The organism is Streptomyces sp. NPDC058741 (assembly GCF_042746715.1).
Classification (GTDB): domain Bacteria; phylum Actinomycetota; class Actinomycetes; order Streptomycetales; family Streptomycetaceae; genus Streptomyces.
Genome location: NZ_JBHYQH010000006.1, coordinates 25,264 through 124,763 on the forward strand (window position 1 = coordinate 25,264; position 99,500 = coordinate 124,763).

Below are 99,500 nucleotides of genomic sequence, written 5' to 3' on the forward strand. Positions count from 1 at the left end.
TCGCGTGCCTGCGGGGAGCCGAACAGCCGGGCCGCGAGCGCGGTCAGGTGGGCCGTGACGCGGGCCACGACCGGTCGGGGCAGTGCGACGATCTGCCGGAGCAGGGCGACCAGGGCGCCGGGCTCCGGCGGGTCCCTGAGGTCGGCGCCCGCGCTGAACGTGTTCCCGGTGTGGGTGAGGACGACCGCGCGGACGCCGGTGTCCTCGCCGGCGTCGGCGAGCGCGTCGGCCAGTTCGGCGACGAGGGCCGCCGACAGGGCGTTGCGGGTCGCCGGTGAGGCGAGCGTCAGCGTTTCGACGGCACGCGCGCGCGTGCGGGCCACGAGGGTCATGCGCTCTCCCTGAGCTGTCGGCGGAGGATCTTGCCGGAGGCCGCGCGCGGGACGCCGTCCACGAAGGTGACGTGGCGGACGCGCTTGTAGGGGGCCACCCGTTCGGCGACGTACCTCATGACCTCCGTCGCGGACAGGCCGGTGGCGGACGGCCGGCGGACGACGTGGGCGTGCGGGACCTCGTTGCCGTCGGCGTCGTAGGTGCCGATGACGGCGGCGTCGGCGATGCCGGGGTGGGTGAGCAGGAGTGCCTCCAGTTCGGCGGGGGCGACCTGGAAGCCCTTGTACTTGATGAGCTCCTTGACGCGGTCGACGACGAACAGCCAGCCGTCGCCGTCGACATGGCCGACGTCGCCGGTGTGCAGCCAGCCGTCGCCGTCGATCATCGCGGCGGTGGCGTCGGGGCGGCCGAGGTAGCCCTTCATGACCTGGGGTCCGCGGATGAGGATCTCGCCGGATTCCCCGGCGGGCAGGTCCTTGCCGGGGTCGTCGAGGGAGACGATGCGCATCTCGGTGCCGGCGACGAGTCTGCCGACGGTGCCGGGCGGGGCGTCGCGCATGGCGTCCAGGGGCACGACGTGGGTGCCGGGCGAGAGTTCCGTCATGCCGTAGGCCTGGCCGACGGGCGGCAGGCCGAGGCGCTCGGAGCAGGCGGCGGCGAGGCGGGCGTCCAGGGGTGCGGCGGCGCTGATCATGTACTTCAGGGACGACAGGTCGTACCGCGCGACGACCGGGTGCTTGGCCAGGGCGAGCACGATCGGCGGGGCGACGTACAGCGCGGTGATGCGGTGGTTCTGGACGGCCACGAGGAACTGCTCCAGGTCGAAGCGGGGCAGGACGACGACGGTGGCGCCCTGCCGCAGGGGCGCGTTCATCAGGGCGGTGAGACCGTAGATGTGGAAGAACGGCAGCACCGCGAGGACGCGTTCTCCGGGGCCCGCGGGGACCGCCGGGTGGAGCTGGGCGAGGTTGGTGGCGATCTGCCGGTGGGTGAGCATCACGCCCTTGGGGGTGCCGGTGGTCCCGGAGGAGTAGGGCAGGGCGGCGACGTCGTGGGCGGGGTCGATCGCGACCCGCGGCTCGGGGGCGGGGGTGGCGAGCATGTCGATCAGGGAGCGGTGGCCGCTCGCGCTGTCGCAGACGAAGACCTCCCGTATGCCGCCCGCGAGTTCGGCGGCGCGCAGGGCGGTGCCGAGCAGGGGTGAGACGGTGACGATCCAGCGGGCCGCGCAGTCCTTCAGCTGCCTGGCGAACTCCTCGGCGGTGGCGAGGGGGTGCGCGGTGGTGACGGTGGCACCCGCGCGGGTGGCGGCGTAGAACGCGGGCGGGAAGGCGATGGTGTTGGGGCTGTGCAGGGCGAGGACGTCGCCCTTGCGGACACCGGCCTCGGCGAGGGCGGCGGCGACCCGCCGGTGGAACCGGTCCACCTCCTCGTACGAGAGGGTGGTGCCGTCGGTGCCGTCGACGAGCGCCGGGACGCCGCCGAACTCGGCGGCCCGGGCCAGGACGGCGTCGTGGATGGGAAGGTCGACGGGCGGGACGTCCGCGTACTCGCTGCGGAACATGGCGGTTCCTCCTCGCGGCGCGTGCCGTCTCAGTACGACTTGGGCAGGCCCAGGCTCTGGTGGGAGACGTAGTTGAGGATCATCTCCCGGCTGACCGGGGCGATCCGGGACACGCGCGCGGACGTGATCAGCCGGGCGAGGCCGTACTCGCGGGTGAGGCCGTTGCCGCCGAGGGTGTGCACGGCCTGGTCGACGGCCTTCACGCAGGCCTCCGCGGCGGCGTACTTTGCCATGTTGGCGGCCTCGCCGGCGCCCGTGTCGTCGCCCGCGTCGTAGAGCGCGGCGGCCTTCTGCATCATCAGGCGCGCCAGTTCCAGCTCGATGTGGGCCTGGGCGAGGGGGTGGGCGATGGCCTGGTGGGAGCCGATGGGGGCGTTCCAGACGGTGCGTTCGCGGGCGTAGCCGACGGCCTTGCCGAGGGCGTGGCGGCCCAGGCCGATGGCGAAGGCGGCGGTCATGATGCGTTCGGGGTTGAGGCCGGCGAAGAGCTGCAGGAGCCCGGCGTCCTCGTCGCCGACGAGGGCGTCGGCGGGCAGCCGTACGTCGTCCAGGACCAGCTCGAACTGCTGCTCCGCGGCGTGGAGTTCCATGTCGATGGCACTGCGGGTGAAGCCGGGTGTGTCGCGCGGGACGATGAACAGGCAGGGCTTGAGGCGGCCGGTGCGGGCGTCCTCGGTGCGGCCGACGACGAGGGTGGCGTCCGCGATGTCCACGCCGGAGATGTAGACCTTGCGGCCGGTGAGGATCCAGCCGCCGGTGTCCGGGTCGCGGCGGGCCGTGGTGGTGATCCGGTGACTGTTGGAGCCCGCGTCGGGTTCGGTGAGGCCGAAGGCCATCCGGCGGGTGCCGTCGGACAGGCCGGCGAGCCACTCCCGCTTCTGGCCGTCGGTGCCGAAGCGGGCTATCACGGTGCCGCAGATGGCCGGTGACACCACCAGCATGAGGAGGGGGCAGCCCGCGGCGCCGAGTTCTTCGAGGACGACGGACAGTTCGGAGATGCCGCCGCCTCCGCCGCCGTACGCCTCGGGCAGGTTGACGCCCAGGTAGCCGAGCTTGCCCGCCTCGGACCAGAGGTGGTCGGTGTCGCCCGCGCCGCCGTGGCGTCTGCCCAGTGCGGCGACGGCTTCACGCAGTGCCTTGTGCTCTTCCGTGTCCATCGGTGTCCTTTCGGGTGCGGGCCGTGGGTGGTTGCTCGCGCGGTTCCCCGTGCCCCTCAAGGGGCTCCGTGACCACCGCCAGGAGAGCGCCCGGCTCCACCTGCCGGCCCGGTGTCACGCACAGCTCGGTCAGCGTTCCCGTGACCGGGGCCGTGATCGTGTGCTGCATCTTCATCGCCTCCAGCCACAGGAGGGGTTCGCCGGCCTCGACCGGTGTCCCGGCCGTGAGGCCGTCGGCGACGCGGACGACCGTGCCCGGCATCGGGGCCAGGAGGGATCCGGGGGCGTGCTGCGCGGCGGGGTCGGGGAAGCGGGGCAGGGCCGTGAGGGCGGTGGTGTTGACGTACACCCGGTCGTCGTGGCGGGAGACCTCGAACCGGCGCTGGACGCCGTCCGCTTCGAGGATCACGAGCCCCGCGTCGGCGTGCACCACCCGCACCCCGTCCGCCTCCGGGCCCTGCCGGGTGTGCCGGTAGCGGGCCTCGTGCTCCTCGCCCGCCATCAGGTAGCGCTTGGTCTGCGGCTGGGAGGGGACGTTGCGCCAGCCGCCGAAGCCGGGGCGCGAGCGGGCGCGGGCGTCGGCCAGGGCGGCGGCCAGGGGCGCGAGCGGGTCGGGGTCCGGCCCGGTCAGCTCCGCGAGGTGGCGGTCGTAGAACCCGGTGTTCATGCGGGCGGCCGTGAACTCCGGGTGGCGCAGGGAGCGGACGAGCAGGTCGCGGTTGGTGACGGGGCCGTGGATCCGGGCCCGTTCCAGGGCGGAGGCGAGCTTGCGCAGGGCCTCCGGGCGGGTGGGGGCGTGGGCCACGACCTTGGCGATCATCGGGTCGTAGTGGACGCCGATGGTGTCGCCGTCGGTGTAGCCGGTGTCCAGGCGGACGCCCTCCGGGAACGCGAGGCGGTGCAGGCGGCCGGTCTGCGGGGCCCAGTCGCGGGCGGGGTCCTCGGCGTAGAGGCGGGCCTCCACGGCGTGGCCGTGCGCGGCGGGCGGCTCGGGGGCGAGGGGGTGTCCCTCGGCGACGCGGATCTGCTCCGCCACCAGGTCGACGCCGAACACCGCCTCGGTCACCGGGTGTTCGACCTGGAGGCGGGTGTTCATCTCCAGGAAGTGGGCCCTGCCGCCGGCGACGAGGAACTCGACCGTGCCGGCCCCGACGTAGTCGACGGCCCGGGCGGCCCGTACGGCCAGGGCGCGCACCTCGGCGTCGAGTTCCCCGGACAGCCCGGGGGCCGGGGCCTCCTCGACGACCTTCTGGTGGCGGCGCTGCAGGGAGCAGTCGCGGGTGCCGAGCGCCCAGACCGTGCCGTGGGTGTCGGCGAGGACCTGCACCTCGACGTGGCGGCCGTCCTCCACGTACGGCTCGACGAAGACCTCCCCGTCGCCGAAGGCGCTCGCGGCCTCGGCGCGGGCGGCGGCCAGTTCGGCGTCCAGGTCCGCGAGGCGGCGTACGACGCGCATGCCGCGGCCGCCGCCGCCCGCCGCCGCCTTCACCAGCACGGGCAGGTCCGCCTCGGTGACCTCGGTGAGGGGCTCGATGCCCATGAGCTGCTTGGCGCGGGTCTTGGACGCCATGGCCTCGACGGCGGCCGGGGGTGGGCCGATCCACACCAGGCCGGCGTCCAGGACGGCCCGGGCGAGGTCGGCGTTCTCGGAGAGGAAGCCGTAGCCGGGGTGCACGGCGTCCGCTCCGGCGGCGACGGCGGCCTTCACGATCAGGTCGCCGCGCAGGTAGGTGTCCGCGGGCGCCTCCCCGGGGAGCCGTACGCTCGCGTCGGCCAGGCGCGTGTGCAGGGCGCCCTCGTCGGCGTCCGAGTGGACGGCGACCGTGCGGAGGCCCATCTCGCGGCAGGTGCGGAAGACACGGCAGGCGATCTCGCCCCGGTTGGCGACGAGCACAGAAGTGATCACGGGAGGTTCCTCACATCCGGAAGACGCCGAAGCCGCCGCGCGCGCCCCGGTAGGGGGCGGTGTGGATCGCGGACAGGCACAGGCCGAGGACGGTGCGGGTGTCGCGCGGGTCGATGACGCCGTCGTCGTAGAGCCGCCCGGACAGGAACATCGGCAGCGACTCGGACTCGATCTGCTGCTCCACCACGGCGCGCAGCGCGGCGTCCGCCTCGTCGTCGTAGGGCTGTCCCTTGGCGGCGGCGGACTGGCGGGCGACGATCGACAGCACGCCCGCGAGCTGCTGCGGGCCCATGACGGCCGACTTGGCGCTGGGCCAGGCGAACAGGAAGCGCGGGTCGTAGGCGCGGCCGCACATGCCGTAGTGTCCGGCGCCGTACGAGGCCCCCATGAGGACGGAGAGGTGGGGGACCTTGGAGTTGCTGACGGCGTTGATCATCATCGCGCCGTGCTTGATGATGCCGCCCTGCTCGTACTCCCTGCCGACCATGTAGCCGGTGGTGTTGTGCAGGAACAGCAGCGGGATGTCGCGCTGGTTGGCGAGCTGGATGAACTGGGCGGCCTTCTGGGACTCCTCGCTGAACAGCACCCCGCGGGCGTTGGCGAGGACGCCGACCGGGTAGCCGTGCAGGGCGGCCCAGCCGGTGACCAGGCTGGTGCCGTACAGCGGCTTGAACTCGTCGAAGTCGGAGGCGTCGACGATCCGGGCGACGACCTCGCGCGGGTCGAAGGGGCTCCTGAGGTCGCCGGGGACGATGCCGAGGAGGTCCTCGGCGTCGTACTCGGGCGGCTCGGCCGGGCCCGGATCGCCGTACGCCTTGCGGTGGTTGAGGCGGGCGACCACGCGCCGGGCCTGGCGGAGCGCGTCGTGCTCGTCGACGGCGAAGGAGTCGGCGAGGCCCGACACGCGCGCGTGCATCTCGGCGCCGCCCAGGGACTCGTCGTCGCTCTCCTCGCCGGTGGCCATCTTCACCAGCGGCGGGCCGCCGAGGAACACCTTCGCCCGCTCCTTGACCATGATCACGTGGTCGGACATGCCGGGGACGTAGGCGCCGCCCGCGGTGGAGTTGCCGAAGACGACCGCGAGGGTCGGGATGCCGGCGGCGGACAGCCGGGTGAGGTCCCGGAAGATCGCGCCGCCGGGGATGAAGATCTCCTTCTGCGACGGCAGGTCGGCGCCGCCGGACTCCACCAGGCTGATGCAGGGCAGCCGGTTGGCGAGCGCGATGTCGTTGGCGCGCAGGGCCTTCTTCAGCGACCAGGGGTTGCTGGCTCCGCCGCGCACGGTCGGGTCGTTGGCGGTGATCAGGCACTCCACGCCCTCGACGACGCCGATGCCGGTGACCAGGGACGCGCCGACGGTGTAGTCGCTCCCCCAGGCGGCCAGCGGGGACAGTTCGAGGAAGGGCGTGTCGGGGTCGAGGAGCAGCTCGATGCGCTCGCGGGCGAGGAGCTTGCCGCGCCCCCGGTGCCGCTGGACGTACTTCTCGCCGCCGCCCGCGAGGGCCTTGGCGTGCTCGGCGTCGAGTGCGGCGAGCTTGGCGAGCATCGCCTCGCGGTGGGCGCGGTGCTCGGGGCCGTGGGGGTCGAGTGCGGAGGTCAGGACGGTCACAGCAGGGCCTCCGGTATCTCCAGGTGGCGGGAGCGCAGCCATTCGCCGAGGGCCTTGGCCTGCGGGTCGAAGCGGTGCTGGGCGGCGACGCCCCGGCCGAGGATCCCCTCGACGACGAAGTTCAGGGCGCGCAGGTTCGGCAGCGGGTGCCGGGTGACCTTCAGCGGGCCGGTCTCGGGGAGCAGCTCGCGGAAGCGGTCGACGGTCAGCTCGTGCGCGAGCCAGCGCCAGGTGTCGTGGGTGCGCGCCCAGACGCCGACGTTGGCGTCGCCGCCCTTGTCGCCGCTGCGGGCGCCCGCGACGAGGCCGAGCGGGGCCCGCCGGGTGGGGCCGGGCGGCAGCGGCTCCGGCAGGGGCGTCTCGTGCTCCGGGACGGCGGCGAGCGCCAGGGTGCCGTGGGGCGGCGGCACCGTCACCCGGCGTCCGTCATGGAGGACGGCCACATGGTCGACGGACACCTGGGGGACGTACACGTCCTCGAACACCCCATAGGGCGCGCCCTTCCCCGGTGGCGCCAGCACATGGAAGCCGGGGTAGCTCGCCAGCGCCAGCTCCACGGCGGCCCCGCTCAGGGCCCGCCCGACGGCCCGCTGGTCCGGGTCCCGTACGACGAGCCGCAGCAGGGCGCTCGCGGTCTCCTCGGTGCCCGCGTCGGGACGGTCGGTGCGGGCCAGCTCCCAGCGGACGTCGGCGGCCTTGCCGAGGGCGGGCTCCATCTGCTCCCGCACCAGGGCGGCCTTGGCCTCGACGTCGAGGCCGGTGAGCACGAAGACGACCTCGTTGCGGAAGCCGCCGAGCGTGCTGAGCCCGACCTTGAGGGTGGGCGGGGGCGCCTCGCCGCGCACACCCTCGATACGGACCCGGTCGGGCCCCTCCTGGCGCAGCCGTACGGTGTCCAGCCGGGCCGTGACGTCCGGGCCGGCGTACCGGGCGCCCGCCGTCTCGTACAGCAGCTGCGCGGTGACCGTGCCGACGTCGACGAAGCCGCCGGTGCCGGGGTGCTTGGTGACGACGCAGCCGCCGTCCTCGTCGAGCTCGGCGAGCGGGAAGCCGGGGCGGCGCACGTCGCCGTCGCGGAAGAAGGCGTAGTTGCCGCCGGTGGCCTGCGCCCCGCACTCCAGCACGTGCCCGGCGACGACGGCGCCCGCGAGCCGGTCGTGGTCGCCGGGCTGCCAGCCGAAGTGGGCGGCGGCCGGCCCGGTGACCAGGGCGGCGTCCGTGACCCGCCCGGTGACGACGACGTCCGCGCCCTCGCGCAGGCAGGCCGCGATGCCGAAGCCGCCGAGGTAGGCGTGGGCCGCGAGGGCGCCGGGGTGGGCGGAGGTGAGGTCATCGCCCTCCACGTGTGCGACCCGCACCGGGACGCCGAGCCGGCCGGTCAGCTCCCGTACGGCGCCGGCGAGTCCGGCCGGGTTGAGACCGCCCGCGTTGGCGACGATCCGCACGCCCCGTTCGTGGGCGAGCCCGAGGCACTCCTCCAGCTGCCGCAGGAAGGTGCGGGCGTATCCGGCGGCGGGGTCCTTCAGCCGGTCCCGGCCGAGGATGAGCATGGTCAGCTCGGCGAGGTAGTCGCCGGTGAGGACGTCGAGCCCGCCGCCGGTGAGCATCTCGCGCATGGCGTCGAAGCGGTCGCCGTAGAAGCCCGAGGCGTTGCCGATGCGCAAGCTCACGCCCGCTCCCCCTTCGGCCGGCGCCCCCGGCCCGGCAGACCCGCGAACGCCTGGGCGATGTCCAGCCAGCGGTCGGCGTCGGGGCCGTCGGCCCGCAGGGCGAGGTCGGCGCGGTGGGCGCGGTGGGTGACCAGGAGGCAGAAGTCGAGCGCGGGGCCGGTGACGCGCTGCGGGGCGCCCTCGGGACCGTACGCCCACAGGTCGCCGGAGGGGGCGCGGAGTTCGACGCGGAAGGGCTCGGCGGGCGGGGTCAGCCCGTGCACGCCGTAGGCGAAGTCCCGGGTCCGCACCCCGAGCCAGGCCACATGCCGCAGTCGGTCGGTGGGTGGGCGCACCACACCCAGGGTGTCGGCGACGTCCTGCCCGTGCGCCCAGGTCTCCATCAGCCGGGCCGTCGTCATGGAGGCGGCCGACATGGGCGGTCCGTACCAGGGGAACCGCGCCCCGGGCGGGGCGGACCGCAGGGCCTTCTCCAGTGCCGTACGGCCCTCGCGCCACCGTGCGAGCAGGTCGGCGGGCGGGAGCCCGGCGTCCTCCTCGGCACCGTCGTCGACGAAGGAGTCCGGCGCGGCGAGGGCCTGCTCGACCAGCGCCCGGAAGCCGTCGGCGTCGGTGACGGCGAGCAGGGCCGAGCGGTCGGTCCAGGCGAGGTGGGCGATCTGGTGGGCCACGGTCCAGCCGGGCGCGGGGGTGGCGAGCGCCCAGCGCGGGGCGTCCGCCCCGGCCACCAGGCGGTCGAGTTCCTCGCTCTCCTCGTGCAGGTCGTCGATCACCGGCGTCGGATCGGACACGGGCGCTCCCCTCGGGGCACGGCGGTGTGCGCGGCGGGCAGCCGCGGTGCGGCGTGCTGAGGAGCATGGCAGCGGGGCCAGAAACAATCAAGCATGCTTGCATGGTTTTCCGGAGATGGCCGGAAGGGCGCCCGCGGCGGCGCGCGCCGGTGGGGTTCAGCCCTCCAGGGCCGTGCTCTCCAGCGCCGCCCGCTTCCTCCGGCCCGGCCCGACCTGCGTCCGCACCGCGCCCATGCTCGCGGCGATGACCAGCGCGATCGCCGCGGCCTCCAGGGGGCTGAGGGCCTGGCCGAGGACCAGGAAGCCCGCCGTCGCGGCGATGGCCGGTTCCAGGCTCATGAGGATCGCGAAGGTGGAGGCGGGCAGCCGGCGCAGGGCGAGGAGTTCGAGGGTGTACGGCAGGACCGAGGAGAGCAGCGCCACCGCCGCACCCAGGCCGAGCGTCACCGGGTCGAGCAGCTTCGCGCCCGACTCGGCGATACCCAGGGGCAGGAACAGCACCGCGCCCACCGCCATCGCCAGGGCCAGCCCGTCCGCCTGGGGGAAGCGGCGGCCGGTGCGCGCACTGAAGACGATGTAGGCCGCCCACATGGCTCCGGCACCGAGGGCGAAGGCCGTCCCGGTGGGGTCGAGTCCGCCGAAGCCCCCGCCGCCGAGCAGGAAGACGCCGGCCAGGGCGAGGGCCGCCCAGACGAGGTTGACCGCGCGGCGGGAGGCGAGCACCGACAGGGCGAGCGGTCCGAGGACCTCCAGGGTGACCGCGGGGCCGAGGGGGATGCGGGCGACGGCCTGGTAGAAGAGGCCGTTCATGGCGGCCATGGTGACGCCGAAGGCGACGACCGTGCCCCAGTCGGTGCGCGAGTGGCCGCGCAGCCGCGGCCGGCACACCAGCAGCAGGACGACCGCCGCGACCAGCAGCCGCAGCGCCACCACGCCGAGGGCACCGGCCCTCGGCATCAGCGTCACCGCCAGAGCGCCGCCGAACTGCACCGAGATCCCGCCCGCGAGCACCAGGCCCACGGGCCCGAGGGAGCCCAGACGGCCCGGGCCGGTCGCCGGCCCGGAGGCGGCGGTCGTCGCGGGGGCGGGGGTGGTCACGCTGTCGGGGGTGGTCACGGGCGGTCCTGTGCTCGTCGGCGCTGACTGAGGGCTGCGGGTACAGCCGAACGCACTCCACGTACATCAAGCTGCACTGCATCGTCCAGGGTAGTGGACTCGGTCAGGTGCGTGAACCCCTTTTACCACTGTCTTGTTCCCTGAGACGCCCGGCCGGTCCCGCGCATCCCTCAGCGGCGGGACAGGGAGAAGCGGAACGCCCGGTACAGCAGCCGGTTCAGCGGGTGGTCCCACTCCCCGAGGTACTCGACGGCCTCGCCTCCGGTGCCCGCCTTGAAGCGGAGCAGTCCCAGCAGATGGCTGGACTCGTCCAGGGTGTCGGTGATGCCGCGCAGGTCGTAGACGGCGGCACCGAGGGCGTGGGCGTCGGACATCATGCGCCACTGCACGGCGCTGCTCGCCTGGACCTCGCGGCGGCGGGCGGTGGAGGCGCCGTAGGAGTACCAGACGTGGTCGCCGACGGTCAGCATCGTGGCCGCGGCCAGCACCTCGCCGTCGTGGTGGGCGAGGTAGAGCCGCATGCGGTCCGGGTGCTCGGCGGTGAGCGCGGTCCACATGCGCTGGAAGTAGGGCAGCGGGCGGGGGACGAAACGGTCCCGCTCGGCCGTCTCGCAGTACAGCTCGTGGAAGGCCGGCAGGTCCGAGAGGTCGCCGCGGACGACCTTCACGCCGGCCTTCTCCGCCTTCTTGATGTTGCGCCGCCACTGCTGGTTGAGGCCGTTGTGGATGTCCTCCAGCGAGCGTCCGGCGAGCGGCACCCGGAAGACGTACCGGGGCTGTCCCGCGGCGAAGCCGTCCGCGCCGCCGGGCCCGGTCTGCCGCCAGCCCATCCGGCGCAGGGTGTCCGCGACCCGGCCGGAGCGCGGGTCGTACGACGTCGCCCGGACGTCGCGCAGCCGCCGGGCGGCCGGGTCCGCGATCGCCGCCTTGACGGCCTCCGCGCTCCAGCGGCGCACCACGACCGGCGGGCCCATCCGCACCGCGAAGGCACCGCGCTTGGCGAGGTGGGCGAGCATCGGCTCCAGCAGACCGTCCAGTCCGGGCTCGTGCCAGTCGAGGAGCGGCCCCTCGGGCAGGTACGCGAGGTAGCGAGGCAGCCCGGGCAGCCGCGGTCCGGGCAGGGGGCGCAGCAGTGCGAGTCCCGCGCCGACGAGCCGCCCGCCCCGGTCGAACCAGCCGAGGCTCTCCGCCTCCCAGTCGGGCTTCACCCCGGCCCAGGCGGGGGTCTGGGTGTGGCTGGCGGAGGGGCGGGCCGAGACGAACGCCAGGTGCTCGTCACGGGTGATCGGCTGGACGCGGACGCTCATGCGCGGGCTCCTCGGGGCGTCGGCCCTGGACGGGCTGTGGCTGGTCCCGCGAGCGTAGGAGCGGCCCGGTCCCGTTCCGGCTCAGACACTCGGGCCCACACCCGGCGTGGCCCGAACGCCTCACGCGCCTGCCGCACGGACCGGGTGGGCCCCGGACAGGCAGGCTCCCGAAGGCCGACCCGCCCCGACGCCCTCGGCCGGCAGCCGCTCCAACGCGGCGCGACCGGCGTCGAGGGGCACGTCCAGCCAGACGTACGGGCCGGGCGAGGGCGGGGAGTCGGCCGGGCCGTGGGTGGTCGGCGCGGGCATACCGCGGTCGGGCAGGCGGTGGGCGCCGGAGTGCCGTAGGGCGGAACGACGGCCGGGCTGGTCGTGCACGGGGCCGAAGGACACGACAACGGCAGAACGACGGAACGACGGAACGACGACCAGGCTCATCGTGCACGGGGCCGAAAAACACGACAACGGCAGAACGACGGAACGGCCTGCCGGCGGGCCGTCGGCCCAGGGGCGGTCGAGGCCGGCGTGCCGGCTCGTCATGGCCCGTCCGCCCCCTCGCGCCCCGCCTCCTCCAAGGCCCGCGCCAGCACTTCCGCCACGTGCCGTCCCGTCACACCCGCGAGCTGCTCCAGCTGCGTGCGGCACGAGTAGCCGTCCGCCAGGACCACCGTGCCGTCGGGGGCGTCGCGGACCGACGGCAGGAGCTGTTCCTCCGCGCAGGCGGCGGACACCTCGTAGTGGCCCTTCTCGAAACCGAAGTTCCCCGCGAGACCGCAGCAGCCGCCGCTCAGTTCGCCGGAGAGCCCGGCGGCTCCGCGCAGCCTGCGGTCGGCGGCGTCGCCCAGCACCGCGTGCTGGTGGCAGTGGGTCTGGCCGGCCGCCGGGCGGTCCACGCGCGGCGGTGTCCAGCCGGGGGCGTGGCGCTCCAGAGTCTGCGCGAAGGTGAGGACCTTCGCGGCGAGCCGGGCCGCGCGCGGGTCGTCGGGCAGCAGCTCGGGGACGTCCGTGCGCAGGGCGGCGGCGCAGCTGGGCTCCAGCACGACGACCGGGGCGGCGGTCTCCAGCACCGGTTCCATCAGGTCGAGCGTGCGGCGCATCACGGTCCGGGCGCGGTCGAGCTGGCCGGTCGAGACGTAGGTGAGCCCGCAGCACACGCGGCCCCGGCCCCGCAGCAGGGACAGCGGGTCGAGGGCGACCGTCCTGCCGTCGCCCACCGGCGGCCTTTGCAGGTGCACGGTCGGCGGCAGCGCCACCCGCAGCCCGGCCGCCTCCAGCACCTTCACGGCGGCCTGCCCCACGGAGGGCGAGAGGTGCTCGGTGAAGGTGTCGGGCCACAGCACGACCAGGTCGCCGCCGTGTCCGTCCCCGTCGGCCGTCCGCCGCCGCTCCCACCACCGGCTGAAGGGCAGCGGGGCCACCGGCGGGATGCCCCGCTCCGGCGCGATCCCGCCCAGCCGCTTGGCGACGGCGGCGAAGGGCCGTGTCCGGGCGAGGGCGTTGACCACCACGGCCGTGCGCGTGCGGGACACCGCGCGCAGCCACACCGGGAGCCGGCCCATCGCGTAGTGCGCGGCGGGCCTGAGCCGCCCGGCGTAGTGGTGGTGGAGGAACTCCGCCTTGTACGTGGCCATGTCGACCCCGACCGGGCAGTCCGAGCGGCAGCCCTTGCAGGACAGGCACAGGTCCAGCGCGTCCCGCACCTCGGGCGAGCGCCAGCCGTCCGTCACCACCTCCCCGGCGAGCATCTCGTGCAGCAGCCGGGCCCGGCCGCGCGTGGAGTGCTCCTCGGCGCCGGTCGCCCGGAAGGACGGGCACATGACGGCGGAGCCGGACACCGACGCCGTACGGCACTTGGCGACGCCGACGCAGCGGCGGACCGCCGCCGCGAAGTCGCCGCCGTCGGCCGGGTAGCCGAAGGCGACGTCGACGGGCTCGCGGGGCAGGACGGCGAAGCGCAGGCCGGTGTCGAGCGGCGCGGGGCGCACCAGCATCCCGGGGTTGAGCAGGTCGTCGGGGTCCCACACCCCCTTCACCCGCTCGAACAGGGCCACCGTCTCCGGGCCGTACATCGTGGGCAGCAGCTCCGCGCGCGCCTGCCCGTCCCCGTGCTCCCCGGACAGGGAGCCGCCGTGCGCCACCACCAGTTCCGCCAGTTCCTGCGAGAAGCGGCGGAAGCGGGCGACGCCGGCCTCGGTGAGCAGGTCGAAGTCGATGCGGACGTGGATGCAGCCGTCCCCGAAGTGGCCGTAGGGCGTGCCGCGCAGCCCGTGGGCCGACAGCAGCGCGCGGAACTCCCTCAGGTACGCGCCCAGCCGGGCCGGCGGCACCGCGCAGTCCTCCCATCCGGGCCAGGCCTCCCGCCCGTCCGGCGTCCGGGTCGCCGTACCGCTCGCGTCCTCCCGGATCCGCCACAGCGCCCGCTGCCCGGCCGGGTCGGTGACCACGAGCGCGTCGACGACGTCGGCCGCCCGCACGATCGCCTCCGCCCGCGCGCGTGCCTCTCCGGCCGTCTCCCCGCCGGTCTCCACGAACAGCCAGGCGCCGCCCCGGGGCAGCGCGGCCCCCGACGGCACCAGGTCCGCCGCCATGCCCTCCACCGTCAGCGGTCCGAACGGCAGCAGCCCGGCGGCGGCCTCCGCGGCGGCGCTCTCGCCGGCGTAGCCGAGCACGGCCAGGGCACGCGCGCGGGGCGCCTCGACCAGGCGGACGACCGCCTCCGTCAGCACGCCGAGCGTGCCCTCCGAGCCGCAGAAGGAGCGGGCCACGTCGGCGCCCCGCTCCGGCAGCAGGGCGTCCAGCGCGTAGCCGGAGATACGGCGGGGCAGCTCCGGGAAGCCGGTGCGCAGCCGGGCCAGTTCGCCCTCGGCCAGCGCCCGCAGCCCGTCGGGGGCCCCGGCCCAGTCCCGGCCGAGCCGCAGCCGCTGCCCGCGCGCGGTGAGGACGTCCAGCGCGCGCACGTTGTCGGCGGTCGTGCCCCAGGCCACCGAGTGCGAGCCGCACGCGTTGTTGCCGATCATGCCGCCGAGGGTGCAGCGGCTGTGCGTGGAGGGGTCGGGGCCGAAGCGGAGCCCGTGCGGGGCGGCGGCGTCCTGGAGGCGGTCCAGGACGAGGCCGGGCTGGACGGCGGCGGTGCGCGCCCCGGGGTCGAGGGACACCAGCCGGTTCATGTGCCGGGTGAAGTCCAGCACCACGCCGGTGCCCGTCGCCTGCCCGGCTATCGACGTCCCGCCGCCCCTCGGCACGACCGGGACGCCCCGCTCCCGGCACACCTCCAGCACGGCCGACACGTCGTCGGCGTCACGCGGCGCGACCACCCCCAGCGGCACCCGCCGGTAGTTGGAGGCGTCCATGGTGACGAGCGCCCGCGAGGTGGTGCCGAAACCCACCTCGCCCCGGACCACCCGGCGCAGCTCCGCCTCCAGGGCGGGCAGATCCCCGAAATCCGTCATGCGTCCAGCATGCCCCGGGGCTCAGCCCTTGACGGCGGAGCTGGCCACGCCCTCGACGAACCACCGCTGGAAGAACGCGAAGACGATCAGCACCGGCAGCACCAGCAGCGTGCCGAAGGCGAGGATCTGCCCCCAGTCCGGCGGCTGCTGCCCCTGGAAGACGCTCATCTCCAGCGGCAGGGGACGCACCGACGGGTCGGACACCATCAGCACCGGCCACAGGAAGGAGCCCCACTGGATGAGGAAGGTGAGAATCGCGACCGAGGCGAACACCGGCCGGGACATCGGCACGATGATCGCGAAGAAGGTCCGCCAGGGCCCCGCCCCGTCCAGCCGCGCCGCCTCCTCGATGCTCGGCGGGATCTTCCGGAAGAACGTGTGGAACTGGTAGATCGCGAAGGCGTTGGCGATGAACGGCAGGGCCTGGATGAACAGCGTGTTGCGCTGGCCGTTGAACATGTAGAACAGCGGCACCGCCACCGACTCGAACGGGATGAGCATCAGCAGCAGGACGAGCGTGAACACCGCGTTCTGCCCCCGCCACTTCAGCCGGGTCAGCCCGTACGCCGCCATCGAGTTGACGAGCAGCCCGCCCGTCACCACGACGAACGACAGCAGCACGGACACGCCCATGAACTGCCAGAAGTAGCCGGTGCTCTCGGAGTTCAGGCTGTCGAGGACGGCGGCGTAGTTGTCGAAGGAGAGGTGGGTGGGCAGGAAGCCGGACAGGCCGTTCAGGACCTCGTCGGACGGCTTGAGGCTGCCGAGGAAGAGGTACAGCGCGGGGAGGGCGAAGACGAACGCCAGGACGCTCAGGACGGTGTAGTCGAGGACGCGGCGTACGGGGGTGCGGGTGATGGCCATGGGTCGGTCAGTCCTCGTGGTCGGGCCGGACGACGCGGCGCTGGACGATCGTCAGGGCGACGACGATCAGGAAGAACACCACCGTGACGGCCGAGGCCTGCCCGATGTCGTTCTGGTCGAAGGCCGTGGTGACGGCCTGGTACATCACCGTCCGGGTGGCGTTCTCGTCCAGGCCGCCGCCGCGGATGAGGATGTACACCTGGTCGAAGACCCGGAAGGACAGCACCGAGGTCAGCATCGCGACGAACACCAGGGTGCCGCGGATGCCGGGCAGGGTGACGTGCCGGAACTGCTGCCAGCGTGAGGCCCGGTCGAGCTGGGAGGCCTCGTAGAGCTCGCCCGGGATCTGCTGGAGGCCGGCCAGCAGGATGACCATCTGGAAGCCGACGCCCTGCCACACCGACAGCACGATGATCGAGCCCATGGCGGTGAGGCCGTCGCCGAGCCAGTCGAAGGGCCCCCAGTTGCCGAAACTCACCGCGTCGAGGAAGGAGTTGAGCATGCCCTCCTCGCTGCGGGCGAGGATCAGCCGCCAGATCACGGCGACCAGCGCCATCGGGAAGACCACCGGCATGAAGAAGAAGGACCGGAACAGGCCGATGGCCTTCAGCTTGCGGTTGAGCAGGATCGCCAGCGCCAGCGCGAGGCCGGTCTGCAGCGGTACCACGACCGCTGCGAAGGTCAGGTTGTTCAGCAGCGCCCGCAGGAACGGGCCGGACAGGTCGGGGTCGGTGAACAGCCGCCGGTAGTGCTCCACGCCGAAGAAGGCGGGCTCCAGCGGGGAGCCGAGGCGGACGTTGTAGAAGGAGAGCACCACGGCGTAGCCGAACGGGATGCCGACGAAGGCGATCAGCCCGCCGACGGCCGGGGCGGACATCAGCAGCCCGTGCAGCAGGTCACGGTTGCCGCGACGGCGACGCGGGGCTCTCGCGGGCGGCGCGGACGAGGCGGCCTGCGCCCGGCCCGGTGCCGCGGCGTGTGCGGGTTCCACGGTTTTCACGGGAGGGTCCTCTTTCCGGCGGGGCGGGCCCGGTCGGTACGCGGCCGCGTGCTCGCGCCGCCACGTCGCCGCCGGCCCGCCCGGGCCGATGGGTGCTGCGGGTTACGGGATCTCGTAGCCGGCGTTGTCGGTGAAGTCCCGGTCGATGGCGCGGGCGGCCTTGCGCAGGGCCTCCTGCGGGTCGGCGCCGCCGTAGATCGAGTTCAGGGCCGTGTTGAACTGGGCGGTGACCGTGGGGTATCCGGCGGTCACCGGGCGGGTGACGGCGACGCACGAGGCGTTGATGCCGCTGTCGCCGCAGGGCCGGGCGAGCTGGTCGGCGAAGAGCTGGAGCGGGCCGCCCTCCTTGTACAGCTCGCTCTTGGCGAGCGCGGTCCTGGTGGCGGGCACCGCGCCGTTGGCCTTCGTCATGGCGCCGACGTTGGCGTCGTTGAGCAGGTAGTCGAGGAAGGTGCCGGCGGCCTTGCCGTTCTCGCTGCCGGCGCCGATACCCCAGGCCCACGAACCCTGCCCGGTCTTGGGGCCGTTGCCGAAGTCGGGCAGCGGCAGGACGACGAGGTCGTCGCCGAGGGCCTCGCTGTAGGCGGGGTACATCCAGTGGCCGACCCAGCTCAGGGCCACCTTGCGCTGGGCGAAGGCGTTGCCGTCGGTGTTGGGGTCGACGTAGGTCTTCCAGGACTGGAAGGTCTTCATCGCGGCGACGGTCTTCGGGCTGTCGAGGGCGCCCTCCGCCTTGCCGTCCTTCAGCAGGGCCCCGCCGGCCGACCAGACGACCGGGGAGAAGCCGAAGGTGCCCCACTCGGTGGCCAGGCCGTACTGCTCCGATATGTCGAGGACCTTGCCGTCGGAGTCCTCGGCCTTCAACGCCTTGAGCGCCTTGCCGAACTCCTCGGCCGTCCAGGCGTCGTCCACCCGCGTCGGGTACTTCACGCCGGCCGCGTCCAGCTTCTTCTTGTCGGCGTACAGGCCGAGTCCGGCGTCGAACATGCCCAGGCCGTAGAACTTGCCGTCGATCTCGCCCTGCGCCCTGACGGCGTCGGTGGCGTTGCCGAGGGTCTTGGAGGAGACGTGGTCGTCGAGCCGGGCGAGCTTGCCGTTGTAGACGAAGTTCGCCATCGTCGGGCCGTCGAACTCCAGCACGTCCGGCAGTTCGGAGGGGTCGGTGGCGGTGATGGTCTTGGTGTAGTCGCTCTCGGGGATCAGCTTCAGCTCGGCCTTGACCTCCTTCTGCGAGGAGTTGAAGTTCTTCACCGCGTTCTGCAGCGCGGCCGTCTCGCTCGCCTGGCCCTGGTGGGCCCAGACGCTGATGGTGCCCTTGCCGCTGCCCTCCTCGGCGGCGGTGTCTCCGGCGCCGCCCCCGCCGCCGCAGGCGGCCAGCGCGACCAGGGGCAGCAGGGCGAGGGCCGTCAGGCCCGTACGGCGGTGTCTTCCGGGTGCGTGGGTCATGGTGGTGTCTCCGAGCGGTGTGCGGTGGGTGCGCGGACGGTGGGGCCGGGGGCGTGCTGGGCCTCCGGGGAAGGCGGTTGCTTGTGGGGGCTACCGCTGCCGGCCGCTGCGCGGCGGCGCGGTGGTCTCGCGGAGGATGAGGCGGATGGGCATCTCGACCGGGCGCGACGGGCCGGCGTCCGGGTCGTCCAGCTGCGCCAGCAGCAGCCGGGCCGCCTCCCGGCCCTGGGCCGCGACCGGCTGGGCCACGGTGGTCAGCCCGACGACCTCGGACAGCTCGTGATCGTCGAAGCCGACGACGGACACGTCGTCCGGCACCCTGAGCCGGTGGCGGCGCAGGGCGCGCAGGGCGCCCATCGCCATCTCGTCGGACTGGGCGAACACGGCGGTCGGCGGGTGGCGCAGCGCCAGCAGATCCGTCACGGCCCGCTCGCCGCCCTCGACCGTGTAACCGCCGTCGGCCTCCAGGGCCGGGTCGGGCTCGATCCCGGCGTCGGCCAGCACGTCCAGGTAGCCCTGGCGGCGGTCCAGGGGCGTGGTCCAGTGCAGCGGCCCGCTGGCCCCGGAGATCATGCCGACCCGGCGGTGGCCGAGGTTCACCAGGTGCCGTACTGCGCTCTCCGCCCCGCCCCGGTCGTCGATGCCGACCACCGTGAAGCCGGGCCGGGCGCCGCCGACCGTGGTGGCCAGCGGCACGTCCAGGGAGCGCAGGGCGGCGGCCTCCTCCGGGTCCGGAATGAGCAGGGACAGCACGGCGTCGACCCGCTTGCGGATCGGCAGCTTGGTGAAGAAGCGCTTGCGTGCCTCCGGTGAGCCGAGGTTGTAGAGCAGGACGTCGTAGCCGGCGGTGCTGAAGACCTTCTCCGCCGCGTCCAGCACGGTGCCGAAGAACCAGCGGCCGACGTACGGGACGACGACGCCGATCGTGTAGGTGCGTCCGCCGGCCAGGCTGGAGGCCGAGCGGGAGGCGGTGTAGCCGAGTTCGGCGGCGGCCGTGACGATCCGGGCCCGCATCTCCTCCGACACCCCGGGACGTCCGCGCAGGGCGCGGGACACGGTGGAGGCCGAGACCCCGGTGGCCTCGGCGACATCGGTGATGCTGACCGTCACGGGACGCTCCTTGATCGGGTGCACGCCGCGTGACCGGTGTCCTGAACAGCACGTCGGCGTGTGAGGGAGTGACGAGACCGTAAACCCGCCCCTGCGGTTGCGCAAGCGTTTGCGTTCAGATTTACTTCGGCTGACTCTCAGAGGAACTCTCACCAGTAGCAGCACAGCGCACACGTTTGAGTGCCGCTGTCGGCAGACAGGACCTGTCCATGCGATACGCGCCTCCCGGCCTCTGCGTGAACGACTTCGACCTCCTGCGCCACGCGGACGGCAGCTACACCGTCCTGCACCTGCAGGGCCCGTGGACGGCCGAGTTCGACCACCTGCGCATGGAGACGTCCTACGGCCGGGCCACGTCCGCCGACCTGGTCCACTGGGAGCCACAGGGCACCGCCTTCGGCAACGGCCTGCCGGGCCGCTTCGACCAGCAGGCGGTGTGGACCATGCACGCCTTCCCGCACGGCACCGGCACGGCGATGCTCTACACCGCCGTCTCCGGACTCACCCCCGGCGGCTGGCCCCTGCAGTCGGTGGGCCTCGCGTACTCCGACCGCACCGACGGCACCGGCTGGCGCCGCCACGGCACGGGCCCGGTCGCCGAGGCCGACCCGCGCTGGTACCGCACGGGTGAACGCATGGGCTGGCGCGACCCCTTCGTCGTCCGCGACGACGAGTCCGACGGCTGGGTCATGGTGATCTGCGCCGCCGACGCCTCCCTCCCGGTCGAGGTCAGCGGCTGCGTCGCCTGGGCCACCTCCGACGACCTGGAGCACTGGACCGTCCACCCGCCCCTCGTCTCCCCCGGCGACGTCGACGAGCTGGAGTGCCCGGTCCTCGAACGCCTCGACGACGGCAGCTGGCTGCTGCTCGGCTCCATCGGCGCCACCCGGGGCTTCGAGGCGTGGACCGCGCCCCGCCTGCGCGGCCCGTGGACCCGCCGCGGCCCCCTCGGCCCCACGGGCGCCTACGCCCCGAGGGTCGCCGCCGCCCCCGACGGCTCCCGCGTCGTGCTGCACACCACCCCGCGCCGCGTCGGCCTCACCGACACCGGCGACCGCTGCCGCGGCATGCTCGCCCAGCCCAAGTCCCTGGCCGTACCGGCCGATGCGGCGCCCCGCCTGGAGTGGTGGCCGGGCCTGGACCCCTGGCTCGGCGAGGAGACCCACGACGCCCCCCTGCACGCGGTCGGCGACATCGCCCTGTCCGGCCGCACCGAGATCACCCTGCGCACGCAGGACTCCGCCCCGGCCCGGCCCGCCCTCACGGTCGGCTGCGACGGCAAGGACCTCCGGGTCACCGGCCCCGACGGCACCCCGCTCGGCGAGACCACCCTCGGGGAACCCGCCGCCTCGCTGCGCGTCCTCACCGTCGGCGAGTACGTCGAGGTCTACGCCGACGGCGTCTTCGTCCTCACCACCCTGTGCTACTCCGGCCGCCCCGCCCCCTGGACGGCCACCACCGAGGACGGCACCCACCCGGTGCCCGTCCGCCCGATCCGCCTGCCCGACCCGCACCGCGACGACGCCTCGGCGGTCTGGCCCGGCCCGTCGCCGCGCTGACGACGCCGAGGACGGCCGTTTGCTCAGCGCCGGTCCGATGCGGGCTCAGCGCCGGTCCGATGCGGGCTCAGCGCCGGTCCGATGCGGGCTCAGCGGCGGTCTGTGGCCCGCGGACGCCCTGTGCCCGCGAAGGTGATCCAGCAGATGCCGCGGGCAGTGTCCAGGAGGTACCGGATACGCCCTGAGCCCGTCACCTCGATCTGCCACTGCCGTAGGTCTGCCCCCGGTGGGTGCCGTGGGCAGGGCTGCCCTTCAACCGGTGGTGGCGGGGTGTCTCCTGGACCGGTCCGGGGTCGGTGCGCAGGATGACCCAGGCCCGGTACATGTCCTCCCGTGCCTGCTGGGTGAGGCTTTCCCAGCCTTTGGCCGAGGCCGCGTCCGCGAATCGGACTTCCCAGTGGACACCCGGCGCGGGCGGTGCGACGCGATCACCGCGACCCGCGCTCACGCCACCTCCCGCGGGTCCGGGCGCGACGGGGCGGTGGGCGTCAAAGGGCGCGGTGGACACACGCCTGCCTTTCGGTTGGTGCGGAGAGCCTGGGGGCGCGGGACCGTATGACGGCCCCAGGGTGACGGCCACGGAAGCGCCGTCTCACCCGACGGACGACGTTTCGCCCAGGTTTCGGGAAACGGCTACGCTCCCCTCCGTGGCTGAGATCCAGATTCCCGCTGACATCAAGCCCGCCGACGGACGTTTCGGCGCGGGTCCCTCCAAGGTGCGGACTGAGGCGCTGGACGCCCTCGCCGCCACCGGCACCTCCCTCATGGGCACCTCCCACCGCCAGGCCCCCGTCAAGAACCTGGTCGGCACGGTGCGCGAGGGCATCCGTGAGCTGTTCCAGCTCCCCGACGGCTACGAGGTGATCCTCGGCAACGGCGGCTCCACCGCCTTCTGGGACATCGCGACGCACGGCCTGATCGAGAACAGGTCGCAGCACCTCACGTTCGGCGAGTTCTCCTCCAAGTTCGCCAAGGCGGCCAAGCTCGCCCCCTGGCTCGCCGAGCCGGACGTCGTCGCGGCCGACCCGGGCACCCACCCCGAGCCGGCCGCCGAGGCGGGCGTGGACGTCTACGCCTTCACCCACAACGAGACCTCCACCGGTGTGGCCATGCCGATCCGGCGCGTGGCCGGCGCCGACGAGGGCGCGCTCGTCCTGGTCGACGCCACGTCCGGCGCCGGCGGCCTGCCGGTCGACATCGCCGAGACGGACGTCTACTACTTCGCCCCGCAGAAGTCCTTCGCCTCCGACGGCGGCCTGTGGATCGGCGTCTTCTCCCCGGCCGCGATCGAGCGCGCCGAGCGGATCCACGCCTCCGGCCGTCACATCCCGGAGTTCTTCAGCCTCCCCACGGCGATCGACAACTCCCGCAAGAACCAGACGTACAACACCCCGGCCCTCGCCACGCTGTTCCTGCTCAACGAGCAGCTGGAGTGGATCAACGGCCAGGGCGGTCTGGACTGGTCGGTCCGCCGCACGGCCACGTCCGCGCGGACGCTGTACGGCTGGGCCGAGGACGTGAAGTTCGCCAACCCGTTCGTCACCGACCCGGCCAAGCGCTCGCAGGTCATCGGCACGATCGACTTCACGGACGAGGTCGACGCCGCCGCCGTCGCCAAGGTCCTGCGCGCCAACGGCGTCGTCGACACCGAGCCCTACCGCAAGCTCGGCCGCAACCAGCTCCGTGTCGCGATGTTCCCGGCGATCGACCCGGCGGACGTCGAGGCGCTGACGAAGTGCGTCGACTACGTGATCGAGAAGCTGTAACCACCTCTTCGACGGCTGAGGGCGCCCCGCTCCTGGGGGGCGCCCTCAGCCGTCCTCGGACCGGCCGTCCTCGGACCGGCCGTCCTCGGGCCGGCCACGCTCAGGCAAGCCGCTCTCCGGCGGCGTCCGGCGCCGAGCGCGCCACGCGGAACCCCACGTCGTCGATCCGGAACGTCGGATGGCTCCGGCGGCGCACCGAGGCCCGGCAGCTCCAGTGCTCGTCGGCCCAGCCGCCGCCGCGCAGCACCCGGTAGGTGCCGTAGACCTCCGGGTCGTAGAGGTCCCAGCACCAGTCCCAGGTGTTGCCCAGCATGTCGTACAGGCCGAGGGCGTTGGGGTGCTTGCCGCCGACCGCGTGGATCCTGCCGTCGGAGTTCCCGCGGTACCAGGCGATGTCGCCGAGCGGGCCGTAGCGGGGGCCGGTGCTGCCCGCTCGGCAGGCGTGCTCCCACTCGGCCTCGGTGGGCAGGCGGTAACCGTCGGCGGACGTGTCCCAGCCGGCCGGCTCGCCGTCACCGCCGAGACGGTACGCGGAGGTCAGGCCCTCGCGCCGGGACAGGGCGTTGCAGAAGCGGACGGCGTCCCACCAGGACACGCCCTCGACCGGGAGCAGGTCGCCCCGGACCGCGCTCGGACGTTCGCCGGTGACCTCGGCGTACCAGGCCTGGGTGACGGGGAACGCCGCCAGGCGGAACGCGGCGACCTCGACGGTCCACCTGCGCTCGGTCCGCCGGTCCGACAGGGCCACCCGCCCGGCCGGAACGGTCGTCATCGTGTGTGCCGCGCTCTCCGTGTCCACGGCAAGTGAGCCTAGCGGCGGCCGCGTTGCAGCACTGCGTGCGCGGAACCGGGTGGCGGACGCTACCTCCGCCGCCTGAGCCCCCGCAGGCCGAACAGCAGGACCAGGACCGCCGCAACGGCGATGGCGCCCGTCGTGAGGCTGCCGTCCAGACCCGCTCCCCCGCTGCCGGAGGAAGCCGAAGTCCCCTTGCCCGAGCGGGAGTCGGAGTCGTCCGCGCCGGGGGCGTCCTGGGGCTCCACGGGGCTGTCGGCCCCCTCGGCGCCGTACATCAGCTTCTTCCCGTCGGCGGTGTACGTGACGGACTCGCCCTGGCCCAGGAACGGCACGCCGAGCCACCCGGCGCGTTTGATCTTCCCGCCGTTCCAGTCGTAGGCGAGCGAACCGAAGTAGCTGCGGACGACCAGGTGCCGGCCGTCCGGGGAGAGCGTGGCGTCGGTGGCCTCCAGGTCGGGGACGCCGGCGATCGGGCGGAAGACGTTCGTCCCGGACGGGGACAGCTCGGCCGGGCCCTCGTAGAGGTGCCCGCCCTTCTCGTTCTTGTCGACGATGTAGACGCGGCCGGTCTTCGGGTGCACCACGAGCGACTCGGCGTCCCGTGCGCCGTCGGAGTACGTGACGGTGTACTGGGTGGCCTTGATCGTCCGGTCGCGCAGGTCCTTCGGCTCGGGCAGCCGGTAGATCCAGACGTGCGGCCAGGTGCCGCCGAGGTTGTCGCCGATGTCGCCCACGTAGATCTGGTTGCCGGGTCCGATGGAGATCGCCTCGACGTCGCGCGGGGTGCCCACACCGGTCAGGGTGATCGTCGCGACCGTCTCGCCCGTCCGGCCGTCGACGGCGTAGAGGTAGGCGCCGTCGTCGCTGTCGTTGTGCGTCCAGTAGACGCCGGGGTGCTGCCGCGAGGCGGCCAGGCCGCTGGACTCCGTGATGCGCGGGTCCTTGATCGTGAACTTCCCGTCGCCGTCCGCGTCGGCGGCAAAGGCGGGCACGGCGAAGGCGCCCACGAGAAGGGCCGCGGCGAGGAAGGCGATCGGTCTGCGCATGCCCCAAGCCTGCCATCCCGCCCGGCCGTTCACGGGACGGTCTCCCGGCTCCGGTCCGGACCGCACGGCGGGCGTGGCCCGACTCACACCCCGACGGGCGGCGCGATCATCCATGATGAGCGGATGCTCAGGTTCATGCCCGTCGGTGACTCCATGACGATCGGAAGCGCGGGCGAACACACATGGCGCTACCGGATGTGGCAGCACCTGTGCCGCAGCCACGGCGGCCCCTTCACCCTCGTCGGCCCCCGCGAGACCCTCTACGACAAGCTCGCCGACGCCCCCACGTCGTGCGCCTACGCCGAACCTGACTTCCCCCGCGCCCATCTGGCCGGCTGGGGAGAGGGCTGGCAGCACATGGCGCCGCTGATCGGCGAGGCCGTGCGCACGTGCCGGGCCGATGTCCTGCTGGTCTCCCTCGGCCTGATCGACCTGGGCTTCTACACGAACGCCGAGCAGACCGCCGAGAACGTCCGGGCCTTCACGTCCGAGGCGCGTGCGGCGAACCACCGGGTGCGGATGGTGTGGCTGCCGGTGACCCCCAACATCCGGGCGCGGACGGACGAGCCCTTCGCCACCGAGGTCGCCCGCTTCAACGAATTGCTGGCCAAGACGGCCGCCGACCTGGACGAGCCCGCCTCCCCCGTCCTCCTGGCCTCACCGCCGCCGTCCTACGACGTCTCGGCCGACACCTACGACGGCACCCACCCCAACGCGAGCGGCGAGCACAAGATCGCGGCGGCCTTCGCCGGGGCGATGCACCAGGGCTGGGACCTGGGCGGCTCCTACGCGGAGTGACCCCGCAGGTCGCCCCCGGGAAGGCTTGCTTCGAGCGCACTCCAGGACGTTGGCTGGGGACCATGGAGTACACGCAGCTCGGACGCACGGGACTCAAGGTCAGCCGGCTCGTCCTCGGCACCATGAACTTCGGCCCCCAGACCGACGAGGCCGACAGCCACGCCATCATGGACGCGGCGCTGGACGCGGGCATCAACTTCTTCGACACGGCCAACGTCTACGGGTGGGGCGAGAACAAGGGCCGCACGGAATCGATCATCGGCAACTGGTTCGCGAAGGGCGGCGACCGGCGCGACAAGGTCGTCCTCGCCACCAAGGTGTACGGCAACATGGGCGCCGACGGCCCGGCCTGGCCCAACCACGACAAACTGTCCGCCGTGAACATCCGCCGTGCCGTCGACGCCTCCCTCAAGCGGCTTCAGACGGACTACATCGACGTCTACCAGTTCCACCACATCGACCGGGACACCCCGTTCGAGGAGATCTGGCAGGCGGTCGACGTCCTGGTCCAGCAGGGCAAGATCCTCTACGTCGGGTCGTCGAACTTCCCCGGCTACAAGATCGCCCAGGCCAACGAGATCGCCGCCCGGCGCGGCGGGACCATCGGCCTGGTCAGCGAGCAGTGCCTGTACAACCTCGCCGAGCGGCGGGCCGAGATGGAGGTCATCCCGGCCGCGCGGGACTACGGGCTCGGCGTGATCCCCTGGTCGCCGCTGCACGGCGGGCTGCTGGGCGGCGTCCTGAAGAAGCAGGCCGAGGGCGGACGCCGCGCCTCCGGCCGGGCGGCCGACACGCTCGCCGACCCCGCGAAGCGTGCGCAGATCCAGGCCTACGAGGACCTGCTCGACAAGCACGGCGTCGAGCCCGGCGAGGCCGCCCTGGCCTGGCTGCTCACCCGGCCCGGCGTGACCGGCCCGATCGTCGGCCCGCGCACCGGCGAACAGCTCGCCTCCGCCGTCCGCGCGGCCGGGCTGGAGCTGTCCGAGGAACTGCTGACGGGCCTGGACGAGATCTTCCCGGGGCCGGGGCCGAGCCCGGAGGCCTTCGCCTGGTGACCGCCTTGTGAGGAGGGGTGCGGGGAACCACGCGACGGGCCCTCACCGGCCCGCAGCCGGGAGACAGCCGTCCGCCGTTCCCCGCCGCCCTACCGGCCCGGCACGGAGGCCAGGGCGACGACGAGGAACATCAGCACGAGCACACCGGCCATGATCCGGTTGCGGGTCTTGGGGTCCACGGCACCGAGCCTAACCGGCGCCGCCGAGCACCCACCGGCCGACCGCCTCGTACCGGGGCTGCTCCCCCGGCACCCCGGAGACGGGCAGACTGCTGCGCACCAGCGCCAGCTCCTCCACCGTCCAGCTGCGGCCCGTGAAGTCCGCCAGGGCGTCCACATACGCCTTCACGTGCCGGGTCTCCCGGCTGCGCGCCACGGTCAGGTGCGCCGTGTAGCGGCGGTGCTCCTCCATCGGCACCCCGGCCCTGCGCGCCGCCGCCCGGGCCCGTTCGGCCAGCAGCCGCAGGGTGGCCAGGTCCCCCTCGGCACCGGTCCACAGCGCCGTGCCGCGCCCGAACTGCCCCCCGCCCCGCAGGGCCAGCGGGAACGGCTCGGTGCGCTGTGCGGTGCGCTCCAGCCGGGCCGTCAGCCCGGGGAGGAGGTCGTCGGCGACCTCGCCGTAGAAGGCGAGCGTGAAGTGCCAGCCGGGAGGCTGGGTCCAGCGCATCCCGTCCGCCCCGGGAAGCGCGCGCAGCCCGTCGATCACGGAGCCGAGTTCACCGCGCACCTCGTCGGGGGGCAGTACGGCGGCGAAGAGTCTCATGCGTCCAGCTTGACACCTGCACGGCCCTCCACGGCCGGCCCGGGCGTCTCCCGGTCACCGTGCACCTGCACACCCGGCCGAAGGACGGCGAGTACCGGGGCGAGCTGAGCCTGTACTTCGGGGACGGGATCGACCTGACGGGCACCGTGGTCGGGCTGGTCCTGGAGACGGGCGCGTCCCCCCGCGACGGACGCTGCCCGTCGACTGACGTTCCCCGCGGCCGATCCGGGCGTCAGGCCGCCGGGGCCAGGTCCTCCTCGCGTTGCTCCCGCGGCACGAACCGCACCCTGGGGTGCCCGCGGTGCCAGCCGACCGAGAGGCGGAGGTTGCCGACGCGGGCCAGGACGAGGCCGATCACGGCCGCGGCGAGGGCGGCCACCGCGCCGCCGGTCGCGAGGCCGATGCGCGCGCCGTAGGTGTCGGTGATCCAGCCGACGATCGGGGCGCCGACCGGGGAGCCGCCGAGGAAGATCATCATGTAGAGGGCCATGACCCGGCCGCGCATGGCGGGGTCCGTGGACATCTGCAGGCTGGTGTTCGTCGTGACGTTGACGGTCATGCCGAACAGTCCCAGCGGCACCATGAGCAGGGCGAACATCCACAGCTCCGGTGTGGTCGCGGCCAGGATCTCCAGCGCGCCGAAGGCCATGGCCGCCACGATCAGCAGCCGCAGCCGGGCGGTGCCCCGCCGTGCGGCGAGCAGTGCGCCCGCGACCGAGCCGACGGCCATGAGCGTGTTGAACATGCTGTAGGCGCCGGCGCCCCCGTGGAACACGTCGTCGGCGAAGGCCGAGAGGTAGACGGGGAAGTTGAAGGCGAACGTGCCGACGAAGCCGACCAGGACGATCGGCCAGATCAGCTCCGGCCGGCCGGTGACGTAGCGGACGCCTTCGCGCAGCTGTCCCTTGCCGCGCGGGGCGCGCTCCACGACGTGCAGGTCGCGGGCGCGCATCAGCAGCAGTCCGGTGAGCGGCGCGATGAAGGACAGGCCGTTGAAGAGGAAGGCGTAGCCGGTGCCGACGCCGGTGATCAGCAGACCGGCGACGGCGGGGCCGACGAGGCGGGCGGACTGGAAGTTGGCCGAGTTCAGGCTGACGGCGTTCTGCAGCTGGCCGGGGCCGACGAGCTCGGAGACGAAGGACTGCCGGGCCGGGTTGTCGACGACCGTGGCGAGGCCGACCGCGAAGGCGGCGAGGTACACGTGCCAGACCTGGACGTGCCCGGTGAGGGTGAGGACGGCCAGGGCGATCGCGGTGAGGCCCATGGCCGACTGGGTCACCAGCAGGGTGGGCCGCTTGCGCAGCCGGTCGACGAGGACGCCGCCGTAGAGGCCGAAGAGCAGCATGGGCAGGAACTGCAGGGCGGTGGTGATGCCGACGGCGGCGGAGGAGCCGGTGAGGCTGAGCACCAGCCAGTCCTGGGCGATGCGCTGCATCCAGGTGCCGATGTTGGAGACGACCTGGCCCATGAAGAACAGGCGGTAGTTCCGTGCCTTCAGGGAGGAGAACATCGAGGACGTGCGGGCGGGCCGGCCGGTGGAGGCGGGTGTGCGGGGGGCGGGCGGGGAGTCGTGGGGGTCAGGTGCGGGGGCGGAAGCTGCTCCGGGTCCCGTACTCAAAAGGGTCGCCTCCTTCGTGGATCGCCTACAGGTGTGCGAGCTTCTCCAGCACGGGGGCGGCGGCGCGGAGTTTCGCCCACTCTTCCTCGTCGAGGTTCTCCACCAGCGAGGCCAGGAACGCGTTCCGTTTGGCGCGGCTCTGCTCGAGCATCGCCTCGGCCTGCTCGGTGCGCGTCACGACCTTCTGGCGCCGGTCCTCGGGGTGCGGCTCCAGCCGGACCAGGCCCTTGGCCTCCAGCAGCGCCACGATGCGGGTCATCGACGGCGGCTGGACGTGCTCCTTGCGGGCGAGCTCACCCGGGGTGGCCCGACCGCACAGGGACAGGGTGCCCAGCACCGACATCTCGGTGGGGCTGAGCGACTCGTCGACCCGCTGGTGTTTGAGCCGACGGGAGAGCCGCATCACGGCGGAGCGGAGGGAGTTCACGGCGCATACGTCGTCGCCATGGCTGAGGTCCGGCATGTTCTTTAGCGTAACTCATTACCCTAACTAAGGACCAGCTGGGGCGGCCGAGCGGGCCGTGACGCCCGCCACTGCACGACGACATCACTCATACGGGTGATCCAGCGGCGGCACGCGACCCACCGCACCGAACGGTGCCACGACCCTCGTGGGCACGCCGACCAGTGCTGAGCCTGCACATGGACCACGACCTGCTCGAACGGGTCCGGCACCATGCCGCGAGAGGACGAACGAGCGTCCAGGACCCTGTCGTCCGGACGCTCATTCGCGATGACTTCGACCAGCGGTTCCGGACCGCCGTCGAGGAGACGGAGAGGTTCCACGGGCCGTCCGGCTCCGAGGACGGCGATCAGGTCAGGCCGAGCGCCGGCATCAGGTAGTAGAACGCGAACACGGCCGCCACCGCGTACATCGCCACCGGCACCTCACGGCCCCGTCCGGCCGCCAGGCGCAGCACGGCGAAGGTGACGAAGCCCATGCCGATGCCGTTGGTGATCGAGTAGGTGAACGGCATCATCACCATCGTCACGAAGGCGGGGACGGCGATGGTGTGGTCGGCCCAGTCGATCTCCTTGACCGAGCCGGACAGGATGAGGAAGCCGACCGCGAACAGCGCCGGGGTGGCCGCCTGCGACGGGACCATCGTGGCGACGGGCGTCAGGAAGAGCGCGACGGCGAAGAGGCCGCCGGTGACGACGTTCGCGAGGCCGGTCCGGGCGCCCTCGCCGACACCGGCCGTGGACTCCACGAAGGCGGTGGTGGCGGAGGAGGAGCTCGCGCCGCCCGCGGCGACCGCGAGGCCGTCCACGAACAGCACCTTGTTGATGCCGGGCATCTGCCCCTCACCGTCGGTCAGCTTCGCCTCGTCGGAGACGCCCATGATCGTGCCCATCGCGTCGAAGAAACACGACAGCAGCACGGTGAAGACGAACAGCACACCGGTCAGCACGCCGACCTTGCCGAACCCGCCGAACAGGCTGACCTGGCCGATCAGCCCGAAGTCGGGCATCTCGACGGGGTTGCCGGGCCACTTCGGGGTGGTGAGGCCCCAGCTCGGCACCTGGGCGACCGCCTCGATGACCACGGCCACGACGGTCATGGCGACGATCGAGACGAGGATCGCGCCGGAGACCCTGCGGACGATCAGGGCGAGCGTCAGCAGCACGCCCAGGACGAAGACCAGGACCGGCCAGCCGTCGAGGTGTCCGTCGCCGCCCAGCTGGAGCGGGACGGTGGTCTGGGCCGCGTCCGGGATCCGGGAGACGAAACCGGCGTCGACCAGACCGATCAGCATGATGAACAGGCCGATACCGATGGAGATCGCCTTGCGCAGCCCGAAGGGCACGGCGTTCATCACGCGCTCGCGCAGCCCCGTGGCGACCAGCAGCATCACGATGAAGCCGGCGAGCACCACCATGCCCATCGCGTCCGGCCAGGACATGCGCGGGGCGAGCTGGAGGGCGACGACGGAGTTCACGCCGAGGCCGGCGGCGAGGGCGATCGGGACGTTGCCGACGACGCCCATGAGGAGCGTGGTGAGGGCGGCGGTCAGGGCAGTCGCGGTGACCAGCTGCCCGTTGTCGAGCTGGTGACCGTACATGTCCTTCGCGCTGCCGAGGATGATCGGGTTCAGCACGATGATGTAGGCCATCGCGAAGAAGGTGGCGAGACCGCCCCGGACCTCGCGGGGCAGGGTGCTGCCCCGCTCGGAGATGCGGAAGAAGCGGTCGAGTGCGCCGCGGGTGGGTCCGGCTCCCGGCTGATCAGGGGCGGGGACCTTGGCGGGAGCCGAGGACGACATGTGTTCGGTGTTTCCTACGAAGAGAGGTGGTCGGACACAAAACCGTTTCAGTATGAACATATGAGGCCTCGCTCGGCCATCTCCGCGCGTAGACCTGATCGCCTCGTAAGCTGTCCCCATGGCGAAGTGGACCCCCCGACACGAGGCGCCGGAGCCCCTGGAGGGCCCCGTGGTCGCCACCATCACCGGCGGCACGATCCTGTGGTTCGTCCTCTTCCTGGTGCAGCTCCCCTTCTACGGCTGGTTCGACGACCACGGCCACACGTGGTGGGTGTGGACCTGCCTGGCCGGCGGCGGTCTCGGCCTGATCGGCGTCTGGTACGTCCGCAGGCGCGAGGCCGCGCTCGAGCGGGCGGCGGCCGAGCGCGACCTGACGACGACCCCCTCGGCCGACTAGCCGGGCGAGGTCCGTCCCGAAGCCCGTCCCGTTCCCGGGGGAGACACCCGCCCGCGTCCTCCCTACGCTCGAAGAAGGCGGCGGAACGCTCGGAGACCGTCGGCGCGCGACGTCGCCCGACCGGTGAGGAGCGCAGCCATGACGACGCAGCACAGCGCGGCCGACGCCGACCGTGCGCTGAAGGCCGGGCACCGGGCGATGTGGGCCCAGGGCGACTACCCCTCCCTGGCCGCCGAGGTCATCCCGCGTCTGGGAGCGGTGCTGGTCGAGGCGTGCGGGGTGCGGTCCGGTCAGCGGGTGCTGGACGTGGCCGCCGGCTCCGGCAACGCGGCGGTCCCGGCGGCCCTGGCCGGCGCGGACGTCGTCGCCTGCGACCTGACCCCGGAACTGTTCGAGGCCGGCCGGCGCGTGGCGGAGACCCAGGGCGTGCGGATCACCTGGCAGGAGGCCGACGCCGAGGCCCTGCCCTTCGGGGACGCGGAGTTCGACACCGTGCTGTCCTGCGTCGGCGTCATGTTCGCCCCGCACCACCGACGGACCGCCGGCGAGCTCCTCCGGGTCTGCCGGCCCGGCGGCACCATCGGGCTGCTGAACTGGACGCCGCAGGGCTTCATCGGCCGGATGTTCGCCGTGATGAAGCCCTACGCGCCCCCGCCGCCGCCCGGCGCCCAGCCGCCCCCGCTGTGGGGCGACGAGGACCACGTCCGCGCCCTCCTCGGCGACCGGGTCACCGACGTGCGCTCCGAGCGCCGCACGGTCCGCGTCGACCGCTTCGCGACGCCGGAGGCGTTCCGCGACTACTTCAAGGAGCGCTACGGCCCGACCATCACCGTCTACAGGAACATCGCAGGCGAACCCGCGCGCGCCACCGCCCTGGACCGCGAGCTGGCGGCCCTCGCCCGCGAGGCCGACCCGGGGACCGGCCCGGCCGGGACCGTGATGGAGTGGGAGTACCTGCTGCTGACCGCCCGCCGGGCCGGCTGACGGACGGCGGTGCGGCACCCCGGCCGGACGCCGTGCGACCCCCGTACGACCACGGCACGAAGTGCGTCCTCCCCCGGTCGGATCTTCCGCGCATTCGGTAGGTGGGGCAGTAAATCCACACGTACCGTCGAATGCATGACGCATCTCGACGCGGGTGCCCTGCCCGAGTCCGCCCGGCCGGCCACGGTCACCTCACGCGAGACCGGCCTGACCGGTGCTCAGGTCGCCGAGCGGGTACAGCGCGGCCAGGTCAACGACGTGCCGGTGCGCAGCAGCCGGTCCCTCACCGAGATCGTCCGTGCGAACGTCTTCACCCGCTTCAACGCGATCATCGGCGTGCTGTGGCTGATCATGCTGGTCGTGGCGCCGATCCAGGACAGCCTGTTCGGGTTCGTGATCCTCGCCAACACCGGCATCGGCATCGTCCAGGAGTGGCGGGCGAAGAAGACGCTGGACTCGCTCGCGCTGATCGGCGAGGTGCGGCCCACCGTCCGCCGGGACGGCGCCTCCACGCAGGTCGGCACCTCTGAGATCGTCCTGGACGACCTGATCGAGATCGGTCCGGGCGACAAGGTCGTGGTGGACGGGGTGTGCGCCGAGGCCGACGGTCTGGAGATCGACGAGTCGCTGCTCACCGGCGAGGCCGACCCGGTCGTCAAGCACCCGGGCGACCAGCTGATGTCCGGCAGCTTCGTGGTCGCGGGCGGCGGGGCGTTCCAGGCCACGAAGGTCGGGCGCGAGGCGTACGCGGCGCAGCTCGCCGAGGAGGCCTCCCGGTTCACCCTCGTCCACTCCGAGCTGCGCTCCGGCATCTCCACGATCCTGAAGTACGTCACCTGGATGATGGTCCCGACCGCGATCGGCCTGGTCATCAGCCAGCTGCTGGTGAAGCAGAACGCCCTCGGCGACTCCGTCGCCCGCACGGTCGGCGGCATCGTCCCGATGGTCCCGGAGGGCCTCGTGCTGCTCACCTCGGTCGCCTTCGCCATCGGCGTGATCCGGCTGGGCCGCAAGCAGTGCCTGGTGCAGGAGCTGCCCGCGATCGAGGGGCTGGCCCGCGTCGACACCGTCTGCCTCGACAAGACCGGCACCCTCACCGAGGGAGGCATGGACGTCACCGGGCTGCGGCCCCTGCCGGGCGCCGACGAGGCGTACGTACGCAAGGTGCTCGGTGCCCTCGGCGAGTCGGACCCGCGGCCGAACGCCTCGCTGAAGGCGATCATCGACGCCTACCCGGCCGCCGGGGACTGGCGCTGTACCCGGGCCCTTCCGTTCTCCTCGGCCCGCAAGTACAGCGGCGCCGCGTTCAGCGAGGGCGACGGGCAGTCCAGCACCTGGCTGCTGGGCGCGCCGGACGTGCTGCTGCCCGACGACGACCCGGCCCTCGCCGAGACCGCGCGGCTGAACGAGCAGGGCCTGCGGGTGCTGCTGCTGGCCCGGGTCCGGGGGGACCTGGAGGATCCCCGGGTGGCCGAGGGCGCCCGGCCCACCGCCCTGGTGGTGCTGGAGCAGCGGTTGCGGCCGGACGCCGCCGACACGCTGCGCTACTTCGCGGACCAGAAGGTCCGGGTCAAGGTCGTCTCCGGTGACAACGCCGTGTCGGTCGGCGCGGTCGCCGCCAAGCTCGGGCTGTCGGGGACGACCGTGGACGCCCGGCGGCTGCCCGCCGACCAGGACGGGATGGCGGCCGCCCTCGACGAGGGCACGGTGTTCGGCCGGGTCACCCCGCAGCAGAAGCGGACCATGGTGGGCGCCCTGCAGTACCGCGGCCACACGGTCGCGATGACCGGCGACGGGGTGAACGACGTGCTCGCCCTGAAGGACGCCGACATCGGTGTCGCGATGGGCTCCGGCTCGGAGGCGACCCGGGCGGTCGCGCAGATCGTGCTGCTGAACAACAGCTTCGCGACGCTGCCGTCGGTGGTGGCGGAGGGCCGCCGGGTCATCGGCAACATCACGCGGGTCGCGACGCTGTTCCTCGTCAAGACGGTCTACTCGGTGCTGCTGGCGGTCCTGGTGGTCTGCTCGCAGGTCGAGTACCCGTTCCTGCCGCGCCATCTGACGCTGCTGTCGACGCTGACGATCGGCGTCCCGGCGTTCTTCCTGGCGCTCGCGCCGAACACGGAGCGCGCGCGGCCGAACTTCGTCCGGCGGGTCATGCGGTACGCGATCCCGGGCGGCGTCGTGGCCGGGGCGGCGACCTTCGCGACGTACCTGGTCGCCCGGACGTACTACACGGGCCCGGGGGAGCTGGACGCGGAGACGAGCGTCGCGACGCTCACGCTGTTCCTGATCTCGATGTGGGTGCTGGCGATCATCGCCCGCCCCTACACCTGGTGGCGGATCGCCCTGGTCGCCTCGATGGGCGGGGCGTTCCTGCTGGTGCTGGCCGTGCCGTGGCTGCAGCACTTCTTCGCGCTGAAGCTGGTCGGGATGACCATGCCGTGGGCGGCCGTCGGCATCGCCGCGGTGGCGGCGGCCACCCTGGAACTGCTGTGGAGGTGGGTGGACCGCCGCCTTCCGGCGTAGCCGGGGGTGCTTACCGGACGTCGACGAAGTCGCCGGTGGCGTTGACGGCCGGGGTGGTCGTGGTGCCCGCGAAGGACCAGCGGAAGTAGCCGTCCGTGGAGGCCGTGACCGTGGTCTTCAGCTCACCCGTGCTGTTCGACGTGATGGTCTTCAGCGTGGTGTAGGTGCTGGAGTCCTTCTTGCGGAACTGCAGCTTCACCGACTGGTTGGTGTAACCCGCGTACGTGAGGGTCTCCCAGTTGGCCCGCGACAGCTTGCCGGTGACCGTGATGGTCCTGCCCTTCACGACCGGCTCGGGCGAGGCGTTGACGGTCAGCCTGGAGGCGCGCTGGAACGTGAAGGAACCGGCCTTGTCCTTCCAGATGAAGTCGTCGTCCTCGGCGTCGATCCAGGCGCCGACGTACCAGGTGCCGGCGTTGGCGTTGCTGAGGTAGTCGACCTTGGGGTCGACCAGCACCGAGGCGGTGCAGGTCGAGGTGGTGGAGCTGACGGCCGTGCAGGTGGGCCTGCCGGTGGAGAAGTACCCGTAGCCGGGGCCCTCGAGCTGGAACTCGTCGGCGCCCGCGATGCCGGAGTCGTCGGTGGCGGTCACGCTGACCTTGATCGTCTTGGGCTCGGAGATGCCCACCGAGACCTTGTTGTCGCCGTCGACGACGACCTTGGTGATCCGGGTGTCGCCGAATCCGCCGTCGGCCTGCGCGGCAGGAACGGCGAGGGCGGAGAGGGCCAGGGCGCCGGAGACGGCGGCCACGGTGGCTCGGATGCGCATGCGTTCTCCAGGTGGAGAGGGGCCCCGGGTGCTCGTCGTCGGCTCTCGGGGCCCAAGTGATCGTGGAGTCTGTTGACTCGGTGATCAGATACGCGGGCCCTGCTTTTGGTTGTACGGCCGGTGAAAAAACTGTGCGGATCTTTTCATCGGCCCCCGCGCGGCTCCCCGCGGCTCAGTCGAACCACCGGTCCCGCGCCAGCTCCGCCGTCCGCGACGGGTCTTCCAGCAGGGCCGCCACCTCGAACCGCCGGGGCCACTGCCGGGCCGCCCAGGCCAGTCCCGCGGCGACGCCCTCCAGGGTGGCGGCGTGCAGGACGCCGTCGTCGGTGAGACGCCAGTCGATCTCCACACCGTCCACGACGAGTTCCTCGTGCTCGACGTAGGAACCGGGCGCCGTCCGGCCGAGCAGCACCCGCACCGACTCGGGTACGTCGTGCTCGGTGCCCTCGGAGGTGACCTCGCCGGTGACGGACTCGCTCAGCCGGCGCACCTGGAACAGTTCGGCCAGGTCGGCGGCCCGGGAGGGGCGCACGGGGAGCAGCGGGACGCCCTCGGTGAAGGGCAGCAGGTCCGGCGAGTCGCACACCACGGCGTCGGCCGCGTCCACGACCTCCACCCGGCCGTCGACGACCGCGCGCAACTCGTCCGGCAGGGTCACCTGATCGGGGTCCAGCCCGGCCAGCGCGCCGTACAGGGCGTGCAGCCGGGCGCCCGTCACCTCGCGCTCGGGGTCGGCGAGGCGGTCGAGCAGCTCGGCGGCCCCGCCGGGCTCGTCCAGCAGCGCGGCGACCGAGGTGCGCACGCCCAGCGCGCGCAGCACCTGCTCGTCCTCGAAGCCGGTGGCGTCGGCCTCCTCGTACAGGCCGCGCAGCAGGGGGTCGCCGCCGGCGGCCCGCAGTCCGGCGGGGCGGCGGCCGTCGAGCACCGGGTTCCCGCGCAGCCACCAGGCGGTGTACGGCCGGACGACCTCGTGCGTGCCGTCGTGCAGCAGGATCCGCACGGGCTGCACGAGCGCGTCCCGGAGCGGCGGCCGCGACAGCAGCGACAGGGCCTGCGCCCACTTGCCCTCGTCGACCAGGTCCAGATCGCGTACGGCGACGATCTCGGTGGCGACCGGCGGCACGGGACTGTCGGGGAAGCGGTCGAGGACGTCCTCCGCCCACACGTCGACGGCGTCGAGCAGTCCGGCGTCGTCGGGTTCGGGGAAGTCGCCCTCGCGGGGCTCCAGTTCGTCCGGGTCGAGGACGACGTCGGTGGCCCGGACCAGCGCGAAGTTCACCAGCACCCCGCAGGCGGCCAGCGGCTGCTCGCCCCACCGGGCGGCCAGCTCGGCGTCCACGGCGGCGAGTTCGCCCTCGCGCATGACCTGTGCGAACGGTCCGTCGGGGAAGACGAGTTCGCAGGCCGGGGCCGGTTCGCCGTCCTCGTCGGGCAGGGCGAGCGCGCCGAGCCAGGGCTCGTCGCCGGGTTCCAGTCCGGCGTCCCGCACCAGGGCGAGCACGGTGTCGGCCAGCTCCTCGGCGTCGAGGGCGTCCTCCTCCCAGTTCACCCCGCCCTCGTCGTCGAGCGAGGCGGCGACGGCGGCCCGCACCTGCGGGGTGGTGAGGACGGCGCGCGGGGTGGCGGGCAGGGCGCCGAGCTTCTCCAGGATCGGGTGGGCGGCGTCCGGGTGGGCGACCTTCAGCCCCAGCCGGGCCAGCACCTCGGGGTCGATCCCGGCGCCGTCCGCGCCGGGCAGCAGCACCTGCCGGGGTCCGATGGCCGTCCGCCCGTCGGCGAGCGGAACAGGCAGTCCGGACAGCCGGTCCGGGTCGACCCCGGCCAGGCTGTCGTAGAGCCGCCGCCACCAGCCGGGTTCCTTCTCCAGCCCGGCCAGCCGGTCGATCGCGTCGGTCAGCGGCACCCGGGCGACCCCCAGGGTGCGCAGCTCCGCACGGCGCTCCAGCCCGGCGGGCAGCAGCGTGGGCAGCACCTCGGCGAGGACGGACACGGTCTCCGCACCGGCGCCCTCGACGACCTCGGCGTCCCGGGGCCGCAGGGACTCCGGCAGGTCCTCGCCGTCGCGGGGAAAATGGGCGGGCGGCAGGAAGGAGGTCCGCGGCAGCCGCTCCAGGACGGCCCGGCGCAGGGCGCCGTCCAGCTCGCCCTTGCCGAGCGGGCCGGGCACGAGGCCGATGGTCCCGGCGGTCACCGGCCGCCACGCGCCGAGCAGCTCGGCGTAGGCGTCGGCGGCGCGCTGCACCAGGAAGTCCGTCACCGGGCCGGCGGCGGCGTGCCGGCGCGTGGAGTCCAGCGGGAACGAGGCGATGAGCAGGGCCGGGACGCCGAGCGGTTCGTCGCTGGGGGTGGGGGCGTGCACGACCGGGGTGGTGCGGGGCCGGACCGGGCTGCCGTCGCTGTCGACGGGCACGGCCCAGGTGACCGACCAGTACGGCCGCAGCCGCTCCTCGACGGGCCGGTCGGCGAGCAGCTCGGGCGTGAGGGTGCCGTGGGCCGCGGTGGTGCGCCAGTGGGTGACGCCCTCGGCGGAGTCGTCGACGACGGTGAAGGGACCGTCGGTGCGGCGGGTGAGGGTCCGGGGCGCCTCGTCGTTGATCTCGACGACGAGTTCGTCGAGGCCGGCGAGGGTGAGCAGGACGGCGTCGTCGACGGCCCGCAGCAGCCGCTCGGCGAGGTCGGCGGCGGCCGCGTCGCGCAGCGGCAGGATGACGGCGGTGTCGTAGGGGGCGGGGGCGGTGCCCTCGGCGGCGAACGGCAGTCGCAGCAGCGGCACGTGCCCGTCGCGGCGCCGGACCTCGTCCCCGAGGCCGGGGCTGTGCCGGGCGGTGTCGGCCGCGAGCTCCCGCGCCTCCGCCAGCGACCAGCGGACCCCGCCGTACCGCCCGACGACGGCGGGCTCGTCGGTGACGGACAGCACGGCGGCGAAGCCGACGCCGAACCGGCCGACGGAAGGCGTGTCGCGCTTGGCCGACGCGCGCAGGGTCGCCAGCGACTCCACACCGGCCGCGTCCAGCGGCGCACCGGTGTTGGCGGCGACCAGCACCCCCTCGCGCAGAGTGAGCCGCAACCGCCCCGGCACCCCGGCCCGGGCGGCCGCGTCGGCGGCGTTCTGGGCGAGCTCGACGACGAGCCGGTCCCGGTAGCCGCCGAGGACGAGATCCTCCTCGGCGTTGGCGTCCTCCCGGAACCGGGCCGGACTGGTGGCCCAGGCGTCGAGGACCCCACGCCGCAGTCGCGCCGTACCGAACGGGTCGGCCCCCTCAGCGGCCGGGCGCACGAACTTGCTGCTCACGTTGACTCTCCTCATCGGCCCTGATCGGCGTGAGGTCGAAGGTACCGCTCTTCGGCACCGCGGCGGCCCGGGCCCGATCGGCGGCGGACACGGCACGTGATCGCCGTAGCGGGTCCCGGAACGGGAAGGGCGCACCGACAGCGGCTCCCCGGTCGACGCCCCCGCGACGGGAGTACGGTGACTGGCTGCTAAGGGGGCTTGCCCGTCCGTAACCACAGCCCTGAAGATGTAGGGCTTCGTGGCCGATCACGGCGACGGTACGGCACGCGCCTGGTTCTACAACCCTGATGGGTCCGAGGCGCTGCTGTGCGGGAACGGCATGCGGTGCGCCGGCCGGATACTGCTGGACCGGCACCAGGCGGAGTCGGTTGTCGTGGAGCAGGGGCCGTACTCCTTCACCGTGCGCGACCGGGGCCGTACGTCCCACGGGGTGCGGCAGGTGTCGGTGGAGCTGCCCGCCGTGGACTTCGCACCCGGTGAGCCGATCGTCGCGGAGGCGGGACCGCAAGGCGCGTACGTGGACCGGCTGCTTCCCGCCTTCCACCCGTCACGGCACGTGACGGCGGTCGCGGTGCCGAACTCACACCTGGTCACCGTGATCGACACGTACGACGAGGCGGAGCTGATCGAGACCGGGCGGCGCGTCGCCGGTTCCCCGGACGTGTTCCCCATCGGCGCCAATCTGTCCTTTGTGCTGCAGCTGTCCGACGACGAGGTGTTCATCCACACCTACGAGCGAGGGGCCGGACTGACGCCGTCCTGTGGTTCGGGCATCGCGGCCTCGCGGGCCACGCTCTCCCGTCTCGGCCTCGTCGATCCCGAGCGGCCGGTGACCGTGCGCAACCCCGGGGGCGTGGCCCGCAGCTACCTCCAGACGGCCGGTGACGCGTGGCAGCCGGTCCTGGAGGGCAACGCCACCCTCGTGTACGACGCGGAACTCGACCCCGCGGAGCTCCTCGGGGACGGTCCGGTGGCCTACGAGGGTGCCGCGCACATGGCGGAAATCAGCGCGTTCGCCGAGCTCAGCCGGGAAAACATGAAGGTGCTGCACGAGGCGGGCATTCACCCGACCGAGGTCTGAGCGGAGACACGGCGCCGTCCCTGCGGCCCGCCCCGCCCCGTGCCGCTTGCCGATGGGGGACGAGGGGGAGGGAACGGCATTGGGGGATCTGTCGGCCGGACTGGTGGCCATCGTGGTCGGGATCGCACTGCGGCAGGTCGACCGGTGGTGGTTCAGCCGGACACGGGGACGGCCCACATCGGACTCGCTCCGTGCGGTGATGCGGCTCCAGCGTGAGCGGCTGAACGATGTCACGCCGATCCTCCTGCTCCTGGGCCACTGGGTGGAGTTCGCCGGATGGTGTGTGGTGGCCGTGCACGGCGGCCCTTGGGCCTGGGTTCTCGCCGCCTTCGCGGGGGCAGCGAAATTCCGCCACCTGCAAGAGGTCAGCCACTTCGCCGTGCACGGCGTACTGGTCCGGAGCCTGCGGCTGAACACGGTGCTCGCCGAGGTGGCCGTCCACCTCCCGCTCGGCTTCGTCCCCGTGCCGGTACGACGCCGTCGGCACGTGCGCGAGCACCATCCGAACGCGACGGTCGCCGGAGCCGATCCGAACCTGGCCGAACTCCACGCGGCTGGCCTGCGTCCGGGGGCCACGACGGCTCGGTGCCTGCGGGGCATGGCCCACCCACTCACCCCGTCCGGCGCGTACGGCACGGTCCGCGCCCTGGCGGCTCTGGGGCGGGGGCCGGGCGCGGGGAGGCTGCGGGCCGCCGGGCCTGTGGTGGTGACGGCCGCTGTCGCCGCACTCTTCGGCTGGGATGCGGCGGTGTTCGCCTTCGCGCTGCCCCGCTTGCTGCTGTATCCGCAGCTCGCGTGGATGTCGCTGCTCGTCGAGCACCGCTGGTTCGACCCCGAGCGGCTGACCGGACCGCCCGCCGCCGTCGAGGCCGGTCGCTGTCTGCGCCTGTACCCGCGCAACACGCTCCTCGCCCTGCTGGCCCGGGGCACGTGGCTGCCGTACGGCGACCTGTACCACTTCGCCCACTCCGCGCACCCGGCGGTGCGCTGGAACTACCTCCCCGCCCTGGAGCGCTCGCTGCACGGCCCCGCCTACCGGCCGCAGGCCCTGCTGTGGGGTGACTCCGCGGTCCTCCGCCGACACTGCCGGGCCCTGGCAACGGCCCCCGGTACCGGCACCGGACGCGTCGCCTCGGCACACCAGGACGCGTGACGCCCCCGCGGCCCCGGGTCTTCGCTGCCCGGCATGCCCGCGTTGCCGGTGGTCTGCGGCACAATGACCGCTGTTTCCGGTTCCATCGCGTCACCGCTTCGGCGCCCGCGGTGTCGTCAAGGGGGAGTGGATGACCACAGCGCCGCAGACCAACCTGGAGAAGGTGCTGGCACGGCTTGTCGACCGCAAGCCCCTGCGCTCGGAGGCGACCCTCCAGTCGGATGTCCGGCAGCTGCTGCTCGAAGGCGGCCTCAACCTGGACGAGAACGACCTGACAGTCGACCTCGAGACCCCGGTCGGTGACGGCCGGCGCATCGACGTCGAGATCGGCTTCACGGCCATGGAGTGCAAGCGGGACCTGCGCAGCGCGAAGGTCCTCAAGGACGCCGAGAAGCAGCTCGAAGGGTACGTCCGTACCCGCGCCGAGCAGGTCGGCCAGCGATACGTCGGCATCCTCACCGACGGCGCCGACTGGCGGGCCTATGCCCTCTCCGGATCGGCGTTCGTCCCGGCGGGCCGCTTCGAGGTCAAGCCGCGCCGGACCACGCCTCTGGAGCTGCTGGTCTGACTCGAAGGCGTCCTCGCCACCGCCGAGGGCATCAAGCCGACACCCGACGTGATCAAGGGCCGCCTCGGCGCGGGCAGCGTCTCCCACGGGATCGACTACACCACGCTGTCCGCCCTCCACGCGGAGAACAAGGACCTGCCCACGGTCCAGCTCAAGCGGGAGCTGTGGGCCCGTCTGCTGCGCAGCGCGCTGGGCGCCCAGTTCGAGGACACCGACGAACTGTTCATCGAGCACACATTCCTGGTCAACACCGCGGGGATCATCGCGCACTCGGTCCTCGGCTACGACGTCCGCCAGATCCCCCCGGCCACGCTCGTCCTGGGCCAGCTCTTCGAGCAGGCCGGGATCCACGGCGTCGTCATCGATCACAAGCTGTACTGGGGCACGGTGGGGAGTCGCGAAGAGGGCGTGTATCTCTGCGCCATTCTTAATGCGCCCGCGCTGACCGAAATCGTCCGACCCCTCATGTCGTACGGCAAGGACGAGCGGGACATCGACAAAGCGGTATGGCAGCTCCCCATCCCGACATTCGGCCAGGCGAATCCCGGCCATCAGCGTCTCGCTGAACCAGGTGCTGCGGAAGCATCCCGCAGCGCAGCCCTGGAGCTCGACGAGACCAAGAATTTCGTCAAGCCGCGTCAGACGGTCCGCTCTGTGATCGCAATGTCCCCAGGTGCCGAGGAGTCGGACGAGCTGGTCCGCCTTTTGCTGGAGTAGGCGGACCAGGTCGCGCGATCAGTCCTCGGAAACGTAGGGGACGAACTCCGCCCACGTGTCCGGGGTGAAGGTGATGCGGGGGCCTTCGGTGGTCTTGGAGTCGCGGACGTGGACGATGCCGGGGGTGAGAGCGAGTTCGACACAGGACTCACCGTTGGTGCCACTGCTGAAGCTGCTCTTGAACCACTCCAGCTGGGACGTGTCCTCGGTGGATGCCTTGTAAATCATGTTTCTCCCAGCAGATGCTCGAGGAAGGCCAGTGACTCCCGGGGGGTGAGAGCCTGTGCCCGGATGGCATTGAACTGCAGCTCGAGAATCCGGAGCTGCCGGAGCTCAGAGACGGGACGGGCATTGAACGCCCCGTCTCCACGCCCTACGGCTGTACCGTCTGCGAACTTCAGCAGTTCGATCCTGCCATCCAGTCCCGGGTGGGCGTCACTCTTGGTCGGCATCACCTGAAGTGTGACGTTCCACAATCGCCCCAGCTCTAGCAGGCGTTCGAGCTGTCGGTGCCGCACCATTGTGCCTCCGATCTCACGCCGCAGAGGTGCCTCCTCCATCACGAAGTGGATCGCAGGTGCCGGATCTCGGTCGAAGACGGGACTGCCGGTCCATGCGCGCAGTCACCATTCGCTCCACGTCGTCCGGCGAGTACGGCGGCTGACATGCCTCGAACAGCGCTCGCGCATGCTCGGGCGTCTGCAACAGTCCGTGGATGCTATTGCACTCGTACAGACCGATCTCAACCGCCTTAGCCTCCAGCTTCCCCAGTTCCCGCACCTTCTTCGGGTACCGGACTTTCTTCACGTCCTCCCAGGCAGCCGCGATGAGCCCGCCCGCCCCCAGGATCTCGTCCGCCTTGTCCAGGAACTCCTGCCGGGGGATCCGCTTGCCGCCCTCGATCTTGTAGACCATGTCCTCGCCGTAGCCGACCACCCGGCCGAACTCGGCGGCCCGCATCCCCGCCGCCTCGCGCCGCAGTTTCAGCTGCCGGCCGACCGTGGTGATGACCGCGACGCCCCACTCGTCGTCCGGGTCCACCTCCCACCCCGGCTCGTCCGCCTCTTCCTTGAGCCGACCCGCCTCCGCCTCGACCGCCGTCATGCCGCACCTCTCCCTCGGAACCGTCCGTGACGCACCCGGCGCCCCACCCGTGCCAACCGTCGGCACAGCCCCGACAGCACCGGACAACCGCTGGACAGTGACCGTACGTACGCCCTGAGTGACCTCTCACGGTACGCAGATCCGGCCACGCTGAGTGATGTGAATCAGCGAACTGCCGAATCCAACGCCGCCGTCAGGGACTACAGCGTGCTGTTGTCCGCCACCCCACGCAGCGCCCGCCTCGCCCGTCGCCTCACGGACGCCCACCTCCGGGACCGGGGGTACGACTCGGAGGCCGCAGGCCAGGTCGTGGCCGAACTGGCCGTCAACGCCGTAACCCACGGCCGGGTCCCGGGCCGGGACTTCCGGCTGGTCCTCCGGATGGTCGACGACACGCTCCGCGTCGAGGTCACCGACACGCGCTGCGAACGCCTCCCCGAACTCCGACCGCCCTCCCCCGACGCCGAGTCGGGCCGCGGGCTGCTTCTCGTGGACGCCCTCGCGGACCGCTGGGGCGTGTCCGAGGACCCCTTCCCACGCGAGACCGTCTGGGCCGAACTACGCCTCACACCACCGGAACCCACGTTCTGAGGCTCCGGTGCCGTCGGCGCCCTCCGGAACAAGAACTCGGGGAGAAAGCACCCCACCAAGCCCCGCCCTTTCCCGCCCGAGGCCCACGCTCACTCGGGCGGGTGAACATCACCGGCTGAGCTGGATTTCCGGTCCCCCGGCACCTCTACGCTCAGCGCACACACCCCCGAAAAAACTTCGGCCCCCGCCAGGACTGCAATCCGGACTGCAATCCCGGTGCGAGGGCCTGACCACCAAGGAAGTCGAGCCCTTCCCGATGGATAACACCGTGATCACGGACCCGGATGAGGCTCGCACCGACCTGGTCCTGGCCAGCCTGGCGGCCATCACGCACGCCGCGGAACCCGACGTCGTTGCGATACTGAAGGCCCTGTCCACAGCATTGCGGGACGCGCCTGAGGACGTCGCGGGTCCCCTGATCGAATTCACCGCACAGGGCCTGGGCAAGAACCCGGCCAAGCACCTCTGGAGGAACCTGGTGGCCGTGGACCTCTCCTTCTACAGGTCCTACCTCGCCGAAGAAGTCCGGGCGGAAGTCCGCGCAGAGCTCCGGGACGAAGTCCGAGCCCAGGTCCAGGACGAAGTCCGAGCCCAACTCCAGGACGAAGTCCGAGCCCAACTCCAGGACGAAGTCCGAGCCCAACTCCAGGACGAAGTCCGAGCCCAACTCCAGGACGAAGTCCGAGCCGAGTCCGAAACGCGGCGCGCCGCCGAGGACGTCCTGGCGGTACTCGCCGCACGAGGTCTGGACGTACCCGACGACGCCCGTGAGCGCATCCGGGCCTGCGACGATCCCCACACCCTGAGCCACCGGCTCCGGCGTGCCGTCACGGCACCGACAGTCGAGAAGGTCTTCGGCGACGACTGAGTGACCAAGCCGGGGGCGGCACCCGTCCTGGCCGCGCCGCCCCCGGTCGGGCTACGAGTGCCCCAGCTCCGCCGAGGACTCGTCCTCCGTGAGCGGTACCGAGCCCGAGTCCGGGGCCGGGCTCAGCGGGAACGGGTCGACGCGGGTCTCGTCGATCACCGGGGGCGCCGGCTGCGGCGGGCGCGGCATGACCGCGGCCTCGGAGTGGCCGCCGCAGCCGAACGCGAGGGAGACCACGCGGCCGTCCGCCGGGGCGAACTCGTTGGCGCAGACACCGAAGGCCTGTCCCAGGGAGCCGCCGACGGGGACGAGGAACCCGCAGCTGACGCAGGCGGCGGGGGCCGACTGGGCCATCGGGGTCTTGGGGCCGAACGCCTCCTCCCAGCGGTCGGCCGCGGTGTGCAGGCCGTAGCGGGACAGGACGCGGGCGCGGCGCATGCCGAGTTCCCCGGCGACCGCCGCGATCGAGCCGCGGGACGGGATGCCCGGCAGCCTGGACGGAGATCCCTCGGTGACGTCGGCGTCCTCCGCCTCCACCAGGTCCGCCATCTCGTGCGACACCGGCGCGTTCGGCGCGGGTTCGTCCGCGCCCGAGTAGCCGGGCTCCAGGCGCAGGTCCTCGGCGTCGGTGGGCAGCAGGTCTCCCGGGCCCATGTCGCCGGGGCGCAGCCGCTCGCTCCACGGCACCCACTCGGGCGCCAGCACCGCGTCGGGGCCGGGCAGCAGGACCGCCTCGTCGACCGTGACGACCTTCGCGCGGGAGGCGCGGGCCACCGTGACGGCCCAGCGCCAGCCCCGGTAGCCGAGCTCGCGGCACTCGAAGAAGTGCGTGACGACCCGGTCCCCCTCGGCGACCGCACCCACGTGCTCACCGACGATCCCGGGCGCGGCGGCCTCCTCGGCTGCGGCACGCGCGAGGTCGACGGCCTCGGCGCACAGACGGTCGGGGGTGCGGCTTCGCGTTGTCGCTGCGCTCACAGGTATCGCTTCTCTCCTACGCCGTCTCACGTGTGCGCCACACCCGGCGCAAGACGGGACGGAGCGGACCAGGGGACCGCGTCGACGTCCTTCATCCATTCTGCGGGATGGCTGAGATACGCACGCTACCCTTCCGCCCCACGTCGCGTACACCGACCGGTGCCATGAGCGACAACCAGGACAGTCACCCCACAGGCCCTATACAAGCGGTAAGGGCACTACCCACCGGCTTTGCGGGGCACTATGACGTCGTGGCAGCCGCGAAGACACCCCCGGGCGCCACCGGGACCGGTGGGTCGAAAGGGGTCAGGGGAAGCAGCCGACCGGGCGGGCCGGGCCGTCTGGGCGGTTCCCTGCGCGCGGTCGGCCGGGCCCTGCACTTCCCGGTGACCGGCACGGCCCGCGGGATCCGCAAGGCCACCCACGCCCACGGGGCGGGCGAGTCGGGCCTCGGCAAGCTGATCGAGCTGCACGGCGTGAACGGCGCGGGCGACGTCATGATCACCGTCGCCCTCGCCTCGACCGTCTTCTTCTCCGTGCCGACCGACGAGGCCCGCGGGCGCGTCGCGCTGTACCTGGCGATCACCATGGCGCCGTTCACGCTCCTCGCCCCGGTGATCGGCCCCCTCCTGGACCGCATCCCGCACGGCCGGCGCGCTGCGATGGCCGGGGCGATGCTGGCCCGGGCGCTGCTCGCGCTGATCCTCTCCGGCGCGGTCGTCAGCGGCAGCATCCAGCTCTACCCGGCCGCGCTCGGCGTGCTCGTCGCGTCGAAGGCGTACGGCGTGGTCAGAAGCGCCGTGGTGCCCCGGCTGCTGCCGCCCCGCTTCTCCCTGGTGAAGGCCAACTCGCGCGTCACCCTGGGCGGCCTCCTCGCCACCGGCATCGCCGCGCCCATCGGCGCCGGCCTGCAGCAGATCGGACCGCGCTGGCCGCTCTACGGCGCCTTCGTGATCTTCGTGGCGGGGACGGTCCTGTCGTTCACGCTGCCGCCCAAGGTCGACTCCGCCAAGGGCGAGGACCGGGCCCTGCTGGCCGCGGACGAGCAGCACCTGCACGGACCGCACCTCCATCCGGTCAAGCGCCCCGGGCTGCGCACGGTCGGCCCGGCCGTCACCCACGCCCTGGCCGCCAACGCCTCCATCCGCTGCCTCACCGGGTTCCTGATCTTCTTCCTGGCCTTCCTGCTGCGCGAGCACCCCATGTCCGGGCAGAGCGCCGCGGTGTCCCTGGGCATCGTGGGCGTCTCGGCGGGCGCGGGCAACGCCCTGGGCACGGCCGTGGGGGCGTGGCTGCGCTCCCGGGCGCCGGAGATCATCATCGTGACGGTGGTGGCCTGCGTGACGGCCGCGGCGATCACGGCCGCGGTGTTCTTCGGGACGGTACTGGTGGCCGCCCTCGCCGCGATCGCCGGCTTCGCCCAGGCGCTGGCCAAGCTGTCCCTGGACGCGCTCATCCAGCGGGACGTGCCCGAGCTGGTCCGGACCTCGGCCTTCGCCCGTTCGGAGACGCTGCTGCAGATGTCCTGGGTGCTGGGCGGGGCCGTCGGCATCCTGATGCCGCTGAACGGCACGGCCGGTCTCGCGGTGGGCTCCGCGATCGTGGCGACCGGGTGGCTGACGACCGTACGGGGGCTGGTCGACTCGGCCCGGCGCGGCGGTCCGGCGCGGCAGCGGGTGGCCTGAGGACTGCCGTCCCGCTCCCGTCCGCCCCTGCGGAGACGGCCGTGCGGGCGCGCCGTACCCCGCGTGGGGGGTGCGGGCGGTGGGACAGATAGCCTTCGCCCATGAACACGTTGCAATCCGCTGTGCGACGCCGCCGCGCCGTCGCCCTCGCCGGCGTCGTATCCGCCGGACTGCTCGTCCTGTCGGCCTGTGACAAGCCGACGCCGGTGGCCACGGTCACCGTGGGCCGCGACTCGGTGAACTCCGAGGCCACCTGCGGCGGCGAGGGCGACGCCCTCAAGTCGTCCGACCTGTCGCAGTGCCTGAAGGACAAGGGCATCCAGAGCATCTCGGTCGACCCCGACGAGACCGTGCGCTTCGGAGTCGACCCGGAGATCGCCGACAACGGCTGGACGATCCTGATGAACGGTCAGCCGCTGACCGACTCCAGCAAGAAGACCTACCGCACGATCCCCGGCAGCGTGTTCTTCAACGCCCAGTACGGCGCGCAGGGCAACTCGACGCTCGTCTCCATCAAGGAGGGCGACAAGGAAGCGTCGGGCCTCTGGAACTTCAAGCTCAAGAAGGACGCCTGATCGCTGTCGCCGGGCCCGGCCGCGTGCTGATCGCCACCGCGGTCCCCCTGGAGCGGGACGCGGTGGCCCGGGCCCTGCCCGGCGGCGGCGACCTCGATGTGATCGCGGCCGGCGTGGGGCCCGCGCTCGCCGCCGCCTCCACCGCCTCCGCGCTGACCGCCGCCGCCCTCCGGGGCACCCCCTACGGCCTCGTGGTGTCCGCCGGGATCGGCGGGGGGTTCCAGCCCTCGGCGCCCGTGGGGTCGCTGGTCGTCGCCGACGAGATCGTCGCGGCCGATCTGGGGGCCGAGACCGCGGACGGGTTCGTCCCGGTCACCGACCTCGGCTTCGGAACCGTACGGCACCGGCCGCCGGCCGCACTCGTCCGGCAGGCCGCCGAAGCCACCGGGGCCCGTACCGGTGCCGTGCTCACCGTGTCCACGGTGACCGGGACCGCCGAGCGGGCGGCCCGGCTGTGGGAGCGGCATCCCACCGCCCTCGCCGAGGCCATGGAGGGCTTCGGGGTGGCCGAGGCCGCCGCAGCTCAGGGCGTGCCGGTCCTGGAGGTGCGGGCGATCTCCAATCCCGTGGGGCCGCGGGACCGGGCCGCCTGGCGCATCCCCGACGCCCTGACGGCCCTGACCGAGGGGTTCGGGAAGCTCCTGCCCGTCCTGGAGAGCCGGAACCGCCATGACCGCTGAGCAGTTGCAGATCGCCTACTCCCCCTGCCCGAACGACACGTTCGTCTTCGACGCCCTCGCCCACGGCCGGGTTGCCGGCGCCCCCGCCCTGGACGTGACGTTCGCGGACATCGACCTCACCAACGGCATGGCCGAGCGCGGCGAGTCCGACGTGCTGAAGGTGTCCTACGCCGTGCTGCCGTACGTGCTCGACACGTACGCCCTGCTGCCCTGCGGCGGCGCACTGGGGCGGGGCTGCGGCCCGCTGGTGCTCACGCGCGAGGCCGGTGTCGACCTCACCGGGCGGACCGTCGCCGTGCCCGGCGAGAGGTCGACGGCGTACCTGCTGTTCCGGCTGTGGGCCGCGGACACGGTGCCCGGCGGGGTCGGCGAGATCGTGGTGATGCCGTTCCACGAGATCATGCCGGCCGTGCGGGACGGGAGGGTCGACGCGGGGCTCGTGATCCACGAGGCGCGCTTCACCTACCGGAACTACGGGCTCCACAAGCTCGCCGACATGGGCGAGCACTGGGAGGACACCACCGGGCTGCCGATCCCGCTCGGCGCGATCATCGCCAAGCGGTCGCTGGGCGAGGAGAGGCTGCGCGGGCTCGCGGAGGCCGTCCGGGCGTCCGTGCGCGCCGCCTGGGACGACCCGGAGGCGTCCCGGCCGTACGTCATGGAGCACGCCCAGGAGATGGACCCGGCCGTCGCCGACCAGCACATCGGTCTGTACGTCAACGAGTTCACCGCCGACCTCGGCGAGGACGGCTACGCCGCCGTGCGCGGGCTGCTCACCCGCGCGGCGGCCGAGGGGCTCGTCCCGCCCCTCGGCCCGCACGCGCTGGACTTCCCCTGAGGCCCGGTCACACGTCCAGCTGGTCGGCGACCGCGCGCAGCAGACCCGCGATCTTCTTCCCGGCGGCCTTCTCGGGGTAGCGGCCCCGCTCCAGCATCGGCGTGATGTTCTCCAGGAGCGTCGTCAGGTCCTGGACGATGGAGGCCAGCTCGTCGGGCTTCTTGCGGGTCGCGGCGGCGACGGACGGGGTCGGGTCCAGGACCGTCAGGGACAGCGCCTGGTCGCCGCGCTGTCCGGCCACCACCCCGAACTCCACGCGCTGGCCCGGCTTGAGCGTCTCGACTCCGGCGGGGAGGACCGAGGAATGGACGAAGACGTCACCGCCGTCGTCGCGGGAGAGAAAGCCGAAGCCCTTCTCGCTGTTGAACCACTTGACTTTGCCGGTGGGCACGTCTGTCCTCGTCCTCGTACTCGTCGGAAAACTGCTTCTGAAACGGCTCTTGATAGCACTCGGGCGGGTCGTACGGACCCGCCGGTACCCAGGCTAGTGCTCTTGAGGCCGGTGACAAGACGTCACCCGGTTGTTCTCTCGCGCTGGGAACTACCCTGGTCGGGTGCGTGACAAAACCCAAACGAATTCCGCCGCTCCCGGTGACCGCCTCGTTCGTGCCGGAGCCGTCGTCTTCTTCATCGGCGCCGTGGCCACACTGGTCACGGTCGCCCCGCTGTTCCTGGGGACGACGCCCTTTCCGACGTACATGTTCGGATTGAGCATGCTCATGGCAGTCGGATTCCTGACGGCCGGTGCGGGAGTACTGCGTTCCGTCGCCGCCGGCCGGCGTCAGGCGCGCGCGGGGCGGTAGTCCGACAGCCACCCCGGGAATTCCGTCAGATCGCCGAGGACGACGTCCGCGCCCGCCGCACGCAGTTCCTCGGCGGGGCAGGGACCGGTGGCCACCGCGACCGACAGCGCGCCGGCCGTGCGTGCGCCGCGGACGTCCCCGACGTGGTCGCCGACGTAGACCGCCGCGTCGTGCTCGCGCAGCGCGTGCGCCTTCTGCTCGGCCCACAGGTCCCCGATGACCGCGTCCGGCTCGATGCCGAGGTGGGCGAGGTGCAGCTCGGCGTTCGGCTCGTACTTGGCGGTGACGACGATCGCCCGTCCGCCGGCCTCGCGTACGGCCGCTATGGCCTCCCGGGCGCCGGACAGCGCCGGCGTCGCGGTGATCGCGATGGTCGGGTACATCGCCCGGTACACGTCCGCCGCCGCCGCGACCTCCTCGGCCGGGAACCAGTTGATCAGCTCCTCGGCCAGCGGCGGGCCCAGCCGGGTGACCGCCAGGTCGGCGTCGATGTACGTCCCCGTCCGCTCGGACAGCGCCTGGTAGCAGGCGCGGATGCCGGGGCGGGAGTCGATGAGGGTCATGTCGAGGTCGAAGCCGACGGTCAGTGCCATGGGGACCATTGTGCCGAGCGCGGTCGAACGGCGGACGTCACCCGTGCGGCGGACCTCGGACGGCCCTCGACGGCTGATCGCCGGGCTCCCGTCCGCCCCGGGCGGCGACGGGAGTGCGACGGCGGCCCCTCTTGGCTAACGCTTGAGCTGGGAGCGCCAGACGAGGAACAGCGCCGACGCCACCGCCGCTGCCCGCACCACCCACGGCCAGGTCCCGGCGACCGCGTCGTTCACGTGGCCCTCGGCGACGGGGGCGCCCCAGCGGCCGTTCATCCGGCCCCAGAGCCAGACCAGGCCGCCCGTCAGCGCGAGGCCGGGCAGGACCACCACCGCCCACTTCGTCTCCGCCGGGGTGAGGCGGCGGGAGGCGTAGGCGATGAGCCAGCCGAGGATCAGCACGAACCAGTTGCCGAGCACCGCCCCCGCGACGAGCAGGCCCGCGGCGATCAGCAGCAGGGGGTTGCTCCAGCCGGCCGCGGGAAGCCCGGGCAGACGCCGGCGGCGGCCGGTCTCCTCCGCCTGCCCCGTCGCCGTGGCCACCGCCACGGGCTCCTCGGCCGCCGGCTCCTCCTGCCGCGCCGCGCGCTGCCCGGGCGGCTTGAGCAGGTCCGGCAGTTCCACCCCGCCCACGAAGCCGGGCACCTCGTCGCCCACGTCGAAGGGGCCGCTCTCCACCCGCCACCAGTCCGGCCGGACCGCGCTGTCGCCGAGTTCGTGCCCTGCCGCCAGATGCGGCGGGGCCGCGCCCTCGGAGGCGGCGGGACGCGGCTCCTCCGCGGGCCGGGCGGGGCGGGGGCGGGGCAGCACCACGCGCCGCAGGACGCCCTTCGGCCGCTCCTCGCGCTCCCCGGGCCCGCGGTCGCGCTGCGCGGGGACGGACGCGGGGGCGGCGGGGGCCTGCGGCTCGCCCGGCCGCGGGCCGCCGGCCGTGCCGTCCGCCGCTGCCGCCACGACCTCGTCGGGGCTGCCCAGGCGGGTGATGATGCGGCGGACGGCGGCGGGCGAGTCGACGGTGGCCCTGGCGCGGCGCCGGTCGATCTCGTCACGCAGGTCGGCGACCAGGCGCATGCGGGTCGCCGACGACAACTGCCGCTGCTGGGCCACGTCGCCGACGCGGCTCAGATACTCGTATACGACCTGGTCGCTCTCAATCCCCACGAAGTGCCCTCCGGGGCGGGTCCGTTGCGTGACGCCGTCGGACGACGGTACCGCGAGTCGCCATGGGGCGGCCAAAAGCCGGTGGGGTGTTCGAGGAGGAGGCCGCGCACGGACGGCTCACCGGCCGGAGGCGACCCGCTACCGTGGACCGGATGAGCACCGAGGACACGCCGTCGGCCCCCCGCTCCCTCGCGGAAGCGCTCCGCGCGCGGGGCGACGCCGCGCTGGGCTCGCTGCTGCGCAGCCGGCCGGACCTCATCACGCCCGTGCCCACGGATCTCACGCAGCTCGCGACCCGCGCCGGCACCCGTGCCTCGGTCGTGCGGGCGCTGGAGCGGCTGGACCGGTTCGCGCTGCAGACGGCGGAGGCGCTGGCCGTGGCGGCGGACCCGGCGACGTACGGCGAGCTGCTCGGGCTCATGGCGGGCGACGACGCCGACCCGGCCGTCGTCGGCGCGCTGCCGCACGCGGTGGACGTGCTGCGCGAGCAGGCCCTGGTCTGGGGCGGCGACGACCGGCTGCGGCTGGTGCGCACGGCCCGTGAGCTGCTGGCGCCCTCGCCGCAGCACCCCTCCCCGACGGGGCTCGGCCCCACCGTGCAGGAGGCCACCGCCGGGATGTCCCCGGGGCGCATCCAGGAGATCGTCACGACGGCCGGGCTGCCCTCGACGCACGACTCGGTCTCGGCGGCCGGCTCCCTGACCGCGCTGTTCGCGGACCGCGTGCGGATGGCGGCCCTGCTCGCCGACGCCCCGTCCGGCTCGCTCGACGTGCTGGAGCGGCTGGTGTGGGGGCCGCCCTACGGCCAGGTCACGCCCGACCCGGCGCCCCGGCTGCGCTGGCTGCTGGACCGGGGGCTGCTGCTCCCGACGGCGCCGGGGACGGTCGTGCTGCCGCGCGAGGTGGCCCTGCACCTGCGGCGGGGCCTGGCACACCGGGCGCCGGAGCCGGTGCCGCCGGTGGTGGAGGCGGCGGCCGTTCACCGTCCACAGGTCGTGGACAGCACGGCGGCCGGGCAGGCGTACACCGCGCTCGCGACCGTCGAGGAACTGCTGAAGGACTGGGACGAGGGCGGTCCGGCGGTGTTGCGGGCCGGCGGGCTGAGCGTGCGGGACCTGAAGCGGACCGCCGTCGCCCTGGACGTGCCGGAACCGGTCGCCGCGTTCTGGGTGGAACTGGCGTACGCGGCGGGCCTGATCGCCTCCGACGGCGAGGCCGACGAGCGGTACGCGGCGACCCCGGCCTACGACGAGTGGCTCGAACTGCCCGCCGCCGAGCGCTGGTCGCGGCTGGTCACGGCGTGGCTCGCGGCGACCCGGGCGTCCGGGCTGGTGGGCGGACAGGACGCGAAGGACCACACGCTGTCGGCGCTCGGGCCGGGCCTGGACCGCTCCGCCGCGCCCGAGGTGCGGCACCGGCTGCTGGCGCTGCTGGCCGGGCTGCCGGAGGGCGCCGCCCCGGACGCCGCGTCGGTGCTGGCCCGGCTGCGCTGGGAACGCCCCCTGCGCGGCGACCGGCGCGAGGACGACCTGCGCGGCCGGCTCGCCCAGTGGGCCCTGTCCGAGGCGGAACTGCTGGGTGTCACCGGGCGCGGTGCCCTGTCGGCCCACGGCCGGGCGCTGCTGGGCGCGCCCCCGGCTCCCGCGAAGAACCCGCGGACGGAGTCCTCCGGCCCGGGGGACAAGCTGCCCGTCCATCACCACCACCGCCCCGCCCCGCTCACCCCCCTCTCCCCCGCCGAACAGGCCGTCGCCTCCGCCGCCGCGGCCCGGCTGCTCGCGCCCCTGCTGCCCGAGCCGCTGGACCACGTGCTGCTCCAGGCCGACCTGACGGCCGTCGCGCCGGGACCCCTGCAACGGCCGCTGGCGGACATGCTGGGCGTGCTCGCGGACGTCGAGTCCAAGGGCGGCGCGACCGTCTACCGGTTCACGCCGGGCTCGGTGCGTCGCGCGCTGGACGCCGGGCGGAGCGCCTCCGACCTGCACGCCTTCCTCGCCGCGCACTCCCGTACGCCGGTGCCGCAGCCGCTGGCGTACCTGATCGACGACGTGGCCCGCCGGCACGGCCATCTGCGGGTCGGCGCCGCCTCCGCGTACGTGCGCTGCGACGACGACGCGATGCTCAGCGAGATCCTCGCCGACAAACGGGCCGCCGGCCTCGGGCTGCGCCGGCTCGCCCCGACCGTGCTGGCCGCGCAGGCCGGCCCGGCCGGGCTCCTGGAGGGGCTGCGGGCGATGGGCTTCGCACCGGCGGCCGAGTCCGCCGAGGGCGATGTGCTGATCACCCGCGCCCTCGCCCGGCGCACACCGCCCCGCACCCCGCCCGAGCCGGTGCCGGACGGCCCGCCGGTCCCCGACGCCGCGCTCCTCGCCGCCGCGCTGCGCGCCATCCGGGCCGGTGACCTGGCGTCCACCACCCCGCGCAAGCCGGGGGCGGCCCCGGCTGCCGAGGGGGAACCGCCCCGCACGAGTTCCGCCGAGACCCTCGCCACCGTGCAGGCCGCCGTGCTGACCGGCGAGTCCGTGTGGATCGGCTACGTCAACGCCGAGGGCGCCGCCAGCCAGCGGGTCATCGCGCCGATCCGGGTCGAGGGCGGCTTCGTCACGGCCTACGACCGCACCGCGGACGAGGTCCGCACGTATCCGCTGCACCGGATCACCGGGGTGGCGGAACTGGCCGACGACGCGGGCTGACGGGCGCACGGGAAACCCTCGGGAATCTCACCCGTTCGGGTGCACACCGGGGCTCTTGGAGTCGCTGCGCTTGAGCGTGGTCCGGCGTGAGGTGTGTCCCGGCGACGGGATGCCATCCTTGTTGAGGTCGTTGATGATCTGCATGAGCGAGTCCTTGGCCAGGACCCGCTCCACGATCCGCTTGATCCTCTCGGCCTCGTCCTCGTTGACCGCGAGCACCTTGCCCGCCCCGTTGGGGTTGGGGACGACCATGTACCCGTACGGGACCCGACCGCCGGTGTAGCGGCCCTCGCGGCGCAGGTGCTCGTGCGCGCTGGACAGCCGCATGCCGATGGTGTCGGACTCCAGCTGCCTCACACAACGCCTCGCACGCCGCTCTCTGGCGCTCAGGAGAAGTCGTCTCGTCCGTTTCACGCGATAGGCGAACATGGATAGCGGCGCGCATCCCCGGCGCGCTGGCCGGAACGCCCTTTCGGCGCCGAGCACGGGGCATGGCCCGAGCCGTGGCAGGTGCGGTGTCTGTCAGGCTGGAAATCCTATCCGTGGAGGTATGCGTGTCCTGCCTAATCGTCCAGTCCGACAAGACCCTGCTCCTGGAAGTCGACCACGAGCAGGCCGGCGACTGCCGTCGGGCCATCGCCCCGTTCGCCGAACTGGAGCGGGCGCCGGAGCACATCCACACCTACCGCGTCACTCCGCTGGGCCTGTGGAACGCCCGCGCGGCCGGCCACGACGCCGAGCAGGTCGTGGACGCGCTGGTGCAGTACAGCCGCTACCCGGTGCCGCACGCGCTGCTCGTCGACATCGCCGAGACGATGGACCGCTACGGCCGCCTCACCCTCTCCAGGCACCCCGCGCACGGCCTGGTCCTGACGACCACGGACCGCCCGGTGCTGGAGGAGGTCCTGAAGTCGAAGCGGATCGCGCCCCTGGTCGGGGCCCGTGTCGACCCGGACACGGTCGCGGTGCACCCCTCCGAGCGCGGGCAGATCAAGCAGACGCTGCTGAAGCTGGGCTGGCCGGCAGAGGACCTCGCCGGGTACGTCGACGGCGAGGCGCACCCCATCGAGCTGGCCGAGGACGGCTGGGCGCTCAGGCCGTACCAGAAGCAGGCCGTGGAGAACTTCTGGCACGGCGGCAGCGGTGTGGTCGTGCTGCCCTGCGGCGCGGGGAAGACGCTGGTCGGGGCCGGGTCGATGGCCCGGGCGAAGTCGACCACCCTCATCCTCGTCACCAACACCGTCTCCGCCCGGCAGTGGAAGCACGAGCTGGTGCGGCGCACCTCGCTCACCGAGGACGAGATCGGCGAGTACAGCGGGACGAAGAAGGAGATCCGGCCCGTCACGATCGCCACGTACCAGGTGCTGACCACCCGGCGGAAGGGCGTCTACCCGCACCTGGAGCTGTTCGACTCGCGGGACTGGGGCCTGATCGTCTACGACGAGGTGCACCTGCTGCCCGCGCCGGTCTTCAAGTTCACCGCGGACCTCCAGGCGCGCCGCCGGCTCGGCCTCACCGCCACCCTGGTCCGTGAGGACGGCCGGGAGTCGGACGTGTTCTCCCTGATCGGCCCCAAGCGGTTCGACGCCCCGTGGAAGGAGATCGAGGCGCAGGGCTACATCGCGCCGGCCGACTGCGTGGAGGTCCGGGTCAATCTCACCGACTCCGAGCGGCTCGCGTACGCCACGGCCGAGACGGAGGAGAAGTACCGTTTCTGTGCGACGACCGCGACCAAGCGGAAGGTCACGGAGGCGATCGTGCGCCGCTTCGCCGGTCAGCAGATCCTCGTGATCGGCCAGTACATCGACCAGCTCGACGAGTTGGGCGAGCACCTGCGCGCTCCCGTGATCAAGGGCGAGACGTCGAACGCGCAGCGGGAGAAGCTGTTCGACGCGTTCCGGGAGGGTGAGATCAGCGTGCTCGTGGTGTCCAAGGTCGCGAACTTCTCGATCGACCTGCCGGAGGCGACGGTCGCGATCCAGGTCTCGGGCACCTTCGGCTCCCGCCAGGAGGAGGCGCAGCGGCTCGGCCGGGTGCTGCGTCCCAAGTCGGACGGCCACCAGGCCCACTTCTACTCGGTGGTGGCCCGGGACACCATCGACCAGGACTTCGCCGCCCACCGCCAGCGCTTCCTGGCCGAGCAGGGCTACGCGTACCGGATCATGGACGCGGACGAGCTGCTCGCGGAGAGCTGAGGGGAACCGGCCGGTTCACCGGTGGCGGCGGACCACGCCGACTTCCTCCCCGTACTGACCGAGGACGACCACGTCGAAGGCGGCACCCGCGAACACCTTGAGGGCGCGCAGGGCGTCGCCGAGGCGGTGGCGGTGGTTGCCGGTCACAGCGGTGGCACCGGACGGGCGGCCCGGTGCGGGGGCGGGGTGGACGGTTGCTGCGCTCATGTCTCCATGGTGCGTTTCGGCCCATAAGGCCCGCGTCGGTCTCGGGGCCGAACCGGCCGTGGCCCGCGTGGGCCGATGCGGGTGCCGCAGGCGTTCTCCCTCTCCGGCAGCCACCAGTGGCCGGAGGGCGCAGGGTCGGCTCGCTGGATCCGCGCGGCGTCGCGTCGTAGGCCCCGAAGCAGCGGTCCGGGGTGATCACTCTCGTCCGCGACGAAGCCGTCCACCGAAACCGAGCTGTACATGACTACCTTGCCCCACGGGCTCTCCTCTGCTTCGGGCGCCCCAAAAGAGCGTGTCGTGAGCTGTCGCTCTCGCAAAGGCTGCGCTCGCCGTCGCGGTGACGCCGAGGCGGGCGTCGAGCGGTTGATGCCTCATGGCCCCGCACAAGGCCCCTGGGCCGATCCGTAGCCCTGGGGGAGGAGGGTCCGTCCCCTGAGGGGCGGGAAAACCGTTCGCGCTCGACACCCCCGCTCCTCTAGGATCTCCGCTCTTGCCCGCCTCCCTCGCCGGAGTGCCGCCGACCGGACGGAAACCGGCCGGCATCTCACCGCCGACTCCTCAGCAGGTCCCTCCGGAGGCACCCCCTTGTCCACACCCGCCGCCGATCCGCTCTCCCGCGAGCGCTCGCACCTCGCCGCGTCCCGCTCCGCCCTGCGTGCCATGCGCGAGGACGTGGAGGCGCTCGACATCAGCGACGTCACCGCGAACTGGGTCAACGCCGAAGTCCTGGCCCGCCAGATCGACGAGCGCATCGAGGCGCTGGCCGACCTGAGCGACACCCCGCTGTTCTTCGGCCGGCTGGACCATCTGCACGCGCCAAAGGACGAACGGGCCGAGGGCGAACGCTTCTACATCGGGCGGCGGCATGTGCACGACCACGACGGCGACCCCATGGTCATCGACTGGCGCGCCCCCGTCTCCCAGCCGTTCTACCGGGCCTCCAAGAAGGACCCGATGGGCATCGCGCTGCGCCGCCGCTTCGGCTACACGGGCGGCGACCTCACCGCGTACGAGGACGAGCACCTCTCCGACCCGGCCGAGGCGGCCCGCACCAGCAAGCTGCTCCAGGAGGAGATCGAGCGGCCCCGTGTCGGTCCGATGCGGGACATCGTCGCGACGATCCAGCCGGAGCAGGACGAGATCGTGCGCTCCGGCCTCTCGGGCACGGTGTGCGTGCAGGGCGGCCCGGGCACCGGCAAGACCGCCGTCGGCCTGCACCGGGTCGCCTACCTGCTCTACGCCCACCGCGAGCGCCTGGCCCGCACCGGCACACTCGTCATCGGCCCGAACCGCTCCTTCCTCCACTACATCGAGCAAGTGCTCCCCGCTCTCGGCGAGTTGACCGTCCAGCAGGCCACCGTCGAGGACCTGGTCGCGCACGTCGAGATCAAGGCCACGGACGACGCGGCCGCCGCGGTCGTCAAGGGCGACGCCCGTATGGCGCGGGTGCTGCGCCGGGCCCTGTACTCCCACGTCACGATGCCCACCGAGCCGGTCGTGGTGGTGCGCGGCTCACGCCGCTGGCGCGTCCCGGCGTACGAACTGGAGGTCATCGTCCGCGAGTTGCTCGACCGCGACATCCGCTACGGCGCCGCCCGCGAGGCCCTGCCGCAGCGCATCGCGCACGCCGTGCTGGTGCAGATGGAACGCTCGGGTGAGGCGCCCGACGACCGGGTGCAGGACGCGGTGGCCCGCAACAGCGCGGTCAAGGCGGCGGTGAAGGCGATCTGGCCGGCCGTCGACGCGGCGAAACTGGTGCTGCGGCTGCTGTCGGACGCGGAGTTCCTCGCCGAGCACGCCGAGGGCGTCCTCGACGAGGACGAGCGCAAGGCGATCCTCTGGACGAAGCCGGCGCGCGGGGTGAGGTCGGCCAGGTGGTCGCCCGCCGACGCGGTCCTGATCGACGAGGCCACCGACCTGATCCAGCGCACCCACTCCCTCGGGCACGTCGTCCTCGACGAGGCGCAGGACCTCTCCCCCATGCAGTACCGGGCGGTGGGCCGCCGCTGCACGACCGGCAGCGCGACGGTCCTCGGCGACCTGGCGCAGGGCACCACCCCCTGGGCGACCCGCGGCTGGGAGGAGGCCCTGGCGCACCTCGGCAAGCGGGACGCCGTGATCGAGGAACTGACGGCCGGTTTCCGCGTGCCGACGGACGTCATCACCTACGCCTCCCGCCTGCTCCCGCACATCGCCCCCGGCCTCACCCCGGTCGTGTCGATCCGCGAGAACCCGGGCCGCTTCGAGGTGCGCCCGGTCACCGGCACCGCCGAGGTGGTCGAGGCCTGCCGCGACTCCCTGCGGCACGAGGGCTCGATCGGCCTGATCGCGGCGGACGCCCGCGTCCCGGATCTGGCCGGGTCCCTCACGGAGGCGGGGATCCCGTACCTGTCCCCCGGCGAGGAGACCACCCGTCACACCCGCCTCACCCTGGTCCCGGCATCCCTCGCGAAGGGCATGGAGTACGACTACGTGGTCCTGGACGAACCCCGGGCGGTGGTGGACGGCGAACCGGACGAACGCACGGGCCTGCGCCGCCTGTACGTGGCGCTCACGCGAGCGGTGTCGGGACTGACGGTGACCCACACGGCACCGCTGCCGCCCCAACTGCTCGGCTGAGGACGCGCGCCGTACCCCTCACGCCCCGTCCACCACCCCCCGCCACTCCGCCACCGCCTCCGCCGACACCGGCTCGGCCCAGCCTCCGGGGCGGGCCGCGCCGCCGATGTGGAAGCCCTCCAGCCCGGCCTTCAGGAGCACCGGCACATGGTCGAGCCGCAGTCCGCCCCCCACCAGCAACCGCTGCTCGTAGCCGGGTTCGCCGGAACGGCCGGCCTCGGCGAGGAGCACGGGCAGTCCGTCGTCGACCCCGGCCGCCGAACCGGCCGTCAGGTACGTGTCCAGCCCGGGCATGCCGTCCAGCTGCTTGCGCAGCGCGCCGCGGTCGGCCGCGCGGTCGATGGCCCGGTGGAACGTCCAGCGGCAGCCGTCCAGCACGTCGGCGATCCGCTCCACCGCCGCCAGGTCCACGGAGCCGTCCGCGTCGAGGAACCCGAGCACGAACTCCTCGGCCCCGGCCTCCCGCAGCTCTCCGGCCACCCCGACCAGCCGCTCGACGTCCCCCGCGGCGAAGCCGTCCGCGAGCCGCAGCATCACCCGCAGCGGGATGTCGACGACGCCGCGGATCGCGGCGACGGTCGCGGCCGGCGGGGTGAGCCCGTCTGCCGCCATGTCGGTGACCAGTTCGAGGCGGTCCGCGCCTCCCGCCTGGGCGGCGACCGCGTCCTCGACGCCGAGGGCGATCACCTCCAGGACTGCACGCTTGCTCATGGGGCCCCTTCGACGGCAGGTGGTCGACGTACGGCGACAGGTCTAGTCCAATCAAGACTACGTTGCCCACGCTCGCCGCCTCCCAAGCCCCCTTCCGGGCCCGGGCCCTCACCCGAAGACGTTCAGCTCCTTCGCCTCCACCCCGGCCAGCTCGAACGCGGGCGCCCCGTCCACCGTCCGCCCCGCGTACAGCCGTACCAGGGTCGGCCCGTCCCCGATGAAACGGCCCGGGGGCCGCTCCCCGCCGCTCTGCCCCAGCCGCAGCGGCTCGTCCAGGTCGTCGAGGTCGGCGTGCAGCGGCACGTGCCCGCGCTCGCGCGTGACGCGGGCGAGCAGCGCGAGCGCGTCCGGCAGCCCGGCCCCGCCGTACGCCCCCGGCTCCCCGAAGGCCTCGCGCACGTCCCCGGCGTGCACCCACTCGCCCAGGGCGAGGACGTCCAGCCTGCCGTCCGCCGCGGCGATGACCGGGCCGGCCTCGGTCATGCCGCGCTCCAGCTCGTCGACGATCCGCGCGTGGTCCCAGTCGGCCCGTTCGGCGATGTCCCGGTCGTTGGACTCGGGCGAGAACACGTCCGGTTCGAACCGGCCCTCCACCACCCGCGCCAGCGCGGCCGAGCAGTGCGCCAGCACGTCCCGCACCGTCCAGCCCGGACACGCGGCGACGGGCCGCGCGAAGTCCTCCCCGGCCCGGCCCCGCAGGAGCGGGATCAGCGCGTCACGCTCGATCACGAGCAGCCGGCCGGGCTGCTCGGGGTCCCGTACGTCGTGCACATCGGCAGGAGTCGTCATGCGCCCACGCTAGGTGATCGATTCCAAGGGTTCCGTGGTCATGGGCGGTCAACGCCCGCATGACCCGCTGTGCGGTGCGGTCGTTGTGCCAGATGGCGGCGGTCGGTGCGAGGATGCGCTGCAGCACGCGGACGGCCACGCCGCCGGGAGTGCGGCCCCGGTGGCGTTCAAGGCCGAGCCGGCCGTTGAACGACTCGTTGACCGACTCAATGACCTGCCGCAACGGCCTGAAGAACCGCGAACCGGCCCGCTCGGCCTCACCCTTGCGGGTCGGCCGCAGCAGCCGGATGTGCCCGTCCCCCGCGCGTTGGGGCTCGAAGTCCTGCCCGACATGGTTCTTGTCGCCGATCGACGTCCGACCGGGCCGATCTGCGAGCGGTTCGGGCTCGGTTTCGAACATGGCCAGCGGCGTCTCGCGCTCGTCGGCCTTGCCCGGGTCAGCGCGAACGCGACCGGCAGGCCGTACGGTGCGGTCGCGAGGGTGTCCAGATGGCCCGTCACACAAGGATCATGGATGCCCTCGCCTCATCACCGCGTGGAACAATTCCTCCCGGGTGCGGGGACAACTCCGGCCCGGCGGTGGGACGTTCGCTCGCCCTACCTCGACGGGCGGCGCGAGGACGTCGAGACACCGTGTCTGCTACCGAGAGGGTGCTGACGATGGCTACGTATGTGCTGATTCCCGGTGCCGCGTCCGGCCCGTGGTACTGGCATCTGCTGGAGGCCGAGTTGCGTGGGCGGGGCCAGGACGTGGTGGCGGTGGACCTGCCGTGCGACGACGACTCGGCCGGGCTGGCCGAGTACGCCGACACCGTGGTCGACGCCATCGGTGATCGCGCCGGCCTGATCTTGGTGGCCCATTCCTTCGGTGGGTTCACTGCCCCCCTGGTGTGTGACCGCGTGCCGGTGGACCTGCTGGTGATGCTGCAGGCGCAGATCCCGGCACCGGGCGAGAGTCCGGGCCAGTGGTGGGGCAACACCGGCTACGAGCACGCCAGGCGCGAACAGGACGAACGCGACGGCAGGGACCCTGACGACGACACCGCCCTGTTCCACCACGACACCCCGCCAGCACTGGTCGCCGAGGCCAAGAAACACACGCGCACGCAGTCGGCCACTCCGTTCATGAAGCCATGGCCACTGGCCGCGTGGCCGGATGTGGCCACGAAGTTCCTCCTGTCCCGGGGCGACCGCTTCTTCCCCGCCGGGTACATGCGCCGGATCGTGCGGGAACGTCTTGGCATCACACCCGACGAACTGCCCGGTGACCACTGCCCCATGCTCGGCCACCCCACAGAACTGGCCGACCGCCTGGAGGCATACCGAACCGGGGCGTGACAGCCGCCCGGCTCCACGCTCGCCTTCCACGTCAGTGCCGAACCACCGCACACCACCTCCTGGCATAGATCATCTGGGTGCCACCACCCCGTCGGCGGGAGAATGACCCCATGCCCGATCTCGACACCCTGCGCAGCCGCTTCGCCCGCACCCTGGACGCGGTCCGGGGGCCGGACGGCGGGCCGGCGGCGGGGCCGTACGCCGACCGGCTGCTCCACCGCTGGCGGGAGCCCCAGCGCCGCTACCACACGGTGGAGCACCTCGCGGCGGTCCTCGACCGCGTCGATCTCCTGCAGGAGCACGCGCACGACCCGGACGTGGTCCGGCTGGCCGCCTGGTTCCACGACGCGGTCTACCTGCCGGACCGCTCCGAGAACGAGGAGCGGTCCGCCCGGCTCGCCGAGCGGGCCCTCGCGGAGGCCGGGGTCCCCGGCGCGAAGACGGCGGACGTGGCCCGTCTGGTCCGGCTCACCGTCACCCACGACCCCGCCGACGACGACCCCGACGGCCAGGTCCTGTGCGACGCCGACCTGGCGGTCCTCGCCTCCCCGCCGTCGGCGTACGCCGCGTACACCGCCGCGGTGCGCGAGGAGTACCACTTCGTCCCCGACGAGGCCTTCCGCGAGGGCCGTGCCGCGGTCCTGCGGCAACTGCTGGAGCTGCCACGGCTGTTCCGGACGCCCTACGGGTCCGAGCACTGGGAGGCCACCGCCCGCTACAACCTGGCCGCCGAGCTGGAAATGCTGTCGCTTCGGGCAGCGGGTCCCTCGTAGCCTGCCCCCATGTGGCCAACGGGTGCGGAACAGGTGGAGCGGGCCGTCGCCGAGTGCGTCGGGGTGCTGGGGGCGGTGACCGACCGGGACTGGGAAGGGGCGCGGGCCGGGCGGCTGGAGTGGAGCTGCCGGGAGACGGCGGTGCACATCGCCCAGGACCTGATCTCCTACGCGGGGACGCTCGCCGGGCGGCGGTCCGAGGGGTCCACGCCGTTCGCGATCTCTCTGAAGGAGGCGGCCGGCGACGCGGACGCGCTGCGGGTGATCGGCGCGATGGGGGCCCTGCTCGCCGCCGCGATCCGGACCACCCCGCGCGAGGTGCGGGCCTTCCACCCGTACCCGTTCCGCAGCGCGAACCGGGAGGGGTTCGCCGCCATGGGCGTCGCCGAGGTGCTGCTCCACACCCACGACATCGCCGAAGGGCTCGGCGTGCCGTACGAGGCCGACGCCGAGCTGTGCGACTTCGTGCTCGGCCGGATCTTCCCGCACGTCCAGCCCGGGCCGGCGCCGTGGCGGACCCTGCTGTGGGCCACCGGGCGCGGTGAGCTGCCGGGGCGGGCGCCCGTCACCGCGTGGCGGTGGAGCAACAACCTGTTGATCGGGACCGAACGGCTCACCCTCCAGGGCGTCACCCCGGCGGCGGCCACCGATCTCTCCACGGTCGGCGGCGGCGGCTTCGAGTGGATCGAGGGAGGCCCGGCCGAGGGCACCCGGGTCGGCGCCGGACTCGTGTACAAGCAGTACGAGGACGGCGTCCACCGGCCGGAGTGGAGCATGTACGCCCTGGTCCGCCGTGAGGACGGCCGTGCGATCGGGGCCATGGGCTTCCACGGCGTCCCGGACGCGTCGGGCCGGGTGGAGGTCGGCTACGACCTCGTCGAGGGCGCCCGCGGCCACGGGTACGCCACGGAGGCGCTGCGGGCGCTGACCGCCTGGGCGCTGGAGCGGGAGGAGGTCCGGACGGTCGTCGCCCACGTCGAGCGGGGCAACCGGCCGTCGCACAACGTCCTCACCCGCGCCGGGTTCCGGGTCGTCTCCGAGGACCCCGAGCAGACGGCCTACGAACTCGGCCTCGGCCAACATCGGTACAGCGGTTATCGGTGAGAACGATCATGGCCGTCCGGCACGGTGATCCACTTCGCCGCTGGGGTTCGGTGGAACGCCTCCGGGCCTGGTCCGGGGCCGGCTACGTTCCGGCTCGTGCCGGTGGCATTTCCGAGTGATGAGCGGGCCGAGGCGCACGGGACGTTCGCCGAGGAGCCGACGAGGCCCGAGCCGGCGCGGTTCTTCTTCCTGGATGACGTGGATCGGGACCTGATCGCCCTGCGGAGGACGGAGCATCACCGGTTCGGGTTCGCGCTCCGGATGTGCACGGTGCGGTACGTCGGCCTGTTTTTGGAGGACCCGCTCGCGGTGCCGTGGCCGGTGGTCGAGCACCTGGCCGTGCAGCTCGGCATCGAGGACCCGTCGGTGGTCAAGCGGTACACGGAGCGGCGCCAGACGCTGTACGACCACGCGTGGCAGATCCGGGACGCCTGCGGCGACCACCCCTACGAGGACGCCACCCGGATGAAGGACCTGCCCACCTCGGTGGTCGCGCCGCTGGTCTCCGAGGTGTGCAACATCGGCCTGGCTCCGGTGGTCAACCCCGGCTACGAAGCGCTGACCCGGGCCCGGCTCGTGCAGGTCGACCAGTACTCCCTGCGCGCCGACACCACCGCCGCGGCGAACGCAGCTCTCATCGCCGCCCGGGCCGGCATCCCGATCGTGCGTTACTGGGGCGAGGGCCTGCTTGCCTCCGTGGACGGGCTGCGCTTCCAGGTGCCGGTGCGCACCATCAACGCCGCCCCGTCGCCGGAGTACTTCGGGTTCAAGCGCGGCATCACCTGGCTCAACGCCGTCAACGACCAGGTCGCGGGCATCGGGCAGATGGTCGTGCCCGGCGCCCCGCGCGACTCCCTGCACATCCTGGACGCCTTGCTGGACCTCGACGGCGGGGTGAAGCCGGAGAGGGTGGCGACCGACGACGCCTCCTACTCCGACATGGTGTTCGGCCTGTTCAAGATCCTCGGCCACCACTTCAGCCCACGGTTGCGCGACCTGGACGACCAGCGGCCACAGGCCCACGGAGTGCATCGAACCAAACTGTTCGGTTTGACGCGCGGGGGATGTCGACCTAGAGTCGAACCGAACAGTTTGGTTTGGTCGTCGTCGTGGCCCGCCCCGGGGACCGTCGTCTTCGCGGAACGCCCGCTCCGCCGCCACCGCTGCGCCGGAGCCTTCCCGCGCCGGCCGAATGATCCACACCGCAAGGAGAAGTTGATGAGCGACGTCGTGTACGCCTTGTTCCACTACCGGGTCAAGCCGGGCATGGAGGAGCGCTTCCAGGACTACCAGCGCAAGGTTCTGCCCGTCACCGAGGCGCAGGAGCCCTACGTCCTGGGCTACGAGATCTTCCAGGCGCCCGACGGGACGTACTTCCAGCACGAGCACTACGAGAACGAGGAGGCCGTCTGGAAGCACATGGAGCTGACGGCCGACGGCCAGAAGGACTGGGCCGAGGCGGCCGAGATGATCCAGCTGACCATGGTCGGCAACCTGACCCAGAAGTTCCGCGACACCTTCCTCGGCGGCTCCGGCACCGACTTCAAGCCCTTCCGCAGCATCAGCCGCTGATTCACGGGCCCGGCCCGCTTCCTGTACCCGCCCCGGTCCCACCGGAGGCGGGTACAGCACTGCCGGCGAATCCCGCCCGGCCCTTCGACCCACGTGCGGAAGACCTGCACGGATGCCCGCCAAACCGAACGGTTCGCTCGCCTAGTGTCCCCATGCCCCGTTCCCCCACCCCCCGCCGCGCCCAAGGCGCCACGGCCGGCGACGCCCGCGCCGACACCCGCCTGCGGATCATCGCCGCCGCCAGGGACGAGTTCGCCCGGCACGGAATCGCGGGCGTCCGCGTGGACCGCATCGCGAAGGAGGCCGAGACCGGCAAGGAACGCGTCTACGCCCACTTCAGCAGCAAGGAAGCCCTCTACCGCCACGTCGCCGAAGAGGAACCGACCGCGCTCGTCGAAGCTACCCGGCTCGACACCGCTGACCTGCCCGGTTACGCCGGCATCCTCTTCGACCACTTCACCGCGCACCCCGACCACTACCGCCTGATCACTTGGGGCCGACTCGAACTCGCCGCGTCCGCCGACGCCGCCGACCTCATGCAGGCAACCATCGCCCGCAAGATCGACCAGCTCCGCGACGCCCAGCGCGCCGGCCTGCTCGACCCCGCACGGGAACCGGTCGACGTCCTCGCCCTGATCAACCAGATCGCCACCACCTGGGTGGACCAGCCGGAGATCGCCGCCGCCGCGCCGCAGGCCGACGGCACCTCCGCCGCGCGCCGGGCGGCTCTGGTGACAGCCGTCGAACGCCTCCTCCCCCGCACGAACGGAACCCTCCGACGACAGCAGACCCCCGAGACGCCGGGGCCGAAGCCGGGATCGAGGACCCGGTCGTCTTCGAGGAGGACCCGGGCACCTCCAGCCGCCTCCACCCGCTCCAGCGCCCGAAGTTCGGCGAGCTGCTGACGTACGGGCGGCCGGGTGACACCGTGCACATCTCCGAGATGTTCCGCCTCGTGCGCGGCAACCAGCACATCCTCGACGTGCTCGACGTCCTCCACCGTGACCGTCTCGCCCTGCGTATCCACGACGGCGCGTTCTCCGCGATGGACCTCACCGCCCGACACCCGCGCACCGGCGAGCTGCTGTCCACTGTGAAGTTCATGGTGCAGACCCTCGCCGCCGCCGGCGAACTCCAGCGTGACCTCCAGCGCGAGCTGACCTACGACGGGCTGCGCGCAGCCGGGGCCAAGGGCGCGAAGGGCGGACGCCGCCCCGCCGTCGCGGCCACGAAGACCGCCGGGGTACGCACCGCGTACCTGGAAGGCCGCTCCATCGCCGCCCTCGCCCGCGACCACGGCGTCAGCCGCGGCGCGATTCGCACTGTCGTCGCCGACCTCCTGCCCGACCACACCGCCAGCGAGGAGCCCGCGCCCGCCCCGGAGCTGCCGGTCACCCTCGACATGCCCGGTGAGATCGCCGACCACCTCCGCACCACCGAGCTGGAGCCCGCCGCGCGCACCGCGCTCGACCAGGGGACGACCGTACGGCGCGGTCAGGGCTACACCCTGCGCGTCAGTGCCGTCCCCGCCGTACATCGAGGGCTCCTCGCCCGCTGCCAGCCGCTCGACGGCGGCCAGGGCCTCCCGGCAGTCCCGGCCCAGCGCAAGGCCCGCCGCGAGTACGAGAACCGGGTCAGCACCCTCAGACCCTAACCATGATCGTTCTCACCGATAACCGCTGTAACGATGTTCCCCGAGGCCGGAACTGCGCCCGTCGCGCGCCTGATCCGCCCGGTGCCGGCCCTTGCGCCGGCGCAGCCCCGCCCCGTGCAGCAGCCGCACCACCTCGCGGCTGCTCACCTCCACCGCACCGGCCCGCACGACGTCCGCGTAGCGCTCGGCGGGGATGTCGTAGTGGTCGCGTTCGAAGGCGCGGCGGGGCACGCCGAGGCGCTCGGCGAACCGGTGCAGCTCGTCGTAGGAGACGTCGCTGACGAGGTGGGACCACAGGCGGCCGTGGCCGGGCCAGGCCGGCGGGTCGATGTAGATCGTCACTCGGGCCTCATGAGGACGCCGGACCGCCCAGGGCCTCGCTCAGCGACCCGACCGCCGCGACCTTCACCCCCGCCTCGCTGCACACCCAGTGCGGGTCGGGGCCCAGCTCCGGCTCCACGTCCAGCGCGTGCGGCTCGCCGGTGCCGCACACCGGGCACAGCGGCCAGCGCCCGTACCGCTCCAGCAGCGCGTCCTGGACGTCCTGCGCGACCAGGCCGGCCACGAAGGGCGCGCCGTCCGGCCACTGCTCGACCCACCACCGCCGCTGGGTGACGGACTCCTCGACGAGGGACACGACGTCCGCGTCGGCGACCCGCCCGGCGACGAGGTCGGCCAGGACGAGGGCACGCGCGGCGTGCAGCGTCTGCTCCAGGGGGTTGATCGGGGCCATGCCCTCCATTGTGCGCACTCTTGACCCCGGCGCCGAGCCGAAAATATCTTTCAGAGGTGACCCGCAGAGTGAAGGAAATTTTCGCCACCGAGCGCGGCGGCCCGTCCGGCGCGTTCGGCACCCCTCCCGCACCGGCGGCCCTCGCGGCCAAGGTCCGCACGCTCGCCCCGTCGATGACCCGCTCGATGCACCGCGTCGCCGAGGCCGTCGCGGGCGACCCGGCCGGCTGCGCGGCCCTCACGGTCACCGGCCTCGCCGAGCTCACCGGCACCAGCGAGGCGACCGTCGTACGCACCGCCCGCCTGCTGGGCTATCCGGGTTACCGGGACCTGCGCCTGGCGCTCGCCGGCCTCGCCGCGCAGCAGCAGTCCGGCCGGGCCCCGGCCATCACGACGGACATCGCGGTGGACGACCCGATCGCCGACGTGGTCGCCAAGCTCGCCCTCGACGAGCAGCAGACCCTCGCCGACACCGCCGCCGGACTCGACACGGTCCAGCTGGGCGCGGCCGTCACCGCCCTGACCACCGCCCGCCGCACCGACGTCTACGGGGTCGGGGCGTCCGGGCTGGTCGCGCAGGACCTCACGCAGAAGCTGCTGCGCATAGGGCTGATGGCGCACGCGCACAGCGACCCGCACCTGGCCGTGACGAACGCCGTGCAGCTGCGCGCGGGCGACGTCGCCGTCGCCATCACCCACTCGGGGTCGACGAAGGACGTCATCGAGCCGCTGCGGGTCGCCTTCGAGCACGGCGCGACGACGGTGGCGCTCACCGGCCGCCCGGACGGGCCGGTCACCCAGTACGCCGACCACGTCCTCACCACCTCCACCGCACGCGAGAGCGAGCTGCGCCCCGCGGCCATGTCGTCCCGGACCGGCCAGCTCCTCGTGGTGGACTGCCTGTTCGTGGGCGTGGCACAGCGGACGTACGAGACGGCGGCGCCGGCGCTCTCGGCGTCGTACGAGGCGCTGGCCCACCGGCACCGCCCCTGAGCCGGCCGCCCCGCCCCGCACCGGAAAGACACGGAAAGAGCCGTCCATGACCTCCACCTCCCACCCCCGGGACCTGCGCGCCGCGTTGGAGTCCCTGACCACCGAGGCCTTCCGGCCGGAGCTCGCCGGCATCGACCGGATGCCCACCCTCGACCTGGCGCGGCTGATGAACGGCGAGGACGCCGGCGTGGCCGGGGCGGTCGCGGCCCGGCTGCCGGAGATCGCCGCCGCAATCGACGCGGTCGCGGAGCGGATGGCACGGGGCGGCCGCCTGGTGTACGCGGGGGCCGGTACGGCCGGGCGGCTGGGCGTCCTGGACGCCTCCGAGTGCCCGCCCACCTTCAACACCGACCCCTCCCGGGTGATCGGCCTGATCGCGGGCGGCCCGGCGGCCATGGTCACCTCCGTCGAGGGCGCGGAGGACTCCCGCGACCTGGCCCGGGCCGACCTGGAGGCCCTCGCCCCGTCCCCGGACGACACGGTGGTCGGCGTCTCCGCGTCCGGCCGCACGCCCTACGCCGTCGGCGCCGTCGCGTACGCCCGGGAGAGCGGCTGTCTCACGATCGGCCTGGCCTGCAACACGGGCAGTCCGCTGGCGGCCGCCGCCGAGCACGGCATCGAGATCGTGACGGGCCCCGAACTCCTCACCGGCTCCACGCGCCTGAAGGCCGGCACGGCCCAGAAGCTCGTCCTCAACATGATCTCGACGATCACGATGATCCGGCTCGGCAAGACCTACGGGAACCTGATGGTCGACGTCCGCGCCTCCAACGACAAGCTCCGCGCCCGCTCCCGCCGCATCGTCGCCCTCGCCACGGGCGCCGGCGACGAGGAGATCGAGCGGGCCCTGACCGCCACGGACGGCGAGGTGAAGAACGCGATCCTCACACTGCTGGCCGACGTGGACGGCCCCACGGCCGCCCGCCTCCTGGAGGAGTCCGGGGGCCACCTGCGGGCTGCCCTGGAGGCCCGCCCGTAGGCCGCCCCCGGACCTACGCCGGCTCCGGCACCTGCGCGACCACCCCGGCCCCGGCCCGCTCCACGTCCTCATCCGTGGCCGTGTCCGTGTCCGCGCCCGCCTCCGCGTTCCGCCCGGCCTGTTCCTCCGCCCCCGCTACGACAATGGCCCCATGAACCACGCCCAGCTGACCGCCCTCGGCCGTGCCCTCCGTCTGCTCGGTGAGCACGGGGAAGCCCTCACCGCCGACACCCCGGACGCCAAACTGCACGAGGTGAAGGCCGACCTGCGGCGGGCTCTGGACCTGCTGGAGGAGAGCGTCACGGCCGTCAAGCCCACGACACGCTGCCCCGAGCATCCGAACGGCCCCGTCGACAAGAGCGCGCCCGACCTGTGCCTGCTGTGCGAGACCCGGCGCCGGTCCGCCCGGCGGGACGAGTTCGGGCCCGCCCCGCTCCAGCCGCAGGCAGGCGAGCCCGTCCAGTCCCGCTACGGCGTGCGCGGCGACCGCCCCCAGCCCCAGCAGCGCTGGCTGCCGGAGCTGTGGAACGGCCAGTCCTGGCAGCTGTGCGGCACCCCGCGCCGGGACCGCCGCGAGGCCGAGCTGTACATCGCCGCCCAGCGCCGCGCGCCCCGGGCCGCCATGGCGTACCGGCTGGTGCACGAGTTCACGGACTACGAGGTGCTGCGGGTGTGGGGCACGCCGCTGCGGGTCGACATCGAGCCCATGGGGAACCTGTAGGCGCCTACAGCAGGGGCAGCGGCAGGAAGTCGTGGCCCTCCCACAGGCGCCGCGAGGCCTCCTCCGGGCAGGGCGTGACCACCGGCTCCGCGTCCAGCACCTGCACCAGCCGCTCCCCGGCGTCGTACGCCGGCCAGCCGGGGTCGCCGGTGCGGGCGAACGCCGTCCAGGAGGAGCGGAAGCGGGACGCCAGTGCCAGGGCCTCGGCGGACGGCTCCGCGCCCGCGAACAGCAGGGCGCCCAGGCCGGCCCCGAACGTGCCGAACAGCAGCGGGACGTCCAGGGCGTGGCCGGCGCCCAGCGCACCGCCGTCGCCCGGCGCCGGTCAGGTCAGCTCGTAGACGTGGGCGTCTCCGCCACGGTTCTCGTCCAAGGGGGGGCGCGGCGAAGGGGATGCCGGGGAAGACGGCGAGCCCCTCCTCCCGGCGTCCGCGCACCGCGCCGGAGGTGGTGCGCACCACCGGCCCGGGCTGCTCGGAGGGGCCGTCCGCCGAGGGGCGGGGCTCGGTCGTCGTCATCTGGGTCTCCTCACGAAGTGCCGTGACTGCAGAGCCTGTTCAGTCTCGGCGACCGACGTGAGCGGCGTGGGTGCGGGGTCAGCTGAGGGTCTTCAGCGACGCCGCGTCGTAGGGCGCCAGTTCGTCGAGGCGGCCGGCCAGCACCTTGCGGGCCCACTCCGGGTCCTGCAGCAGGGCACGGCCGACGGCGACCATGTCGAACTCGTCGCGCTCCAGGCGGTCGAGCAGGTTGTCGAGGTCGCCCACCTCGGCGCCCTGGCCCTGGAAGGACTTGAGGAAGTCGCCGCCGTTCAGGCCGACCGAGCCGACGGTGATGGCGGGCTTGCCGGTGAGCTTCTTGGTCCAGCCGGCCAGGTTCAGGTCGGAGTCGTCGAACTCGGGGACCCAGTAGCGGCGGGTGGAGGCGTGGAAGGCGTCGACGCCGGCGGCGGCCAGCGGGGTCAGCAGGGCCTCGAGCTCCTCGGGCGTCTCGGCGAGGCGGGCGTCGTAGGCCTCCTGCTTCCACTGCGAGTAGCGGAAGATGACGGGGAAGTCCGGGGAGACGCTCTCGCGGACGGCCGCGACGATCTCCGCCGAGAACCTGGTGCGGGCGACGAGGTCGCCGCCGTAGGCGTCGGTGCGGCGGTTGGTGCCCTCCCACAGGAACTGGTCGAGCAGGTAGCCGTGGGCGCCGTGGATCTCCACGCCGTCGAAGCCGATCCGCTCGGCGGCGGCGGCGGCCTCGGCGAACGCGCCGACGACGGCGTCGATGTCGGTGCGCGTCATGGCCGTGCCGGTGGGCTCGTCGGCGCCGATGCGCAGTCCGGAGGGGCCGACGGCCGGGGCGTCGGCGACGGGCGGCTCGCCCTGCTTGCGGACCATGCCGATGTGCCACAGCTGCGGCACGATCGTGCCGCCCGCGGCGTGCACCGCCTCGGCGACCTTCGCCCAGCCCGCGAGCTGCTCCTCGCCGTGGAACCGCGGCACGCGGTCGCTCTGCCCGGCCGACTCGTGGCCGACGTAGGTGCCCTCGGTGACGATCAGTCCGACTCCGGCGGCGGCGCGGCGCGCGTAGTAGGAGAGGACGTCCTCACCGGGGATGCCGCCCGGGGAGAACATGCGCGTCATCGGCGCCATCGCGATCCGGTTGGGGACGGTCAGACCGCCCAGCGACACGGGGCGGGACAGGATCTCGGCGGCGCGGGAGGCGGAGGCGGCGACAGTCACGGAGAGGCTCCTTCGGATACCGGACAGTATGTGCATACGCATGGTTCATCCGCTGCAACCACCCGTCCCGTGCCCTCCATCCCGCCCCGCGCTGTGATCCCGGACACGCCCGAGGGCGGCACCCCCTGTCGGAACAGGGAGTGTCGCCCTCGGCAAGGACGTCGATCAACCGTCAGGTCGATCAGAAGTCCATGTCACCGCCCGGCATGCCGCCGCCGGCGGGCGCGGCGGCCTTCTCCGGCTTGTCGGCGATGACGGCCTCGGTGGTGAGGAACAGCGCGGCGATGGAGGCGGCGTTCTGCAGCGCGGAACGGGTCACCTTCGCCGGGTCGATGATGCCCTCGGCGATCATGTCGACGTACTCACCGGTCGCGGCGTTCAGGCCGTGGCCGACCTGGAGGTTGCGGACCTTCTCCACGACGACGCCGCCCTCGAGACCACCGTTGACGGCGATCTGCTTCAGCGGGGCCTCCAGCGCGAGCTTCACGGCGTTGGCGCCGGTCGCCTCGTCACCGTCGAGCTCCAGCTTCTCGAAGACCTGGGAGGCCTGCAGCAGGGCCACGCCACCACCGGCGACGATGCCCTCCTCGACGGCCGCCTTGGCGTTGCGCACGGCGTCCTCGATGCGGTGCTTGCGCTCCTTGAGCTCCACCTCGGTGGCGGCACCGGCCTTGATGACCGCGACACCGCCGGCGAGCTTCGCCAGGCGCTCCTGCAGCTTCTCGCGGTCGTAGTCCGAGTCGCTGTTCTCGATCTCGGCGCGGATCTGGTTGACCCGGCCCTGGACCTGCTCGGCGGAGCCGGCACCGTCGACGATGGTGGTCTCGTCCTTGGTGATGACGACCTTGCGGGCCTTGCCCAGGAGGTCCAGCGTGGCGTTCTCCAGCTTGAGGCCGACCTCCTCGGAGATCACCTCGCCGCCGGTGAGGATGCCGATGTCCTGCAGCATCGCCTTGCGGCGGTCACCGAAGCCCGGGGCCTTGACGGCGACGGACTTGAAGGTGCCGCGGATCTTGTTGACGACCAGGGTCGACAGGGCCTCGCCCTCGACGTCCTCGGCGATGATCAGCAGCGGCTTGCCCGACTGCATGACCTTCTCCAGGAGCGGGAGCAGGTCCTTGACGTTCGAGATCTTGGAGTTCGCGATCAGGATGTACGGGTCGTCGAGGACGGCCTCCATACGCTCCATGTCGGTGGCGAAGTACGCCGAGATGTAGCCCTTGTCGAAGCGCATACCCTCGGTGAGCTCCAGCTCCAGACCGAAGGTCTGGGACTCCTCGACGGTGATGACGCCTTCCTTGCCGACCTTGTCCATCGCCTCGGCGATGAGCTCGCCGATCTGGGTGTCGGCGGCGGAGATGGAGGCCGTGGAGGCGATCTGCTCCTTGGTCTCGACGTCCTTCGCCTGCTCCAGCAGGGCGGCGGAGACGGCCTCGACGGCGCGCTCGATACCGCGCTTCAGGGCCATCGGGTTGGCGCCGGCGGCCACGTTGCGCAGACCCTCGCGCACCAGGGCCTGGGCGAGGACGGTCGCGGTGGTCGTACCGTCACCGGCGACGTCGTCCGTCTTCTTGGCGACTTCCTTGACCAGCTCGGCGCCGATCTTCTCGTACGGGTCCTCGAGCTCGATCTCCTTGGCGATGGAGACACCATCGTTGGTGATCGTGGGCGCGCCCCACTTCTTCTCGAGGACGACGTTGCGGCCCTTGGGGCCGAGCGTCACCTTGACGGCGTCCGCGAGCTGGTTCATGCCGCGCTCGAGGCCGCGCCGCGCCTCCTCGTCGAACGCGATGATCTTGGCCATGTGAAGTGGTCCCTCCAGGACTGGGGGTGATTACTTCGGACCGCGCCCGCGCCCGCGACGGACGGCCCCGACCGGTTGGTTCCTTGCCCCATCCGGTCCGCGGGCCTCACCGACCCGGTCCTTACGTTGTCACTCTCACCTTCAGAGTGCTAACGCAATGATTAGCACTCGACCCCTCAGAGTGCAAGGTGCGCCCGCGCAGCGGGCTCGTCGAGGAGTGGTGGCCGGGTGACGGGCGGGCGCAAGCGCCTCGGGGGATCCGGCGGGGGCGTCAGCCCGCCGCGAACACGGCCCGGCGGGCCATCCGGACAGGCCGAAGGGCCCGCACCCCGGGGGGTGCGGGCCCTTCGGACAAGACCGGTCGCTGGTGCGTTGGTCGTGGTGCGCGTTCAGGCAGTGACGCGAACCATGTCGGCCTGCGGGCCCTTCTGGCCCTGCGAGATTTCGAACTCTACCCGCTGGCCCTCTTCCAGGGTGCGGTAGCCGTCCATCTGGATCGCGCTGTAGTGGACGAAAACATCCGCACCACCGTCGACCGCGATGAAGCCGTACCCCTTCTCCGCGTTGAACCACTTGACGGTGCCCTGAGCCATGCCTAACTCCCCTATTACTGGCCCTTGCACAGATCCACACTTCGCGGACCCGGGTCAGACCTCACCCCCCACGGTTGGGGGCGTGCGCCGGAACGCGTCGACCGCGGCTGAATGTATCTGCCCAACTGCCGTCTGCAACAGGTCAATCGGACGAGAAATCTGGACGTGAGGGGTCCGGAATGTGGGGAGAATTCGCCTGAATTCGGGTCAAGTCGGGCCACACAAAGGGAGCAAAAGCCGCGAAAGACGCGCACACTTTGGCTACATCTTGTCGGGCATGCGGCAGGAATTCAGGGTTCCGATCGATGGACCGGGAACGCGTTCCCCAACTCTACCGCGCTCAATCACGCAGAATTGCCCCCTCCGCTTCTCTCACGGAGGGGGCAATTCGCCGCACTCCCGGTGACCGGTGTCACTGAAGGCAACAATCGGCCCGGCGGAGCCGGTTCAGCCGCCGGCGACGGCCGGGATGATCGACACTCCGGCACCGTCCGGCGTGGCGGTCTCCAGCCCCTGCTCGAAGCGCACGTCGTCGTCGTTGACGTAGACGTTGACGAACCGGCGCAGCTTGCCCTGGTCGTCGAGCACCCGGGCGGCGATCCCGGTGTGGTTCTTCTCGAGGTCGGCGATCACCTCACCGAGGGTCGCCCCGTCGGCGGCGACCTCGGCCTGCCCACCGGTGTAGGTGCGCAGGATGGTGGGGATGCGAACGGTGACGCTCATCGGACATGTCCTCCGGTTCTTCTTGGGCAACGGCTGGGGCGCGCCCTCGGGGGCGCGGGGCTGTGTCGATATGCGGCTCCGCCGCGTGGGCGCGACCAGCCCCCACCCGCCCGCGGCGAACAGCGATCAGACGAGTCCGGCGTCCCGGAACGACTCCAGGCTGGGCCGAATGGTCGCGGTGAGACCGGTCCCGGCCACCGCGTCCAGCGTCTTCAGACCGTCCCCGGTGTTGAGCACGACCGTGGTCTTCGACGGGTCCAGCACCCCGTTCTCGACGAGCTTCTTCGTCACGCCCACCGTCACACCGCCGGCGGTCTCCGCGAAGACGCCCTCGGTGCGGGCCAGGATCCTGATCGCCTCGACGACCTGCTCGTCGTCCACGTCCTCCACCGCACCGCCCGTGCGCCGCGCGATGTCGAGCACGTACGGCCCGTCCGCCGGGTTGCCGATCGCCAGGGACTTGGCGATCGTGTCCGGCTTCTGGGGGCGGACCACGTCGTGACCGGCCTTGAACGCCGTGGACACCGGGGAGCAGCCCTCGGCCTGCGCACCGAAGATCTTGTACGGCCTGTCCTCGACCAGGCCGAGCCTGATCAGCTCCTGCAGGCCCTTGTCGATCTTCGTGAGCTGCGAGCCGGAGGCGATCGGCACCACGATCTGGTCGGGCAGCCGCCAGCCGAGCTGCTCGCAGATCTCGTAGGCGAGCGTCTTGGAACCCTCCGCGTAGTACGGCCGCAGGTTGACGTTGACGAAGCCCCAGCCCTCGCCGGCCGGGTCGCCGATCAGCTCGGAGCAGAAGCGGTTCACGTCGTCGTAGTTGCCCTCGATGCCGACGAGCTCGCCGCCGTAGACCGCGGCCATGACGACCTTGCCCTGCTCCAGGTCGTGCGGGATGAAGACGCAGGAGCGGAAGCCGGCGCGGGCCGCGGCGGCGCCGACGGCGCCGGCGAGGTTGCCGGTGGAGGAGCAGGAGAGCGTGGTGAAGCCGAAGGCGCGGGCGGCCTCCAGGGCCTGGGCGACGACCCGGTCCTTGAAGGAGTGCGTCGGGTTGCCGGAGTCGTCCTTCACGAACAGCTTGCCGGGCTCGACGCCCAGCTCGCGGGCGAGGTTGTCGGCCTGGACGAGCTTGGTCCAGCCCGGGTTGATGTTCGGCTTGTCCGCCACGTCGGCCGGGACGGGCAGCAGCGGGGCGTAGCGCCAGATGTTCGCGGGGCCCGCCTCGATCCGCTCGCGGAGCTCCTCGGCGCCGTAGGACGAGAAGTCGTAGGCGATCTCCAGCGGGCCGAAACACTCCTCGCAGGCGAAGACCGGTCCGAGGGGTACCCGGTGACCGCACTCGCGGCAGCTCAGGGCGGCGGCGGGACCGAGGTCGACGGAGTTCGTGGTGCTTTCGACAGTCTGCACAGCCATGTGAGGCGAGGCCCTTTCTCCTCATCTTCCTCACGACGCATCTCGCCGTGAGACGGATTTGGCACCTTCCCTAGCCGGGAGCCTCGCGGAAGTGGTCGCCAGTGACCTACGAGAACCGACTGGAGGGTTGCCGGGGCTTCATCGGGCCGTTTCCCTCTGCCCCTCTGGATGAGCTGTATGTGGTTGTCGACGACGGACGACGCCGGTCGGTGCCGGACATGCGATGGTCATCCGCGTTGTTCAAGACTGTAACCGACGACCAGGACAATTGAGATAGTCGTCCGAACCGCGAGATGGCTCACAGTCCGTCCCGCCGAGAGAACGCTAAGGAGCCGCCACGGTGCTGGAAGAAGTCGAGCGCTGGCTGGGCACCCGTTCGTGGTCCGCGACCGAGCGCCCGCTCCACCGGATCCTGGCCGCCAAGCAGCGCACCGGCCAGACGGTCAGCGTGGTGCTGCCCGCGCTGAACGAGGAGGAGACGGTCGGCGACATCGCCGCCGTGATCCGCCACGACCTGATGCTGCAGGTCCCGCTCGTCGACGAGCTGGTCGTCGTGGACTCGGGATCGACCGACCGCACCTCCGAGGTGGCCGCCGCGGCGGGCGCGACGGTGGTGCACCGCGACGCGATACTCCCGCGGCTGCCCGCCGTGCCCGGCAAGGGCGAGGTGCTGTGGCGCTCGCTGCTCGCCACACGGGGGGACATCGTCTGCTTCGTCGACGCCGACCTGCGGGACTTCTCGTCCGACTTCGTCTCCGGGATCGTGGGCCCGCTGCTCACCGAGCCGGACGTGGACCTGGTCAAGGGCATGTACGACCGCCCGCTCGCGGGCGCCTCGGGGCAGGGCGGCCGGGTCACGGAGCTGATGGCCCGCCCGCTGCTCAACATGCACTGGCCGCGGCTGGCCGGCTTCGTGCAGCCGCTCGGCGGCGAGTACGCGGCCCGCCGCTCGCTGCTGGAGCGGCTGCCGTTCCCCGTCGGCTACGGCATCGAGCTGGGGATGCTGGTGGACGCCCTGCACCTGGTGGGCCTGGACGCCCTGGCCCAGGTGGACGTCGGGGTGCGCAAGCACCGGCACCAGGACGGGCAGGCACTGGGCCGGATGGCCGCCGAGATCTACCGCACGGCCCAGCTGCGGCTGGCCCGCGGGCACCTCATCCGGCCGTCCCTGACGCAGTTCGAGCGGGGCGGTGACGGCTTCGAACCGCGGACGTACTCGGTGGACACCGAGGAGCGTCCGCCGATGGTGGAGATCGTCGAGTACCAGGAGCGCCGGGCGGCCTGAGCCGGGTGTTCTCGGCCGGATGCCGCAGGTTCGTACGTTTGAGCGCTCACAGGCCGGGCTAGGTTGAGGGCTATGGCTTCGACGTACGGTGCTGCACGGGTTCTGGTGGCCTCCAACCGGGGTCCGGTCTCCTACACGGTGGGTGAGGGCGGTTCGCTGGACGCCAAGCGGGGCGGCGGCGGACTGGTGTCGGGACTGTCCGCGATCGGCTCGGACGCGGACGCGCTGTGGGTCTGCTCGGCGCTGTCCGACGGCGACCGGGAGGCGGTCCGCCGGGGCGTCGGCGAGGACGGCGTGCGGATGCTGGACATCCCGGCCGACGTGCACGCCGACGCCTACAACGGCATCGCGAACTCGGTCCTGTGGTTCGTCCACCACATGCTCTACCAGACGCCCCTGGAGCCGGTCTTCGACGCCGGGTTCCGGCGCCGGTGGGCGTCCTACGAGACGTACAACCGGGCGTTCGCCGAGGCGCTGGCCGAGGAGGCGGCGCAGGGCGCGGCGGTCGTGGTGCAGGACTACCACCTGACCCTGGTGCCGGGCATGCTCCGCGAGCTGCGCCCGGACCTGCGCATCGGGCATTTCTCGCACACGCCGTGGGCGCCGCCCGAGTACTTCCGGATGCTGCCGGACGACGTGGCCGGGCAGGTGCTGCGCGGCATGCTCGGCGCGGACCGGCTGGGCTTCCTCACCCAGCGCTGGGCGGACGCGTTCACGGAGTGCGCCGAGCGGTTCGCGGGCGGGCTCGGCGGCACGCGGATCGGCGTGCACGGGCTGGGCACGGACGCGGACTTCCTGCGCGAGCGGGCGCACCGGGCCGACGTCGAGGAGCGGATGGCCGTGCTCCGGGAGGAGATCGGCGAGGGCCGGCGCACCATCGTCCGGGTCGACCGCGCCGAGCTGTCGAAGAACATCGTGCGCGGCCTGCTGGCCTACCGCGCCCTCCTCGACTCCCACGCCGAGTGGCGCGAGCGCGTGGTGCACGTCGCCTTCGCCTACCCGTCGCGGCAGGACCTCGCGGTGTACCGGGACTACACGGCGGAAGTCCAGCGGCTGGCCGGGGAGATCAACGCCGCGTACGGCACACCGGGCTGGACGCCGGTCCTGCTGCACGTCGAGGACGACTTCGCCCGCTCGCTGGCCGCCTACCGGCTGGCCGACGTGGCCCTGGTCAACCCCATCCGCGACGGCATGAACCTGGTCGCCAAGGAGGTCCCGGTGGTCTCCGACACGGGCTGCGCGCTGGTGCTGTCCCGGGAGGCCGGGGCGTACGAGGAGCTCGGCGAGGACGCGCTCACGGTCAACCCGTACGACGTCACGGGCACGGCGGCGGCCCTGCACGAGGCGCTGTCGATGCGCCCGGAGGAACGCGCCGACCGCAGCAAGCGCCTGGCGGCCGCGGCGACCGCCCTGCCACCGGCCCGGTGGTTCCTGGACCAACTCGACGCGCTGAAGGGCTGAGCGGCCGATGAACGACACCCTCGGGCCGCTGCCCGTGCCCGTCACGCAGGCCGGGCGGGACGGTCTCGCCGCGCTCCTCGACCGGCCCGGCGAGGCTCTGATCGGACTGGACTTCGACGGCACGCTCGCGCCGATCGTGGCCGACCCGGAGCTGGCCCGGGCCCATCCGGAGGCGGTGGGCGCGCTGGCCGCGCTCGCGCCGAAGGTCGCCGCCGTCGCGGTGATCACCGGCCGGCCCGCCGAGGTCGCCGTGCGCAACGGCGGGTTCGCGGACGTCCCGGGCCTGGAGCACCTGGTCGTCCTCGGGCACTACGGCGCCGAGCGCTGGGACGCGCGCAGCGGCGAGGTCAGCGCACCCGAGCCGCACCCGGGCGTCGAGGCCGTCCGCGCCGAGCTGCCCGGGCTGCTCGAAGGGACCGGCACCTGGGTGGAGGAGAAGGGACGGGCCGTGGCGGTGCACACCCGCCGGGCCCCCGACCCGCAGGCCGCCTTCGACGCCCTGCGCGCGCCGCTCACCGCCGTGGCGACCCGGCACGGCCTGATCGTCGAGCCCGGCCGCCTGGTCCTCGAACTGCGCCCGCCCGGCATGGACAAGGGCGTCGCCCTGACCGGGTTCGCCCGCGAGATCGGCGCCGGCTCCGTCCTCTTCGGCGGCGACGACCTGGGCGACCTGCCCGCGTTCTCCGCCGTCGACGCCCTGCGCGCGCACGGCACCCCGGGCCTGCTGGTGTGCAGCGGCAGCGACGAGGTCGCCGAGCTGCGGCGGAGGGCGGACGTGGTGGTGGACGGCCCGGAGGGCCTGGTGCGGTTCCTGCGGGACGTGGCGGACCGGCTCGGCTAGCGGCTCGGCGGACGCACGCACCCAGGGGCGCGGGACGGCGTCGACATGCGACTGCGCCGCGGGACGCGGCTGCAGGGCGTGCCTCGCCGCAGGACCCGGCTGCAGGGCGTGCCTCGCCGCGGGACGCGAGCGACCACGTATCGGAGACGCGGGCGACCACCTACCGGGGACGCGGGCGACCACGACGCAGCCGCATCTGCACCCCGCGTCCGCGCCCGCGCCCGTGCACCGGCCGGCGGCGCTCAGCGTTCCGCCCGGCGCCGCTCCCGTATCCGCCGCAGGCGGTTCACCGTCACCGGGTCGTGGGCCAGGGCCCGGGGGTCGTCCAGCAGGGCGTTGAGCAGCTGGTAGTAGCGCACGGGGGCGAGGCCCAGCTCCTCGCGCACGGCCCGCTCCTTCGCGCCGGGCCCGGGAAAGCCGCGGCGTTCGAGCGCCAGGATGTCCCGCTCCCTGCGCCCGAGCCGCCGCCCGTCGTCCTCCTCGTCCATGTCCGGCACCGTAACGCCTGCCACCGACAGGGGGACCGCTCGGCGCTCTCCGCCCGGGCCGTCACCGTCCGGAGGTGGCCCAGGACGCCCGAGGGGCAGCGCGTAGCGGTACCTCACGCCCCCGGCCTTGAGCGCCGCGGCGTTCGCGGCCAGGTCGTCCCAGGTCTCGGGCGGGGTGATGCCCGCCTCGGCGAACAGCGTCCTGTCGCAGAAGAGCACCCGCGTGGAGGCGGCGAACGGCATCCCGTACTGCACGCGCTTCACCTGCCCGGAGGGGGCCAGCTGCCCGACGAAGTCGGCCTGCACGGGTACGGAGAGCAGGTCGTCGGCCTTGTGGAGCTGGTTCCGTCCGCGTGGTCGGCGTACGCGCCGATCTGCGCCACGTCCGGCGGGTCGCCGGCGGCGACCATCTCCTTGACCTCGCGGTCGACGTCGTTCCAGGAGCGGACGCTGACCTCGATGCGGACGTCCGGGTGCTCGCCCTCGTACTCCGCGACCAGCTTGTCCCAGTACTTTCGGGAGCTGTTGGCCGCGGTGTCGCCGTAGTCGGCGGCGACCAGCTTCAGGGTCACGTCGGCGGAGCCGCCCGTGACGCCGCAGCCGCCGAGGCCCGCCGTCACGCCCAGTACGGACACCACCGCGATCGTTCCTGCCATCCGCCGCCGCTGCACCGCTGCCGCTCCCCACCCTGACGTCACCGCGCCACCGAGGGTGGTTCCGATCACCGGAACGAGGTCTACACCATGTGAGTGGACTAGACCTCTTGTGGGTCCCCGGGTCACACTGTCCCCCGTGAGACATGTCATCGCCCTCGACGTGGGCGGCACCGGGATGAAGGCCGCCCTGGCCGGGCCGGACGGCCGGGTCCTGCACCGCGCCCGCCGGGCCACCGGCCGCGAGCAGGGCCCGGACGCCGTGGTCGCGGGCATCCTCGACTTCGCCGCCGAACTGCGCGCGTACGGCGTCGACCACTGGGGCACGCCCGCGTCCGCCGCCGGTGTGGCCGTACCCGGCATCGTCGACGAGGCGGAGGGCGTCGCCGCCTACGCGGCGAACCTCGGCTGGCGCGACGTCCCGCTGCGCGGCCTGCTGGCCGAGCGACTCGGCGTCCCGGTCGCCCTCGGCCACGACGTGCGCACCGGCGGCCTCGCCGAGGGCCGCCTCGGCGCGGGCCGGGGCGCGGACCGCTTCCTGTTCGTGGCACTGGGCACCGGCATCGCGGGCGCCATCGGCGTCGACGGCCGGGTGGAGGCGGGCGCGCACGGCTTCGCGGGCGAGATCGGCCACATCGTCGTACGCCCCGGCGAGGACCCGTGCCCGTGCGGGCAGGCCGGCTGCCTGGAGCGCTTCGCCTCAGCGGCGGCCGTGAGCAGGGCCTGGGCGGCGGCCTCCGGCACCCCGGGCGCCGACGCGGCGGGCTGCGCGAAGGCGGTGGACGCCGGCGACCCCCGGGCGCTCGCGGTCTGGCAGCGGGCCGTGGACGCCCTGGCCGACGGCCTGGTCACGGCGCTGACCCTGCTGGACCCTCGCGTCCTGATCATCGGCGGCGGGCTGGCGGAGGCGGGGAGCACTCTGTTCACGCCCTTGCGGGAAGCGATCCGCGGCCGCATCACCTTCCAGAAGCAGCCGTCACTCGTCCCCGCGGCGCTGGGGGAGGCGGCCGGATGTCTCGGCGCCGGGCTCCTGGCCTGGGATCTCCTCGACCACATCGACCGTACGGAGGTAACGCCCTGATGACCGATGCCCCAGGGGCGCGGGACAGCGCCGACATGCGGCTCCGCCGCGGAGCGCGACCAGCCACGACCCACCCGCACCCCGCCACGGCCGGACGGGCCGTGGTCCTGAGCGGCGCCACCGTGGTCCTCCCCACGGGAGCCGTCGAGAACGGCAGGCTGGTCGTCGACGGCACCCGCATCACCGCCACCGCACCCGCGAACGCCCGGTTCGTCGACGTCACCGGCCACTACGTGGTCCCCGGCTTCGTCGACCTGCACAACCACGGCGGCGGCGGGGCCTCCTTCACGTCCGGCCCGGTCGACGACATCCTCAAGGGCATCCACACCCACCGCCTGCACGGCACGACCACCCTGGTCGCCTCGACCGTCACCGGCGACCTGGACTCCCTCACCCGGCGCGCGGGTCTGCTGAGCGAACTCGCCGAGCAGGGCGAGATCGCCGGCATCCACTTCGAGGGCCCGTTCATCTCCCCCTGCCGCAAGGGCGCCCACTCCGCGAAGCTGCTGCGCGACCCCGACCCGGCCGAGGTCCGCCGGCTGATCGACGCGGCCCGGGGCCGGGCGAAGATGCTGACCCTGGCCAGCGAGCTCCCCGGCGGCCTGGACTCCGTACGCCTCCTGGCCGACCACGGCGTGATCGCGGCGATCGGCCACACGGACGCGACGTACGAGCAGACGGTCCAGGCGATCGACGCGGGCGCGACGGTCGCCACCCACCTGTTCAACGCGATGCCGCCGCTCGGCCACCGCTCCCCCGGCCCGATCACCGCGCTCCTGGAGGACGACCGCATCACCGTCGAGCTGATCAACGACGGCACGCACCTCCACCCGGCCGCGCTGCGGCTGGCGTTCCACCACGCCGGGGCGGACCGGGTCGCGTTCATCACCGACGCGATGGACGCGGCCGGCTTCGGCGACGGCCGCTACTGGCTGGGCCCGCTGGAGGTGGAGGTCGCGGACGGCGTGGCCCGCCTGGTCGCGGACGGCACGATCGCCGGCTCCACCCTGACCCTGGACCGGGCGTTCAAACGGGCGGTCACCGTCGACGGCCTCTGCGTCGAGGACGCGGTGACGGCACTCTCGGCCACTCCGGCCCGCCTGCTCGGCATGGACGACACGATCGGCTCACTGGAGCCCGGGAGATCCGCCGACCTGGTCCTCCTGGACTCCGCCTTCGAGCTCAAGGGCGTGATGCGCCGGGGCGAATGGGTGGTCGGTCCCCAACTGGGCTGATCCGTCCCACGGTCGGGAAGACGGCGGCCGGCTCCGGGACTGGGCCGACCGCCGTCTCTTTGGCATGATCGAGCTTCCGGACAGTTCACGGCGCCACACACATCGGGGGAGGTCGGCCCAGGTGATCCTCACGGTCGGGCTGAACACCGCTCTCGACATCACCTACCGCGTGCGGTCCCTCAGGGCGCACGCCTCCCACCGCGTCTCCGAGGTGACGGAACGCCCCGGCGGCAAGGGCGTCAACGTGGCCCGGGTCCTCGCGGCCCTCGGCCACGAGGTGACGGTGACCGGTTTCACGGGCGGGGCGACGGGCCGGGTCGTACGGGAGCGGCTCGCCTCGGTGCCGGGTGTGGTCGACGCGCTGGTCCCGGTCTCGGGCACGACCCGCCGCACCATAGCCGTGGTCGACGACCGGACGGGCGACACCACACAGCTGAACGAACCGGGCCCGGCGATCACGCCCACCGAGTGGTCGGCCTTCCAGGAGGCCTACGGGGAGCTGCTGCGGTCCGCCTCCGCCGTGGCCCTGTGCGGCAGTCTGCCGCCGGGCGTGCCGGTGGGCGCGTACGCGGGCCTGGTCCGCACGGCCCGCTCCTGCGGGATACCGGTCCTGCTGGACACGAGCGGCGAGCCGCTGCGGCGGGGTGTGGCGGCCCGCCCGGACATCATCAAGCCCAACGCCGACGAACTGGCGGAACTGACCGGCTCCCACGACCCCCTGCGCGCCACCCAGGACGCCCGCCGCCGCGGCGCGGGCGCGGTCGTCGCGTCCCTCGGCCCGGAGGGTCTCCTCGCGGCCACCCGGGACGGCCGCTGGCAGGCCACACCGCCGTTCCCCGTCCGGGGCAACCCGACGGGCGCGGGCGACTCGGCGGTGGCGGGCCTGCTCTCCGGACTGATCGACCACCTCCCCTGGCCGGACCGCCTGGCCCGCGCGACAGCCCTCTCGGCGGCGACGGCTCAGGCACCGGTGGCCGGGGAGTTCGACCGGGGGGTGTACGAGGAGCTGCTGGGGAGGGTGGCGGTCTCGGGGAAGGTCAGCGCCGCGTGAGCGGTGCCCCTACTTCTGCAGCCACATCTGGTCGAGGAGCGCGTCGCACTGGTTGCCCTCGTTGCAGGCGAGCTCGATCGTGTTGGTGCCCTTGGTCAGGTTCACGTTCGACCACGTCTCCTTCCAGCCCTTCTCATAGTCACCCTTCGGCGTCCCGCCGAAGTTCTCCATGTTGAGGGGCCGGCTCTCGGCCTCGCCGTTGACGATCAGCGTGGCGTTGGCGTCCACTCCCGGGACGCTGTAGCGCGTGTAGAACCTGTACCTGCCGGCTTCCTTGATCCCGTCGACGGTCCAGGTGACCTTGGCGCCCACCTGGTTGAAGCCGGTCACATAGACGCCGCCGTCGGCCTTCGCGCCCTGGACGTCCGACGCAGTCGTCACACCGGGGCTGAGCCGCAGCGCCTTGGCGTCGATGGCCGGAAGCTCGACCTCGCCGTCGCCGGCCTTGGTCGTGGACGGCGTCGGTTCCGAGCTCTGGGACTGCGTCGGGGACGTGCCCGCCTGGTCGTCCGAGTCGCCCTTGTCGTCGTCGCCGCCCACCATGGCCACGCCGATGCCGATGACGACCGCGGCGACCACCGCGATCGCGCCGATCAGCAGGCCCTTGGTGTTGGGGCCGCGGCCTCCCCGGCCGCCGCGGCCGCCCGACGCCATCGCCGTCTGGGTGGCGGGGGCGCCGCCGGGCAGCGTCTCCGGCGCCGCGTAGTGGGCGTTCGGCTGGCCGTACGCGCCCGGCTGCGGCGGGGCCTGCCCGTAGGACGCCGTCTGGGCCTGTTGGGGCTGCCCGTACTGGCGTGTGCCGACCGCCCGCACCCGGTTGACCGAGTTCGGGTAACCGTAGCCACCACCGGACGGCGGCTGGGCCCCGTTGGCCTGTCCGTCGGCGTAGAGGTAGCCGAACGGGTCGTCGTCCTCGGGCGTGCTCGCGCCGTTGTTGCCGGGCGTCATCCCTAGGTCTCCTCAGTCAGGTGCGGTGCGTGCGGTACATGGGACAGAGGGCGAGCCTACCCGCTCCCAGTGACCCGAACAGGTGACTCAGACCGCATCAACCCGCTGACCAGGCGTTCAACCCGCGCGTCTGTGTTGTTTGGGACGAGATCGTTTCTCGACGTACATCCGCTCGTCAGCTGACTTCAACACTTCGTCCGCGGTCATTCCACAATGTGCCCATCCGATGCCGAAACTGGCGCCCACGCGGACGGCCCGCCCCTCGGCGCGGATGGGCTGGATGATCTCGTTGCGGAGGCGGGCCGCGAGGTCCTGGGCGTCGGCCCGGCCGAGCCCGTCGGCGAGGATGACGAACTCGTCACCCCCGAGCCGCGCGACCGTGTCCCCGTCGCGCACGCCGTTGCTGAGCCGCCGGGCGACCTCGATGAGCACCGCGTCCCCCGCGTTGTGCCCGAACCGGTCGTTGATCGACTTGAAGCCGTCGAGGTCGCAGAAGAGCACCGCGAGGCCCTTGGTGCCGTCGTCGTGGTCGCCGTCCGGGGCGACCGTGTGCACGTGGTGGTCGTAGGCGTCGTACGGCTCGGCGCCCTGCCGGAAGTCGAAGCCGGGATCGGCCACGTCGAAGCCGGGATGGCCGTAGGCCGCGTCGTGGGACTCGGCGACGACCGAGTGCGGCGTGGCCCGCCGGCAGAGCCGCGCGGAGAGGCGGGAGCGCAGCTCGGCGGAGTTCGGCAGGCCGGTGAGCGAGTCGTGGGAGGCGCGGTGGGCGAGCTGCAGCTCGCGGCGCTTGCGCTCCTCGATGTCCTCGACGTGGGTGAGCAGGAAGCGCGGACCGTCGGCGGCGTCGGCGACGACGCTGTTGCGCAGGCTGACCCAGACGTACGTGCCGTCCCGGCGGCCCAGGCGCAGTTCGGCCCGTCCGCCCTCGGCCGAGGTCCGCAGCAGGGTGCCTATGTCCTCGGGGTGGACCAGGTCGGAGAAGGAGTAGCGGCGCATCGCGGAGGCCGGGCGGCCCAGCAGCCGGCACAGGGCGTCGTTCGTACGCAGGATCCGGCCGTGCTGGTCGCCGCCCATCTCGGCGATGGCCATGCCGGACGGGGCGTACTCGAAGGCCTGCCGGAAGCTCTCCTCGCTGGACCGCAGCGCCTGCTGCTCGCGCTCCAGGCGGACGAGGGCGCGCTGCATGTTGGCCCGCAGCCGGGCGTTGCTGATCGCGATGGCGGCCTGGAAGGCGTACATCTGGAGCGCCTCGCGGCCCCAGGCGCCGGGACGGCGGCCGTTGCGCGGGCGGTCCACGGAGAGCACGCCCACCAGCTCGCCGCACCCTCCGGCGCCCTGCGGTCCGGGCGCGTACATGGGCGCGAACAGCCGGTCGGCCGGGTGCCACTCGTCCTCGAAGCGGGGAGCGGGGCCGTCGGTGTACCACTGCGGGACGTCGTCGTCGTCGAGGACCCAGCCCTCGGTGTGCGGTATGAACACCAGGTCGCCCCAGTGCTCCCCCATGCCGAGGCGGCGTTCCCAGGAGTCGCGGGAGCCGACGCGGCCGGTGATGAGGGCCTCGGCGGCGGGGTTCCCGGCGAGGGCCGCGACCACGAGGTCGCCGTCGGGACGGACCAGGTTCACGCACGCCAGCTCGTACCCGAGGGCGGCGACCACGCCCTCCGCGACGGTCTGCAGGGTGTCCGCCAGGCTGCGGGCCGTGTTCATGTCGGCCATGGCCTGGTGCAGTTGCCGCAGGGACGCAAGGCGGACGTACGGCTCCGAATCGGTCTCCATGCTCGCCCTCCCCCCGAGTACCTCGCAGCGAATCAAGGGTTCTCATCGGCGTATCGTCCTGGCAGCTTCCCCGCCACTGAATCACAGCGCGCTGCCCACTCGGTACACAGGGTCAACAATTCCTGTCCCTTGTGACTCAAGTCACATGCAAACCTGAACAGTTGAGTGGAGTTTCTGCGTTCTTCACGTGCGGCTACGTAACGCAATGTTTGCCGGATTGCGCACATCTATTGACCGACCGTCCGGCAGAAGGAGTCTGCGGGGCTCCGTGGGGGTCCGCCAGGAGATCTAGGACCTTGATCGGGTGGTAGCCCGATGCGGGGCGCGCGAAAGGCAGATTAGCGTTCCGGGTGTGCCGAACACTCCGCCCACGCCGTCCCCGATCCTTCCGCCGTCCGCCTGCGGGCATGCTGAGGGGGTGAGCAACGACGAGTTCCGCGCCGCCATGTCCCGGCTGGCCTCGGGCGTGGTCCTGGTGACCTCGCAGGAGCCACCGCTCGACCCGGACGACCCCACGGCACCCGGCGGCGAGGACGTGGGCATGACGGCCACGGCCTTCATGTCGGTGTCCCTGGACCCGCCCCTGGTGCTGGTGAGCCTGCGCTCGGGCTCCCGCATGGACGAACTGCTGGAGGAGCAGGACCTGTGGGCGGTCTCGGTGCTCGCCGAGAGCCAGCGGCACATCGCGGGCCGGTTCGCCATGAAGGGCCGGGTCAGCGACCGCCTGCTCTTCGCGGACATCCCGTACACCCGCGGTGAGCACACCGACGCGCCCCTCGTGGGAGGCGCCCTGGCCGTTCTGGAGTGCCGCACCGAACAGCGGGTGGAGGCCGGCGACCACACGCTGGTCATCGGCCGGGTCCTCACCGCCCGCGTGCCGAGCGCCGAAGGCGGCCCGCTGACGTACTTCCGGGGCCGCTACCGGCAGTTGGGCTGAGCACGGGCGTCGGCCCGGATCCGACCGGCCGTCCCTGGTGCGTCCATGCCCCCGCCCGGCCCCCGCCTCGAAGAGATCACCCCCGCGAACCTCGACGCCGCCCTCGCCGTCCGCGTCCGCCCCGACCAGGAGCACGCGGTCGCCCCGGTCGTGAAGTCCCTCGCCGAGGCCTACGTCCGTCCCGGCATCGCCTGGCCCCGGCCGCTCGTCGACGGCGACCGCCCGGCCGGCTTCCTCATGGCCTGCCTCGGCATCGACTGGTACGGGGACGGCAGCGACATCCGTTCGGGCCTGTGGCGGCTGGACATCGCGGCCGGGGAGCAGGGCAAGGGACACGGCCGCTTCGCCGTCGAGTCGGTCGCCGGGGAGCCGCGCCGCCGCGGCACCGACAGGTACCACGTCACCTGGCACCCGGGCCCGAACGGCCCCGAGGGCTTCCACCCCAGGCTCGACTCCCGGCCGAACGGCCCCGAGGGCCTCCACCTCGCGCTCGACTCCCGGCCGAACGGCCCCGAGGGCCTCCACCTCGCGCTCGACTCCCGGCCGAACGGCCCCGAGGGCCTCCACCCCAGGCTCGACTCCCGGCCGAACGGCCCCGAGGGCCTCCACCCCAGGCTCGACTCCCGGCCGAACGGCCCCGAGGGCTTCCACCTCGCGCTCGACTCCCGGCCGAACGGCCCCGAGGGCTTCCACCTCGGGGCCGACTCCCGGCCGAACGGGGAGAACAGCGGGGGGCAGGCAGTGGGCGTGCGGGACCTGTCCTTGTCCTAACCCCAGTCGCGCGCGGAGCGCCCCCGTTTGGTCTCCGAGCGCTGCTTCTTCTCCCGCAGCCGCCGTTCGTTGATGCCGCGCGGGATGCGGGTCGGCCTGCGGGGCTCGGGAGGGGGCGCGGTGGCCGCGGCCAGGAGCGCGGCCAGGCGTACGGCGGCGGCCTCGCGGTTGCGCCACTGGGAGCGGTGCTCGGAGGAGCGAACGGTGACCACGCCGTCCACCAGGCGCCCGGCCAGCCGCTCCAGCGCCCGCCGCTTCCACACCTCCGGCAGCGCCTCGGTCCCCGCCAGGTCGAAACTCAGCTCGACCTTGGAGTCGCTGGTGTTCACGTGCTGTCCGCCCGGCCCGGAGGAACGCGAGAAACGCCACATGAGCTCGGCCTCGGGCAGACAGACGGAACCGCGGATGACGTGGGGACCGGACATGCCGTCCATGTTCCCGCTTCTGTCCGGTCCACGTCACCCCCATTAACCTCGGGTAAAGAAAGTAAAGGAGCAGGAACCTCGCGTACCCCTCTCCGCGTTCAAGGAGGTAGCTGTAGCTTCTTTGCCGTACGTAAACGAGGGAAGGGACTCCCAACAATGGCTGTAAGCCTGTCCAAGGGTGGCAACGTCTCGCTCACCAAGGAGGCTCCGGGCCTGACCGCCGTCACCGTGGGCCTCGGCTGGGACGTCCGCACCACCACCGGCACGGACTTCGACCTCGACGCCTCCGCGATCGCGGTCAACACACAGGGCAAGGTCTACTCGGACGCCCACTTCGTCTTCTTCAACAACAAGCAGACGCCGGACAACTCGATCGTCCACACCGGCGACAACCGCACGGGCGAGGGCGCCGGCGACGACGAGGCGATCAACGTCAACCTCGCCGCCCTCCCGGCCGACATCGACAAGATCGTCTTCCCGGTCTCGATCTACGACGCCGAGAACCGCTCGCAGAACTTCGGCCAGGTGCGCAACGCCTACATCCGCGTCGTCAACCAGGCCGGCGGCACCGAGATCGCCCGCTACGACCTCTCCGAGGACGCGGCGACGGAGACGGCCATGGTCTTCGGCGAGCTGTACCGCAACGGCGCCGAGTGGAAGTTCCGCGCGGTCGGCCAGGGCTACGCCTCGGGCCTGGTGGGCATCGCCCAGGACTTCGGCGTGAACGTCTGACGCACGCCCGTCCGTCCTCGTACGGAGCCCCCGGCCGCCGCCATCGGGCCGAGGGCTCCGACGTCCTCGGGGCCGCGCCCCCTCAGGCCCGCTCCGGCTTCCCCTCCCCGTACAGCCAGTCGTCCCAGATCCCCTGGACGTCCGCGCCCGGGGCCCGCTCCTCGACGAACGCCGTGAAGTCGGCCGTGTCGGCGTTGCCGTGGCGGTAGGTGTCCGCCCAGCCCCGGAGGAGACGCCGGAACGTCTCGTCGCCGACGGCCTGCCGGACCTTGTGCAGCACCATCGCCCCGCGCCCGTACACGGGCGGGTCGGAGATCCGCGCGGCGCTCGGGGGCTTCGCCGGCGGGAACTCCCAGAGCGCCCCGGCGTCCGCCCCCGCGCCGGGGGAGTCGCCGGAGTACAGCGCGTCGAACGTCTCCTGGGCGCTGCGCCCGCCGTGCTCCTCCTCCCACAGCCACTCCGCGTACGTCGCGAACCCCTCGTTGAGCCACATGTCCCGCCAGCTCCGGGGGGTCACGGAGTCGCCGTACCACTGGTGGGCCAGCTCGTGCACGAGGAGCGTCATGTCGGGCGCCCCGGGGAAGACCGGCCGGGTCTGGGTCTCCAGCGCGTAGCCGACCTCCGGGGCCCGGTCGACGATCGCGCCGGCTGCGGAGAACGGATACGGCCCGAACCACCGCTCCGCCCAGCGCAGCACCTCGGGGATCCGAGCCAGCACCGCCCGGCTCCCCTCCGCCTCGGCCGGGTCGACGGCCGTGTACACGGGCAGGTCACCGGCCCGGGAGCGGCTGACGTCGAACCGGCCGATCGCCAGTGTCGCCAGGTAGCTCGCCATCGGCTCGGCGCTGCGCCAGGTGAACGTCGTCCGGCCCTGGCGCGTCGTCTCGCCGCGCGGCTCCCCGTTGGAGACGGCCCGCAGCCCCTGTGGCACGGTCACCGTGAGGTCGTAGGCCGCCTTGTCGGAAGGGTGGTGGTTGCCGGGGAACCACGCCATCGACCCCGTCGGCTCGCCGAGCGCCAGCACCCCGTCAGCGGTGCGCAGCCAGCCCTCCTCGGAGCCGTCGGGGTCGGTGACGGTCTCCGGGGCGCCGGAGTAGCGGACGGTCACCCGGAACACCTCCCCCCGGTCGAGATCGCCCGGCGGGCGGACGGTCAGCTCCTGCCCGGCGCGGTGGAAGCGGGCCGTGTCGCGGCCGACGGTGACGTCCTCGACCTCCAGGCCGCGCAGGTCGAGGTTGAACGCGGAGAGGTCCTGCGTGGCCCGTGCGGTGAGGGTGGCCGTGCCGGTGAGGTGGCGGGTGTCCGGGGCGTAGGCCAGGCGCAGGGCGTAGTGGGTGACGTCGTAGCCGCCGTTGCCCGCCTTCGGGAAGTACGCGTCGCGTACGCCCGAGGCGCCCGGAGTGCCCTGGACCCCGCCGCCGCACGCCGTGAGGCCGAGGGCGGACGCGAGCAGGACGGGGACAAGACGTACAGATCGGGCCACGCCCGCGATCCTACGGGCGCGTGACACCATCACCTGCGTGCTCGACATCGGCTACGCCCTCTCCCACCGCTTCCCCGACCCGCCGCAGACCGACTACCGCCGCGCGGACGTCCGCTCCCTGCGGCACGACCTGTTCTGCGGTGACGTCTACCTGGCGGACACCAGGACCGACCACGAGGTGTCCACGGCCTGGGGATGGGTGCCGGTGCTCGACTTCGCGTGGGCGCTGTGCGACATCGTGGAGCGCATCGACCGCGACCCGGCCGGCTCACGGGCCTCCCGGCCGCAGCGGGCGGAGCTGGACTTCACCGAGTCGACCGACCGGATGCTCTTCGAGCGCCGCTTCGGCTGGGTGGACATCGAGGCCGACTGGATGCGCCCGGAGGAGCCCCCGCTGACCGTCTCCCACGCCGAACTGCGGCGCGAGGCACGGGACTTCCTGCACGACCTGATCGCCGACCTCGTCGACCTGCACGACGATCTCGCGGAGAACCCGGCGATCTGGACCCTCCAGGCCCGCTTCCCCCGGCTTCCCTGAGGGGCACCCGGCGATGCCGAGGGGCGCGGTCGCCCCGCCCCCTCACCCCTCCACCCGGATCCCCCACTGCGCCGCCAGCACCGGGGCCAGGTCCAGCAGCTGGGCCGGGCTGATCACCGCTCCGGCCAGCCGGTCCAGGCCCCTGCTGATCTCCAGCGACGCGGCCCCGCGCAGGTCGACGTCCGTGAGGATCGCCGCCTGGAGGTCGGCTCCCCTCACGGCGCAGTCGACGAACTCCACCCGCTCCAGGCGGGCCCCGCCGAAGTCCGGCTCGACCAGGACGCAGCCCTCGAAGACGACGTCCCGGAGACGGGCCGTGCGCAGATTCGCATAGTCGATCTTGCCGCCGCGGATGAGCACCCGCTCCAGCACCGCCCCGTGCAACTGCGGTCCGCCGAGGCGGGCGTCGGTCAGCTCCACGTCCCGCAGGGTCGCCTCCGCGAGATCCGTGCCGACGCCCCGTACGCCGCCGAGGACCGAGTCCAGCACCCGGGCGTGACGCAGCCGCGTCCCGTCCAGGGCGCAGCCCTTCAGCACGCAGTCCATGAAACGGGCGCCCGAGCCGTCCTGCCCGCCGAGGTCCGCGTCCCGGAACTCCAGCCCGTCGTAGTCCCCGTCCGGCTCCAGCGCACCGCCCCCGAACCGCTCCAGCTCCGGCAGCCGCACCTCCGGTCGCCGCGCCCCCTTCACACCCGTACCGCCCGCCGTTCTCCTCGCCATGCCCTCATGCTGCACCCCGCCACTGACACTCCCCCCTGACCTGCTCGGACACCGGCGAGGTCACACCGCGCGGTCCCGGGGGCGTCGTACAGGCCGAAGCGCGCCGGACGCACGCCGGCCAGACGCACAGGGCGCACCAGAAGGCCGAACCCGACGCCCCAGGGAGATCCCCAGCCATGCGGTTTCGTCCCCGTCGGCTACGCCGAACTGGCCGTCACCGACGCCCGGCGCCTGCACGAGATCCCCGGGAACCTCGACTTCGCCCAGGCCGTCGCCATGATCGGCACGGGCCGTACGGCCATGGGGATCCTGCAGTTCGCCGACCTCGGGCCCGGCGCGGTGGTCGTCGTCTCGGCCGCCGCCGGAGGCATCGGCACGCTCCTCGTGCAGTACGCGAAGAACACCGGCGCCACGGTCGTCGCGGGCGTCTCGCCCCGGGTCGTCACGGAGATCCCCGGGCACAGCTCCATGCGGATGATGACCCGCTGCACCCACGCCGCGTCGGTCCTCGCGAACGACGCGGCGAAGGAGATGGGGGATGCGCTGTGGGGCTGGGATCTGTATCGCTGTTTGCAGCAATGGCAACTAGCGCTGCAACTGGGCCGGAAGCAGACCAGCGGTTCCCCGAAGGAAACCGCTGGTCAGAGGTAGAGCCCCCTGTCGGATTCGAACCGACGACCTACGCATTACAAGTGCGTTGCTCTGGCCAGCTGAGCTAAGGAGGCGCGCGTACTACGACGCCGTACGCGAGGCGTCACCACTGTACACAGAGCCCGTTACCGCGAGCCACGAAGTTCCGTCCGGGCCGGTCACCGCAGCTCGTACGTGAAGCGGTACGCCACGGACGGCTCGCCGTGCCGTGCGGTGAAGGCGCCCTCGCCCTTCAGCCCGGTCAGTTGCCCGGTGCCGGAGCCGGGGACCACCTCGAAGGCGCAGTGGACGGTTCCGTCCTCGTCGAACCGTCCGCGCTCCTCCACGGCGAAGCTCCCCTCGCGTCCGTCGAGGCGGCCGGTGAGGAGTTCCATGCCGCTGAAGGAGCCGGTCTCGGCGGTGACGTAGACGATGGAGTACTCGCAGGTCGTGGCGGTCGCCTCGATGCCGCCCGTGAACGTGTTGCGGACGGTGGCGTGGGCGAGGCGCGGGATCGTGTCCTCGTCCGGGGCGATCACGCGTTCCTGCCAGTCGGCGAAGGTGAAGTGGCCGGTCGTGGTGGTGGGGGTGGGGGTCTGCGTGCCGGGCATGAGCGGGTGGTCCTCTCGGGTCGTGCGGGGCGGGCCCCGCGGCAGCCGTACGGGACCAGCCTCGGCTCCGTACCTGACACCTTCTGTCAGGTACGGCGGATCCGTCGCGACAATGGCCTCCATGCGCGCCGACCGGCTCCTCTCCCTGCTCCTGCTGCTGCAGAACCGCGGGCGGATGACCGCGCCCGAGCTCGCCGCCGAGCTGGAGGTCTCGGTGCGGACGGTCTACCGGGACGTCGAGGCGCTGGGCGCGGCGGGCGTGCCGGTGTGCGCGGACCGCGGGCCGGAGGGCGGCTACCGGCTGATGGACGGGTACCGGACGCGGCTGACCGGGCTGACCGACGCCGAGGCGGGGTCGCTCTTCCTCGCCGGGATGCCCGGGCCCGCCCGGGACCTCGGTCTGGGGGCGGTCCTGGCGAGCGCCCAGCTGAAGGTGCAGGCGGCCCTGCCCGCCGGGCTCGCCGGGCAGGCGCGCCGGGTGCAGGAACGGTTCCACCTGGACGCGCCGGCCTGGTTCCGGGAGGCCGACCCGGTGCCGTGCCTGGAGGCGGTGGCGGTGGCCGTGTGGGAGCGGCGGGTGCTGCGCGTGCACTACCGGCGCTGGCGCGGCGAGGTGCACCGGGAGGTACGGCCGCTGGGGCTCGTGCTGAAGGGCGGGATCTGGTACCTGGTCGCACTGGCGGAGGAGACCGTGCGCACCTACCGGGTCTCGCGCCTGCTGGCCGTCGAGGAGACCGGTGAGCTCTTCGACCGCCCGGCCGGGTTCGACCTGGCCGCCCACTGGGAGGAGTCGTCCCGGCGCCTGGAGGCCGCTCTGCGGCAGGGAGTCGCCCGGGTGCGGCTCTCACCGCGGGGGCGGAAGCTGCTGCCGATGCAGTTCGGGGCGGCGGGGGTACGAGCCCTCGACAGCGCCGGACCGCCGGACGAGGGCGGCTGGACCGAGGTGGAACTGGACGTGGAGAGCGAGGCCGTGGCGGTCGGCGACCTGCTGCGGCTGGGACCCGAGGCGGAGGTGCTGGGGCCGCCCGGACTGCGGCGGGCCGTCGCCCGGGCGGTGGCGGCCCTGGCGGGGCGGTACGGCGAGTCGTGAGTCCCGCGGGGCCCCGGCGGCGCGAGGGTGCTTCGAAAATTTCCACGAAGTTCACAGGCCCGGAACTACTGACAGACGTATGAACGCCAGGTAGCGTCCCTTGCCAGTTCACTGGCGTGGACCACACCACAACGGAACACCCGTCGTGGCTTCGCCTTCCTACTCGGATCGTCCGGCACGTTCCTGCCGGTAGAAGGGGACCATTCACCATGGCCACTGTCACGTTCGACAAGGCGACCCGGATCTACCCGGGTTCCACCAAGCCCGCCGTCGACGCACTGGACATCGAGATCGCCGACGGCGAGTTCCTCGTCCTCGTCGGCCCGTCCGGCTGCGGCAAGTCCACCTCGCTCCGCATGCTCGCGGGGCTCGAGGACGTCAACGGCGGCGCCATCCGCATCGGCGACCGCGACGTCACCCACCTGCCGCCGAAGGACCGGGACATCGCCATGGTGTTCCAGAACTACGCGCTCTACCCGCACATGACGGTCGCCGACAACATGGGCTTCGCGCTCAAGATCGCCGGCGTCAACAAGGCGGAGATCCGGCAGAAGGTCGAGGAGGCCGCGAAGATCCTCGACCTCACCGAGTACCTCGACCGCAAGCCGAAGGCGCTCTCCGGCGGTCAGCGCCAGCGTGTCGCGATGGGCCGCGCCATCGTGCGCGAGCCGCAGGTGTTCCTCATGGACGAGCCGCTGTCCAACCTGGACGCCAAGCTCCGCGTGTCCACCCGCACGCAGATCGCCTCCCTCCAGCGCCGCCTGGGCATCACCACCGTCTACGTCACCCACGACCAGGTCGAGGCCCTCACCATGGGCGACCGGGTCGCGGTCCTCAAGGACGGTCTGCTCCAGCAGGTCGACACCCCGCGCAACATGTACGACAAGCCCGCGAACCTGTTCGTCGCCGGGTTCATCGGCTCCCCGGCCATGAACCTGGTCGAGGTCCCGGTCACGGACGGCGGTGTGAAGTTCGGCAACTCGGTGGTGCCGGTGGAGCGCGACGCGCTCTCCGCCACCAGCGACAAGGCCGTCACCGTGGGCGTCCGCCCCGAGCACTTCGACGTGGCCGGCCCCGAGGCCGACCTGGGTGTCGCGGTCACCGTGAACGTCGTCGAGGAGCTCGGCTCCGACGCCTTCGTCTACGGCACCGCCAACGTCGGCGGCGAGACGAAGGACCTCGTGGTCCGCGTCGGCGGCCGTGACGTCCCGGAGAAGGGCAGCACGCTGCACGTCGTCCCGCGCGCCGGCGAGACCCACGTGTTCTCGACCTCCACGGGCGAGCGTCTCTCCGACTGACCTCCCGCACACCGCGCACGACTCCGGGTGATTCACCCGAGTTGGTGAAGAGGGCCCCGCAGCACGCTGCGGGGCCCTTCACGTTGTCGACAAATACCCCGGCAGACCGGACGTTTTCGAGCGCTGTGCGTCAACCCCATACCCACAATGCGCCCCTCCCCCATCCCCCGAACCGGTGACTAAATGTCTACAAACCATGACCGGGCGCTACTCTCACACGCGTGAAGCACTCCACTACCCCACAGACGCGACGCGGCCGGGGCCCCGCCCGCCGGATCGGCCGCACCCTCGCTTTCGTCCTGCCCGTCGTCCTGGTGCTCTCCGGGACCCTCGCGGTCACCCGAGTCGACTGGTCGGGGAACTCCACCGACCCGGTGCTCACCGCGGCGGACACCGCCATGTCCGCCGGCACCGCGCGGGCCGTCGAGCGCGCCCCGCAGGACGTCCTGCGCGACAGGCTGCTGACCGAACTGCAGCAGGAGAACCCGGGCGTCGCCCTGACCCACCTCCAGCAGGCCGTCAACGGCCGTCCGTCGCTGGCGAAGCACTGCACGTCCATCGCCCGCGCCCTCGGCCAGGCCGCCGTCCGGGTCTACGGCCCGACCCGCGCCCAGTCCTACGCCCGTCCGGTCTGCGACACCGCCTTCGCCACAGGTGTCGCCGCGGCGCACGGCTGAGCGCGCCGCCCGGCACCGGGTGCCGGGTGAGCGGGAGGGGAACCAGGCGACGGCCGGGGCGGGCCCCGTCGTCCGCCGCCGCAGCGGGCGGGACGCCACGTACAGTTCGGTCTCATGAGCGATCCGAGCGCCGCGTCCCGCCCCGTTCAAGCCGTGGTTCTGGCCGGTGGCCAGGGCTCCCGGCTGCGTCCCTACACCGACGACCGGCCCAAGCCGATGGTCGAGATCCCCGGGACGGGGACGCCGATCATCGGCCATCAGCTGTGCTGGCTCGCCGAGGAGGGCGTGACCGACGTGGTGGTCTCCTGCGGCCACCTCGCCGACGTCCTGCAGAAGTGGCTGGAGACGGCCGATCTGCCGGTGTCCGTCACCACCGTCGTGGAGTCCGAGCCGCTCGGGCGCGGCGGCGGTCTCAAGTACGCCGCGGCGCACCTGCCCCACCCCGACCGGCCCTGGTACGCCACCAACGGGGACATCTGGACCCGGTTCTCCCTGCGCGACATGGCCGACTTCCACGCCGAGCGGGACGCGATCGCGACCCTGGCGCTGGCCCGGCCCCGGCTGCCGTGGGGTGCCGTGGAGACCGACGGGTTCGGCCGCATCACCGACTTCATCGAGGCACCGCCGTCGACGTTCGAGATCAACGCGGGCGTCTACGTCTTCTCCCCCGAGTTCGCGGGTCTGCTGCCGCAGCGGGGGGACCATGAGCGGACGACGTTCCCCCGCCTCGCCCGGGAACACCGGCTGGCCGGCTACACCATCCCGCAGGGCTCGTACTGGCGAGCCATCGACACGGCGAAGGACCTGACCGAGGCGGCCAAGGAACTGGCGGCACTGGGCCGCTGAGCCCGTCCGGCGGCACCGGCGGCCCGGCAGCAGAGGCGGCACCGGCGGCCCGCCCCGGCGGCAGCGGCAGCGAGTGCGCGTCACCACCGAGGCGCTCCGGGGCGTTCGGCGCTGACAGCCGTGTCCGGAGCGGCGGCACGACCCCGGCGGCCCGGCAGCAGAGGCGGCACCGGCGGCCCGCCCCGGCGGCAGCGGCAGCGAGTGCGCGTCACCACCGAGGCGCTCCGGGGCGTTCGGCCG

At 72.8% G+C, this 99,500-nt stretch carries 89 protein-coding genes, 1 tRNA gene, 9 pseudogenes and 1 riboswitch; of the genes and pseudogenes, 47 read left to right on the forward strand and 52 right to left on the reverse strand.

What is annotated here, in order from left to right:
• From ACFW6P_RS06790 to ACFW6P_RS06860, 15 genes are all read right to left on the reverse strand, one after another.
• The coding region (locus ACFW6P_RS06790; RefSeq protein WP_386423085.1) for an enoyl-CoA hydratase-related protein at positions 1–332 on the reverse strand (332 nt) is incomplete at its 3' end.
• Positions 329–1,897 carry a 4-coumarate--CoA ligase family protein gene (locus tag ACFW6P_RS06795; RefSeq protein ID WP_386347048.1) on the reverse strand — a complete coding sequence of 523 codons (1,569 nt, stop codon included), beginning with the start codon at positions 1,895–1,897 and terminating at the stop codon, positions 329–331. The genes ACFW6P_RS06790 and ACFW6P_RS06795, both read right to left, overlap by 4 nt.
• Before the next feature lie 29 nt (positions 1,898–1,926).
• Positions 1,927–3,054, reverse strand: coding sequence for an acyl-CoA dehydrogenase family protein (locus ACFW6P_RS06800; RefSeq protein ID WP_386347050.1), 1,128 nt, complete (start codon positions 3,052–3,054; stop codon positions 1,927–1,929).
• Positions 3,023–4,960 (reverse strand): acetyl/propionyl/methylcrotonyl-CoA carboxylase subunit alpha, encoded by a 1,938-nt coding sequence (locus tag ACFW6P_RS06805; protein ID WP_386423087.1) that lies wholly within the window; start codon positions 4,958–4,960, stop codon positions 3,023–3,025. The genes ACFW6P_RS06800 and ACFW6P_RS06805 overlap by 32 nt, the downstream gene beginning before the upstream one ends.
• A 10-nt stretch (positions 4,961–4,970) precedes the next feature.
• Positions 4,971–6,569, reverse strand: coding sequence for an acyl-CoA carboxylase subunit beta (locus ACFW6P_RS06810; protein ID WP_386347054.1), 1,599 nt, complete (start codon positions 6,567–6,569; stop codon positions 4,971–4,973).
• Positions 6,566–8,239 (reverse strand): acyclic terpene utilization AtuA family protein, encoded by a 1,674-nt coding sequence (locus ACFW6P_RS06815; protein ID WP_386347056.1) that lies wholly within the window; start codon positions 8,237–8,239, stop codon positions 6,566–6,568. Before ACFW6P_RS06815 ends, ACFW6P_RS06810 begins: the two co-directional genes overlap by 4 nt.
• Positions 8,236–9,030 (reverse strand): TIGR03084 family metal-binding protein, encoded by a 795-nt coding sequence (locus ACFW6P_RS06820; RefSeq protein WP_386423089.1) that lies wholly within the window; start codon positions 9,028–9,030, stop codon positions 8,236–8,238. The genes ACFW6P_RS06815 and ACFW6P_RS06820 overlap by 4 nt, the downstream gene beginning before the upstream one ends.
• Before the next feature lie 156 nt (positions 9,031–9,186).
• Positions 9,187–10,146, reverse strand: coding sequence for a DMT family transporter (locus ACFW6P_RS06825; RefSeq protein WP_386347060.1), 960 nt, complete (start codon positions 10,144–10,146; stop codon positions 9,187–9,189).
• Between the two features lie 170 nt (positions 10,147–10,316).
• On the reverse strand, positions 10,317–11,453 hold the full coding sequence (locus tag ACFW6P_RS06830; protein ID WP_386347062.1) for a lipid II:glycine glycyltransferase FemX: 1,137 nt from the start codon (positions 11,451–11,453) through the stop codon (positions 10,317–10,319).
• 120 nt (positions 11,454–11,573) lie between these two features.
• Positions 11,574–11,846, reverse strand: coding sequence for a hypothetical protein (locus ACFW6P_RS06835; protein ID WP_386423091.1), 273 nt, complete (start codon positions 11,844–11,846; stop codon positions 11,574–11,576).
• Positions 11,847–11,989: 143 nt separating this feature from the next.
• Entirely contained in the window at positions 11,990–14,902 is a 2,913-nt protein-coding gene (locus ACFW6P_RS06840) for an FAD-binding and (Fe-S)-binding domain-containing protein (RefSeq protein ID WP_386423093.1), read from the reverse strand.
• A gap of 21 nt (positions 14,903–14,923) precedes the next feature.
• Positions 14,924–15,766 carry a carbohydrate ABC transporter permease gene (locus tag ACFW6P_RS06845; protein ID WP_386347068.1) on the reverse strand — a complete coding sequence of 281 codons (843 nt, stop codon included), beginning with the start codon at positions 15,764–15,766 and terminating at the stop codon, positions 14,924–14,926.
• Between the two features lie 7 nt (positions 15,767–15,773).
• Positions 15,774–16,766 carry a carbohydrate ABC transporter permease gene (locus tag ACFW6P_RS06850; protein ID WP_386347070.1) on the reverse strand — a complete coding sequence of 331 codons (993 nt, stop codon included), beginning with the start codon at positions 16,764–16,766 and terminating at the stop codon, positions 15,774–15,776.
• A gap of 102 nt (positions 16,767–16,868) precedes the next feature.
• Positions 16,869–18,212: an ABC transporter substrate-binding protein gene (locus ACFW6P_RS06855; RefSeq protein WP_386347072.1), complete on the reverse strand. Its 1,344-nt coding sequence runs from the start codon at positions 18,210–18,212 to the stop codon at positions 16,869–16,871.
• Between the two features lie 90 nt (positions 18,213–18,302).
• Complete coding sequence (locus tag ACFW6P_RS06860; protein ID WP_386347074.1) at positions 18,303–19,322, reverse strand: LacI family DNA-binding transcriptional regulator; 1,020 nt, start codon at positions 19,320–19,322, stop codon at positions 18,303–18,305.
• 209 nt (positions 19,323–19,531) lie between these two features.
• Here ACFW6P_RS06860 and ACFW6P_RS06865 point away from each other — a divergent pair, with 209 nt between their 5' ends.
• Together ACFW6P_RS06865 and serC are read left to right on the forward strand one after the other, a co-directional pair.
• The gene (locus tag ACFW6P_RS06865; protein WP_386347076.1) at positions 19,532–20,881 is read left to right on the forward strand and encodes a mucin-1; all 1,350 of its coding nucleotides are present in this window, start codon (positions 19,532–19,534) and stop codon (positions 20,879–20,881) included.
• 647 nt (positions 20,882–21,528) lie between these two features.
• Complete coding sequence (serC, locus tag ACFW6P_RS06870) at positions 21,529–22,647, forward strand: phosphoserine transaminase (RefSeq protein WP_386347078.1); 1,119 nt, start codon at positions 21,529–21,531, stop codon at positions 22,645–22,647.
• A 100-nt stretch (positions 22,648–22,747) separates the two neighbouring features.
• Here serC and ACFW6P_RS06875 read toward each other — a convergent pair whose 3' ends face one another.
• Both ACFW6P_RS06875 and ACFW6P_RS06880 read right to left on the reverse strand, forming a co-directional pair.
• Positions 22,748–23,419, reverse strand: a complete 672-nt coding sequence (locus tag ACFW6P_RS06875; protein WP_386347464.1) for a formylglycine-generating enzyme family protein — start codon at positions 23,417–23,419, stop codon at positions 22,748–22,750.
• A gap of 89 nt (positions 23,420–23,508) precedes the next feature.
• A complete protein-coding gene (locus tag ACFW6P_RS06880; RefSeq protein WP_386423095.1) occupies positions 23,509–24,489 on the reverse strand; it encodes a WD40 repeat domain-containing protein in 981 nt (326 codons plus the stop codon).
• Between the two features lie 123 nt (positions 24,490–24,612).
• Here ACFW6P_RS06880 and ACFW6P_RS06885 point away from each other — a divergent pair, with 123 nt between their 5' ends.
• Both ACFW6P_RS06885 and ACFW6P_RS06890 read left to right on the forward strand, forming a co-directional pair.
• Positions 24,613–25,287 carry an SGNH/GDSL hydrolase family protein gene (locus ACFW6P_RS06885; protein ID WP_386347082.1) on the forward strand — a complete coding sequence of 225 codons (675 nt, stop codon included), beginning with the start codon at positions 24,613–24,615 and terminating at the stop codon, positions 25,285–25,287.
• Between the two features lie 62 nt (positions 25,288–25,349).
• On the forward strand, positions 25,350–26,342 hold the full coding sequence (locus tag ACFW6P_RS06890) for an aldo/keto reductase (RefSeq protein ID WP_386347084.1): 993 nt from the start codon (positions 25,350–25,352) through the stop codon (positions 26,340–26,342).
• A 189-nt stretch (positions 26,343–26,531) separates the two neighbouring features.
• Here the strand turns inward: ACFW6P_RS06890 and thpR are convergent, their stop codons facing one another.
• From thpR to ACFW6P_RS06905, 3 genes are all read right to left on the reverse strand, one after another.
• Entirely contained in the window at positions 26,532–27,104 is a 573-nt protein-coding gene (thpR, locus tag ACFW6P_RS06895; RefSeq protein WP_386347086.1) for an RNA 2',3'-cyclic phosphodiesterase, read from the reverse strand.
• A gap of 232 nt (positions 27,105–27,336) precedes the next feature.
• A complete protein-coding gene (locus ACFW6P_RS06900) occupies positions 27,337–28,722 on the reverse strand; it encodes an MFS transporter (RefSeq protein WP_386347088.1) in 1,386 nt (461 codons plus the stop codon).
• Between the two features lie 25 nt (positions 28,723–28,747).
• Positions 28,748–29,185 (reverse strand): MarR family winged helix-turn-helix transcriptional regulator, encoded by a 438-nt coding sequence (locus ACFW6P_RS06905; protein WP_386347090.1) that lies wholly within the window; start codon positions 29,183–29,185, stop codon positions 28,748–28,750.
• A gap of 179 nt (positions 29,186–29,364) precedes the next feature.
• Here ACFW6P_RS06905 and ACFW6P_RS06910 point away from each other — a divergent pair.
• A pseudogene (locus ACFW6P_RS06910) lies at positions 29,365–29,511 on the forward strand (ribbon-helix-helix protein, CopG family); the annotation flags it as partial.
• Positions 29,512–29,534: 23 nt separating this feature from the next.
• Here the strand turns inward: ACFW6P_RS06910 and ACFW6P_RS06915 are convergent.
• Positions 29,535–30,986 (reverse strand): NCS2 family permease, encoded by a 1,452-nt coding sequence (locus ACFW6P_RS06915; protein WP_386347092.1) that lies wholly within the window; start codon positions 30,984–30,986, stop codon positions 29,535–29,537.
• Between the two features lie 118 nt (positions 30,987–31,104).
• On the opposite strand from ACFW6P_RS06915, the gene ACFW6P_RS06920 reads away from it, so the two are divergent.
• The 3 genes from ACFW6P_RS06920 (at position 31,105) to ACFW6P_RS06930 (ending at position 34,896) form a co-directional block, all read left to right on the forward strand.
• The gene (locus ACFW6P_RS06920) at positions 31,105–31,383 is read left to right on the forward strand and encodes a DUF2530 domain-containing protein (protein WP_386347094.1); all 279 of its coding nucleotides are present in this window, start codon (positions 31,105–31,107) and stop codon (positions 31,381–31,383) included.
• 138 nt (positions 31,384–31,521) lie between these two features.
• Positions 31,522–32,367, forward strand: a complete 846-nt coding sequence (locus ACFW6P_RS06925; protein ID WP_386347096.1) for a class I SAM-dependent methyltransferase — start codon at positions 31,522–31,524, stop codon at positions 32,365–32,367.
• Positions 32,368–32,502: 135 nt separating this feature from the next.
• Positions 32,503–34,896 (forward strand): HAD-IC family P-type ATPase, encoded by a 2,394-nt coding sequence (locus ACFW6P_RS06930; protein ID WP_386423098.1) that lies wholly within the window; start codon positions 32,503–32,505, stop codon positions 34,894–34,896.
• Positions 34,897–34,906: 10 nt separating this feature from the next.
• Here ACFW6P_RS06930 and ACFW6P_RS06935 read toward each other — a convergent pair whose 3' ends face one another.
• Positions 34,907–35,665, reverse strand: a complete 759-nt coding sequence (locus tag ACFW6P_RS06935; RefSeq protein WP_386347100.1) for a calcium-binding protein — start codon at positions 35,663–35,665, stop codon at positions 34,907–34,909.
• A gap of 172 nt (positions 35,666–35,837) precedes the next feature.
• Positions 35,838–38,972 carry a sacsin N-terminal ATP-binding-like domain-containing protein gene (locus tag ACFW6P_RS06940; protein WP_386423099.1) on the reverse strand — a complete coding sequence of 1,045 codons (3,135 nt, stop codon included), beginning with the start codon at positions 38,970–38,972 and terminating at the stop codon, positions 35,838–35,840.
• 223 nt (positions 38,973–39,195) lie between these two features.
• Here ACFW6P_RS06940 and ACFW6P_RS06945 point away from each other — a divergent pair, with 223 nt between their 5' ends.
• The 4 genes from ACFW6P_RS06945 to ACFW6P_RS06960 all read left to right on the forward strand — a co-directional run bounded on the left by ACFW6P_RS06945 (position 39,196) and on the right by ACFW6P_RS06960 (position 42,476).
• Entirely contained in the window at positions 39,196–40,038 is an 843-nt protein-coding gene (locus ACFW6P_RS06945) for a diaminopimelate epimerase (RefSeq protein ID WP_386423100.1), read from the forward strand.
• 79 nt (positions 40,039–40,117) lie between these two features.
• On the forward strand, positions 40,118–41,191 hold the full coding sequence (locus ACFW6P_RS06950; protein WP_386347108.1) for a fatty acid desaturase: 1,074 nt from the start codon (positions 40,118–40,120) through the stop codon (positions 41,189–41,191).
• Between the two features lie 130 nt (positions 41,192–41,321).
• Positions 41,322–41,759: a hypothetical protein gene (locus ACFW6P_RS06955; protein WP_386347110.1), complete on the forward strand. Its 438-nt coding sequence runs from the start codon at positions 41,322–41,324 to the stop codon at positions 41,757–41,759.
• Between the two features lie 48 nt (positions 41,760–41,807).
• Positions 41,808–42,476, forward strand: coding sequence for a hypothetical protein (locus ACFW6P_RS06960; protein WP_386423102.1), 669 nt, complete (start codon positions 41,808–41,810; stop codon positions 42,474–42,476).
• An 18-nt stretch (positions 42,477–42,494) separates the two neighbouring features.
• On the opposite strand, the gene ACFW6P_RS06965 is transcribed toward ACFW6P_RS06960, so the two are convergent.
• A complete protein-coding gene (locus tag ACFW6P_RS06965; protein WP_386347114.1) occupies positions 42,495–42,704 on the reverse strand; it encodes a DUF397 domain-containing protein in 210 nt (69 codons plus the stop codon).
• Positions 42,701–43,580, reverse strand: a pseudogene (locus ACFW6P_RS06970) (helix-turn-helix domain-containing protein). Before ACFW6P_RS06970 ends, ACFW6P_RS06965 begins: the two are co-directional and overlap by 4 nt.
• A gap of 159 nt (positions 43,581–43,739) precedes the next feature.
• On the opposite strand from ACFW6P_RS06970, the gene ACFW6P_RS06975 reads away from it, so the two are divergent.
• The gene (locus tag ACFW6P_RS06975) at positions 43,740–44,171 is read left to right on the forward strand and encodes an ATP-binding protein (RefSeq protein WP_386347116.1); all 432 of its coding nucleotides are present in this window, start codon (positions 43,740–43,742) and stop codon (positions 44,169–44,171) included.
• A 262-nt stretch (positions 44,172–44,433) separates the two neighbouring features.
• Positions 44,434–45,039: pseudogene (locus ACFW6P_RS06980) on the forward strand (hypothetical protein); the annotation flags it as partial.
• Positions 45,040–45,090: 51 nt separating this feature from the next.
• On the opposite strand, the gene ACFW6P_RS06985 reads toward ACFW6P_RS06980, so the two are convergent.
• Complete coding sequence (locus tag ACFW6P_RS06985) at positions 45,091–46,017, reverse strand: DUF3027 domain-containing protein (RefSeq protein ID WP_386347118.1); 927 nt, start codon at positions 46,015–46,017, stop codon at positions 45,091–45,093.
• A 251-nt stretch (positions 46,018–46,268) separates the two neighbouring features.
• Between ACFW6P_RS06985 and ACFW6P_RS06990 the strand changes: the two genes are divergently transcribed.
• The 4 genes from ACFW6P_RS06990 to ACFW6P_RS07005 all read left to right on the forward strand — a co-directional run bounded on the left by ACFW6P_RS06990 (position 46,269) and on the right by ACFW6P_RS07005 (position 49,795).
• Positions 46,269–47,702 carry an MFS transporter gene (locus ACFW6P_RS06990; RefSeq protein ID WP_386347120.1) on the forward strand — a complete coding sequence of 478 codons (1,434 nt, stop codon included), beginning with the start codon at positions 46,269–46,271 and terminating at the stop codon, positions 47,700–47,702.
• Positions 47,703–47,803: 101 nt separating this feature from the next.
• Entirely contained in the window at positions 47,804–48,277 is a 474-nt protein-coding gene (locus tag ACFW6P_RS06995; RefSeq protein ID WP_386347122.1) for a DUF2771 domain-containing protein, read from the forward strand.
• Positions 48,247–48,957, forward strand: a complete 711-nt coding sequence (locus tag ACFW6P_RS07000; protein WP_386347467.1) for a futalosine hydrolase — start codon at positions 48,247–48,249, stop codon at positions 48,955–48,957. Before ACFW6P_RS06995 ends, ACFW6P_RS07000 begins: the two co-directional genes overlap by 31 nt.
• A complete protein-coding gene (locus tag ACFW6P_RS07005; protein ID WP_386347124.1) occupies positions 48,947–49,795 on the forward strand; it encodes a 1,4-dihydroxy-6-naphthoate synthase in 849 nt (282 codons plus the stop codon). Before ACFW6P_RS07000 ends, ACFW6P_RS07005 begins: the two co-directional genes overlap by 11 nt.
• Before the next feature lie 7 nt (positions 49,796–49,802).
• Here ACFW6P_RS07005 and ACFW6P_RS07010 read toward each other — a convergent pair whose 3' ends face one another.
• Complete coding sequence (locus ACFW6P_RS07010) at positions 49,803–50,186, reverse strand: cold-shock protein (protein ID WP_386347126.1); 384 nt, start codon at positions 50,184–50,186, stop codon at positions 49,803–49,805.
• Between the two features lie 163 nt (positions 50,187–50,349).
• Here ACFW6P_RS07010 and ACFW6P_RS07015 point away from each other — a divergent pair, with 163 nt between their 5' ends.
• A complete protein-coding gene (locus tag ACFW6P_RS07015; protein ID WP_386347128.1) occupies positions 50,350–50,598 on the forward strand; it encodes a hypothetical protein in 249 nt (82 codons plus the stop codon).
• Here ACFW6P_RS07015 and ACFW6P_RS07020 read toward each other — a convergent pair.
• Together ACFW6P_RS07020 and ACFW6P_RS07025 are read right to left on the reverse strand one after the other, a co-directional pair.
• Complete coding sequence (locus ACFW6P_RS07020; protein WP_386347130.1) at positions 50,577–51,200, reverse strand: HAD family hydrolase; 624 nt, start codon at positions 51,198–51,200, stop codon at positions 50,577–50,579. The two genes, ACFW6P_RS07015 and ACFW6P_RS07020, sit on opposite strands and share 22 nt — an antisense overlap.
• Before the next feature lie 126 nt (positions 51,201–51,326).
• Positions 51,327–52,349 carry a hypothetical protein gene (locus ACFW6P_RS07025; protein WP_386423103.1) on the reverse strand — a complete coding sequence of 341 codons (1,023 nt, stop codon included), beginning with the start codon at positions 52,347–52,349 and terminating at the stop codon, positions 51,327–51,329.
• Positions 52,350–52,501: 152 nt separating this feature from the next.
• Between ACFW6P_RS07025 and ACFW6P_RS07030 the strand changes: the two genes are divergently transcribed.
• Entirely contained in the window at positions 52,502–55,042 is a 2,541-nt protein-coding gene (locus ACFW6P_RS07030) for a helicase-associated domain-containing protein (protein WP_386423105.1), read from the forward strand.
• 27 nt (positions 55,043–55,069) lie between these two features.
• Here ACFW6P_RS07030 and ACFW6P_RS07035 read toward each other — a convergent pair whose 3' ends face one another.
• Positions 55,070–55,399, reverse strand: coding sequence for a recombinase family protein (locus ACFW6P_RS07035; RefSeq protein ID WP_386347136.1), 330 nt, complete (start codon positions 55,397–55,399; stop codon positions 55,070–55,072).
• 197 nt (positions 55,400–55,596) lie between these two features.
• Here ACFW6P_RS07035 and ACFW6P_RS07040 point away from each other — a divergent pair, with 197 nt between their 5' ends.
• Positions 55,597–57,237 (forward strand): DNA repair helicase XPB, encoded by a 1,641-nt coding sequence (locus ACFW6P_RS07040; protein ID WP_386347138.1) that lies wholly within the window; start codon positions 55,597–55,599, stop codon positions 57,235–57,237.
• Between the two features lie 15 nt (positions 57,238–57,252).
• Here the strand turns inward: ACFW6P_RS07040 and ACFW6P_RS07045 are convergent, their stop codons facing one another.
• Both ACFW6P_RS07045 and ACFW6P_RS07050 read right to left on the reverse strand, forming a co-directional pair.
• Entirely contained in the window at positions 57,253–57,444 is a 192-nt protein-coding gene (locus ACFW6P_RS07045) for a hypothetical protein (RefSeq protein WP_386347140.1), read from the reverse strand.
• 179 nt (positions 57,445–57,623) lie between these two features.
• Positions 57,624–57,686: pseudogene (locus ACFW6P_RS07050) on the reverse strand (dihydrofolate reductase); the annotation flags it as partial.
• A gap of 343 nt (positions 57,687–58,029) precedes the next feature.
• Here ACFW6P_RS07050 and ACFW6P_RS07055 point away from each other — a divergent pair.
• Entirely contained in the window at positions 58,030–60,063 is a 2,034-nt protein-coding gene (locus ACFW6P_RS07055; RefSeq protein WP_386347142.1) for a HelD family protein, read from the forward strand.
• Between the two features lie 18 nt (positions 60,064–60,081).
• Here ACFW6P_RS07055 and ACFW6P_RS07060 read toward each other — a convergent pair whose 3' ends face one another.
• The 3 genes from ACFW6P_RS07060 to ACFW6P_RS07070 all read right to left on the reverse strand — a co-directional run bounded on the left by ACFW6P_RS07060 (position 60,082) and on the right by ACFW6P_RS07070 (position 61,963).
• Positions 60,082–60,774, reverse strand: coding sequence for a copper homeostasis protein CutC (locus ACFW6P_RS07060; protein WP_386347144.1), 693 nt, complete (start codon positions 60,772–60,774; stop codon positions 60,082–60,084).
• Between the two features lie 108 nt (positions 60,775–60,882).
• Positions 60,883–61,563 carry a maleylpyruvate isomerase family mycothiol-dependent enzyme gene (locus ACFW6P_RS07065; protein ID WP_386423107.1) on the reverse strand — a complete coding sequence of 227 codons (681 nt, stop codon included), beginning with the start codon at positions 61,561–61,563 and terminating at the stop codon, positions 60,883–60,885.
• On the reverse strand, positions 61,490–61,963 hold the full coding sequence (locus ACFW6P_RS07070; protein ID WP_386347148.1) for a hypothetical protein: 474 nt from the start codon (positions 61,961–61,963) through the stop codon (positions 61,490–61,492). The genes ACFW6P_RS07065 and ACFW6P_RS07070 overlap by 74 nt, the downstream gene beginning before the upstream one ends.
• Positions 61,964–62,223: 260 nt before the next feature.
• Here ACFW6P_RS07070 and ACFW6P_RS07075 point away from each other — a divergent pair, with 260 nt between their 5' ends.
• The 7 genes and pseudogenes from ACFW6P_RS07075 to ACFW6P_RS07105 all read left to right on the forward strand — a co-directional run bounded on the left by ACFW6P_RS07075 (position 62,224) and on the right by ACFW6P_RS07105 (position 68,004).
• Positions 62,224–62,901 carry an alpha/beta hydrolase gene (locus tag ACFW6P_RS07075; protein WP_386347150.1) on the forward strand — a complete coding sequence of 226 codons (678 nt, stop codon included), beginning with the start codon at positions 62,224–62,226 and terminating at the stop codon, positions 62,899–62,901.
• A 110-nt stretch (positions 62,902–63,011) separates the two neighbouring features.
• Positions 63,012–63,674, forward strand: coding sequence for a hypothetical protein (locus tag ACFW6P_RS07080; RefSeq protein ID WP_386347152.1), 663 nt, complete (start codon positions 63,012–63,014; stop codon positions 63,672–63,674).
• 33 nt (positions 63,675–63,707) lie between these two features.
• Positions 63,708–64,778, forward strand: coding sequence for a GNAT family N-acetyltransferase (locus ACFW6P_RS07085; RefSeq protein ID WP_386423164.1), 1,071 nt, complete (start codon positions 63,708–63,710; stop codon positions 64,776–64,778).
• 96 nt (positions 64,779–64,874) lie between these two features.
• Positions 64,875–65,789: pseudogene (locus ACFW6P_RS07090) on the forward strand (Tn3 family transposase); the annotation flags it as partial.
• 207 nt (positions 65,790–65,996) lie between these two features.
• Positions 65,997–66,350 carry a putative quinol monooxygenase gene (locus tag ACFW6P_RS07095; protein ID WP_386423165.1) on the forward strand — a complete coding sequence of 118 codons (354 nt, stop codon included), beginning with the start codon at positions 65,997–65,999 and terminating at the stop codon, positions 66,348–66,350.
• A 152-nt stretch (positions 66,351–66,502) separates the two neighbouring features.
• Positions 66,503–67,255 carry a TetR family transcriptional regulator gene (locus ACFW6P_RS07100; RefSeq protein ID WP_386423108.1) on the forward strand — a complete coding sequence of 251 codons (753 nt, stop codon included), beginning with the start codon at positions 66,503–66,505 and terminating at the stop codon, positions 67,253–67,255.
• Complete coding sequence (locus ACFW6P_RS07105) at positions 67,168–68,004, forward strand: recombinase family protein (protein WP_386423167.1); 837 nt, start codon at positions 67,168–67,170, stop codon at positions 68,002–68,004. Before ACFW6P_RS07100 ends, ACFW6P_RS07105 begins: the two co-directional genes overlap by 88 nt.
• 12 nt (positions 68,005–68,016) lie before the next feature.
• Here ACFW6P_RS07105 and ACFW6P_RS07110 read toward each other — a convergent pair whose 3' ends face one another.
• Both ACFW6P_RS07110 and ACFW6P_RS07115 read right to left on the reverse strand, forming a co-directional pair.
• Complete coding sequence (locus tag ACFW6P_RS07110) at positions 68,017–68,346, reverse strand: DUF4031 domain-containing protein (protein WP_386347158.1); 330 nt, start codon at positions 68,344–68,346, stop codon at positions 68,017–68,019.
• Between the two features lie 7 nt (positions 68,347–68,353).
• Positions 68,354–68,737 carry a hypothetical protein gene (locus ACFW6P_RS07115; protein ID WP_386347160.1) on the reverse strand — a complete coding sequence of 128 codons (384 nt, stop codon included), beginning with the start codon at positions 68,735–68,737 and terminating at the stop codon, positions 68,354–68,356.
• Positions 68,738–68,793: 56 nt separating this feature from the next.
• On the opposite strand from ACFW6P_RS07115, the gene ACFW6P_RS07120 reads away from it, so the two are divergent.
• From ACFW6P_RS07120 to ACFW6P_RS07130, 3 genes are all read left to right on the forward strand, one after another.
• Complete coding sequence (locus ACFW6P_RS07120) at positions 68,794–69,729, forward strand: MurR/RpiR family transcriptional regulator (protein ID WP_386423110.1); 936 nt, start codon at positions 68,794–68,796, stop codon at positions 69,727–69,729.
• A gap of 46 nt (positions 69,730–69,775) precedes the next feature.
• Positions 69,776–70,708: an N-acetylmuramic acid 6-phosphate etherase gene (gene murQ / locus ACFW6P_RS07125; RefSeq protein ID WP_386423112.1), complete on the forward strand. Its 933-nt coding sequence runs from the start codon at positions 69,776–69,778 to the stop codon at positions 70,706–70,708.
• Positions 70,709–70,859: 151 nt separating this feature from the next.
• Positions 70,860–71,429 (forward strand): hypothetical protein, encoded by a 570-nt coding sequence (locus ACFW6P_RS07130; RefSeq protein ID WP_386423114.1) that lies wholly within the window; start codon positions 70,860–70,862, stop codon positions 71,427–71,429.
• A 4-nt stretch (positions 71,430–71,433) separates the two neighbouring features.
• On the opposite strand, the pseudogene ACFW6P_RS07135 reads toward ACFW6P_RS07130, so the two are convergent.
• The 6 genes and pseudogenes from ACFW6P_RS07135 to thrC all read right to left on the reverse strand — a co-directional run.
• Positions 71,434–71,787, reverse strand: a pseudogene (locus ACFW6P_RS07135) (carboxylesterase/lipase family protein); the annotation flags it as partial.
• Positions 71,788–72,025: 238 nt separating this feature from the next.
• Positions 72,026–73,189, reverse strand: a complete 1,164-nt coding sequence (locus ACFW6P_RS07140) for an NADH:flavin oxidoreductase (RefSeq protein ID WP_386347473.1) — start codon at positions 73,187–73,189, stop codon at positions 72,026–72,028.
• 145 nt (positions 73,190–73,334) lie between these two features.
• On the reverse strand, positions 73,335–74,957 hold the full coding sequence (gene groL / locus ACFW6P_RS07145; protein ID WP_386347168.1) for a chaperonin GroEL: 1,623 nt from the start codon (positions 74,955–74,957) through the stop codon (positions 73,335–73,337).
• 389 nt (positions 74,958–75,346) lie between these two features.
• A complete protein-coding gene (locus tag ACFW6P_RS07150) occupies positions 75,347–75,550 on the reverse strand; it encodes a cold-shock protein (protein WP_004986573.1) in 204 nt (67 codons plus the stop codon).
• Between the two features lie 447 nt (positions 75,551–75,997).
• Positions 75,998–76,273, reverse strand: a complete 276-nt coding sequence (locus tag ACFW6P_RS07155; RefSeq protein ID WP_037670105.1) for a ubiquitin-like small modifier protein 1 — start codon at positions 76,271–76,273, stop codon at positions 75,998–76,000.
• A 126-nt stretch (positions 76,274–76,399) separates the two neighbouring features.
• Positions 76,400–77,683, reverse strand: coding sequence for a threonine synthase (gene thrC / locus ACFW6P_RS07160; RefSeq protein ID WP_386423115.1), 1,284 nt, complete (start codon positions 77,681–77,683; stop codon positions 76,400–76,402).
• An 18-nt stretch (positions 77,684–77,701) separates the two neighbouring features.
• Positions 77,702–77,858, reverse strand: a riboswitch (SAM riboswitch).
• A 165-nt stretch (positions 77,859–78,023) separates the two neighbouring features.
• Between thrC and ACFW6P_RS07165 the strand changes: the two genes are divergently transcribed.
• The 3 genes from ACFW6P_RS07165 to otsB all read left to right on the forward strand — a co-directional run bounded on the left by ACFW6P_RS07165 (position 78,024) and on the right by otsB (position 81,270).
• The gene (locus ACFW6P_RS07165; RefSeq protein WP_386423117.1) at positions 78,024–78,968 is read left to right on the forward strand and encodes a glucosyl-3-phosphoglycerate synthase; all 945 of its coding nucleotides are present in this window, start codon (positions 78,024–78,026) and stop codon (positions 78,966–78,968) included.
• A gap of 72 nt (positions 78,969–79,040) precedes the next feature.
• Positions 79,041–80,429, forward strand: a complete 1,389-nt coding sequence (locus ACFW6P_RS07170; protein WP_386423119.1) for a trehalose-6-phosphate synthase — start codon at positions 79,041–79,043, stop codon at positions 80,427–80,429.
• A gap of 7 nt (positions 80,430–80,436) precedes the next feature.
• Complete coding sequence (otsB, locus tag ACFW6P_RS07175; protein WP_386347177.1) at positions 80,437–81,270, forward strand: trehalose-phosphatase; 834 nt, start codon at positions 80,437–80,439, stop codon at positions 81,268–81,270.
• Between the two features lie 242 nt (positions 81,271–81,512).
• On the opposite strand, the gene ACFW6P_RS07180 is transcribed toward otsB, so the two are convergent.
• Positions 81,513–81,758: a DUF3263 domain-containing protein gene (locus ACFW6P_RS07180; protein ID WP_386347476.1), complete on the reverse strand. Its 246-nt coding sequence runs from the start codon at positions 81,756–81,758 to the stop codon at positions 81,513–81,515.
• A gap of 87 nt (positions 81,759–81,845) precedes the next feature.
• Positions 81,846–82,414 (reverse strand): annotated as a pseudogene (locus tag ACFW6P_RS07185) (ABC transporter substrate-binding protein); the annotation flags it as partial.
• Between the two features lie 136 nt (positions 82,415–82,550).
• On the opposite strand from ACFW6P_RS07185, the gene ACFW6P_RS07190 reads away from it, so the two are divergent.
• From ACFW6P_RS07190 to ACFW6P_RS07200, 3 genes are all read left to right on the forward strand, one after another.
• The gene (locus ACFW6P_RS07190; RefSeq protein WP_386423121.1) at positions 82,551–83,492 is read left to right on the forward strand and encodes an ROK family protein; all 942 of its coding nucleotides are present in this window, start codon (positions 82,551–82,553) and stop codon (positions 83,490–83,492) included.
• Complete coding sequence (gene nagA / locus ACFW6P_RS07195; RefSeq protein WP_386423122.1) at positions 83,492–84,727, forward strand: N-acetylglucosamine-6-phosphate deacetylase; 1,236 nt, start codon at positions 83,492–83,494, stop codon at positions 84,725–84,727. Before ACFW6P_RS07190 ends, nagA begins: the two co-directional genes overlap by 1 nt.
• 121 nt (positions 84,728–84,848) lie before the next feature.
• Positions 84,849–85,778, forward strand: a complete 930-nt coding sequence (locus tag ACFW6P_RS07200) for a 1-phosphofructokinase family hexose kinase (protein ID WP_386347183.1) — start codon at positions 84,849–84,851, stop codon at positions 85,776–85,778.
• A gap of 9 nt (positions 85,779–85,787) precedes the next feature.
• Here the strand turns inward: ACFW6P_RS07200 and ACFW6P_RS07205 are convergent, their stop codons facing one another.
• Together ACFW6P_RS07205 and cdgB are read right to left on the reverse strand one after the other, a co-directional pair.
• Complete coding sequence (locus ACFW6P_RS07205) at positions 85,788–86,726, reverse strand: carbohydrate-binding protein (protein WP_386423123.1); 939 nt, start codon at positions 86,724–86,726, stop codon at positions 85,788–85,790.
• 117 nt (positions 86,727–86,843) lie between these two features.
• On the reverse strand, positions 86,844–88,502 hold the full coding sequence (gene cdgB / locus ACFW6P_RS07210) for a diguanylate cyclase CdgB (protein ID WP_386423125.1): 1,659 nt from the start codon (positions 88,500–88,502) through the stop codon (positions 86,844–86,846).
• A gap of 352 nt (positions 88,503–88,854) precedes the next feature.
• Here cdgB and ACFW6P_RS07215 point away from each other — a divergent pair, with 352 nt between their 5' ends.
• Entirely contained in the window at positions 88,855–89,439 is a 585-nt protein-coding gene (locus tag ACFW6P_RS07215; protein ID WP_386347189.1) for a flavin reductase family protein, read from the forward strand.
• A gap of 45 nt (positions 89,440–89,484) precedes the next feature.
• Positions 89,485–89,907: pseudogene (locus ACFW6P_RS07220) on the forward strand (GNAT family N-acetyltransferase); the annotation flags it as partial.
• Between the two features lie 299 nt (positions 89,908–90,206).
• On the opposite strand, the gene arfB reads toward ACFW6P_RS07220, so the two are convergent.
• Positions 90,207–90,644, reverse strand: a complete 438-nt coding sequence (gene arfB / locus ACFW6P_RS07225) for an alternative ribosome rescue aminoacyl-tRNA hydrolase ArfB (RefSeq protein ID WP_386347191.1) — start codon at positions 90,642–90,644, stop codon at positions 90,207–90,209.
• A 147-nt stretch (positions 90,645–90,791) separates the two neighbouring features.
• Here arfB and ACFW6P_RS07230 point away from each other — a divergent pair, with 147 nt between their 5' ends.
• Positions 90,792–91,367 carry a TerD family protein gene (locus ACFW6P_RS07230; protein WP_386347193.1) on the forward strand — a complete coding sequence of 192 codons (576 nt, stop codon included), beginning with the start codon at positions 90,792–90,794 and terminating at the stop codon, positions 91,365–91,367.
• An 82-nt stretch (positions 91,368–91,449) separates the two neighbouring features.
• Here ACFW6P_RS07230 and ACFW6P_RS07235 read toward each other — a convergent pair whose 3' ends face one another.
• On the reverse strand, positions 91,450–92,850 hold the full coding sequence (locus ACFW6P_RS07235; RefSeq protein ID WP_386347195.1) for a M1 family metallopeptidase: 1,401 nt from the start codon (positions 92,848–92,850) through the stop codon (positions 91,450–91,452).
• Between the two features lie 37 nt (positions 92,851–92,887).
• On the opposite strand from ACFW6P_RS07235, the gene ACFW6P_RS07240 reads away from it, so the two are divergent.
• Complete coding sequence (locus ACFW6P_RS07240; RefSeq protein ID WP_386347197.1) at positions 92,888–93,388, forward strand: hypothetical protein; 501 nt, start codon at positions 92,888–92,890, stop codon at positions 93,386–93,388.
• 42 nt (positions 93,389–93,430) lie between these two features.
• Here the strand turns inward: ACFW6P_RS07240 and ACFW6P_RS07245 are convergent, their stop codons facing one another.
• Complete coding sequence (locus tag ACFW6P_RS07245) at positions 93,431–94,108, reverse strand: pentapeptide repeat-containing protein (protein WP_386347199.1); 678 nt, start codon at positions 94,106–94,108, stop codon at positions 93,431–93,433.
• A gap of 180 nt (positions 94,109–94,288) precedes the next feature.
• On the opposite strand from ACFW6P_RS07245, the pseudogene ACFW6P_RS07250 reads away from it, so the two are divergent.
• A pseudogene (locus ACFW6P_RS07250) lies at positions 94,289–94,528 on the forward strand (oxidoreductase); the annotation flags it as partial.
• Between the two features lie 231 nt (positions 94,529–94,759).
• Here ACFW6P_RS07250 and ACFW6P_RS07255 read toward each other — a convergent pair.
• Both ACFW6P_RS07255 and ACFW6P_RS07260 read right to left on the reverse strand, forming a co-directional pair.
• Positions 94,760–94,833 (reverse strand) — tRNA-Thr (locus ACFW6P_RS07255).
• 84 nt (positions 94,834–94,917) lie between these two features.
• Positions 94,918–95,349, reverse strand: a complete 432-nt coding sequence (locus ACFW6P_RS07260) for a DUF3224 domain-containing protein (RefSeq protein ID WP_386347201.1) — start codon at positions 95,347–95,349, stop codon at positions 94,918–94,920.
• A gap of 121 nt (positions 95,350–95,470) precedes the next feature.
• Here ACFW6P_RS07260 and ACFW6P_RS07265 point away from each other — a divergent pair, with 121 nt between their 5' ends.
• The 4 genes from ACFW6P_RS07265 (at position 95,471) to ACFW6P_RS07280 (ending at position 99,260) form a co-directional block, all read left to right on the forward strand.
• Positions 95,471–96,439 carry a helix-turn-helix transcriptional regulator gene (locus ACFW6P_RS07265; RefSeq protein WP_386347203.1) on the forward strand — a complete coding sequence of 323 codons (969 nt, stop codon included), beginning with the start codon at positions 95,471–95,473 and terminating at the stop codon, positions 96,437–96,439.
• Between the two features lie 209 nt (positions 96,440–96,648).
• Positions 96,649–97,737 (forward strand): ABC transporter ATP-binding protein, encoded by a 1,089-nt coding sequence (locus tag ACFW6P_RS07270; protein WP_386423128.1) that lies wholly within the window; start codon positions 96,649–96,651, stop codon positions 97,735–97,737.
• 221 nt (positions 97,738–97,958) lie between these two features.
• The gene (locus tag ACFW6P_RS07275; RefSeq protein WP_386347207.1) at positions 97,959–98,414 is read left to right on the forward strand and encodes a hypothetical protein; all 456 of its coding nucleotides are present in this window, start codon (positions 97,959–97,961) and stop codon (positions 98,412–98,414) included.
• A 114-nt stretch (positions 98,415–98,528) separates the two neighbouring features.
• The gene (locus ACFW6P_RS07280) at positions 98,529–99,260 is read left to right on the forward strand and encodes an NDP-sugar synthase (RefSeq protein ID WP_386347209.1); all 732 of its coding nucleotides are present in this window, start codon (positions 98,529–98,531) and stop codon (positions 99,258–99,260) included.
• Positions 99,261–99,500: the final 240 nt, after the last annotated feature.

Coding starts and splice junctions, on each gene's coding strand:
- ACFW6P_RS07095 (WP_386423165.1), top strand. CDS start 65,997: ATGAGCGACGTCGTGTACGCCTTGTTCCACTACCGGGTCAAGCCGGGC.
- ACFW6P_RS07045 (WP_386347140.1), bottom strand. CDS start 57,444: ATGAGCGCAGCAACCGTCCACCCCGCCCCCGCACCGGGCCGCCCGTCC.
- ACFW6P_RS07180 (WP_386347476.1), bottom strand. CDS start 81,758: ATGGACGAGGAGGACGACGGGCGGCGGCTCGGGCGCAGGGAGCGGGAC.
- ACFW6P_RS06800 (WP_386347050.1), bottom strand. CDS start 3,054: ATGGACACGGAAGAGCACAAGGCACTGCGTGAAGCCGTCGCCGCACTG.
- ACFW6P_RS07260 (WP_386347201.1), bottom strand. CDS start 95,349: ATGCCCGGCACGCAGACCCCCACCCCCACCACCACGACCGGCCACTTC.
- ACFW6P_RS07280 (WP_386347209.1), top strand. CDS start 98,529: ATGAGCGATCCGAGCGCCGCGTCCCGCCCCGTTCAAGCCGTGGTTCTG.
- ACFW6P_RS07020 (WP_386347130.1), bottom strand. CDS start 51,200: ATGGTCCCCATGGCACTGACCGTCGGCTTCGACCTCGACATGACCCTC.
- ACFW6P_RS06955 (WP_386347110.1), top strand. CDS start 41,322: ATGACCACAGCGCCGCAGACCAACCTGGAGAAGGTGCTGGCACGGCTT.
- ACFW6P_RS07115 (WP_386347160.1), bottom strand. CDS start 68,737: ATGGCCCCGATCAACCCCCTGGAGCAGACGCTGCACGCCGCGCGTGCC.
- ACFW6P_RS07065 (WP_386423107.1), bottom strand. CDS start 61,563: ATGACGACTCCTGCCGATGTGCACGACGTACGGGACCCCGAGCAGCCC.
- ACFW6P_RS07265 (WP_386347203.1), top strand. CDS start 95,471: ATGCGCGCCGACCGGCTCCTCTCCCTGCTCCTGCTGCTGCAGAACCGC.
- arfB (WP_386347191.1), bottom strand. CDS start 90,644: ATGGACGGCATGTCCGGTCCCCACGTCATCCGCGGTTCCGTCTGTCTG.
- ACFW6P_RS07080 (WP_386347152.1), top strand. CDS start 63,012: ATGCCCGATCTCGACACCCTGCGCAGCCGCTTCGCCCGCACCCTGGAC.
- ACFW6P_RS06875 (WP_386347464.1), bottom strand. CDS start 23,419: ATGACGACCGTTCCGGCCGGGCGGGTGGCCCTGTCGGACCGGCGGACC.
- ACFW6P_RS06930 (WP_386423098.1), top strand. CDS start 32,503: ATGACGCATCTCGACGCGGGTGCCCTGCCCGAGTCCGCCCGGCCGGCC.
- groL (WP_386347168.1), bottom strand. CDS start 74,957: ATGGCCAAGATCATCGCGTTCGACGAGGAGGCGCGGCGCGGCCTCGAG.
- ACFW6P_RS07170 (WP_386423119.1), top strand. CDS start 79,041: ATGGCTTCGACGTACGGTGCTGCACGGGTTCTGGTGGCCTCCAACCGG.
- cdgB (WP_386423125.1), bottom strand. CDS start 88,502: ATGGAGACCGATTCGGAGCCGTACGTCCGCCTTGCGTCCCTGCGGCAA.
- ACFW6P_RS06830 (WP_386347062.1), bottom strand. CDS start 11,453: ATGAGCGTCCGCGTCCAGCCGATCACCCGTGACGAGCACCTGGCGTTC.
- ACFW6P_RS07100 (WP_386423108.1), top strand. CDS start 66,503: ATGCCCCGTTCCCCCACCCCCCGCCGCGCCCAAGGCGCCACGGCCGGC.
- ACFW6P_RS06940 (WP_386423099.1), bottom strand. CDS start 38,972: ATGAGGAGAGTCAACGTGAGCAGCAAGTTCGTGCGCCCGGCCGCTGAG.
- ACFW6P_RS07140 (WP_386347473.1), bottom strand. CDS start 73,189: ATGCACATACTGTCCGGTATCCGAAGGAGCCTCTCCGTGACTGTCGCC.
- ACFW6P_RS06915 (WP_386347092.1), bottom strand. CDS start 30,986: ATGTCGTCCTCGGCTCCCGCCAAGGTCCCCGCCCCTGATCAGCCGGGA.
- ACFW6P_RS06935 (WP_386347100.1), bottom strand. CDS start 35,665: ATGCGCATCCGAGCCACCGTGGCCGCCGTCTCCGGCGCCCTGGCCCTC.
- ACFW6P_RS06880 (WP_386423095.1), bottom strand. CDS start 24,489: ATGCGCAGACCGATCGCCTTCCTCGCCGCGGCCCTTCTCGTGGGCGCC.
- ACFW6P_RS07155 (WP_037670105.1), bottom strand. CDS start 76,273: ATGAGCGTCACCGTTCGCATCCCCACCATCCTGCGCACCTACACCGGT.
- ACFW6P_RS07270 (WP_386423128.1), top strand. CDS start 96,649: ATGGCCACTGTCACGTTCGACAAGGCGACCCGGATCTACCCGGGTTCC.
- thrC (WP_386423115.1), bottom strand. CDS start 77,683: ATGGCTGTGCAGACTGTCGAAAGCACCACGAACTCCGTCGACCTCGGT.
- ACFW6P_RS07060 (WP_386347144.1), bottom strand. CDS start 60,774: ATGAGCAAGCGTGCAGTCCTGGAGGTGATCGCCCTCGGCGTCGAGGAC.
- ACFW6P_RS07245 (WP_386347199.1), bottom strand. CDS start 94,108: ATGGCGAGGAGAACGGCGGGCGGTACGGGTGTGAAGGGGGCGCGGCGA.
- thpR (WP_386347086.1), bottom strand. CDS start 27,104: ATGAGACTCTTCGCCGCCGTACTGCCCCCCGACGAGGTGCGCGGTGAA.
- ACFW6P_RS06795 (WP_386347048.1), bottom strand. CDS start 1,897: ATGTTCCGCAGCGAGTACGCGGACGTCCCGCCCGTCGACCTTCCCATC.
- ACFW6P_RS07150 (WP_004986573.1), bottom strand. CDS start 75,550: ATGGCTCAGGGCACCGTCAAGTGGTTCAACGCGGAGAAGGGGTACGGC.
- ACFW6P_RS06865 (WP_386347076.1), top strand. CDS start 19,532: ATGCGATACGCGCCTCCCGGCCTCTGCGTGAACGACTTCGACCTCCTG.
- ACFW6P_RS07230 (WP_386347193.1), top strand. CDS start 90,792: ATGGCTGTAAGCCTGTCCAAGGGTGGCAACGTCTCGCTCACCAAGGAG.
- ACFW6P_RS06890 (WP_386347084.1), top strand. CDS start 25,350: ATGGAGTACACGCAGCTCGGACGCACGGGACTCAAGGTCAGCCGGCTC.
- ACFW6P_RS07030 (WP_386423105.1), top strand. CDS start 52,502: ATGAGCACCGAGGACACGCCGTCGGCCCCCCGCTCCCTCGCGGAAGCG.
- ACFW6P_RS06905 (WP_386347090.1), bottom strand. CDS start 29,185: ATGCCGGACCTCAGCCATGGCGACGACGTATGCGCCGTGAACTCCCTC.
- ACFW6P_RS06855 (WP_386347072.1), bottom strand. CDS start 18,212: ATGACCCACGCACCCGGAAGACACCGCCGTACGGGCCTGACGGCCCTC.
- ACFW6P_RS06995 (WP_386347122.1), top strand. CDS start 47,804: ATGAACACGTTGCAATCCGCTGTGCGACGCCGCCGCGCCGTCGCCCTC.
- ACFW6P_RS06965 (WP_386347114.1), bottom strand. CDS start 42,704: ATGATTTACAAGGCATCCACCGAGGACACGTCCCAGCTGGAGTGGTTC.
- ACFW6P_RS07075 (WP_386347150.1), top strand. CDS start 62,224: ATGGCTACGTATGTGCTGATTCCCGGTGCCGCGTCCGGCCCGTGGTAC.
- otsB (WP_386347177.1), top strand. CDS start 80,437: ATGAACGACACCCTCGGGCCGCTGCCCGTGCCCGTCACGCAGGCCGGG.
- ACFW6P_RS06925 (WP_386347096.1), top strand. CDS start 31,522: ATGACGACGCAGCACAGCGCGGCCGACGCCGACCGTGCGCTGAAGGCC.
- ACFW6P_RS07205 (WP_386423123.1), bottom strand. CDS start 86,726: ATGACGCCCGGCAACAACGGCGCGAGCACGCCCGAGGACGACGACCCG.
- nagA (WP_386423122.1), top strand. CDS start 83,492: ATGACCGATGCCCCAGGGGCGCGGGACAGCGCCGACATGCGGCTCCGC.
- ACFW6P_RS07070 (WP_386347148.1), bottom strand. CDS start 61,963: ATGTTCGAAACCGAGCCCGAACCGCTCGCAGATCGGCCCGGTCGGACG.
- ACFW6P_RS07130 (WP_386423114.1), top strand. CDS start 70,860: ATGAACCACGCCCAGCTGACCGCCCTCGGCCGTGCCCTCCGTCTGCTC.
- ACFW6P_RS06920 (WP_386347094.1), top strand. CDS start 31,105: ATGGCGAAGTGGACCCCCCGACACGAGGCGCCGGAGCCCCTGGAGGGC.
- ACFW6P_RS06845 (WP_386347068.1), bottom strand. CDS start 15,766: ATGGCCATCACCCGCACCCCCGTACGCCGCGTCCTCGACTACACCGTC.
- ACFW6P_RS06840 (WP_386423093.1), bottom strand. CDS start 14,902: ATGACGGATTTCGGGGATCTGCCCGCCCTGGAGGCGGAGCTGCGCCGG.
- ACFW6P_RS07005 (WP_386347124.1), top strand. CDS start 48,947: ATGACCGCTGAGCAGTTGCAGATCGCCTACTCCCCCTGCCCGAACGAC.
- murQ (WP_386423112.1), top strand. CDS start 69,776: ATGACCTCCACCTCCCACCCCCGGGACCTGCGCGCCGCGTTGGAGTCC.
- ACFW6P_RS06885 (WP_386347082.1), top strand. CDS start 24,613: ATGCTCAGGTTCATGCCCGTCGGTGACTCCATGACGATCGGAAGCGCG.